General features: G+C 61.2%; 100 protein-coding genes, 1 tRNA gene and 6 pseudogenes (2 of these 107 only partly in view). 50 read left to right on the top strand and 57 right to left on the bottom strand.

Annotation, left to right across the window (positions count from 1 at the left end; genetic code table 11):
* Positions 1 to 535: the 5' portion of a hypothetical protein gene (locus tag J2R80_RS03030; protein WP_253637962.1), read on the bottom strand. Its footprint begins 452 nt before the window's first position; only the first 535 of its 987 coding nucleotides appear in the window; the start codon lies at positions 533 to 535; its stop codon lies off the left edge, out of view.
* A gap of 596 nt (positions 536 to 1131) precedes the next feature.
* Here J2R80_RS03030 and J2R80_RS03025 point away from each other — a divergent pair.
* Positions 1132 to 1530 (top strand): hypothetical protein, encoded by a 399-nt coding sequence (locus J2R80_RS03025; protein WP_253637961.1) that lies wholly within the window; start codon positions 1132 to 1134, stop codon positions 1528 to 1530.
* 168 nt (positions 1531 to 1698) lie between these two features.
* The gene (locus tag J2R80_RS03020) at positions 1699 to 2529 is read left to right on the top strand and encodes a nodulate formation efficiency C protein (protein WP_253637960.1); all 831 of its coding nucleotides are present in this window, start codon (positions 1699 to 1701) and stop codon (positions 2527 to 2529) included.
* A gap of 698 nt (positions 2530 to 3227) precedes the next feature.
* On the opposite strand, the gene J2R80_RS03015 is transcribed toward J2R80_RS03020, so the two are convergent.
* The 8 genes from J2R80_RS03015 to J2R80_RS02980 form a co-directional block, all read right to left on the bottom strand.
* Positions 3228 to 4355 (bottom strand): site-specific integrase, encoded by a 1128-nt coding sequence (locus J2R80_RS03015; protein ID WP_253637959.1) that lies wholly within the window; start codon positions 4353 to 4355, stop codon positions 3228 to 3230.
* A gap of 17 nt (positions 4356 to 4372) precedes the next feature.
* Positions 4373 to 4711: a helix-turn-helix domain-containing protein gene (locus tag J2R80_RS03010; RefSeq protein WP_253637958.1), complete on the bottom strand. Its 339-nt coding sequence runs from the start codon at positions 4709 to 4711 to the stop codon at positions 4373 to 4375.
* A gap of 479 nt (positions 4712 to 5190) precedes the next feature.
* Positions 5191 to 5457, bottom strand: a complete 267-nt coding sequence (locus J2R80_RS03005) for a DUF3892 domain-containing protein (protein WP_253637957.1) — start codon at positions 5455 to 5457, stop codon at positions 5191 to 5193.
* Between the two features lie 938 nt (positions 5458 to 6395).
* Positions 6396 to 6698, bottom strand: a complete 303-nt coding sequence (locus J2R80_RS03000; protein ID WP_253637956.1) for a type II toxin-antitoxin system RelE/ParE family toxin — start codon at positions 6696 to 6698, stop codon at positions 6396 to 6398.
* Positions 6695 to 6901 carry a hypothetical protein gene (locus tag J2R80_RS02995; protein ID WP_253637955.1) on the bottom strand — a complete coding sequence of 69 codons (207 nt, stop codon included), beginning with the start codon at positions 6899 to 6901 and terminating at the stop codon, positions 6695 to 6697. Before J2R80_RS02995 ends, J2R80_RS03000 begins: the two co-directional genes overlap by 4 nt.
* A gap of 636 nt (positions 6902 to 7537) precedes the next feature.
* The gene (locus J2R80_RS02990) at positions 7538 to 8029 is read right to left on the bottom strand and encodes a cupin domain-containing protein (protein WP_253637954.1); all 492 of its coding nucleotides are present in this window, start codon (positions 8027 to 8029) and stop codon (positions 7538 to 7540) included.
* A 345-nt stretch (positions 8030 to 8374) separates the two neighbouring features.
* A complete protein-coding gene (locus J2R80_RS02985) occupies positions 8375 to 9457 on the bottom strand; it encodes an Acg family FMN-binding oxidoreductase (protein WP_253637953.1) in 1083 nt (360 codons plus the stop codon).
* A gap of 428 nt (positions 9458 to 9885) precedes the next feature.
* Positions 9886 to 13266: a DNA methyltransferase gene (locus J2R80_RS02980; RefSeq protein WP_309143799.1), complete on the bottom strand. Its 3381-nt coding sequence runs from the start codon at positions 13264 to 13266 to the stop codon at positions 9886 to 9888.
* A gap of 640 nt (positions 13267 to 13906) precedes the next feature.
* Here J2R80_RS02980 and J2R80_RS02975 point away from each other — a divergent pair.
* The 3 genes and pseudogenes from J2R80_RS02975 to J2R80_RS02965 all read left to right on the top strand — a co-directional run bounded on the left by J2R80_RS02975 (position 13907) and on the right by J2R80_RS02965 (position 15405).
* Positions 13907 to 14368: a transposase gene (locus J2R80_RS02975; protein WP_141343522.1), complete on the top strand. Its 462-nt coding sequence runs from the start codon at positions 13907 to 13909 to the stop codon at positions 14366 to 14368.
* Positions 14369 to 14424: 56 nt separating this feature from the next.
* Positions 14425 to 14785 (top strand): annotated as a pseudogene (locus J2R80_RS02970) (transposase); the annotation flags it as partial.
* A gap of 29 nt (positions 14786 to 14814) precedes the next feature.
* Complete coding sequence (locus J2R80_RS02965; RefSeq protein ID WP_253637952.1) at positions 14815 to 15405, top strand: UPF0149 family protein; 591 nt, start codon at positions 14815 to 14817, stop codon at positions 15403 to 15405.
* Positions 15406 to 16525: 1120 nt separating this feature from the next.
* On the opposite strand, the gene J2R80_RS02960 is transcribed toward J2R80_RS02965, so the two are convergent.
* Positions 16526 to 16843, bottom strand: a complete 318-nt coding sequence (locus J2R80_RS02960) for a DUF3768 domain-containing protein (protein ID WP_253637951.1) — start codon at positions 16841 to 16843, stop codon at positions 16526 to 16528.
* A gap of 52 nt (positions 16844 to 16895) precedes the next feature.
* A complete protein-coding gene (locus J2R80_RS02955) occupies positions 16896 to 17141 on the bottom strand; it encodes a hypothetical protein (protein ID WP_253637950.1) in 246 nt (81 codons plus the stop codon).
* A 328-nt stretch (positions 17142 to 17469) separates the two neighbouring features.
* On the opposite strand from J2R80_RS02955, the gene J2R80_RS02950 reads away from it, so the two are divergent.
* The 3 genes from J2R80_RS02950 to J2R80_RS02940 all read left to right on the top strand — a co-directional run bounded on the left by J2R80_RS02950 (position 17470) and on the right by J2R80_RS02940 (position 20296).
* Positions 17470 to 18642: a type IV secretory system conjugative DNA transfer family protein gene (locus J2R80_RS02950; RefSeq protein WP_253637949.1), complete on the top strand. Its 1173-nt coding sequence runs from the start codon at positions 17470 to 17472 to the stop codon at positions 18640 to 18642.
* A gap of 426 nt (positions 18643 to 19068) precedes the next feature.
* Entirely contained in the window at positions 19069 to 19596 is a 528-nt protein-coding gene (locus tag J2R80_RS02945) for a RidA family protein (protein WP_253637948.1), read from the top strand.
* A 211-nt stretch (positions 19597 to 19807) separates the two neighbouring features.
* Positions 19808 to 20296, top strand: coding sequence for a hypothetical protein (locus J2R80_RS02940; RefSeq protein WP_253637947.1), 489 nt, complete (start codon positions 19808 to 19810; stop codon positions 20294 to 20296).
* A 485-nt stretch (positions 20297 to 20781) separates the two neighbouring features.
* Here J2R80_RS02940 and J2R80_RS02935 read toward each other — a convergent pair whose 3' ends face one another.
* The 5 genes and pseudogenes from J2R80_RS02935 to J2R80_RS43630 all read right to left on the bottom strand — a co-directional run.
* Complete coding sequence (locus J2R80_RS02935) at positions 20782 to 21201, bottom strand: globin domain-containing protein (protein ID WP_253637946.1); 420 nt, start codon at positions 21199 to 21201, stop codon at positions 20782 to 20784.
* A gap of 391 nt (positions 21202 to 21592) precedes the next feature.
* The gene (locus J2R80_RS02930; RefSeq protein ID WP_253637945.1) at positions 21593 to 22306 is read right to left on the bottom strand and encodes a hypothetical protein; all 714 of its coding nucleotides are present in this window, start codon (positions 22304 to 22306) and stop codon (positions 21593 to 21595) included.
* Positions 22307 to 22765: 459 nt separating this feature from the next.
* Positions 22766 to 23110: a hypothetical protein gene (locus J2R80_RS02925; protein WP_253637944.1), complete on the bottom strand. Its 345-nt coding sequence runs from the start codon at positions 23108 to 23110 to the stop codon at positions 22766 to 22768.
* 15 nt (positions 23111 to 23125) lie between these two features.
* Positions 23126 to 23248, bottom strand: a pseudogene (locus J2R80_RS43635) (GIY-YIG nuclease family protein); the annotation flags it as partial.
* Positions 23236 to 23388, bottom strand: a pseudogene (locus J2R80_RS43630) (GIY-YIG nuclease family protein); the annotation flags it as partial. The pseudogenes J2R80_RS43635 and J2R80_RS43630, both read right to left, overlap by 13 nt.
* A gap of 17 nt (positions 23389 to 23405) precedes the next feature.
* Here J2R80_RS43630 and J2R80_RS02920 point away from each other — a divergent pair.
* From J2R80_RS02920 to J2R80_RS02905, 4 genes are all read left to right on the top strand, one after another.
* On the top strand, positions 23406 to 23693 hold the full coding sequence (locus J2R80_RS02920; RefSeq protein WP_253637943.1) for a hypothetical protein: 288 nt from the start codon (positions 23406 to 23408) through the stop codon (positions 23691 to 23693).
* Positions 23694 to 24227: 534 nt separating this feature from the next.
* Complete coding sequence (locus J2R80_RS02915) at positions 24228 to 24470, top strand: hypothetical protein (RefSeq protein WP_253637942.1); 243 nt, start codon at positions 24228 to 24230, stop codon at positions 24468 to 24470.
* Positions 24471 to 25134: 664 nt separating this feature from the next.
* Complete coding sequence (locus J2R80_RS02910; RefSeq protein WP_253637941.1) at positions 25135 to 25344, top strand: hypothetical protein; 210 nt, start codon at positions 25135 to 25137, stop codon at positions 25342 to 25344.
* Between the two features lie 214 nt (positions 25345 to 25558).
* Positions 25559 to 25933, top strand: coding sequence for a hypothetical protein (locus J2R80_RS02905; RefSeq protein ID WP_253637940.1), 375 nt, complete (start codon positions 25559 to 25561; stop codon positions 25931 to 25933).
* A 75-nt stretch (positions 25934 to 26008) separates the two neighbouring features.
* On the opposite strand, the gene J2R80_RS02900 is transcribed toward J2R80_RS02905, so the two are convergent.
* From J2R80_RS02900 to J2R80_RS02870, 7 genes are all read right to left on the bottom strand, one after another.
* A protein-coding gene (locus J2R80_RS02900; RefSeq protein ID WP_253637939.1) for an IS630 family transposase occupies positions 26009 to 26951 on the bottom strand; the annotation gives its coding sequence in 2 pieces (ribosomal slippage) (positions 26009 to 26611 and positions 26613 to 26951; 942 coding nt in all).
* Positions 26908 to 27546, bottom strand: coding sequence for a hypothetical protein (locus J2R80_RS02895; RefSeq protein WP_253637938.1), 639 nt, complete (start codon positions 27544 to 27546; stop codon positions 26908 to 26910). The genes J2R80_RS02900 and J2R80_RS02895 overlap by 44 nt, the downstream gene beginning before the upstream one ends.
* A 470-nt stretch (positions 27547 to 28016) precedes the next feature.
* Complete coding sequence (locus J2R80_RS02890; protein ID WP_253637937.1) at positions 28017 to 29261, bottom strand: ATP-grasp domain-containing protein; 1245 nt, start codon at positions 29259 to 29261, stop codon at positions 28017 to 28019.
* A 30-nt stretch (positions 29262 to 29291) separates the two neighbouring features.
* Complete coding sequence (locus tag J2R80_RS02885; protein ID WP_253637936.1) at positions 29292 to 30629, bottom strand: hypothetical protein; 1338 nt, start codon at positions 30627 to 30629, stop codon at positions 29292 to 29294.
* Positions 30630 to 30897: 268 nt separating this feature from the next.
* Positions 30898 to 31785, bottom strand: a complete 888-nt coding sequence (locus J2R80_RS02880; RefSeq protein WP_253637935.1) for an agmatinase family protein — start codon at positions 31783 to 31785, stop codon at positions 30898 to 30900.
* Between the two features lie 74 nt (positions 31786 to 31859).
* Entirely contained in the window at positions 31860 to 33062 is a 1203-nt protein-coding gene (locus J2R80_RS02875) for a radical SAM protein (RefSeq protein WP_253637934.1), read from the bottom strand.
* Positions 33063 to 33205: 143 nt separating this feature from the next.
* Positions 33206 to 33361, bottom strand: coding sequence for a hypothetical protein (locus J2R80_RS02870; RefSeq protein ID WP_253637933.1), 156 nt, complete (start codon positions 33359 to 33361; stop codon positions 33206 to 33208).
* 418 nt (positions 33362 to 33779) lie between these two features.
* Between J2R80_RS02870 and J2R80_RS02865 the strand changes: the two are divergent.
* Positions 33780 to 34052: pseudogene (locus J2R80_RS02865) on the top strand (transposase); the annotation flags it as partial.
* A gap of 913 nt (positions 34053 to 34965) precedes the next feature.
* Here the strand turns inward: J2R80_RS02865 and J2R80_RS02860 are convergent.
* Genes J2R80_RS02860 through J2R80_RS02850 form a run of 3 tightly spaced genes read right to left on the bottom strand, consistent with a single transcriptional unit; the run spans position 34966 to position 37274 of the window.
* The gene (locus tag J2R80_RS02860) at positions 34966 to 36537 is read right to left on the bottom strand and encodes an IS66 family transposase (RefSeq protein ID WP_253637932.1); all 1572 of its coding nucleotides are present in this window, start codon (positions 36535 to 36537) and stop codon (positions 34966 to 34968) included.
* A 52-nt stretch (positions 36538 to 36589) separates the two neighbouring features.
* On the bottom strand, positions 36590 to 36943 hold the full coding sequence (tnpB, locus tag J2R80_RS02855) for an IS66 family insertion sequence element accessory protein TnpB (RefSeq protein ID WP_253637931.1): 354 nt from the start codon (positions 36941 to 36943) through the stop codon (positions 36590 to 36592).
* On the bottom strand, positions 36924 to 37274 hold the full coding sequence (locus J2R80_RS02850; RefSeq protein WP_309143744.1) for an IS66 family insertion sequence element accessory protein TnpB: 351 nt from the start codon (positions 37272 to 37274) through the stop codon (positions 36924 to 36926). The genes tnpB (J2R80_RS02855) and J2R80_RS02850 overlap by 20 nt, the downstream gene beginning before the upstream one ends.
* A 109-nt stretch (positions 37275 to 37383) precedes the next feature.
* On the opposite strand from J2R80_RS02850, the gene J2R80_RS02845 reads away from it, so the two are divergent.
* The 3 genes from J2R80_RS02845 to J2R80_RS02835 all read left to right on the top strand — a co-directional run bounded on the left by J2R80_RS02845 (position 37384) and on the right by J2R80_RS02835 (position 39742).
* Entirely contained in the window at positions 37384 to 37734 is a 351-nt protein-coding gene (locus J2R80_RS02845; protein ID WP_253606702.1) for a transposase, read from the top strand.
* Positions 37731 to 38075, top strand: coding sequence for an IS66 family insertion sequence element accessory protein TnpB (gene tnpB, locus J2R80_RS02840; protein ID WP_027583889.1), 345 nt, complete (start codon positions 37731 to 37733; stop codon positions 38073 to 38075). Before J2R80_RS02845 ends, tnpB (J2R80_RS02840) begins: the two co-directional genes overlap by 4 nt.
* A 74-nt stretch (positions 38076 to 38149) precedes the next feature.
* Entirely contained in the window at positions 38150 to 39742 is a 1593-nt protein-coding gene (locus tag J2R80_RS02835; RefSeq protein ID WP_253604517.1) for an IS66 family transposase, read from the top strand.
* 19 nt (positions 39743 to 39761) lie between these two features.
* On the opposite strand, the pseudogene J2R80_RS02830 reads toward J2R80_RS02835, so the two are convergent.
* Positions 39762 to 39905: pseudogene (locus J2R80_RS02830) on the bottom strand (transposase); the annotation flags it as partial.
* Between the two features lie 664 nt (positions 39906 to 40569).
* On the opposite strand from J2R80_RS02830, the gene J2R80_RS02825 reads away from it, so the two are divergent.
* A complete protein-coding gene (locus J2R80_RS02825) occupies positions 40570 to 40788 on the top strand; it encodes a hypothetical protein (RefSeq protein WP_253637930.1) in 219 nt (72 codons plus the stop codon).
* Positions 40789 to 40835: 47 nt separating this feature from the next.
* Here J2R80_RS02825 and J2R80_RS02820 read toward each other — a convergent pair whose 3' ends face one another.
* On the bottom strand, positions 40836 to 42023 hold the full coding sequence (locus J2R80_RS02820; protein ID WP_253637929.1) for a triacylglycerol lipase: 1188 nt from the start codon (positions 42021 to 42023) through the stop codon (positions 40836 to 40838).
* Between the two features lie 846 nt (positions 42024 to 42869).
* Positions 42870 to 49592 carry a glycine-rich domain-containing protein gene (locus J2R80_RS43400; protein WP_305884533.1) on the bottom strand — a complete coding sequence of 2241 codons (6723 nt, stop codon included), beginning with the start codon at positions 49590 to 49592 and terminating at the stop codon, positions 42870 to 42872.
* Positions 49593 to 49750: 158 nt separating this feature from the next.
* On the opposite strand from J2R80_RS43400, the gene J2R80_RS02805 reads away from it, so the two are divergent.
* From J2R80_RS02805 to J2R80_RS02795, 3 genes are read left to right on the top strand one after another with little or no spacing between them, the layout of a single operon-like run.
* Entirely contained in the window at positions 49751 to 50152 is a 402-nt protein-coding gene (locus tag J2R80_RS02805; protein WP_139486052.1) for a transposase, read from the top strand.
* The gene (tnpB, locus tag J2R80_RS02800) at positions 50149 to 50496 is read left to right on the top strand and encodes an IS66 family insertion sequence element accessory protein TnpB (protein ID WP_092084175.1); all 348 of its coding nucleotides are present in this window, start codon (positions 50149 to 50151) and stop codon (positions 50494 to 50496) included. Before J2R80_RS02805 ends, tnpB (J2R80_RS02800) begins: the two co-directional genes overlap by 4 nt.
* 47 nt (positions 50497 to 50543) lie before the next feature.
* Positions 50544 to 52208, top strand: a complete 1665-nt coding sequence (locus J2R80_RS02795) for an IS66 family transposase (RefSeq protein WP_253637928.1) — start codon at positions 50544 to 50546, stop codon at positions 52206 to 52208.
* A 47-nt stretch (positions 52209 to 52255) separates the two neighbouring features.
* Here J2R80_RS02795 and J2R80_RS02790 read toward each other — a convergent pair whose 3' ends face one another.
* Positions 52256 to 52834 carry a SpvB/TcaC N-terminal domain-containing protein gene (locus J2R80_RS02790; RefSeq protein ID WP_253637927.1) on the bottom strand — a complete coding sequence of 193 codons (579 nt, stop codon included), beginning with the start codon at positions 52832 to 52834 and terminating at the stop codon, positions 52256 to 52258.
* Positions 52835 to 53144: 310 nt separating this feature from the next.
* On the opposite strand from J2R80_RS02790, the gene J2R80_RS02785 reads away from it, so the two are divergent.
* From J2R80_RS02785 to J2R80_RS02770, 4 genes are all read left to right on the top strand, one after another.
* Positions 53145 to 56180: a RelA/SpoT domain-containing protein gene (locus J2R80_RS02785; protein WP_253637926.1), complete on the top strand. Its 3036-nt coding sequence runs from the start codon at positions 53145 to 53147 to the stop codon at positions 56178 to 56180.
* A 205-nt stretch (positions 56181 to 56385) separates the two neighbouring features.
* Positions 56386 to 56459: transfer RNA gene (locus tag J2R80_RS02780), tRNA-Gly, on the top strand.
* A 70-nt stretch (positions 56460 to 56529) separates the two neighbouring features.
* Complete coding sequence (locus J2R80_RS02775; RefSeq protein WP_076832446.1) at positions 56530 to 56781, top strand: DUF3551 domain-containing protein; 252 nt, start codon at positions 56530 to 56532, stop codon at positions 56779 to 56781.
* A gap of 41 nt (positions 56782 to 56822) precedes the next feature.
* Positions 56823 to 56996 (top strand): hypothetical protein, encoded by a 174-nt coding sequence (locus tag J2R80_RS02770; protein ID WP_194295406.1) that lies wholly within the window; start codon positions 56823 to 56825, stop codon positions 56994 to 56996.
* A 354-nt stretch (positions 56997 to 57350) separates the two neighbouring features.
* On the opposite strand, the gene J2R80_RS02765 is transcribed toward J2R80_RS02770, so the two are convergent.
* Entirely contained in the window at positions 57351 to 58370 is a 1020-nt protein-coding gene (locus J2R80_RS02765; RefSeq protein WP_057016030.1) for an LLM class flavin-dependent oxidoreductase, read from the bottom strand.
* A 246-nt stretch (positions 58371 to 58616) separates the two neighbouring features.
* On the opposite strand from J2R80_RS02765, the gene J2R80_RS02760 reads away from it, so the two are divergent.
* Both J2R80_RS02760 and J2R80_RS02755 read left to right on the top strand, forming a co-directional pair.
* Positions 58617 to 59783, top strand: coding sequence for an NADH:flavin oxidoreductase/NADH oxidase (locus tag J2R80_RS02760; RefSeq protein WP_076832443.1), 1167 nt, complete (start codon positions 58617 to 58619; stop codon positions 59781 to 59783).
* A gap of 36 nt (positions 59784 to 59819) precedes the next feature.
* On the top strand, positions 59820 to 60749 hold the full coding sequence (locus tag J2R80_RS02755) for a dihydrodipicolinate synthase family protein (RefSeq protein WP_076832441.1): 930 nt from the start codon (positions 59820 to 59822) through the stop codon (positions 60747 to 60749).
* Between the two features lie 6 nt (positions 60750 to 60755).
* On the opposite strand, the gene J2R80_RS02750 is transcribed toward J2R80_RS02755, so the two are convergent.
* From J2R80_RS02750 to J2R80_RS02720, 7 genes are all read right to left on the bottom strand, one after another.
* A complete protein-coding gene (locus J2R80_RS02750) occupies positions 60756 to 61925 on the bottom strand; it encodes a cytochrome P450 (protein ID WP_076832438.1) in 1170 nt (389 codons plus the stop codon).
* A 109-nt stretch (positions 61926 to 62034) separates the two neighbouring features.
* Positions 62035 to 62832 carry a helix-turn-helix transcriptional regulator gene (locus J2R80_RS02745; protein WP_253637925.1) on the bottom strand — a complete coding sequence of 266 codons (798 nt, stop codon included), beginning with the start codon at positions 62830 to 62832 and terminating at the stop codon, positions 62035 to 62037.
* A gap of 164 nt (positions 62833 to 62996) precedes the next feature.
* Positions 62997 to 63359, bottom strand: a complete 363-nt coding sequence (locus J2R80_RS02740) for a nuclear transport factor 2 family protein (RefSeq protein ID WP_076832433.1) — start codon at positions 63357 to 63359, stop codon at positions 62997 to 62999.
* 94 nt (positions 63360 to 63453) lie between these two features.
* Positions 63454 to 63774 (bottom strand): cupredoxin domain-containing protein, encoded by a 321-nt coding sequence (locus tag J2R80_RS02735; RefSeq protein ID WP_194295405.1) that lies wholly within the window; start codon positions 63772 to 63774, stop codon positions 63454 to 63456.
* Positions 63775 to 63785: 11 nt separating this feature from the next.
* Positions 63786 to 64307: a DUF4142 domain-containing protein gene (locus tag J2R80_RS02730; protein ID WP_057016034.1), complete on the bottom strand. Its 522-nt coding sequence runs from the start codon at positions 64305 to 64307 to the stop codon at positions 63786 to 63788.
* A 95-nt stretch (positions 64308 to 64402) separates the two neighbouring features.
* A complete protein-coding gene (locus J2R80_RS02725) occupies positions 64403 to 65092 on the bottom strand; it encodes an RNA polymerase sigma factor (RefSeq protein ID WP_076832431.1) in 690 nt (229 codons plus the stop codon).
* Positions 65093 to 65186: 94 nt separating this feature from the next.
* The gene (locus tag J2R80_RS02720) at positions 65187 to 66095 is read right to left on the bottom strand and encodes a LysR family transcriptional regulator (protein ID WP_076832428.1); all 909 of its coding nucleotides are present in this window, start codon (positions 66093 to 66095) and stop codon (positions 65187 to 65189) included.
* A 107-nt stretch (positions 66096 to 66202) separates the two neighbouring features.
* On the opposite strand from J2R80_RS02720, the gene J2R80_RS02715 reads away from it, so the two are divergent.
* Positions 66203 to 67267, top strand: coding sequence for an aromatic ring-hydroxylating dioxygenase subunit alpha (locus J2R80_RS02715; protein ID WP_076832425.1), 1065 nt, complete (start codon positions 66203 to 66205; stop codon positions 67265 to 67267).
* A gap of 279 nt (positions 67268 to 67546) precedes the next feature.
* Complete coding sequence (locus J2R80_RS02710) at positions 67547 to 68704, top strand: alpha/beta fold hydrolase (RefSeq protein WP_083715161.1); 1158 nt, start codon at positions 67547 to 67549, stop codon at positions 68702 to 68704.
* A gap of 76 nt (positions 68705 to 68780) precedes the next feature.
* Here J2R80_RS02710 and J2R80_RS02705 read toward each other — a convergent pair whose 3' ends face one another.
* A complete protein-coding gene (locus J2R80_RS02705) occupies positions 68781 to 69131 on the bottom strand; it encodes a RidA family protein (RefSeq protein ID WP_076832423.1) in 351 nt (116 codons plus the stop codon).
* A 120-nt stretch (positions 69132 to 69251) separates the two neighbouring features.
* The gene (locus tag J2R80_RS02700) at positions 69252 to 70703 is read right to left on the bottom strand and encodes a CDGSH iron-sulfur domain-containing protein (RefSeq protein ID WP_076832420.1); all 1452 of its coding nucleotides are present in this window, start codon (positions 70701 to 70703) and stop codon (positions 69252 to 69254) included.
* A gap of 105 nt (positions 70704 to 70808) precedes the next feature.
* Here J2R80_RS02700 and J2R80_RS02695 point away from each other — a divergent pair, with 105 nt between their 5' ends.
* Positions 70809 to 71156, top strand: a complete 348-nt coding sequence (locus J2R80_RS02695; protein WP_057016039.1) for a helix-turn-helix domain-containing protein — start codon at positions 70809 to 70811, stop codon at positions 71154 to 71156.
* 219 nt (positions 71157 to 71375) lie between these two features.
* Positions 71376 to 71735, top strand: a complete 360-nt coding sequence (locus J2R80_RS02690) for a hypothetical protein (RefSeq protein ID WP_076832857.1) — start codon at positions 71376 to 71378, stop codon at positions 71733 to 71735.
* Between the two features lie 85 nt (positions 71736 to 71820).
* Here the strand turns inward: J2R80_RS02690 and J2R80_RS02685 are convergent, their stop codons facing one another.
* A complete protein-coding gene (locus J2R80_RS02685; protein WP_076832852.1) occupies positions 71821 to 73479 on the bottom strand; it encodes an FAD-binding dehydrogenase in 1659 nt (552 codons plus the stop codon).
* Positions 73480 to 73757: 278 nt separating this feature from the next.
* Between J2R80_RS02685 and J2R80_RS02680 the strand changes: the two genes are divergently transcribed.
* The 5 genes from J2R80_RS02680 to J2R80_RS02660 all read left to right on the top strand — a co-directional run bounded on the left by J2R80_RS02680 (position 73758) and on the right by J2R80_RS02660 (position 78144).
* Positions 73758 to 74225: a hypothetical protein gene (locus tag J2R80_RS02680; RefSeq protein WP_057016040.1), complete on the top strand. Its 468-nt coding sequence runs from the start codon at positions 73758 to 73760 to the stop codon at positions 74223 to 74225.
* Between the two features lie 209 nt (positions 74226 to 74434).
* On the top strand, positions 74435 to 74569 hold the full coding sequence (locus tag J2R80_RS02675; RefSeq protein ID WP_276486903.1) for a hypothetical protein: 135 nt from the start codon (positions 74435 to 74437) through the stop codon (positions 74567 to 74569).
* A gap of 18 nt (positions 74570 to 74587) precedes the next feature.
* Positions 74588 to 75178 (top strand): SCO family protein, encoded by a 591-nt coding sequence (locus J2R80_RS02670; protein ID WP_057016042.1) that lies wholly within the window; start codon positions 74588 to 74590, stop codon positions 75176 to 75178.
* A 154-nt stretch (positions 75179 to 75332) separates the two neighbouring features.
* A complete protein-coding gene (locus J2R80_RS02665; protein ID WP_076832849.1) occupies positions 75333 to 76322 on the top strand; it encodes a transporter substrate-binding domain-containing protein in 990 nt (329 codons plus the stop codon).
* Positions 76323 to 76503: 181 nt separating this feature from the next.
* On the top strand, positions 76504 to 78144 hold the full coding sequence (locus tag J2R80_RS02660) for a lysine--tRNA ligase (RefSeq protein ID WP_076832417.1): 1641 nt from the start codon (positions 76504 to 76506) through the stop codon (positions 78142 to 78144).
* Between the two features lie 12 nt (positions 78145 to 78156).
* On the opposite strand, the gene J2R80_RS02655 is transcribed toward J2R80_RS02660, so the two are convergent.
* Both J2R80_RS02655 and J2R80_RS43625 read right to left on the bottom strand, forming a co-directional pair.
* Entirely contained in the window at positions 78157 to 78600 is a 444-nt protein-coding gene (locus tag J2R80_RS02655) for a ketopantoate reductase C-terminal domain-containing protein (protein ID WP_253637924.1), read from the bottom strand.
* A gap of 103 nt (positions 78601 to 78703) precedes the next feature.
* Positions 78704 to 79090: pseudogene (locus J2R80_RS43625) on the bottom strand (2-dehydropantoate 2-reductase N-terminal domain-containing protein); the annotation flags it as partial.
* 259 nt (positions 79091 to 79349) lie between these two features.
* On the opposite strand from J2R80_RS43625, the gene J2R80_RS02645 reads away from it, so the two are divergent.
* Positions 79350 to 80135: a class II aldolase/adducin family protein gene (locus tag J2R80_RS02645; RefSeq protein WP_244558948.1), complete on the top strand. Its 786-nt coding sequence runs from the start codon at positions 79350 to 79352 to the stop codon at positions 80133 to 80135.
* A 182-nt stretch (positions 80136 to 80317) separates the two neighbouring features.
* Here the strand turns inward: J2R80_RS02645 and J2R80_RS02640 are convergent, their stop codons facing one another.
* Positions 80318 to 80971 (bottom strand): helix-turn-helix transcriptional regulator, encoded by a 654-nt coding sequence (locus tag J2R80_RS02640; RefSeq protein ID WP_076832408.1) that lies wholly within the window; start codon positions 80969 to 80971, stop codon positions 80318 to 80320.
* A gap of 200 nt (positions 80972 to 81171) precedes the next feature.
* Here J2R80_RS02640 and J2R80_RS02635 point away from each other — a divergent pair, with 200 nt between their 5' ends.
* Positions 81172 to 81516, top strand: coding sequence for a DUF952 domain-containing protein (locus J2R80_RS02635; protein WP_028334591.1), 345 nt, complete (start codon positions 81172 to 81174; stop codon positions 81514 to 81516).
* The gene (locus J2R80_RS02630) at positions 81513 to 82610 is read left to right on the top strand and encodes a quinone-dependent dihydroorotate dehydrogenase (RefSeq protein WP_076832406.1); all 1098 of its coding nucleotides are present in this window, start codon (positions 81513 to 81515) and stop codon (positions 82608 to 82610) included. Before J2R80_RS02635 ends, J2R80_RS02630 begins: the two co-directional genes overlap by 4 nt.
* Before the next feature lie 179 nt (positions 82611 to 82789).
* On the opposite strand, the gene J2R80_RS02625 is transcribed toward J2R80_RS02630, so the two are convergent.
* From J2R80_RS02625 to J2R80_RS02600, 6 genes are all read right to left on the bottom strand, one after another.
* Entirely contained in the window at positions 82790 to 83953 is a 1164-nt protein-coding gene (locus J2R80_RS02625) for an IS4 family transposase (RefSeq protein WP_253637922.1), read from the bottom strand.
* 167 nt (positions 83954 to 84120) lie between these two features.
* Entirely contained in the window at positions 84121 to 85446 is a 1326-nt protein-coding gene (locus J2R80_RS02620) for an MATE family efflux transporter (protein ID WP_141340825.1), read from the bottom strand.
* Between the two features lie 114 nt (positions 85447 to 85560).
* A complete protein-coding gene (locus J2R80_RS02615; protein WP_076832403.1) occupies positions 85561 to 86295 on the bottom strand; it encodes an MBL fold metallo-hydrolase in 735 nt (244 codons plus the stop codon).
* 20 nt (positions 86296 to 86315) lie between these two features.
* Entirely contained in the window at positions 86316 to 86621 is a 306-nt protein-coding gene (locus J2R80_RS02610; protein ID WP_028334595.1) for a DUF6460 domain-containing protein, read from the bottom strand.
* Positions 86622 to 86815: 194 nt separating this feature from the next.
* Entirely contained in the window at positions 86816 to 88468 is a 1653-nt protein-coding gene (locus J2R80_RS02605) for a cisplatin damage response ATP-dependent DNA ligase (RefSeq protein WP_253637921.1), read from the bottom strand.
* Positions 88465 to 89523: a ligase-associated DNA damage response exonuclease gene (locus J2R80_RS02600; RefSeq protein WP_253637920.1), complete on the bottom strand. Its 1059-nt coding sequence runs from the start codon at positions 89521 to 89523 to the stop codon at positions 88465 to 88467. The genes J2R80_RS02605 and J2R80_RS02600 overlap by 4 nt, the downstream gene beginning before the upstream one ends.
* 130 nt (positions 89524 to 89653) lie before the next feature.
* On the opposite strand from J2R80_RS02600, the gene J2R80_RS02595 reads away from it, so the two are divergent.
* The 4 genes from J2R80_RS02595 (at position 89654) to pdeM (ending at position 95907) form a co-directional block, all read left to right on the top strand.
* Entirely contained in the window at positions 89654 to 90580 is a 927-nt protein-coding gene (locus tag J2R80_RS02595; RefSeq protein WP_253637919.1) for a class I SAM-dependent methyltransferase, read from the top strand.
* A gap of 282 nt (positions 90581 to 90862) precedes the next feature.
* Entirely contained in the window at positions 90863 to 92089 is a 1227-nt protein-coding gene (locus J2R80_RS02590) for an ABC transporter substrate-binding protein (protein WP_076832391.1), read from the top strand.
* A 323-nt stretch (positions 92090 to 92412) separates the two neighbouring features.
* Entirely contained in the window at positions 92413 to 95172 is a 2760-nt protein-coding gene (locus tag J2R80_RS02585) for a ligase-associated DNA damage response DEXH box helicase (RefSeq protein WP_141340828.1), read from the top strand.
* Positions 95173 to 95235: 63 nt separating this feature from the next.
* Entirely contained in the window at positions 95236 to 95907 is a 672-nt protein-coding gene (gene pdeM, locus J2R80_RS02580; RefSeq protein ID WP_076832388.1) for a ligase-associated DNA damage response endonuclease PdeM, read from the top strand.
* Positions 95908 to 96106: 199 nt separating this feature from the next.
* Here the strand turns inward: pdeM and J2R80_RS02575 are convergent, their stop codons facing one another.
* Entirely contained in the window at positions 96107 to 96970 is an 864-nt protein-coding gene (locus J2R80_RS02575; RefSeq protein WP_076832845.1) for a LysR family transcriptional regulator, read from the bottom strand.
* Between the two features lie 98 nt (positions 96971 to 97068).
* Between J2R80_RS02575 and J2R80_RS02570 the strand changes: the two genes are divergently transcribed.
* The 3 genes from J2R80_RS02570 to J2R80_RS02560 are packed head-to-tail and all read left to right on the top strand — an operon-like array spanning position 97069 to position 100145.
* Positions 97069 to 97995: a DMT family transporter gene (locus J2R80_RS02570; RefSeq protein WP_076832385.1), complete on the top strand. Its 927-nt coding sequence runs from the start codon at positions 97069 to 97071 to the stop codon at positions 97993 to 97995.
* Positions 97992 to 98756 carry an MBL fold metallo-hydrolase gene (locus tag J2R80_RS02565; RefSeq protein ID WP_253637918.1) on the top strand — a complete coding sequence of 255 codons (765 nt, stop codon included), beginning with the start codon at positions 97992 to 97994 and terminating at the stop codon, positions 98754 to 98756. The genes J2R80_RS02570 and J2R80_RS02565 overlap by 4 nt, the downstream gene beginning before the upstream one ends.
* A 57-nt stretch (positions 98757 to 98813) precedes the next feature.
* Positions 98814 to 100145 carry an NRAMP family divalent metal transporter gene (locus J2R80_RS02560; protein WP_253625078.1) on the top strand — a complete coding sequence of 444 codons (1332 nt, stop codon included), beginning with the start codon at positions 98814 to 98816 and terminating at the stop codon, positions 100143 to 100145.
* A gap of 14 nt (positions 100146 to 100159) precedes the next feature.
* On the opposite strand, the gene J2R80_RS02555 is transcribed toward J2R80_RS02560, so the two are convergent.
* Positions 100160 to 100651, bottom strand: coding sequence for an Lrp/AsnC family transcriptional regulator (locus J2R80_RS02555; protein WP_168858469.1), 492 nt, complete (start codon positions 100649 to 100651; stop codon positions 100160 to 100162).
* Between the two features lie 147 nt (positions 100652 to 100798).
* Here J2R80_RS02555 and J2R80_RS02550 point away from each other — a divergent pair, with 147 nt between their 5' ends.
* Entirely contained in the window at positions 100799 to 102109 is a 1311-nt protein-coding gene (locus tag J2R80_RS02550) for an aspartate aminotransferase family protein (protein WP_168858470.1), read from the top strand.
* A gap of 1 nt (position 102110) precedes the next feature.
* On the opposite strand, the gene J2R80_RS02545 is transcribed toward J2R80_RS02550, so the two are convergent.
* From J2R80_RS02545 to J2R80_RS02525, 5 genes are all read right to left on the bottom strand, one after another.
* A complete protein-coding gene (locus tag J2R80_RS02545) occupies positions 102111 to 102893 on the bottom strand; it encodes a TIGR02186 family protein (RefSeq protein ID WP_168858471.1) in 783 nt (260 codons plus the stop codon).
* On the bottom strand, positions 102890 to 103819 hold the full coding sequence (locus J2R80_RS02540; protein WP_076832838.1) for a sulfite exporter TauE/SafE family protein: 930 nt from the start codon (positions 103817 to 103819) through the stop codon (positions 102890 to 102892). The genes J2R80_RS02545 and J2R80_RS02540 overlap by 4 nt, the downstream gene beginning before the upstream one ends.
* Positions 103820 to 104084: 265 nt before the next feature.
* Positions 104085 to 104927, bottom strand: coding sequence for a hypothetical protein (locus J2R80_RS02535; RefSeq protein ID WP_253637917.1), 843 nt, complete (start codon positions 104925 to 104927; stop codon positions 104085 to 104087).
* A gap of 115 nt (positions 104928 to 105042) precedes the next feature.
* Entirely contained in the window at positions 105043 to 108597 is a 3555-nt protein-coding gene (locus tag J2R80_RS02530; RefSeq protein ID WP_253637916.1) for a hypothetical protein, read from the bottom strand.
* 368 nt (positions 108598 to 108965) lie between these two features.
* Positions 108966 to 109553: a PadR family transcriptional regulator gene (locus J2R80_RS02525; RefSeq protein WP_057016062.1), complete on the bottom strand. Its 588-nt coding sequence runs from the start codon at positions 109551 to 109553 to the stop codon at positions 108966 to 108968.
* Positions 109554 to 109711: 158 nt separating this feature from the next.
* Between J2R80_RS02525 and J2R80_RS02520 the strand changes: the two genes are divergently transcribed.
* From J2R80_RS02520 to J2R80_RS02505, 4 genes are all read left to right on the top strand, one after another.
* The gene (locus J2R80_RS02520; RefSeq protein WP_076832836.1) at positions 109712 to 110128 is read left to right on the top strand and encodes a nuclear transport factor 2 family protein; all 417 of its coding nucleotides are present in this window, start codon (positions 109712 to 109714) and stop codon (positions 110126 to 110128) included.
* Positions 110129 to 110235: 107 nt separating this feature from the next.
* Positions 110236 to 112023, top strand: coding sequence for an acyl-CoA dehydrogenase C-terminal domain-containing protein (locus tag J2R80_RS02515; protein WP_057016064.1), 1788 nt, complete (start codon positions 110236 to 110238; stop codon positions 112021 to 112023).
* 138 nt (positions 112024 to 112161) lie between these two features.
* On the top strand, positions 112162 to 113370 hold the full coding sequence (locus J2R80_RS02510) for an acetyl-CoA C-acetyltransferase (protein ID WP_076832834.1): 1209 nt from the start codon (positions 112162 to 112164) through the stop codon (positions 113368 to 113370).
* Positions 113371 to 113389: 19 nt separating this feature from the next.
* Positions 113390 to 114423 carry the start of a 3-hydroxyacyl-CoA dehydrogenase NAD-binding domain-containing protein gene (locus J2R80_RS02505; protein WP_076832368.1) on the top strand. The gene runs 1180 nt beyond the window's last position, so only the first 1034 of its 2214 coding nucleotides appear in the window; it begins with the start codon at positions 113390 to 113392; the stop codon falls past the right edge of the window.

Here is a 114423-nt window from a genome sequence, read left to right as displayed (position 1 = left end):
TGGTGATCTGGCCGCCAAGCGAGGTCCAGGCTGACCACGGACCGGCGTGCGGCTTGTCCTGCCAGATGTGCCAGAGCGCGTTGTCGGTCCCGCGCGCAAAAACCTCGAGCCGACCGTCGGAATTGATCACGCCCGCCGGATCGCTGGTGATCTTGCCGCCAAGCGAGGCCCAACCGGACCACGGACCGGCATGCGGCTCCTCCTGCCAGATGTGCCACAGCGCATTGTCGGTACCACGGGCGAACACTTCGAGACGGCCATCGGAATTGTCGACCACGGCCGGATCGCTGGTGATGGTGCCGCCGAGCGAGGCCCAGCCTGACCACGGTCCGGCATGCGGCTTGTCCTGCCAAATGTGCCAGAGTGCGTTATCGGTTCCGCGCGCAAAGACCTCCAGCCGACCATCGGAGTTATCGACGCTGGAGGGCGAGCTGGTGAGAACGCCACCAAGCGAGGCCCAACTCGACCATGGACCTGAATTCGGCTTTTCCTGCCAGATGTGCCAGAGCGCCCTGTCGATTCCGAGACTGAACACCTCCAATCGTCCATCGGAATTCTCTGTCACTGATACCGAGTGGGTAAGCGCCGCTGCTGCATTTGTCACGACAACCTCCAATTGTATGTTTGCAATGAGGCAGAGATCTACCTCACGCAATTTAAAGTAGCATTCTTGTTCTGTTGCCCACAAGACGGTCTCGCGCGAAAGTGATCTGCGGGCTCAAGTTCCCTGCATTCTCATTCGCGTTTACTGCAGTGAACGAAGCAACACTTTGGTTGCGCTCACCCCACAGGTCCCTCCGCGGCGCGAGACCGCGTAGTGATTCCTCGGCCGGTTTTGATTGCCGGAGATCCGCCGCAAGGTCTGCTGCCAGAGATCGAAGTGATCTGCGAGGAACGCCGCGGAGGCTTGCTGGCGTGCCGTGACGCGTGCGTCGGGGCTTTGGCCAGCCAGTTCTCCTGCGCCGCCGTCCCCTGATCAAAAGTGCGAAAGATTCTGGACAGTACCCGATCGAGCGCTACCAGATAAGGCAGGTATGACATGTTGAAGGTGGTGGTACCCTCTGAAGCTTGCTGATTGAAACTGAGCGGCGAGCCACTCGGCACGTAGAAATCCTTTCCGGGAGATATCGGATGACCGCGACTATACACGAAGACGGGAAACGCGAACGGCGAACACGTGGGCCCGAACTGGCCGAGGCGTCACCCCCTGGAGCAGGCGGCGCGACTGATCATCTTGGAGAAAAGGCCGCAGCTGCATCGCGCGTTTCATTTACGTTTCCGGAATGGCAAAAATCAATCGAAGCGACAAGGAACTTGTTCGCCGCGTCACTGAATGACACGTTAAAATTGGCTCCTTCCTCTCTGCACGACCAGGCTGCTTTTCTGAGAGCTCTTGCCGACTCGAAAACCCCGTCTGAGCTACTGAAGTGCCACCTGGATTTTGCGGAGCAATCTTGGTCGAAATCGTTCAGCGAAGGCTCAAAGATATTGGATCGTTTGAAACACGTCCATCGGCCTGCGGTAAGTTAAGTAATCGGCCACGCGTGAAATAGGGCCGACGGCGCGCTATTCCTCCGGACCCCAATCCCGAACTGAAATCCCGACCCGGTCTCGTGGAAATTGTCGCCATGCTCCATAAGTATCGCCGCCGACCCCCAACAACAACGGTATAGGAACCACCTGCTCGGGGAAGCGAAAATGATCGATCGGCGCGTGCTTTGGTTTTGTCTCGGTCTTGGCCTCTGTGTCGGCCTTGGCGTATGGTTCATTTTGCCGGGTGGGCTAGCCGGTAAGAGCGACGATGTTCGTACGAGCGACAATCCGCTTGTCGATAACGTCAAATCAACCTGGCGAGCGCAGGATGGTGAGACAGCGGAGCAAATCTTCACTAAGGTCTCAAAGGTAGCACACTTCATCCCCAGGGGATGGGAGGTTGGTCAAAAGACCGACTCGGGCGAGCGAGTTATCTTTTCGGGGGCCAAACACCGGACCGATAAAACAAACGAAGAATATACTGTGACCTGGGAAGTGGCGCCCGATGGCACCGTGAAAATTGTGGCGCCGTATGCAAAGCCGATGGAACTAGGCTGGCAGGCGTTCGCACTCTCGCTCCTTGCGCACGAAGTGACAAACGACGAAAGCGGCGTGAACCGTCACTTTCTGCATAATCCCGCCAACTTCAACTTCGTAACCACCGCGCAGGGCAAGTTGGGCGATCTTCTGCGGCGTGGCCGCTGTTCTATCGACGAGCCGGTTGGAGTGCATTATTCGCCGATGATAGATGAGCAGCAAACCGTGAAGGGCGGGCTGTGGCGCGTCGGGCTTTCGGTCGACTGCAATGTTTCCGGACCTAGTTATTTCACCCGCGACGGAGTCATCATTTTCGAGAAGCGCGAAGGGCAAGATTGGGAGCCAAAATCGTTCTTTGCCAAGGTTATCGCAACGTATGCACCCGGCTCTTGGTTTGAGCTTGCCGACCCGAAAGATCAGGAAGCGTTCGAGGCGGACAGGAAGGTGTTGTCAAAATGACGTTCGCTGTTGATCCTAAGTGTCTGCGCTTCGTGCCGCACGTCTCGATCTCGGCAACCAAGCGCAAGTGGAGTTTGTCGGTCGGTCGGGCGAGGCAAGGTTGCAGACCAACACGGTTGCCGCGCTTTGACGTTCCGGACTGTTGTCATGTAGGACGCATCGATTATCCAAGCCCGCTAGGCGATCGTCGCGCCGAGCCGCGATCGCTCCGTCTCCGTACCCCCGACCAGCTCCGACGGAGCAATCGCCACTGGCGTGCCACTTCAGAGAAAGAATGGCAGCTTGAAAACAGCCCGCAGTTAAAGGGCCGATTGACATCCATCGATCCTTTCGACCTTTCGCCGCTGCCATTGGTCAATCAGGGCTCACTTGCTCGGTCACCAGTTCGGTCTCTTCAACGCAAAAGCCGCCATATGGCGGCTTTTACGTTATGCTTCATCACCTTTGCCGTATCGCCTTTGCTAATAATACTGCGTGGTTGCCCACGGGTTGCCCAAAAAGTGATAAAGCCTGACTAATCCCGGCTAACTTGAGTACGATTGAAGTCTCCAATTTTTGGCTCTACTTCTAGTCTTTCCTTCTTTTTGGTCCATTTCCAAGCTCAAATCAAAGCTCGCAGACCAGGGTTCGATTCCCCGTAGGGTCACAAGAAAGATGGTCTACGTTTGTCGCGCGACGCTACGATTTCGTCGCTAGAATCAAGCGTATTCTGCCGCAGAGTTGTTTTGACGCGCAACGCTCCTTTGGATCTCTTGCCACCGGTTGCCCACGGGTTGCCCAGAATCCGTCGCCATCATTGTCTTTGGGTTCAGCATTTCGATGGCTGTCCGGAGCGTGGACGGCGCCACATGGGCGTATCTCATAGTTGTCGTTATGGTGGAGTGTCCCATTAATTCTTTGATTGCCGGGAGTGGCACTCCGCGCATTGCGAGGTGAGAAGCAAACGTATGGCGAAGCGTGTGCCAGCCGATGGTTCTAAACCCAGCCTTCTTGCAGAGTTTGCGGATCGCGTAGTGCATTCGGTAGTTGGTGAACGGGCGACCCTCCGAGCCTCGGAACACGTACCCGGTATCCTTTTTACGCCGGTAAAGCATCGTGTACACATCAATGTCGAGCGGTATATGCCGCGTGCGGTTATTCTTTGGCGCGACGAGCGTCTTCCCACGATCATCGTATGAATGTCTCACCGCAACGGTGCGCGTGAGCCAATCGAGAGATGACCACTGAAGGCCCCTGAGCTCTCCTTGCCGCATACCTGTCCGCAGCGCCGTCAGAACCAGTTCGCGCACTAGGCCATTGGCCTGGGAAAGGAGCAACTCACACTCTTCCGGCGAAAGATAGTCAATTTCGGGCAACGCCCTTTTTGGCCATTTGATCTTCGGTGGCGCTTCCTCAAGCTCCAGCCACTCATATGCGGTGAGCAAGCACTTGTTCAGCACCGTCAGGCGATTCGTGATCGTCTTGTTGGTGTACCCTTGCTGGACCTGCTGAGCTTTATAACGTTCGATGTCGTGTCCTTTAATTTGTCCCACCGGCTTGCGACCAAAGAATGGGAGCAGAGACGAAGATAGAATGTACTTCTTCGACAGTTGCTCAGAATATTTGTTGTTCGGTCTTACATAGTCGTCAAACCATTTCACCGCGAACTCGGCAAAGGTCAGGTCCTTCGACCGTAGCGCTCCGAGTTCTATCGAATCGCCACGTGCTAGCTTTTGTCGCAAGGTAGCTTCGTACGCTTGCGCACCGGCCTTTGTGTTCTCAGGGCTACGTTTTCTATATCGTGTGGAGTTGACCGTGAAATCGACCCACCACGAGGTTTTTATCATTCGTACTGTCATATCCGTTATTTATCGATTGTTTCGGTCCGCTGCCTCGCCAAATACGAAATGATGTCGTGTTTGGCGAAACGAATGCTGCCGCCCACTTTGAGGAAGGGAATGCGTCGCCGCTGTTGCAGGCGTCGCACGCTAGAAGTGGAAATCCTCAGTAGTTCGGCCACTTCAGCGGTGGTCAATAACTCAGCATCGGCTCTGAAACAGTCGGGAGTTTTCAAAGAACCATACGGCGCCGGCGAATTATCATCGCCGGCTGGCATCTCGACTCTACCATTGTTGGGAGGTTTGTGCATGTGCACATGTTGCGCGCCGACTGGAACGACGGCCAGGCGCGGAGCCGTGACCACAGGAGACGTCCGTGAATCTTAGGCGGGCTTCCACTGGAGGCTCTGCAATTGACCCGCTTTCGTTCGTGAACGACTTGTCTAGCCTGGGCCAGAGACCTTCAGTAAGCCAGAGGTGGGAGTCGACGCGGGATTATCGCTGTTGAACTGCGTTGCCGGAATGAATGTTCGCAGCCGTCGTGACGTGGGCAACGGGCGTGATCGTCATGGCGATTGTGACGAGCTTGAAGGGCCGCACGCAGAACCGACAATTGCTTATGCGCCTTCAATCTCGGAAGCCCTTGTTGGCCTCGATCATGCCCGCCGTGAGGTGACATGATCGAAGCGCCGGTAGCCACCAGTCGATTTCCGGTCGGACCAAAGCAGCGTAAGCAGCTCGCCGTGATCCGAGGAGGGCAGCACGGCGGGCCAGCGTCCGATTGCCGTTCGCGACTGCGATACCGATTTCCTGCCCACGGCTTTGCGTCGCCCCTTCGATGCGATCAAGAGCACCGAGGTAGTGCCAGAAGATTGTTTGGTTCAATGCCGTCCGCAACAGTCTTGGGGTACTTTCGACCGTTACTGCGCTCGGCAACCATAACCTTGGTGCGTGCCCCGGCGGCATACGTCCAATAATCGTGTATGCGCTTGTCGATGTTGTAGATTGCATCATCAATAAGGTGTTTCCATTCAGCGCCTCCGATCGCGTCGATACGTTGATCTCGATCGGCTCCGTCAGGAACATGACAGGTAACTTGGTAGCTCGTCATTAGATCGGCCCCCTTATGGCTTATCTTCCGCGCTTCTTGGGTGACGCCGGCGGTTTGACCCGAACCCGCTCGGTCTCGGTGGTCTTCGGATGGTTGTCTGCGTAGCGCTTCGTAACAAACCGACCATCCTCAGAATCCCGTCGCACTGTCTTCTTGGGTTCTTTATCTCTCGAGCTCATCGTTATCTCCCGCTGCAATCATTGAATTATCTGCATGTGGACTCATGACAGCCGTAAACCGCGAAGCTGCCCTGGGGCAGCTAACGTGCATTAGGGCAAGGTGCGGAGGCTCAAGGAGCATGGGCGCCACCTGCCTGTGTTTGCTTGGAAGATACACCAGGTTGGTCCTGAATACAACTCCAGCGTTCAAATGCCTGCTTAAGCAGCTCGCGAGAGTTCATGAATCTCAGGCTGGGAGTCAACAAGGGCATTCGAACCTTGAATAGTGAACGTACCGAGTGGGGGCAAAATCCTGCGTGACCTGCAAACTGAAGATGGTCAGCGCACTTTGAATAATATCAGAGTTCGCCGGCAGCGCTTTGAGCCAGAGATGGAGGCGAAGGAGGGGCTGCTCGTGCTCGCCGGGCAAGGGGCGCGTATTCAATCTAATCTATAGAGCGCGAGGAGACTGTGCGCGATATCAGTCGCCTCTGCTGTAGTGATCTCCTCCCGTTCGAGGACCAGTTGACCTGCAGCCTACCAGTGGCGCTGCACGGATGGCACAATTCGCGTCGTGTAAAGATGCCCGATCCTATAAGGATTGAGGAGAGTCCCGTTTTGAGAATAGGGGCTCGGCTCTTGTGTGTCCATAACCGGATCGAACATTAGATTGACGCCAGTATCCGCCATTGGGGCCGGGCCCATAGTAGCTGTCCGGTGCCGCTCGTTGAGGAATGAGATTTGAGCTCACTGTCAAACCCTGCTGAGAGCGCCGTCTCACTAAAAAACAGTTTCAGTATCTTCGCGTTGGTGGATCACGCGGACGATTTCGATCGCATCATCGGACACCCGATAGAATACGACATGTGGATCTATAACGATTGATCGTAGGCCGGGAATGAGATCGTCGCGCAATCGGCCAAGCTCCGAATGCTGAAGGAGGCGGCTACAGCTCCGCCAAATTGTTTGTCCATGCGCATCGGAAACATCCTGCGACCACTCGCGGGCGCCGTAACGCAACAGCTGGATGAGATCATCTTCTGCATCCGTAGACCAAACGAGCCGCGATTTGTTTGCCGTCATGCAGTTCGGGCGCGCTTGAGAATATCTTTTATCTGCAATTCACGGCCTTCGTCGCTCTCGAGCGATGCAATACCCTTTTCAAGCTTTGCGCGGAGCTGGCGCACCTTGTCGACATGCAGAAGCAGCTCCTCGCCGATCTTGTCCTGAGTCGCTTCGGGAAGCCGTGCCACTTCTGCCATCGCCTCTTTCAAAAGACTTTTCATATAATCAATATATCACAATCGCACACTCGCGCAGAAATCGCGTCACCCGCTTTGGAGCGACTCGAAGGCTTCATGAGAAACTCATCAGCTGGGAGTCGACGACGACGTTACAACGTTAACTGGTGACGTGCCGCATGGGCACAAGAACTACTCCGGGAACTGCAAACCGAAGATGGCCAGCACATCCCACGGACCATAAGCGTCTCCGGCAGCGCTTCGAAGGAGGAGGCTTCTCGTGCTCGCCGGGCAAGGGGCGCGAAATCAATTCATAAAGCGCGAGAAGACGATGCGGCGATATCAGTCACCCCCGGTGTAGTGATCTCCTCCTACCGAAACTTCCTTGTATATGCGTCGAAACTCTTCGAGCCGCTCGGGTGTTACGTGGTGACGGTGATGTGCATGATCGGATCCTACGAAACGAGCTTGCGAACCATAGACCCGGGATTGTGCCTCTGATGCTTCGTTTGTGACGCAGTAAGACTAGGGCGCGCCGCATAAATCGAGATTGATCGGTGCGGCTTGCTCGATGTCCGCTATGCCCTCGATGCAGCAAAGTATCGCAGCGCAGCGAAATGTCGCGATGGGCCAATTCCGGGATCCGCGTCCTTGCTCTTGTGGGCAAATGTTTGAGCCCGCCTACCTGAATTCTTGCCCGTATTTGAGAGCGATCGAGTTGATCTGCTCCTGCGTCAATTCCTTTCGCGGTTCGCCGGGTCGGCTGCAGGTTTCGCGAAAGAAACCATCGAGGCCTGGGGGTACCATGATCCACAGCAGAACCAGTTCCTGATCTGGACTACTGAAGCCATGCCACGTGTTCTTGGGTATGAAAATCGTTCCACCTCTTTCGCAAGAGTGACACACCTCATTGAGTGTAACCGTGCCACTGCCTTCCAGAACGTAGAAAACTTCGTCCCTGTCGAGGTGTCGGTGAACCGGAATGCCTGACCCCTTGGGTAACTGCTGCGTACCAAGGCCGAGATTGTTGGATCCCGTTACGGGGTCGACCATGATGAAGATGTTGCCGCCATCACGAAAATGGATCAGGTGTTCACCCTCGCTGGCACCAAGCACATAACCCTGCGGCACCGGGCTGTTCGACTTCGCCGCGATTTGCTGGCTGTTTGGCATGCGCCTGCTCCATTGGTCGATTTTCAACAATGAGAAAAGCTACAATAGCAGAATGCTGCACCACGAGCGACGTCCGTGGCCAAGACGGCTTGGGGTCAAGGACTCGAGAGTTTACGGTCAAACAGCCGCGACCTAAGCGTAGGAGCGGTGAACGCTGAGCTGGCCTTCGACTATTTGCGACGCTAGAAGCGACTGTCGGCGCGAAGGAACTTCGCATCGCAAAGGAAACGTTGGGAGTGGATGCGGAAGACCGTGCGCGGAACATTGTTTTCAGTACCGGCAAGGAGAATGGTGCAGCATACCCGGCCTTCTGGGAGATAAATGATACTGTGGCGAATATTGCGATCACGGCGTAGCGATCACTTTTTGCGGCGGCCGGCGTAGTGACTTTGGCAGATCGGGTCCCGCGCCAAACCGCATGACGATGTCTGGACGACGCTGCCCGATGCCGAGATATGAGGCAAATTGCGTTCTCAACGCCACCACCTCGACCGGTTGATTGATGAACGCATACTTGAGACCAAGAGCTGTCACCTGTAGCCCGAAGCGTTGGCATGAACGACCCACCGCGACCCAATGAGCTCTGTCAGCGGCATCGGCGGTCAGGATGACAATGCCGGCCGAGCTTTCGATATGCTCGCGATATTTCTGGTTCTCTCCGCTCTCGGTGAAGAATAACCGAAGTAGCGGCCGCGCGATCCAACCCGGCAATGCGAGGTTGCCGGTGGCGCGCGAGAACAAGCCGTCCATCGCCGTAACCGCGTCGGCCTCGCTGAAACGCATCCAACTCACCAGTTCATCCATGAAGGCCTTGTCGCGCATTTGCACCGAATTGCCCTGAAGCACGTAGTCGATGACGTTTGCGATCCTCGTTTTGTCGGTTATGAAGATTGCCGACACGCCGCGTTCTGCGCAAGCCTTCTCTAGTAGCGCCAGGCCGCCTTCCGGTCGGCCGTGATACTTGGCACGCGTGCATTGGCGCACAGGTATGGCTTCAAATTGCGTCGACTTGACAACCGGTCCCGGCTCAAGTCCCACGCTAATGGCGTCACCGTCGAGGCTGGGGCTGGCCCGGAGTCCAATGGCGGACGCCGCCAGCACGAGGTTCTCCGTCGCGCATCCCAGGCTGACGAATAGGTGATGATCGTCCGGATCCACCGCCGGGCACCTGCGTGCATAGTCTGGAGTAATGGTGATCCGTGTATCGCTCGCGTTGAAACGCCAAGGCTGCGTGTTGTGGCTGTTGGCGGCAAGGCTGGCAAACCGCACGAGTTCGTGATCTCTCGGTGCGCTCAGCAACGGGGCTCGAATCTCGCGTGCAACATCCTCATAAGTCATGGATGCTGCCGCCGCAGGCGACGCGTAGTTCGTGGAGCAAGCTTCGAATCCAAGCAGGGCGCGCAGAACGTCTCGACGGTCGAACGGCATGGCTGGCGCCTCTAGAAAACCAAGTGAGTGTAACCAACACCACGGATGCAAGACGGGCCTTTCGGGATCAATCGAAATGTCCACTGCTGGTCGCGGCTCCGTCGTTGCCGGCGACGTCCCCCGTGATTCACCGCGACGCGACGATAGAAATCACCTTCCTGTCTGATATCGAGCATGGCATTTGGCTATCGTTCCACGTCGACCGATCCCATCATGCGGGGCTGTAGCGCGCGCTAGCTGTGGACGCAACTAGGCGGGACCTCACACCGGCGTCTTTTCGGGCATACAATCCGGCACTCTGTGTAGGGAAAGATATGACTGAACGGCGTGTGCTCTTGTGTTGCGACGTCGGGCTTCTGTCTCGCCTACCAGAGACGCTAGCGTGCGAGCTACGCCGCAGGACCCGCAGTGCGCCACAGGCGGAACACTCAAGCCGACTGCACAAAGAAGCTTCGACCGTTATCCACAGACTCGGCGTCGCCCAACCGGTTGAACGACTGGAGAATGTCTTTAACATCAACCAGTATCTGCTCTCCTTCCCTAAACGCAGCAGCAACTTGCTCGGGGGTGAGCGGTGTGACACTCCGTCGAAGCAATCGCAAAATTTGGCCAGCCTGATCCTTCGGAGCCTGAGGAAACTCAAGCTTGCCGCGCAACAGACTGGACACTCCAATCTCTTGAACTTTGTCAGCGCGATGAGCCAATGCGCCAAATTTATCGATCTGGTAATCCGGCCGCAGCCACCGGATCAGACCGCGAGACTCCTCCCCAATTCGCTGTTTATTCAGGTCCACCAGGCCGTGAAGTATATCGTCATCATTGATATCCGCCTTCCAACCATAAGCCTCTGCGACCAACGAGTTGATCTGGTCGTGCAGGTCCATTAAAATAAGTACCTTGCCGCGATGCTTAACGCTCTGGGCCACATCGTCTAGAACAGCACCACCTTTGACCATATCGAGCACGTTGTAGAGCAACGTCAGTGTGATATCGCTGTGCTCGCTCAGCACCAGTTTGCGAGTGTCGTCCAGTTCCTCAGACAATGCTCCTATTCGTTTCTTTAGCTTCGCAGTCGCTTCTGGGAATGGAAAGGGATCAAAACAGCGGCTCTTCGTATAGATCGGTCGGTCTTCAAGGGTTCCGCCCGCGGCCAATGTCCAAGTGACATGAACTCTCGACGAAAGGACACCTAAATAGAACGGGTCTTCGAGACAGAAGGCGATGATTCGATTGTCGGGAAGAATGGACGAGTCGAGGAACTGAAAAACGCGGTGTTTCGCAGTCTCGACAGTGGCAATATAGCGCTTTAACTTGCCGAAAGCGGGTCGAATGTCTCGGCGCGGCTCTCCGAAAAGCCACCAATTCTCGCGATATGAAGCACGGTTGTTCCGATCTCGCTCGGGCTTAACCTTCTCCAGCAAGTGTTGATACACCTCGGGATATCGCACCCGAACTTCCTTTGCGCCAAGCCCGAAAAGATCGATCACTAGTGCATCGCGCGAGCGCGACGTCAAATCCCGACCGTTTCGGTAAGCTCGGATATGGCCCTCCAGGCCTGGACGCCGGCTGAGCCCCAAGGTCTTGGCTTGCCTCTTGTCCACGATGAATCCGTCGCCGTGAAGTTTTACACCGGGCGAACATAGCCCATCATTTGCCTTCAACGCCGCGGTCTTTGTTAGGTCGGTTCCGATCGATAGATCGGCATTTATGATGCCGCGCCTCTCGAGAAATGCGATCTGAGGTTCGTCCGTTTCCAATCGATCTTCCGTCGTCACCTTTCGCACGACCCCCTCGTGAAGGCCTGCTTCGACCACTGTCATAGCAATGCGAACGGCCGCAGCATCCTTCGCGGCTTTGGTCCAGGGGTGATCGGGAATGGCGAGGACAATAGATACAGATGGGTCCGCTTTAAGCCGCTTCTCAATAATGCGACGTTGAAACACCTGAGTAATAGAATTTGTCGTCACAAAGCCAAAACGCTTGAGGCGCGTCCGTTTGCGCGTGAGAATCTCAGCAGCCCGTTCCCACCAGTACATGACGTAGTCCGCTGAAGGATTCACCTCCGAATGCACCTTCCAAAGGGCCTCGGCGTAGTCGTCTCCAAGTCGATCGCGAAGGTCTTTCCCTCCAATGAATGGAGGATTTCCCACTATAAAGTCGGCATCCGGCCATTCAGACCGCCGGACCGCGACGTCGAAGTACGCAGATTTCCGCTTTCCTTTAGCAAGGCGTGAGGGGGGCAGGGGATATCCATCCCACGTTAGGAGCGCGTTGCAATCGATGATGTGATCACTACTTCCAAGCACAGGCTCCGCAGGGCGATCTGGACGTGTACGAAGGTGCCACTGTAAATAGCCTATCCACAACACGAGCTCTGCGATTTCGATCGCCCGACGATTCACCTCCATGCCGAGGAATTGGTCTGGCTTCACCGACAAGCTCGCATACTGTCTTAGCCCGTCATCACCTTCTAGGTCTTGAAGCTGCTTTAGTACTTCGCCTTCCAGCTGTTTCATTAAACGAAGTGCGACATACAAGAAGTTCCCTGTCCCGCAAGCGGGATCAAGGATACGCACACTCGAAAGGGTCTTTAGGAAGTCCGCAACTTCCCTGATTGCATTTGATTTTGATCCAGACCTCAGAGCGCGTTCGGCAGCGGCTTGGGCGGCAAGCCAATCCTGCGTCAGGGGTTCGATAATGGTAGCATTGACGAGCCGCTCTACGTGCATTCGGGGGGTGTAATGTGCGCCAAGCCTCCTCCGCTCCTCCGGGTTCAATGCTTGTTCAAACAGGGAACCAAAGATTGCCGGCTCCAGCTCCTTCCAGTCGGCGTCTGCCGCCTGCCTCAGAAGAACAATCTCAGACTTGAGGAGTGGAAGCGCCTTCGCCTTCTTGAACAGCTTGCCGTTAAAGCGCAACAGCTTCTCTCCAATCGCCGGTGAGTAGTCACCGACGTCCATGTGCCTCCAGAGGTCGTCCATTTCGTGAGGAAACCGATCTGGACTAGACACGCAATTGGAAAGAAGCTCCTTGAAACTATCCTTCCTGATCAGCTGGACATCTTCCACAAACATTGTGAAGAGACAGCGCATCAGAAATACGGCCACATCCGTTTGCGTGAATCCTCTCGCTTCAAGGGCCTTTGAGACCTCCGCTAAGGTTCCAGCAATTTCGCTGGTTATCTTAGCTGTTTGGACGGCAGGATCTAGCGAGAGAGGTTCGATCCAGATACTTTGAAGGCGTTTCCGTACGGCAGAATCCGTGAGTTGCGCCATCTCAATGCGAAAGGTTCTGGCGTCAGGAAATTGAGTGTAGTGTCGGCCGTGGCCTGAGAAATCCGCGTACACCTCTATGGTTCGTCCTACGTCACAGGTAAGCAAGAACGGCGGGTAATGATGGTCTCTAGGCAGCGCTTGTGCATAACCTTCTGCTTGCCGTCTGGCGTTGATCATCAAGTGATCGATCGCACTACCATGCGGTGGTTGTGCCTTCGTGTCCGCGAAGAGATCCGCCTGACCTTCCAACACGGCCTTCTTGGCGCCCTTCTGACGGCTCTGCTTAGCTTCGAGGATAAAGCAGTCACGCTTGTATAGATCTATTCGACCGCGTTCCGTGGCGCCATCCGGACGGCGACGCTCCACGACACGCTCAAATACGTAGTCGTTGAATTGGTGACTAGCGGATGCAGGGTCGGGGACAGGCGCGCCTATCACCTCGCATAGTTCTCGCAGAAACATCGAATAATTAGAGCGCTCTTGGCCCCCCTCCCGGCCCGCCCATCGTTCTATAAATGCTTCCGCCGTTACCACGTGCTGCGGCGCTTCACTCTCTCTCTGCACGACGCGACCCCAGCAGGCTAACGCTCTCTATGGTTGCACCCTAACGAATCGTCTTTGGCTGCGGGAGTCTAGCAAGGCAATTTTGTTCTCTAGTAGCCACGAATCCTAAGAAATGGTTAACGTTGCCGTCATGGCTGCGGTCAGGCTTGTCGGTCGGAACGGGCGCCGGCGATACGATCCGGCATCGAAGGAGCGTCTTGTCACGGGCCTGCCTTGAGCCTGGCGTTTCGGCGCGGTATCCGGCGAACCTAGTGTTGAAGTGCTGTTGGGCGCGCATTGCTGCGCTGCAGGCAGAGAACCGTCAGCTCGCCCGCGTCGTCGGACTCGAGGAAGAACTGGCGCTGGCACGCCTGCATCGTAAGACCGTATGTCCTTTCTGGATGCCGGCAGCGAAAAGAATGATGCCGCCGAGCTTCCGGGCACGGGCTTGCCGGCCTGTAAAGCGCTAGAAAAGGATGCGCCACGTCAGTCGCCTCTTTTGTACTGATCTCTTCGCCGGGCACTTCCTTATATATGCGACCGAGCGTAACCGGCATGAGGGCCTCACCTCGCAGTGACGAAGCTTGTCTGCGATACAGGCTGGCAAGAGCTGATCGGTGGAGGTGGCGCGATGGCAAATGCCATGCTTGATGCCAGGCAGGAAGGTGACTCTTATCGCCGCGTTGAGGTGATCACTGGGGAGCGCCGGCGGCGACGGTGGACGAGCGAGGAGAAGGCCCGGATCGCGGCAGAGAGCTTTGAGGAGGGGGCGAACATCTCCGAGGTGGCGCGGCGCAATGGCGTTTCTCGCGGACTGCTCACGGTGTGGCGACGCCAGGTAGCGGCGGCGCTGGCCGGCAAAGCCCAGAACTTCGTGCCTATCCAAATTGGCGCCGAGAGCGATGGCGGGAGGGTTGGCAAGTCCGAGTGTATTTCGCCGGTACAGACGAAGCCCGTGGAGATTGCCACGCCGCCGGCCAAGGTCTGTGGAGTGGTCGAGATCGAGGTGAACGGGGCGCGCATCCGGGTCGAGCCGGGGGTGGAACTGGCGACGCTTTCGGTGGTGCTATCGGCGCTTCGAGGGATCCGGTGATTGCTCTGATGGAGGCGCTCAGGACGCGCCTGACCGCAATGGTCGGCCAGCTCTTCTCCCAATCGAAGCTGGCGGAGGCCATCAACTACGCACTTAATCACTGGGACGGGTTGACGCTGTTTCTCCGCGACGGCCGTGTCGAAGTTGACAGCAACACAGTCGAGCGTTCCATGCGCCCGATTGCGATGGGAAGACGCAACTCATTGTTCAGCGGCAGCGAAGGCGGCGCCGAGAGCTGGGCGATCCTGGCGTCGCTCGTGAACACGGGCAAAACTCCATGAGCTCGACCCGCAGGCCTACCTGACCGATGTGCTGGAGCGCATCGTGTCCGGGCGAACCAAGAGCCATCAGCTGCACGAGCTGCTCGCCTGGAACTGGAAGGCGGCGCGCCGGCACACACCGCAGGCAGCGGCATGAGCCCACGTCGCCATAAGGCAGGATCGTCGATGGCGTCAGCCGCGATGTCGCTTGCGAAGCTCGAGCGATGGCTCCAGGATCGCGTCGATCGCCATCCTGCCGCCACCAGCATTCCCATGCTCGACGGCTATACCGCCGCGATCGTGGCCGGACCGGTGTCAATGAGCCCGCTCGATTGGATCTGTCCGCTGCTCGCGATCGATGCCGACGCTTTCAACCATGGCGGCACGCCGGAGTTCGCCGCGATCTCCGCCGTCGCGCTGCGCCACAACGACATCAGCAACACCCTCTCGACTGCCCCCGATCGGTTCGAGCCGATGCACCGGCGCGACCCCAGCGGCAACATCGATGCGCATCCCTGGTGCCAGGGTTTCTATGCCGCGATGCGGCTCAGACCGTCGGCGTGGGCGCCGTTGCTCGACGTCAACAACGTCAATCACGGCCTGCTGCTGCCCATCCTGCTGCATTGTCGCGACGATCAGGCCCGTCCGCTGCTCGGACCGCCACGAAACGGTCGCAAAACCGAGGATTTCCTCCGTAACGCCTACCTCGATATCCCAACCGTCGTCGAGGCGCTGCGCCAGCACTGGATGCCCATCCGCTACGCACGCGACCGCTAATCATCGCGGACGTGGGGGCTCATACCGGTTACGACCGAGCTCTTGATCCGTTCGAGCGAGGCTTGATGGCCGGTGGGTGCATACCCGACCGAATGTACTTCGGCCGCTCGTCGGCTCTTAGGCGCGAAAGCTTGCCAAGCAAGAACGCTAAACGTACCACGCAGGCGACTCAGCGAAAGCTTGATCCAATAAAAATCTTTGCGGCCCTAACGGCAAACGTAGACGCGGCCTGGGCTACCGCCATCCGTTGGCGTGCCGAGTCTTACAGTCTTGTAAGTGCACCACGTTCTAGCGCCTTGGCATTCGCCGGTAGGTCTCAGAAGCCAGCAAACGGCAACGGTTCCACGGCTCGTGCCCGTGCAATTTTGAGGCACAGGATCTGACCGGTTCGGCGAACAGCTCCAGTCCCTACCGGTCCAATCTCCCATTGCTCCCGTATCTCTCCACCGTGGTCTCGCGTCAGCTGTTGCCGTTGCGAGGAGAACTCCGAGGCTAGCGAGTAATGTAACCGCAATTCCATGTCTGCCCATCATTTCTATTCTCCCTCCAATTGTAGTGCAGCCTTACATTGCACAACCAAAAATATATCCTCACTTAAATCAAGCGGCACTTACCTAAATCGATGTATGCGACAATCGATCGCGGTCCGCACACTCTCCACTGCACTAAGGCGCGTGCTCATCTGAGAACGCCCCGCCAGATGCAAGCGGTTTTTGAAGAAGATTGGCACGTGGTCGGATGCTGCCATCTGTCCGGCCTCTGATGCAGCGATGGAGCTGCGGGCCCTTATGGGAGTTCGCGGACCGGACCAAATCAACGTGGCCTGTTCGGTGCTCTGCTCTTTTGGGTTGATACTATCATAAAAGCTGCGGAAAAGGGCCAGGTAGCTCCGGCTGCACGTAAATCGTCAATGATCTGATATTCAGATATCGCTCGTGCGCGAGAAAAAAACCCTCGCTATGGCGAGGGTGTGGACGCGAGGTCCAAGGAAAGTCCGCGCTGATCGGACGCCTAGCCCGCCAAGGGTCCGCCAGGTCACCCGATGCTCCAACAACGGTTCTCCTCCTGCTGGAGCATCAATGCGCTGCGTCTAGATGGGAGGCTGCTACTTCTTGTTTTGTCAGTACTCGGTTGCGAGCATGAGCGTCAGCACGCGCGTCGTCCGGTTAGGATCACTCGGATCTTCTGATCCGAACTCACAACGTTCATCGAAGTAGTCGATCTTCCAAAAGAACGTGCGATTGACCAAGTCGAAGCTGCCGAAGTCGTGCTCTCCGTACGGATCGTTGTCCTCCGTGAATTGAGCATAGGCAGCAACCAACTGAAGGGCCTTCGCAGTCACCATATCGGGAAGGGCAGCAACGCCGCACGTGAGCATGATTCGTCCTCCGCGGAATGTGCGGCGGAACTCATCGTTGAGAACAGCGATCTTATTCATCATCGCTCTCCTCCGCATAGTGATGAACGTTTCTGAGCTGCATAGCCACCTCCTAGATGAATCCGGCGAGCACAAGCACTGATACGACCGTGTTGCCGCCGCAGGCTTCGCAAAAACCCTGGTCCTGATCAGGCTCCATTGTTGCAATGTGGTCACATCCTTCCGTCATGCAGATGGCCGGACGCACCGAGTCCTTAAGTGCGACGGCTAACAGAAGATCGTCGAGGCTCTCGTAGCCTTCGACATCGCAAAGCCTCATCAGCTTTAGCGCATTCTGGGAAAGAGCAATGTTGGACATCGTGTCCTCCTCGCTACGAGCACCCGACCCATTCGGGTGCTCGTTCGCGAGGCGGAGCGAGCGTCCACTACTGAGCGAAATTAGAAGAAATCCTCAATCGATCGTATGGACGCTCGTCGCGATGCCTCCGCCTCCCCACCGAAACCCGGACAGGCATGAGGTCCCGGATCGCAGGGCGGAACGTGAAAGATCAAATCTGCAACGATTGTCGCGGCTGACGCCAATTGAGTGGAGAGGCGAAATCGTGCTCCTGGGTCACGAGGCCGACGTGATCTGGGGAAGGCGTTACACCCTCTCTGTCAGTGCGCATAGTGCAGGAAGATGGGGCATGTCACCCGGAGTAACACGCTTCGCTCGCACCGATCACCGCAACGACAATTGCGCCTTTGGAATCAAGGACGAAGACCGCTTCTCACACATCTACATCATCGGCAAAACGGGTACCGGAAAGTCGACTTTAATCGAGACGATGGCGCTCCAGGACATTGAGCACGGATGTGGACTTGCTCTTATCGACCCCCACGGCGATTTGGTGGAGCGCGTCGCGGTTCAAGTTCCGACAAGACGTGCGTCAGACGTGGTCTACTTAAACGCATGCGATCCATCCCAGCCGTATGGCTACAATCCCCTGCGGCATGTCCGTGAGGATCGGATCGCGCTCGCCGCTTCTGGCTTCATCGAGGTATTCAAGAAAATGTGGCCGGATGCATGGGGCGTTCGCATGGAGCACATTTTGCGAAATGTGCTGATGGCGCTGCTGGAGCAACCGCACGCCACGATGCACGACGTGCTGCGTATCCTGTCGGACCGAAAGTTCCGCGCCGAGATTGCGCGACACTTGAAGAATGAGACGGTCAGGACGTTCTTCATAAAAGAGTTTGAGCGATTCTCGTTTGGCTATCGTGCCGACAGCACAGCGCCGATCCAGAACAAAGTTGGCGCCTTCCTTTCAGATCCGATACTCAACAGACTTCTAACTGCTCCCCAGCATGATCTCCACGTGCGGCAAATCATGGATGAGCGCAAAGTACTGCTGGTGAACCTGGCCAAAGGGCAAATCGGTGAGGACAGCTCGTCGCTCCTGGGCGGATTGCTCGTCACGACGCTCGGGCTTGCTGCGTTTAGTCGCGCGGACCTGCGCGAGTATGAACGGCGCCCCTTTTTCGTCTACGTTGACGAATTTCAAAACTTTACGACGCTCGCCATGGCGAATATGTTTTCGGAACTCCGAAAGTATCGCGTCGGCTTCACCGTGGCCCACCAATATCTTCATCAGCTTGAACCAGATGTTCGTCATGCCGTTCTCGGGAACGCCGGTACGGTCATTTCGTTTAGGGTTGGTTCAGAGGATGCGACATACCTGGCGCGGGAATTTCAAGGCCGATTTGATGAAACCGATCTGCTGCAGTTGCCCAACTATTGTATCTACTTAAAGGTCATGATCGATGGAGCCCCCTCGGCGGCTTTCAGCGCGACCACGCTGGCTCCGATGAGGCGGTGAGCCTCAGAGGACGGCGACGAGCTAGCTCGTAGACGGTCGTGTTGGAATTGGCCCGGAGGAAGGAAAGCGATTTCACGGGAGCGTATGTGAATAACGCAGCGGCTGGCAGCGAGGGCGAATGGACAAACAGTTGGATCGGTTGGGCACACCAGTCAGTCTCGGCGTGACACTCAGCGCGCTGTGCTGTTTCAGTTTCTAGTTCTGTACAGCGTCGGAGGCTCTGACGGAAAGCGTCGCGGAAGGCTGTGAACCGGGAGTGCCATTGAGCAGCAGAACAAGATAAAGCGAACGGGAGAGAATTCCGAACTGCTACCCCTACCCCAATTGGGAGGAGACCCGCGCAAATTAATCCCCCACACTACCCTTGGTGAAAATGAGCCAGAAGCTTCGATTCAATGACGGCCACGTAAGTGCGGGAGCCCCTCGATGAGGAAATTCGCCGGATTGATCGCCGTTTGTTTGGTGATCCTAGCTTCTGCATTTGACGGCGCGCAGGCAGAGAATTCGCCGAGTGCGGAGGCGCGCTTGAGAGAGAAGAGCATCACGCTGCCGGTTGAGGCCGCTCCGGTCGGCAGTTACGTCAACGCGGTACAAGTCGGAAATCTCTTGTTCATGGCGGGCAACGTTTCAGGCGGTTTGAAGGGTAAGCTCGGACGGGATCTGACCGTCGAACAAGGCTACGAAGCTGCACGGCAGGCCGGCTTGATCATGTTGGCAAAGGTGCGAGCGGCGCTCGGTAGCCTCGATCGGGTGAAACGCGTAGTCAAGGTGGTCGGCATGGTGAACTCGGCCGATGACTTCGGTGACCAAGCTAAGGTGGTCAATGGATATTCCGACCTGATGGTCGAGGTGTTCGGGGAGTTAATTGGGAAACATGCCCGCTCCTCGCTGGGCGTGGCGGCGCTTCCGCGCCTTGCCGCGGTCGAAGTCGAAATGATACTTGAGGTGGACTAAGTTTGCGGTGCTCGCGATCCCTTTTACTTAGGAAGGCTCTTACGCGAGGGCTGAAGCTAGTCGCCGTGCCGACGTGCTCTATCGGTTCTTATGGCGGCATGAAGCTCGGACACGCGCTCGAGGACTCTGCGCTTTTCGTTGCCCCGAAGCAGTGCGGCAATCAGGGCTAGAACATCAAAGGGGCGTTCAGTTGCCAGATCAGGAGGTTGCCATGAAACGACGCGCTACCATTCTATCTACAGCAGCTCTGCTGTGCCTCGCTGTTGCCGTCCCGATGGACGATGCGTTCGCCCAACAGACGCAGCGCGTATCCTACAAAGCGGGCGCGGAAAATGCCAAATACACACAACAGCAGTTTCTCGACGTCGGCGATGTCGCGGGCCATCAGGTGCGATCATTTGAAATTTATCGCACTTTTTCGACTAACCCTCCCGTCGTCAATGGTTTGAAGATCAAGGAAACGTGGACGCGGGGCGTTTCCGACTACGTCGACAATAATGGTCCCGCCAGCATATACAATGTCTATGGTTCGAGAACGGCGACAAGTTCTTCACCCGCGGTACTGTGCTCGCTCATAGTGCGGGGCCGGGAAAACTTAGCAACACGACTGTCTCGTATATCACGGGCGGCACGGGAACGCTGGCTAATATCCGGGGAATTGCGCGAACCACTGGCCACGCCGATCCCAAAGCAGGGGTAAATGAGTCGCAAGTCGAGATCGAATATTCGATCGGCAAGTAGCTGCGGATCTCAACACTTAACGTCTTATCGCTTAGCACTGGTCGATGCACGCGTTGGAGACTTTGCAATTCAGCGGATCGCGGAATGTCGGCTCAAGAGCACGAGCACCGGTGGCACCCACGGCGCGCCTTTCCGTGGTAGACGAGAGGATGCGCATGATTGGATAGCTCAGAAACACCTTTAGCAGTGTCAGGCTCTCCGAGCGGGGGCGGATTCTGCCCTCGGGGCGTCGGCCGGCCCGGCCGACACCGTTCACTCGCCGTCTCGCCGATCAGCCACCGCGAACCCCATTCACATGCCAAATTCGACGGCGGATCGAGGAAGGGCTTGTCCGAACGGTGTCGAACTGCCCACTCCACAGGTCAGCGTGGTGCTGAGCGTTGTGCGCTGACCTACGTCCTATGGGTGTCCGACGTCACGAACTAGGCCTCTCGCCCGCCATTGTCAAAACGAACGATGCCGGCCAGTCGCGCGCAGCATCTCGTTCTGGGCGGTGGCGTAAAGTGTTTGCCAGGACTCTCTCAGCTCAGGGGTGAAAGAAGCGCCGAATTTGCACTCAAAGCTCCACATCAACGCCTCGCCCATTGCAACAAAGTGCGATGGCTGAACGCCAAGTCTGGCGTGCTTGTGACCGGAAATCGCGATCAGCGATTGGAACATCGGTCTTTCGTCGAGCGAGGCGACCAGCGCCGTGATCATATCCAGCACCTTCATCCGCTGCTTCTCAGTATCGTCGCCGAACATTTGTCTTGCATCAGGAGCTAGTTCGACGAATCTGTTGTAGCACAGGTCAGCGAGGTCGCGGCGGATCGGCCACATCGCGTCAAATGACGTCCTGATAAGGTCGAGCTGCTCCGGCGTCATTGGTCAGACGAGCAGGCTCGTAAAGAATGGTCTTGTAATCTCTTCCGCTGAGAGCTCCCTCTCATCTGAAGTGGCGACGGAGACAAACTGGTGTTTGCAGTTCCAGCAGCGCCAAAGATCTTGAGCTTCATTCGCGGAGACGCGCTCGTGCCACTCGAGGGTGACTAATCCAGAACCACAGCGAACGCATTCTTTGTCATGCACTGTTGAGATTGGAAGCATGTGAAACCTCATTTCTTACACACAAGCGACGCGTACGGCAGAAGAGCAAGCGTTGGTGAGCCGCCTACGTCGCAGTTCGATCCCGTAGGCGACATGATCGCGGACTTAATTGGCGCTCGCTCGCGTTCGTCTCAGTGGTTCGCGAAGAAGGGAGTTTGAACTGCACAGATTACGTCCACCAGTATTCCCAATGCGAGTGGTTATCGATCCTCACTGTGAAGTCGTTGCCCAGGCAGTTCTGCAAAGCCGCTAGGAAAGCAGAAATTGCAGCTGGCACGGCGGCTCCGCAGGTAGCAAAAGCCGCAATGATGGCGGCAATTAGTCCCGCGGCCGCTGCCCGAGCTACGCAATCTTTTATCTTTTGCTCATCCGGTCCCTCCACCACGAACTCAAGCTCGTGGTGGAGTTTTTTCATTTCGAGGTGTGGCCATGGATCAAACTTTGTGCGTCCCGTCGGCTGAAAGCTATCGTCGAAACTTGCGATAATTTGTCGATGGATCGCGGGCACGAGATCGCGGGCAGCCTGTGCGTTTGCTGCGGACGCAAGCAGCGTCGCTGCGACGGGCGCAACGTTAGCTGTGATATTGTTGCTGGCAGAATGAACACGAACACCCATGCACCAAGCTGGATAGGGAACGATAATTTCAGCGGCAACAGGCAGGATGACTTGTCCAACGGCTTCTGTCGGCTCATCACCAATGAAGTCGAAATCCCAGATGCCGTCTGCGGGAGGAGCGATATAATCTCGAGGAGATAATCGAATGTGAGACCATCCAGTGGTCGGGACATCGCCCAGGGCAACGACGACAAGTTGTTCCTTGAGTGGACCGGGCAACTGAATCAGGTTTGCTGATACCGCAGTAACGGTCCGAACTCTAGCCATGTCAATTCTCCAAAATAGTGGCAGCGGTAGCCGGCTTGACCGACAAACGTGCCGCCGGTCGTCTCATTGCATTTAATACCAAGGGGGGTGTGAAGACTAAACTAGCGGCGGTGACCAGGGCTCAGCGCTGGTGTGCTGAGCCTTCACTCCGGTCCATTCATAAGCCGGAATGATCATCGGAGCCGCTTTGGCATAAGGTGGTGGCCAGATCTGTGAAGAAAGAGGCTGTCGGCGCGATAAGGGCAGCTGTGCCAGCAGGGTGTTCATCATGCGGCTCGACCCCCGATGGTTGATGGATGAGGTCCGCATACGGGCCGACAAATTTGTCCCCGACGCTGAAGTCAGAGACTATTTCATTCGCGAGGCCGCGAAGCGGCTCGAAGCCCTCATGAGCTAAGCGTTTCCCCAGGGCTTCCTTGTTGCAGTCGCGCCACGCTGCCGTCGATCCGATGAGCGCCGCTACTCTTCGCTCTGCTTATCTTCTCTCAACTCCGAGAGCGTCTTCCCGTCATATTTCCAATAGTCCGGCCCAGCAATGGCAGTCCAGCCAAAGCCCTTTTCATGCGCAATCTGGAGAGCCGAACTAGACAAGCTTTGCTCTTGTCCTCTGAACTCCACCCACCGCTCGCCTTTGACTGTGCACGTTATGTTTTCATCAAATACCGACTGGAGAATTGTCCCCGGTGCTAGCCCGACCGTTGCGAAGCTAAAATTGGCTCTCCGTTTCTTGGCCTCGCCCAGCGCTTCCTTATCTCCCGGCTCGGTGAAGAGTTCGGTGCCAGGCGTAACAACCTTGAGGCACAACAGCTCAATGATGGCTTTGGGACGATCAGGCGATAGCTTGAAAAATTCGCGGCTTGGCCGGACCCGGTGATCACCAAAGGCGGGGTGTATCGCCTTCTCGGCTTTGCTGCGTCCGCGACTTCCGCTGCATAGAAGCACTCGAAAGGAAGCGGAATGGACGTATTATCTAGCTGCTTAATCCTCTCCGCAATGTCACCATTCGTGATGCCTATCTTGATCAGCCCCGGCATTGCTTCATTTGTGAGAACATAAATGACCTCTGGTCCAATCCTGCACAATCCAGCATTGCGGCATTATGGGCGCGGCGTCTGTCGCGATCAACGGAAACCTTCATGCGCAAGTGCCCTCACAGGAGCGTAGATCGGATAACCTTTTTTGTTTTTTTGCATCGGAGACAAAAGCCAATGCGTCGGTCAAACCCGGCGACCCGCGCCAGTTCATTGGTCTTGTGATTGGCATGTTGGCGGACGGACAGCTTGAGTTCGGCCGCAATGCAGTCATCGCAGATCGCGGCCGGCGCGCGACGCTTGATGAGATCGCTCACATCCTCCAGAACGGTCATAGCAATCCCACCGATGGTTAGATGATCCCGCGCTCGGCTGCCATGCGGCGGGTGCTGACTTCGAGATACAGGTGGCCTGCACGGATGGCTTGTTCATGCAGCCGGGCAGGATCAGCTAGCAGCCGTTGGAGCCGCGCCCTACGCCACGTCTCCACGCGGCGGAGCCGCGACAGCACAGAGGGCCGCTCTTGAACGCTGACCCGCTTTTTCCTCGTCACTTCGGCCGCTCCCTTTGAGGTTGTAAGCCTAGCTCAACGTGCGGCACAGAGGGAAGAGGTTCCCGGAATGCTACGGGATCGAGTGAGATCAATGGTCTCGTGCCCCTGAGCCGCGCGGGGTCGGTACCTACACGAGCCGATAGGTGCCTGAACTGTAACGCCATGTCAGGTTGCGAAACGCGGTGTGCGCACTCTCCGTTCAGTGCCGCGCGGCGGTGCGTCATTTTGATGGGGCTGGCCTCGCTCGCCATCATAGTAGTCGCAATGCTTATGCAATGAGGTGCAGACACCAGCCGACCTCGCGTTCCCGGAGCGCAGCAAGATGGGTGGTTGGATAGTGACCGTCGCCATCAAGAAAGACGGCGAGGAAGAGTACCGGCATATAACTTACGCGGTTGCGGTCGTTGACCAGATCGAAGCCGTGCAACTGGCTATTGAAGACAGCGATGCTAATGCCGCAATGGTCAACTGTCCGATTGAAGAAGAGCTGTTACAACAGCTCGACGTGAGGCCCGGTGAGCTAATCGTTGTGCACGATGACGAGATTGATCCGATCACGTCACAGCCTCGGCGTCATTAGGTGCACGTCTGTTTCTGTACGGCTACGTCAAGTTGACGACATGCATGTCTGGAAGCGCGCGAGGAGTACACTAGCGCATGCGAAAGACGGACGCTTTGCCCTCTCGTCGTTCTCTTTCCATCTGGCGCACGGGTTGCTCAGCCGGGTATGGCTTGGTGCTCATTGATTGGAACCTCCTTAGGCCCAAGCTTCTCGACCGGAAACTTCGTGCGGGCGATCCGTCTGCAGCCCCGCCCGCACGCTTTTCCGTCGCGTCGGCCTCAGAGATTGCGCTCTGTCGATTTCCGCGCTGTTTGTCTTCACTCCTGCATAGTGACCGTCTGGCATGCGGGTTGCTGAGAGGCTTGTTGGCTTGGCTGTCAATCTTCACGCAACCCCAGACAGACCAGGCTTGGCGTAGCAAACTCCGCGCGGGTGGTTCCTCCAGACGCCCGCGTCTTTTTGCAGCCGCAGACCGCAAGGTCTTCGGCGACAGGGCTTTGCGGAGATCTTTCCATGACCCCTGAAGAGGTTTTGGAGAACGCGAGAGCGTCGCTCAAAGAAAGGGTCCGAAGGGAAGGCGGAAACGAGCGTCGCACTTGCCGCGATTGCGAAGCTTATGGCGGCTAGGCCGTCACCAAAGCCGCCTCCAAACCGGAGTTCTCGTCATAAGGAGCATGCTGCGATGGACAGGCTCAAATTCATTCCGGCTTTCGAGGCGGCAATTCGCTCTGCGGATCCCGAGAAGCTCGCCGCACTTCGGGAGACCATCCGCCAGCGCGGAAACCCTGACGAGTTCGCGCTGACGACCGCAGAACTGATACACAAACATCCACTCACGCTTTTTTGGTTGATCAAGATCATCTCCGAGGCTGCGCATGAGGACCGCCCATGAGCATCAACCCGGCTCGAAACCATACCATTCTCATCGCCGACGCGGCGGTATCCGTCGTCAATGTGGCTTGCACAGCATGGCGGCTATATGTGCGGGCAAACAGAACCGAAGACATCGACCAAGAGAGGTGCGCGCAATGGCCTACCCCATCCGTCTTCGATGGCCTGATGCGCTCAGAGCAACTACGCCGTGATGATTAAGGTGGTCCGTCGCCATGTCGCCGCTCATCGTTATAGTCGCTTCGACGCAACTGAGCGTTTTAGCCACGATCAACATCACCGCTCAGCCCTCACAAAGCATAGACGAGTGCCGGAAGATGGGTGAGGCAGCGATCAAAGCCGCGACTGCGACGCCCGGCTCTTCCGCTTCCTATGTCTGCCACGACACTACCCTCCAGCAGGGATTATCCGGCGCGTTAGGCGTGGTTACCTACCAGAAAGAAGATGGTGGAATAACGATCCTAGAGGGATACATGGCGACACTATCGGACTGCAAGGTTGCTGGAATGATAGCAGCCGGCAGCAAAGTTGTTCCCGGCACAACGGCTTGGGCGTGGGCCTGCTACGATCTCGACAGCTTTGGAGGGTGAAGCGATCAACGTTCTAGTCTTCTCGCACTTCATCTACGACAACTTTTTGCTAGAGCATTTTCCACATGATGTGGATCATCTGGTGTATCCAGCATGCCTAAAGTAGTTGGCACACATCTGCGGCGCAAACGACTTGACGAGTTTGCCGATGAGTTTGAGCAGGGCTTGGGCCGTGCGGGTGGCGCCTTTGCGCAGCGCAGCTTTCAACCGGGAGAAGGCCTGTTCGATTGGATTGAGGTCGGGCGAGTAGGCCGGCAGATAACGCACGCGGGCGCCGACAGCCTCGATCGCCTCGCGGACACCGGCGATCTTGTGAGTGCGCAAGTTGTCCATGAAGACGATGTCGCCCTTGCGCAAGGTCGGCGCCAGGACTTGCTCGACATAAGCCAGGAACGAGGGCCCATCCATTGCACCGTCGATGACATAGGGCGCCGTGAGGCCATCGATGCGCAGCGCGGCGACAAGCGTCAGCGTCTTCCAGTGACCATGGGGCACGCCAGAGACGAGGCGCTCACCGCGAGGAGAGCGCCCATAGTGCCGGACCATCTTCGTCGTGACCGCAGTCTCGTCGATAAAGATGAGGCGCGGTGCACGCAGCTTGGGCTGCTCGGCTTTCAGCGCGGCACGCTCGGCAGCGACGTCAGGTCGATCCTGCTCGGCGGCGTGCAGTGTTTTTTTTGAAGGTGATGCTGTGACGGTCGAAGAAACGCCAGATCGAACCGATGCCGGCCTTTTGCTTTCTCTGAGAGCGCAGACGCGCGCGGATCTCCTCGAGCGTCAGGTCCGGCTCCGCGGCGATCAGCTCGATCAGCCACTGCTTGTGCTGCTCCAACGGCGAGCGGCTGTGCCCGGTGCCGGGCTTGGCCTCAACGTTTCCGGTCTTCCTCCAACGATCCATCCATCGGATCGTAGTCGAAGCGCCGAGATTGAGAATGCGCGCAGCCTCACGTGCGCTTTCGCCGGACTCAACAAGCTCAACCGCACGCACCCTGAGGTCCTTGGAGTATCCCTTCGCCATCGCATGCCCCGCATGTTGCCGCGGGCAACACCGAATCTGATTTGCGTGCCCGTGGGAATCCCCTTTGACTGTTCCGATTCACCTCAACTGGAACCCGCTCTAGCACCTCGGATTCAATGCGGAATAGAGCTTTTCCGAACTGATCTTCGCTTGCCGTGAATGTCCGCGAGATTTCCCTTTCGAGGTCTCGCTTCGATCCGGATTGGGCTTGGAGCGCTTTAATCAGATTGCTTTTGCATTCCTCGATGTCCTCGTGCAGGCTGATATACTCTTGCTTAAGCTTTGCGTTTATGAGCAAGGTCGAGGTCTTCTCGTTATTCCCAAAAACCTCGTCATAGGGCCGTACAACCAGGACAGCGTCCGCAGAAAGGGCTGTGCCGTCAATGGTAACGGTCCGCTTTGTGGTCCGGGCGGGGAATATTCGGTCTTTCGATGACTGGCCTTCCGCAATGTCCTGGAAAGTTGTTGCCAGCGACGATTTCATTGCTCCATTGGGCGCGTAAATCGCGAACGCTCTGGCTTTTTTGAAGTCGAAGTCGGCTTTGAGCTGTTTGATTCCGTAGCAGTTCTCGAGGTCTATGCTGATTTTAGGCATGCGCGCTCCGTCGGTTCGCGGTACATGGTAAGGCCAATGCTTGGTTGAGCCGAGGGCGTCGCTCTATTTATCCACGAGGATCGACACAGCCTCTTCGGCCGGGCAGCCGTAAACTAGTTTATGCTGGCTGTAGTTCGCGAGTCGGGGCAGAGTTTCGCGCCCTGAGTAATATGCCTTTCGACGGGATTGATAGCATTGAAATCGATCATGGTATATGTGGCAGCGCGAAGTGATTGCGCCATCTGACCTCGCAGCGTGACCGCCTGAAAACCGGAACGGAACTCTCGGCTATTTGCCCTTTCTCATTGCGACGAGTGATTGCACGAGCAGTTGCGAGAAGATGGAGTTCTATCGAAATTCGAAGGAGCTGTTTTTGGGCGTGGGGAAGTTGGTTTGTATCCAGGCCATGTCATCATACTGGTCGCGATCGTCGTGACCCGCCCCGGGCGTAGCCTTGCATCTCGATGGCACTAGATCGAATCTATATGCAGCCTTGCGCGCTTGAATGCCGCTCTGACGCGTGCTTCAGCCTCAGTCGCTGTCCGGCCGATCGATAAAATTTCTGCAACGTAGTCGCGGTTACTGCTCGGTGGATGTACGTATTCCCCTGGTTTAGCCACCGGAGAAACCCTCGTAATTCCCGGCATGCAGAGAAGTTCATCAGCATTTTCTATGCCGCGAAAGATCCCCGAAACAGCTGCAAACACAAAATGAACAGCGGCGCCGCTGTTTCGGAGAGGAGCCCAATGAGAACTATTACCTAAAGCCGCATCTAGAACCGCGCGTACCGCACTTCGGCCGGTTGCCATCTCGATAAGATGGCTGCCGATCTTGCCACCTGCGAGCCTGGGATTGATTTCTATTATGCGAACCTCGTTGTCGCATACTCGGCATTCAGTGTGCGCGGCGCCGTGGTCGAGTTTTAAAGCGGCTAGCGCCCGCCGGGTCGCTGCGATCGCCGCTGCTGCCTCCGGCCCCTGATAAGGAAAGCTATGCCCCGCCTCGATGAAGTGATTCCGCTCGATACCGACCATCTCTTTAGTGGTAACACCTATTATTTGGCAGCGTCCACTAGGATACTGGATCGTTTCGACGCTGAACTCGGTACCCGAACAAAATGCCTCAAGTAGGGCGCCCCTGGGCATCAGTTGGCCAGCAGCATTGTGCGACCATGAAAGCGCAATCGCCAGATATTCCTCAAGCTGACGTTGATTATTGATAAGTCTCACACCGCAGCCATCATTTTCTTCCTGAGGTTTTATCACAAGCGGGAAGCCAAGCCGGGCTGCGCCCCAAATGGCGTCGTCTCGGCTTTCTGCGAGAAAGAACGGCAAATTGTGCTCGGGTGCATGCTCTGCGAGAGCTATTCGCATGCGGTGCTTGTTCCGAGCGGAGAGCGCGGCCTCATAGCTGAGCCCTGGGAGGTTCAACAGTCGAGCAGCAAGCGCTGCTTGAGGAACGTACATATCCGCTGTTGTGGTGACGGCGGCCACATTGAGAGATTGGCTCTGTTGCCGCACAGTGTTCAAAACCTCAAATGGGTTATTCGTGTCGCAGACCAAGGTGCTGTCGACAAAAGTCGACACCTCCGGCCCATACCTTGCCGGCTCGCGCGTGAGCAGAATCACATGTAAGCCTTCGGCGTGCGCGAGTTGGCTGGCGTATGCTCCCGCTCCCGTCGTGCTCGCCTCCACGAATATAATTGCGCGGCCCATGTTCCCTCCGCAACCACTGGGAATGCGGCTCTACTGATCCAGCTTCGGATCGATGAAGAACGTGTGATACTGCAGCGTAACAACCTGGCGCTCAAGAGCCGCAGCTACCAAAGTCAAGCGGCCCTGGAAGCTCAGCTGTGCAGTTGCGATTGATACGATACCCCCGTTGTGGGGCCAGGGCCGCGCCACGAAATCCCGCATCCGGTGGAAGAAGATCGCTCCTTCGGCAAACTGCGGTAATTCCGACAGGGCGATCGTGAAGGGGTTTTCGCTTATGCTCGAGAGGGAAATGTGGGATGGGCATTCTAGGCCGATGCGTTCCATCGTGGTGCCACATCGATCACACTCTTCCCTTTCGACAGGCAGCAATTGTGACGCCAGCGGGTGATAACAGGTAACGTAACTTACTCCGCCGCAGCGTTTGCAAACGGCTCGAACTGCATCTCCCCTGCGACAATGAGCGGCGTATCGCAACTGAATCCATCCTTCCTTCCTGATGGAACTGGTAAGAATCTCGAATAGCGCGGCGCGCATCTTGCTTGATCGTTCAGTCAGATCCTGAATAGCTGTGCTCAGCTCGGTCGCCGCAAGCGCTCCAATCCGTGTCGCGTAGTCAATGCATCCGGCGCGGCTCGTCAAACGGAGTAAACGCATATAGGAGGCCGCCAGTCGGCTCTGAGGCAGCCAATGCAAAAGGGTGTCTGCGAACCGTTCAAGCCAGGCGATATCGTCAACGAGATCAGCAATAATGGCGCGCTCGGTGTTGGTAACGCCTACACTCGGAGCGGGAACCTGAGGCGAACTCAAGTTGGCGGGATAATTAATAGACGGGTCTCCTAGAAGCTGGAAAGCGCAGCCTGTACGCTCCAATTTGTCGGCCTGCATATTTAAATTGTTCACGATTTGGCCAAGCGGCTGTCCTGCAAGCAAGGCCCGAGCAAAGGTCTCACCGTATTGTGGCAGTATGTGCAGATTTCTAAAGCTACCGATCACTGCGGAGCCAGCTGCGAAAAGCGTTCTGGCTAGTGAATATTGTTGCGGGACGCAGGAATCGCCAAGCCGCATGGAAGAACAACAATTCAGAAACACTGCTGCTGCCAGTTGAAAGCGCGCCAGAATAACAGGGGCGTTTAAGAACGATGTTTCGAACGTGCTAAGCCATTTCGATCCGAGTTGGACACAATGCTCCGCCCCGTGACCGGTAAGAACCATCCCTGCAGGTCTTGGCCGTTTGTCGTCAGTTAGATGTGCCAGAAGATCGTCGATACGAAACTCCGCCGTGCCATCTCTCCGATACTCTCTAGCGACCTCCCCATCGAATGCCTCACAAACTGAACTGTCGCCATCAATCGAGTAACTTCGATCCAAGTCACAATGATCAGATGCCAAGTACAGCCCGCAGCCTCGCATTGAATCTTGACACGCCCATTCAGCTAGAGATCTAGACGTGGCGACGGTAAGCTGCGGCCATGTTCCGCAAAAAGTGAGCGAAGACGCTCGGCATGATGCCAGGAATCTCTCTAAGGCAGTTGCGTCCTGAATAATCGTCAACGGACGTGTAGGAAATCGCCGAGCTGCGAATTCAGCAGCTCGCGAGGAAGCCAGAATGAGATGTGCGGGCATGGTATCAACGATCTCAGTCGATAGCCTTCCGCGGAGCGTTTATCTCTCTTCGAATTACACCGGCCATAAAGCTAAGGGCGATCTGCGCCGCTAGCTTGGATGTCATATCGTCGCGATCCAGCGGCGGGCTTACCTCCGTAATGTCGAGAGCAAGCAAATTCCCTCCGGTAGCAAGTTCAAATACTGCATCGAGTACTTCGTAAGCTAAAAATCCTCCAGGGTTCGGCACGCTTGTTCCCGGTGCATGAGCGTGATCGACAGCATCAATGTCGACCGACAAATACACTCCATCCGTTCCGTCGCTGACGTGCTTGAGAGCGTAGCGAACAGCGGTCTCCCACCCAATTTTTCTGATATCGTAAGGTGTCAGGACAAGCGTTCCGTTTGTTTCCGCCAACCGCATGTACTCTTCCGAATAAATCGGAGCGTTGATCCCAAGCTGTACAACCTTGTGGTAATCGATGACATCCGAAATGGTTCTCATCCAGTGGCCCGAATGTTCTTTTCCCGGGGTGGGAAGCCGCATATCGAAGTGAGCATCTAGAACGACTAGTCCGAGCTTGCCATCACGCAACCGATCCAGGACGCCTCTGATTGCAGGGTCGGTGATGGAATGATCCCCACCTAGAATAATCGGCCGAACGTGTCTTGGCACGTCAGAAACAGATGCTCGGATGTTCCTGTAGGTCTGTTCTAGCGAATGCACGACGTCTACAGGTTTGCACCTCACAAACGTAGCGTCAGAGAGCGAAACTCGCTTATCGACGCAATAAGTGCTAGTGGCGTCGAGCGCATGCAGGATCTTTTCGGGTCCAAAACGACAACCCGGGCGGTGGCTGACGGCATAATCAAAAGGCACACTAATGAACGCAAATGCAGGTTCATTACGGACCTGCTTCATGTCGTCCGTCCAACGATCCCGAATCCAAGGCACTGTCGAATCGACTACGACAGGCAGGTGCTCGCGCGAGACACTCATGACGAACCAATGATCGTACCGTCGGAGCGAGGCGCGCTGCCTTCGGTAGTTGTCGCTCGCTCAAGGCCACGCTTCACCACCTCATCTCCTCCGTGACTCGATTCAAAGTGTCTATAGAATTCCAGCTTACGTTCCAAGCCTGATGAGGCGACGGTATCCCACACCCGCTCCCTCAAGAGGCAGAAACCGTCCTGCTCCGGCTTACGGATATGCCTCGCGAATGTTGCGTTCCAAATTGCTTTCAGGCCGTCACATTTTGTGTGACCGAGAAAGCGTCCTAATCCGTTGCAATCGTAGACCTCTCCGAAGAGGTTCACGAACAACCCAACGTTGACTTGACGGCAGCGGTATCCTCCAGTCATTGGTCGACAGGGATGATACGAGAGGCCGAATTCCTCTTCGTCAATTTTTCGTATCTCGTTGATCATGCGATCGGCCCGCTCTCTCTCGATGAGCACGGAAGATCGATCTGCGCGGCCCTCAGGAATCAATGGGACGATATAGTTGTGAACGTTGTTGAGCCGGCACCAACGATGAAGGGCACAGACTTCCGCAAAATCACCAGTTTCATTAAACTGCGGCGTCACCACAACGTCGATTGCTACTCGCGTGGGAACTGAGCGGTTGAACCCGCGCTCGAGCAACCTTTGCAGAGCAGCATTAGCCTTGGCACCGTATCCTTGTACCCCCACCATTTTGTCCTGTACAGCCGCATCGTGGGAGTTGTGTTTAACGAACACCGTTGCTCCTAGCTGAAATAGGCGCTCCACGGCCTCGCCATCTAAATGGTATCCGCTGGTAAATACGACAGGCGTCATGCCATGCTGATGCGCGCTCGCCACGATTTGCCAAAAGTCGGGATCGACCATCGGCTCCCCTGCGCCTGGAAATTCTACTGTTGTGGCGCCCAACGCGTGCGCCTGGGCGATTAAGTCAAGGCGTTCGGCAGTGCGTAGTTCAAGGCGATCGGGCATATCGCTATATCGATCAGAAGTGCGATCACAATAAAAGCATTTGAGTTCGCATTCGCCAGTCAGGTCTAGGTCAAGATGCAGCATGCGGTTATGCAAACGTGCATCCTGCACGAGATTCCGCGTGTAGTCGGTGCCTGCAGCCCAAAGGTTTTCGATCCGCGTTCGCGCAGCCAGGATATGAGGGAGTTGCCGAGCAAGCTGGATATCCGTAGCAACAAATGACATGCTCCCTCGCAAAAGGTCGAAATGGATGCCTAGCTAGTAGACCGTCAATAAAAACATCATCGATAAATCGCCTGGAAATACGCGCCAGGGCTGAGCCCTTCTGCCCAGCCCTGGCGGCGAATCCGCGTGAATGTACATGCGATCTATACTTGGACCGCGGCGAGTAGCTGCGCGATTCTTTCCAGCTTCTCATTCACAACCGTAGGCTGCGTTGCTTTCTTGGCCTCCGCGACCTCGCGAATTGCCTCCTTGAGGGCTTCGGCTTCCTGGCCCGGTCCATACGTCGACTGTTGCGTCATGCTCGGCTCCTTGTCTTGAGTGTGAAGGATACTTCATTCGCACGCCCTAAGCTTATTACCAGCGGCCAAATGTCTGTTTAGCCGTCAAACCCGACGTGCGTATCGAACCGCACCCTATTAGCGCCATCGGTATGCGCGTTTTAACAGGCCGCAAAGCATTTGCGTCACACAGCAGCATGTTGTCGCCTCCTTGTCCTGGTAGGGGCGCATTCCTTAGTTGAATGTCTCGTTGCCAAGCGCCTCCGCACATCCAGAGCGCGAACGTATGCGCCTCTGGCCCCGAATAGTTCGATCCCAGTTTTCATCACTGAAGTGCCTGTCGAAGGAGACGTGGCCTGAGAGGCTGACCGGAAATTAAAGTTGGGTGATTTCAGTAGGTTGTGATTCTTCGAGGTGTTCGAAGCCATCGGAGAATCAGATGACCTGGACCGAAATCACCCGCGTTCAGCATGACAGAGGCAAGCTGCGCTACGCAAGCTATTGCACGGATGCGGAATGGGCGCTGATCGAACTGTTGATGCCGGAGCCAAGCAAGGTCGGTCGGCCGCGCAAGACCTGCCTGCGGTCGGTGTGGGATGCGATCCAGTACATTGCGACGACGGGATGCCAATGGGCGCTTTTGCCGAAGGACTTTCCTCCGTTCACGACGGGGCAGTACTATTTTTATGGTCGGCGCGACAGCGGCGCGCTGCGGCGATCTGATAAAGATCGAGAAGCGAAGCAAAGGGAGAGGTCGTGCGGGGAATGCTGCGGAGAGAAAACCGAGCAATGCGCTGAGAGGATTGAGTATTCCGCTTCCCCCTCCCTAGACCGGAGGCATAGAGACGGTCTAAAGGGGTGTCTCTAGAGATGTGTCTAGGGTAAGAGCCGCCTATGTCGCCTTTGCGCTTGGCCAATTCGGCTCAAACTCATTCTTATATCTTTGTTTGTCTGCCTGCGTGTGGATCGGAGAAGCTCGTCACTCTATCGGGGAAGGATTCGTTTCCATCTCAGATGGTGTAGATGTAGACGCATCCCTTGAGGCATCCGCTGTCGAAACAGCCGCCGCGCGTGGAGTTTCGGCAGTAGTGGTCGTTGCAAACGTATCTCGCTCTGCTTCTTCAGGAAGCTCCATAACGGACTCTCTAGGCGTGCCGCGCACCCCAAGAGCGGTATATTCGTCGGAAGTGATCTTGAACTCATGCACATTTCCTCGCGCGTCGTGACAGACTGTCCACGACTGTTCGCCGAGAAGCAGCGCAGGCTCCGTACTTGAAGAAGCCGCGCCTTCCAAGTGCCCCGACGGGGTATCGTAAAGTGGACCCGTATAGGATTGCATGCAGTGGAGCTGAACTTCGACGAGTCCGTTGGATTGCGCAGGAGTTTGAAGTGTTGCTTGTGAGGCCGCGTCAGCAGATTGCGCAGGAGCAGCAGGAGTTTCCGGTGCGGCAGTGTCGATAACATTCGTTTCATTAGAGACTGTAGATGTAGAGGCCCCTTCGACTTGAGGATTCAACAGAGTATCTATAGTCGAAGAAACGTAAGCGCGATTTTCCCCGCACGTCGACGCTGGCGGTTTGGCGGTTTTTGATGGATTGCCCCAGTATCGGGCGATACCGGGCCGTTCAGGCAGTTGCGGCTTTGTGGAAGTTGAAGGGCAGCAGGTCGGTAATATCGGCGTCGTCCGCGCGCTGAGGCAATTCGGTGAGGACGTGGCGCAACCACGCTAACGGCTCGACACGTGAGGCGCGGCAGGTCAGCATCAGGCTGTAGACGACGGCACTGGCCTTGGCTCCGTCGACGGTGTCGCTGAACAGCCAGCTTTTTCGGCCAGTTGCAAAAACCCTGATGTCGCGTTCCAGAAGATTGTTGTCGATCGGCATGCTGCCGTCCCCGGTGTAGCGCGTCAGATAATCCCACTGGTTCAGTGTATAGGACACGGCGTCGCCGAGCTTGCTGTCAGGCAGGACCTTCGGGGCCATGTCATCGAGCCATACCTTGAGGGCGTTCAGGACGGGAATGCTGTGTTGCTGGCGGAAGCGGCGAATGCAGTCGGCCTGTGTTTCACCGTTCTCCGGTTTCTTGTCCCGCACCTGCCTTTCAACCCGGTAGAGCTGTTCGAAGAACCGGAGCGCCTGTTCCGGCGGCCCGCCACCCTTCCTTCTCGCTTTGAGTGCATCGACAAAGCGCCGCCGGGAGTGGGCCATGCATCCAATGTGGGTGGCCCCTTCCAGCGTGCGCCATGCGGTATAGCCGTCACTCATCACGATGCCACGGTAATCGCCGAGGAAGGTCTGCGGGTGGATTTGGCCGCGGCCCGGCTGATAATCCAGAAGAACGATCGGCTCGCGACTGCCCTTGCCGCAGCGATAAGCCCACATGTACGATGTGCTGGTGGCCTCTTTGTCCTTCTCCTTGAGGACCTGAACCGTCGTCTCGTCGCCATGGATGAGAGGTTGTGATCTGAGCCGCAGCTTCAGGGCGTCGTAGATGCGATACAGATGCTTTTCGCTCGAGCCGATCACCCAGTGGCCCAAAGCGCCGCGGCTGACAGGAACACCTGCGCGTTCGAAGGCCTGCGCCAGGCGGTAGAGCGGCGTGCCGTCGACATATTTGTGAACCAGCGCGAACGCCAGCGTCGAGGCCGTGGCAACGCTACCCGGCAACGGCTGCGTCGGCATCGGCGCGGTCACGACAGGGGCGTTGATCCCGGTGCGATCGCAATGGCGGCAGGCATATTTGAAGCGCACATTCTGTAAAACCTTCGCCTTCACCTCGATATGAAGTTGCTCGGTGACAGCCTCGCCCATGCGATGCATCTGGCCACGGCAGCAAGGACACGCCTTCTGATCGTCGGGCAGGTCATACTCGACGCGCTCACGCGGCAGGTTCGCCGGCAGCGGCCTGCGGCCGCGCTTCTTTCCCGTCGTGCTTTCGACCGATGGCAGACCCGTGTCCGGAAGTTCGGCGGTATCGTTCGTTTCGCTGCCGGCGTCATCCTCATCGGCGGCCTGCTCGGCTTCATTGAAGAGACGGTCGACGTGCTTTTCGCTGCGTGGCGCAAAACGATGCAGGCGTGCCAGCGCCAGTTCTTCCTCGAGCTTGACGACGCGGTCGGCGAGCTGACGGTTCTCCGCCTGCAGCGCAGCAATGCGCGCCAACAGCACTTCAACACTCGGATCGCCGGTTCGATTCATCGGATTCTTGAATCTGAACCGTACCGACGCGTCAACCGCTCAACTCGAGAGCTCAGCCGGCAACCTGATATTGCCGTACTGGATGGCGGACCATCGCATCGATATCGATACCGTCGAGGATCCAGTGCAATTGCTCGGTCGTCAGCGTGACGACCGCCGCTTGGCGGCGCGGCCATCGGAACCTGTCCTCGGTCAGCCGCTTCAGGACCAGCACAAAGCCGGACCGGTCGAAGAACAACAACTTCATCCGGTCGCAACGGCGATTGCAGAACGCAAAAACCGCCGGCGCAAACGGATCGAGCGCCATCGTCTCCTGAACCAGAACCGCAAGGCTGTTGATGCCAGCTCGGAAGTCGATCGGCTCACGGTGCAGATAGACCTGCAGGTCACCGCCCAGTCTGAACATGGCCCAGGGCTCCAATGATCGCCGTCAATGCATCCACATCCCCGCATTCCAGCGCGAGCTTCACGCCATTCGGCAGCGACGCGCTCACTTTGGCCGGAGAACAAAAAGCTGGAGACCCCTTGGATTCCGACCCACCCACTTCATCGCAAGTCGCCGGCAAATCCACCGCCGCCACACTGCCTTGCCGCGACAAACCCCGCTCGGCGGTCCCCTCAAGGTGAACCGGGATGAACGCCGAGGGTGACGACGACGGCGCCGACCTGGCCGCGGCGTCCTTCTTGATCCACTTCCGAAGCAGGTTCGCGTTGACCCCATGTTCGGTAAGCGGCAAGGAGACCCCGTCTGGCGGAGGGGGTGAACGATCGGCTATCGGCTGCTAAGTTTGTGAGCCGATGTGAGCTTCTATGTCTGCGCCTAGTTCTGGAACTAGAACCTTCCATATGATCGAAGCGGTCGCCGACCGTCTTGAGGGAGCGCCGCGGCAGCTTCGCCGACGCTGGTCGGACGAGTTTAAGGCCCAAGTCGTGATGGAGGCGCTGGAGCCTGGCGCGAGCGTCTCGGCGATCGCCCGCCGGATCGGCATTCACCCGTCGCAGCTGTTCGCCTGGCGCCGTGACGCTCGGGCCGAGCGGCGGCGTTATCGCTCACGGCACTCGAGTTGCGAGGGTGTGGTGGCGCCTGTGGCAGGCGCGGTGATCGAGATTGCCATTGGCGAGGTGATCGTGCGCGCCGGCGTGGACGTCGACGAGGCGCAGTTGCAGCGGGTGATCCGGGCGGTCCGTTCGGCATGATCCCCTCCGGCGTGAAGGTGTTCCTGGCGAGCCATCCAGTCGACTTCCGCAAGGGTATCGATGGCCTTGTTGCGCTGGTGCGCGATGCCGGCTCAGATCCGTTCGACGGTGCGCTTTATGTGTTCCGCGCCAAAAGAGCCGACCGAATAAAGATCGTATGGTGGGATGGCTCCGGCGTGTGCCTCTATTTAAAACGGCTTGAGAAGGCGAGGTTCTGCTGGCCGCGGATCGGGCATCATCGGGTGCAGCTGAATGCTGCGCAGTTGATGGCACTGGTGGATGGGATGGACTGGAAGCGGGTCCGGACCGCGGCGGTCAAGCCGCCGGAGATTGTTGGGTAAAAGCACTGCGGCGAAGTGAATCAGCGGCCTGAAAGGGCAAGAGAACCGGGGCAAAATGTGCTCTGGTCGGGTCAATGACGCCGCCCGATCTCAGCCTCCCGAATGACGTAGAGACGCTGAAAGCCATGGTGCTTGCCATGGCCGAGAAAGCGGCCCGCGCCGATGCTCTGGAGAGCGAAGTCGCCGATCTCAAGGCCCGCAACGCCGATGCCGATGCGCGCATCGAGCGGCTGACGCAAATCCTGAAGGCCTTCGACCGCGCCCGGTTCGGCCGACGATCGGAGAAGCTCGGCTCGGCGAACGGCGACGATGAACAGCAGGCCCTCGTCTTCGAGGAGATCGAGACCGGCATCGCCGCGATCAAGGCCCAGGTCAGCAAGGGCCGTGCGCAGGCGGATGGCAAGCGTGCACCGCGTCGGCGCAAGGGCTTTGCGCCCCATCTGGAACGGATCGAAACCGTCATTGAGCCGGAAGAGCTGGCTGAGCATGCCGGCAAGCAGAAGGTGCTGATCGGCGAGGACGTGTCGGAGCGCCTGGATGTGGTGCCGGCGAAGTTCCGGGTGATCGTCACGCGCCGTCCCAGGTATGCCTTCAAGAACGCGGACGGCGTCATCCAGGCGCCGGCCCCGGCCCATATCATTGAAGGAGGCATTCCGACGGAAGCGCTTCTGGCCCAGATAGCCGTCGCCAAATATGCCGATGGCCTGCCGCTCTACCGGCAGGAGGCTATCTACGCCCGCGATCATGTCGAGCTCGACCGCCAGCTGATGGCGCAATGGATGGGCAAGCTCGGCTTCGAGCTCGAGATCGTGGCCGACTACATCTTCAGCGAGGTCAAGAAGGCCGAACGGGTCTTTGCCGACGAAACCACTTTGCCGACGCTCGCTCCGGGCTCCGGATCGACAAAGACGGCCTACTTATGGGCCTATGCCCGGGATGACCGAACCTTTGGCCGCAGCGGTCCCCCGATGGTGGCTTATCGCTTCGAAGACAGCCGCTCCGGCGAATGCGCGGTCCGCCATCTCAATGGTTATCGCGGCATCCTGCAAGTGGATGGCTATGCCGCCTATAACAAGCTCGCGCGATCCGATCGCGGCAATGATGGCATCACATTGGCTGGCTGCTGGTCACACTGCAGACGCAAGTTCTACGAGCTGCATGTTGCAGGGAGCTCGGAAGTGGCAACGGCGACGGTCGAGCGGATGGCAAGGCTCTGGCAGGTCGAGAAGACCGTGCGCGGTCAAAGCCCCGACGCTCGCGTTGCCGCGCGCCGGCAAGCCTCCGCGGCGATCGTCGCAGATCTCTTCGATCTCTGGCAGCAGACCTTGCGGCGGATCTCCGGCAAATCAAAACTGGCTGAGGCGATCCGCTATGCCGTCTCGCGCCGTGCCATCTTCGAACGCTTCCTGACCGATGGTCGCATCGAGCTCGACTCCAACGTCGTCGAACGCGCCATCAGGCCACTAACAATCACGAGAAAGAATAGCCTCTTCGCTGGCAGCGACGGCGGCGGACGAACCTGGGCGACCATCGCAACGCTGCTGCAGACGGCGAAAATGAACAACGTCGATCCGTTCGCCTGGCTCGCCTTAACACTTCAGCGTATCGCCAACGGCTGGCCGAGCAGCCAAATCGACGCGCTTATGCCATGGAACCACGCAGCCTGACGGCCTCAGCTTGCCGCTTACCATGTTCGAGCGCAAGTCTCGATACCGAAACGCCAGGCTCAAGGCAGGCCGCCACAAGACGCTCTTTCGATGCCGCCTCGTAGCGCCGGCGACCGTTCCGGCCAACAAGCCTGACCCGCAGTTTCTGATCATCCGCTGCCATCACAAGGTGTCCACCTATTTTAGTGGACACCTCATGCATCAGAGCACTCAAAAGCAAAAGGTGCGGAGAAATTCGCGCTTACGAAGAAACGCCGGCGGGAGCGCTGACTTCAGCAGGGGTCGAACTTCCGTCGGTCGAGGTTGCGTCTACCTGCGCCAAGGCAGGTCGCACGACGAGAAATACGACTGCAAGGACGCACGCAATAAGCGTGCTGGAAGCTGCAAATGCGACGACACGCAATTTCATGCATTCAGTGTACTACTAGATTCCGACGCGTTCCTGAACATTGGGGATAGCTTGTCGCTCGCTCCGAGTGCTGCTCGGGAGCATAAGTGGCGTGGTCACGAGCCGCGTTCTTATCTCACCGCCTTCATCGCTCTTATGACGATCGCAAACGACATCCGCCGCATCTTACCCACAAATAGATATTGAGTGCGCCGCAATCACACGTTTAGTATTGCGATGCATTGTTCCGTAACCCAGCTTTGGGATTTGCGGCTTTGAAGAAGCTCTTGGAAACACTGCACCAATCACATACCGCGAATACGTTGATAGAAAACGTAAGCCATCCGGATTGTTTGATCGGGTTACTCGCCTTCGCCTTTAGCAGTCAGATGTTCTACACCTATTTGTTCTTTGCCCGCTCTTGGTGCTCATAGCGATAATGAACGTTTTCGCAGGCGTTGATCTTGACTTCAATGGCAGGCATTTCACGGTCCTGGCTTCTATCGTCTTCGGCGCGACGTGCATTTACGGCATCATCGCCACAATCCAATGCGAGTTCAGTCTCTCCTACTTAGACGCTCTGGAATTTCTCGCCTACAGTTTGGGGACGAGCGCTGGCCTGAAATTGGCCCGTGGTCTGGGCGTGGGCGGAAAATGAGAACGAGAAGGGTGAGATGGACGCAGCAAGATGCCGGCGATATCGGATCAGCTACATTCACTAGGATGCTTCTGAAGAGTTTCAATCGTCCAGTGCTGTATTGCGCGAATTGCGTCCGATTGCTGGTAGCTCCAACTATGTGTCATATCGCCTATATCTTGTGTGTGATCACTCCAATCAATGTGGATCAGTGGGTAACTACCAAACGGCACTGGCTCAACGGCGAACTCAACCATTAATCCTGCAGCAATGTTCTTCCAGCCGAAGCTTCTAGCGGTTAGCACCTGCGCCAACAGAATCATACCGGCAGTGATTCCAAATATGATGAAAGCAATCGGCAACACAACAGTGACAAAGAAAAACGCAGCGCCCGTCGCGATGTCGTAAGGATCGCCGCCCTTGAGATAAATGCTTAGCAATTGAATAGGGCCAAGGCCTGTGGATTTGTAGTAGCGCAAGCCTTCAGGAAAATACTTAAGCAAAAGAGAAAAACACAGTAGTCCACCAACGGCTGCGATGACTGGAAACTTAAGCAATGGGTCGCTGATGATTTCAAGAAGGCGAAATAACTTCATCGTAATCCAAGAGAAGAATTGTGTCGCAGAAAGAGCGGCTGCAGCTTCGTCTCCCGAGTGCCTCAAGAACAGGTAATTGCCATTGGGAATATCGACGGTTTGTGCGCGACGTGTCGTTTCGGCAAGTGCTTTAGGATCAAAATCCCTCAACATATAGAGATACCATAGCAAGGGGGTAACAACGAAAAAAAGAACAGTTGTGAAGATCCACTGAAAGATTGAAGTTCGGAGGTCCTTCATTGCTTCCGCTGCCACCCAAAGCGGAACGATTATGAAATACGAAAGAAGCAACAAAATGCGGCGCCTACTGCTGCGGAGGCGTATGGCCACGAATGGTACAGATAAGAACGCGCAGCCAGATAGACATCTGCCCAGGGCGGCGTGTGACTTTAGGAAATATGCTGCAGCGCTTCCACCATGGCTGTGAGCGATTACGATAATCCTTTCGTTTGGTTGATCTACACGTATCTCCTGTACTGCTCTGGCGAGTTTGCTTGCAGCTTTGGCTCGGTGCTGAGCGCTATTTCTGCCAGACCACGTTACCTCTTTAACCTTTGCGTCCTCGCCAACCGAGTTTGCAGCTTCCGTCAGACCTTGCTGCAATATTGGCCATAACGCACGCTTCGCAAAAGTTCCGTGCACCAAAATGAACGTGGCCATTGGGGTGAGACCCTTCTTCTTTGGACCGCCCGAAGCTAGCCGCTACCACCGTCGCCGAACGACTGAATGCATGGTTGACCGCCTCGCGCTTGCAAAACGTCGCGTCCAGAGTGCGTTTCAACGGCGGGTATCGTGCGCTGAAATTGGGTCGCCATCAAGCATTGGCGTTAGATGAGTATAGGCGCCGCTTACCCCTGATCACACCCCTAGCACCCCTAGAGACAACCTCTGAAACCGTGTCTAGGGGTACGATCCAGGGGAGATCGCGCGGAAAAGCAAACACCGCCAAAGGCTTCAGCGTTTAGCTCCCGGCATCATTCCCGCCCCGACTCTCTACGTCGTAGAGCACTTACGTGCTTCCTCCGATCTACCGATCGTTGGACGACGTATCGGATACCCACCAACTGATCGCGGTTCTCCAGCTCTTCAAGGAGTCTTCGCCGCACGAGGAGACGAGGACAACTATGAACAGTTGAGCAGCGGGATGTCGGCGTTGGCCGAATTCATCAAGGCGAAGCGCAGCCTAATAGGAATAATTTTGAACGATAACCACAACGCTACCGAAGCTCATAAGAATGTCAGTTATACTTTCGATCATAATCCGGAGCGGAGGTTACGTCATCGGGCGAAGTAAAGGATCAGGCCAAACGCAATGGCGGCAAGACCCGCCGCGACTAGCTTGAAAGGGGCTATGTACCTTCCGATAAGGTACCTGTCCTTTTCAGAGAGAGTTCTCTTGTCAAAGTCAGAGTCCTTCGAAACATCCTCTTTTATAACACCTGTCATTTTCAGAGCGCCGTACACAAGCGCGACGAAGCCAGCAACAATTAAGAGTATCGACATACATTATTTGGACTTACTCGCTGATAAACTCGACACATAAGCTGATAAAGCGGCGACCACCCGTGACAAATTCGTGACAAGTTGGTTGTAACTTGCCCCACCCGAAGAGTACGATGCACCTCCTTGGGATCGGGTACCCGCAGTAGAAGCGCGTGTCACGTTCGAGTTGCCGGACGCACCTGGTCCCGATGATTTGGTTGAATTGCCGCTGAAAAGTATCGTCTTCTTTGCGTTGGGGTTCTGGCTATCGTTGTACGTCTTGTAGATCTGATCACTAAAATACGTGTCGAGCGCGTCGCCAGTCGCTGTTAGTACACTCAATGCGTTGCCCGCGGTCTTCAATCCGACGGCCGCGGCCCTCGCCCCCACGGCCGTTAGAGCCAAGTCGTACCCCGCCTTGAAATTTGTCTGATCCTTCCACTGCTGGGGCACGACGCTGCCGTACTTGAAATTCATATTGTATACGTCGTAGGCATCAACGGCGAGCGAAGCGGCCCCATATACGGCTAGTATTCCCAAAAGTGGGATAATCTTTCCATCGGGGTCTTTTTGGATGATGGGATTGTTTCGCCCATAGCTAGATGAGTTCGCAAGTTGCGGGTCGGCAAGGAATGTCTGTTGGTCTCTACCGGTGACTTGTTTCACCTGATTGGGATCGCCTACTGCCAGGAACGACGGGTCCTCCGATAGAAACTGCCCTCGGCTTGGATCATAGTAACGAGCATTCAGATAATCTAACGAGCTCGGGTCCGCGAATTGCCCGATATACTGACGGTTTTCAACCCTTTGTCCGGTGCTGATCCTCGTTGCCCCGTATGGGAAATAATCGAGAGTTTGCACGACCGTACCGCTCGCATCAGTAACGACATTGGTGCTCCCCAAGTGATCTGGATGCACATAGCACGTCTGGGCGCTACCTGTCGCCATTCCGCTCGCAAACTGCTGATCGACGGTCGAGGCGAGCGTATCGTTGTTGAACACGTATGAGGTTGTCGTCGAGAATTTCGCGCCGCTTCCCGTCGATGACGCAACGCTGTACCACTTGAATGGATAGATCGTCGTCGTTGACGTGCCGGTCTGTGAGACACGGGCGCCAGTCCAATCGTAAGCGTAGGTAGTTGTTGCACCTGCGACGCCGAGCGCGATCAGACGATTTGCATAATCGTAAACATATGTTGTGCTTGTGCCGTCAGTGGTCTTTTGGATGAGATTGCCGTTGTTGTCGTAGCTGAAAGTGCTTGTGCTATAGCCACTTGACAGAGTAGTAACGGCGTGGGGATTTGCGTAGCCAGCCGTGCCTGGATAGACATAGGTTGAACTCGCTCCCCCACTGAACAGGCTTAGAATACTGCCGAGGACGTCGTATCCGTACTGCTGTCTGTATGGCGACGAGGAGGCCGCAGTCGTTGAAGCCGATTGAAGGTGGTTCAGGGCATCATATGAGAAGGTCGTCGTCGCCGCTGAGAGTGCAGTAGCCGGATTGGCGATCTGCGTCATGTTGCCAACGGCGTCGTATGTGTACCCGTAGTTTTGAATTTTAGAGCCGCCCTTGCCGCGCGTTTGCAGCTGCGAAAGCCTATAGATCGCGTTGGCGTCATACGTGCGAGAAGTTGACGCGCCGCTTCCGAAGACTATCGTCTTGACGTGATCGGCTGGCGAATAGTCGATGCTGCTAACGATATCGCTGAATGATCCGCCTAACGGCTTGCGTTGGACACGCGTCGGATAGCCTGGACGACCGTATGTCACGTTGACCTGGGTGGCATTAGGATACGTCAGGCCTGTTATATTCCCTTGCCGATCGTACGTGTATTGCATGTTGTATGCACTGCCGAGGATCGTAGTTGTCGCCGATGTAATGTGCCCAAGGATGTCGTATGCATTGGTCGTTGTCGCGGATGGGGAAGATGCAGAGCAGAGGTACCCGATGCCGTTGGTGCAGTTGTCGTACGCGAGCGTAACCTCAGTCCCCGCTTGACCGGTATAGTCCTCCGTCACCATACGGTTGAGGGCGTCGTGCGTGCGATTGACGACCTGGTTCTTCGGATCGGTCTGCGATGTCAGATTACCTTGGTCGTCATACGTGTACGACCAAGTGCCGAATGTCGCGTCGCTGGGCGCATGGAGGTCCTGAGCGCTCGTGCGGCGGCTGAGACCATCGTGTGTAAAGTGACGAACATTGCCGAGGCCGTCGGTCGTTGTCGCAAGATTGTTGAGCGGATCGTATTCGTACGTCGTGGTCGCGAGGGTCGAGCCATGCTCGACGACATTGACGAGATTGCCGAACGCGTCGGACCAATAGTCTTTCACGTTACCGTTCGGATCGGTCGTGGTCGTGGTCCACTTGCCGTATGCATTCGTCGTTGTTCCCACTGCGTTCACGACAGTTAGGGGGCGCTGGAGAGCGTCATAGGTAGTGGAGGTGAAGAGTGCGGAGGTCGTGGTCGCCGCTGTCGATGAGGCGTTCGATGAGAAATACGGCAGGCTCGCGGATGCTAAAAGGCCTGCGGGATTGTATGTGCGGTCAGATGCGATGTATGTGCCCGCTGTTTGAGAGGCTTTTCGATCCTGTACGATGCGGTTGAGGCCGTCGAAATATTGATAGGAATCGCTGGAGCTTGCCGCCTGCACATAGTCGAGGCGCTTGATGTACGAGAGCGTCGAGGTGCTGTCGACGTAGGCGTACTCGGTCGTGGTCGCGTATGAAGTCGGCGTACTTGTCGACGACACGGCGACTGCGGTCAATCTGCCGAGGCCGTCAAAGGTATTCTTAGTCAGCGAACTGTTAGGGTCGCTCGACCATTTTACCTGTCCATTGGAGGAGTTGTAGAGGAACTGGGTTTTTTGCAGGAGCGCGTTGGTCGTCGTTGCGGGGAAAAGATTGTAACCGTCATAGACGTACGACGTCGCATTGCCGTTGCGATCGGTCGAGGTCGCGACAAGGCCGTATGAATTGTATGTCTTTGTCGAGCTGGCGTATTGAGTGCCGGTGATCCAATCTTCCTGCCGCGTATTGTTGCCGAGCGAAACTTGGCCGAATGGAAGCGAGTCGTAGTAGAGTTTGGTGTCGCTTGTTGTTGCTGTAACTGTACTTGTTGAGTACGAGTAGGTCGCCCCGAAACCGTTCACAGTCCAAGTGCCACTCGAATTGAAGGTCCAAATATCGCTGCTTCCCGACGTTGTGTGACTGCCACCGCTCGCCGAAGAGATGGCACCCAACGGTGCAGCGATAATCACAACGCCTGATCCGCCCGGTTGACCTGCTGAAGCGGTTCCTGTGCCCGATCCGCCTCCGCCTCCACCAGTATTTGCTGCTCCCGAACTTATTCCTGAGTTGTTAGCGTTAGCACCCCCACTTCCACCTCCTCCAGAACCACCAGATCCTCCAGAGCCGTTATTGGCGCCACCTCCGCCGCCGCCAGCATAAGTTACGGAGCTTCCCGAAGCCGAACTAACGCTACCAGAGCCACCGTTTGCTCCATTAGTGTTTGAATTTGCGTCCTGGCCTACTGCGCCTGCTCCGCCCCCTCCTGCTCCCACATATCCGCCGACATGTGTTCCGCCATCATGACCCTCGCCTGACGTGCCACTACCTTTTGATCCCGAAGGAGCACCTGCACCCCCGCCTGATGCTCCCGATGCTCCACTAGCCGCTGATGTCCCACCGGCTCCCCCTCCGCCCCCGCCGTCGGACGTTATCGTATCGAACGAGCTTGCACCCCCACCGCCTCCTTGGCCACTCGTAGCCCCGCCAGAGCCGCCACTTCCCACCGTTACCGTGTACGCCTGGGCAAGTACGGTATGCGCATTGTCTTCGCGAAATCCTCCAGCTCCGCCACCTCCGCCACCGCCGGTACCATTCTGTCCACCACCGCCTCCGCCACCGCCCACAACTAGGACGTCCATCGCCGTCGATGTTGCTGATGAAGCGGTGACGGAAGACGTGGCGAACGCAGAACCCGACGCCTTCTCGACGACGACACTGAGATTAAGTGATGGAGCGTAGCCGTAGGTAAGTGCGGTAAAACGACCATCGGTGCCGATGTCGACGAACGTACCGTCTGCGCTCCCCAGCACTTCGCCGTAATCATACCGTTTGAGAAGATCATTGGTGGATGAGGAATAGGAAAATGTCGATGCCTTGTCGCGATGCGAGCCGTCGGATGCAAAATCTTCGGTAAGTTTTTGACCCAGGACAACGGCCGTACTGCTGCCGTGCACGATCGCACCCCAACGATAGTACGTGCGCTGCTTGAGATTTTTGGAGAGATCGAAAACGTCAGTCCGGAATGGATGATTGATTTGCGCGTACCCGTCACTTTGCTCACCATCAGCAGTCGATATGCTGTCGCCTTGGTCGAAGTGCGATGCGGTCACTGAATCGGGAGCTGTGGTCGTCGCAATGGCAAATCCGGCAAACTTGCGATCCCTTACATCCGACGGGAGGTACATCTTTCCACCAGCGTATGAGTACGTGGTAGTAGAAGTGTTTCCAAAACCGTCATTCGCGACCGTTTGAGTGACGACCAGAAGAGAGATTGGTAATTCGGGATTGGTACCGAGCTGAGCAGACGGCGTGTAGGTGACGCTCGTCGATCCGCCTTTCGCATTTGTTATTCTCGTAAGGACGTCCTGGCCCATCTGGCCATTGCCGGTCCAGTTCCCGAGCTCGTTGAACGTGAAGGCCTGCTCTCCGGCCCAGCCGGTCACAACGTTTGCAGTCGCGATATAGCCGGGTGCGTAGGCAGTGCTTGTTGCCCAGCCATTCCCCGTGTTTAGATACACCGCCTGCACGTCGGCGAGTTCAGGATACGGATCATACACAAACGAGGGAGTGCCGGTGACATAGCCGTGATATCCGCGAACCATATCGGGCAGACCGTCTCCGTTAATGTCAACGAACCGAATGCCCCTGTCGTAGTAGTGGTCGTAGTTGTGCGTGTAGCCGCTGCCGCTTGCAAAGAAGAGCGTGCTGGTTGGTATGGTCCATGCCGGGTCGGCTGAGGCCCAGCCCGTGCCCGTGTTCAGTTGAACGTACGTATTGCTCGTATCAGAAGAGACCCAATCATCGAGGCCATCGCCGTTTATATCAACGAGCTGCGAAGCGGCGGGCGTCGGTTGTGTCGTAGGGAATGCTTGAGCGGGAGCAAAGATTGTCGACGTGGAGACCCATGCTGAACCGTCGCCTAGATATGCAGCAGCACTCTGCCAGCCGGGAAGAGACGTTTCATAGTCCGGGAGTCCATCGCCGTTTACGTCACCGAAGACGCCGCCGGAAAGGATGAAGCTGCTGTTTTGAGTGGCAAAAATCGGAATAGTTGAATTTGTAGTGGTGCCAGCCCAAGAACCTCCCCAACCGCACCCTCCCGCAACGGAAGAGCTATTTATACTTACACTTTGGATCGTTTGCTCGAGCCCGGTACGAACATCCTGCCATCCTCGCACAACGTCCGGTTTGCCGTCGCCATTAACGTCAATGTAGCGCACACCTCGTTCAAGGGGAGAATAAGTGCTCGGCGGGTTTGAAGCCCAATAGTCGGGAGCACTGACATTTCCGCAGGAGGAGCTCTGTGCGTGAAGGGTCCCATCGGTATCAAACTTGTACAACGTGATCGCTTCATTCACTCCCTTTCCAACAGTATCCGCTGGCACATCTGCCTGGTTTAACAACGTGCCATTTTGATTGAAGAAGCTCGCAGATGAGCTGGCGTAACTAAAGGTCATCGCCGGAAGCGATGTAAGTACGCCGTTTTCGTCGTAGCCTTGCTGCTGGAAAGTGGTGAGCAACGAACGCTTCCCATTGACACCCGTACCGTACCCCAGAAGGTATTTGCGCACGGTGGTGCCGTTGAATAGCGCATCAATTTCTGAGATGCGATAGTTTGTCGTGACTTTAAAAGTGGGAGCGTAGCTGACGCGTGTGTCCGGCCGCGATGATGTCGCGAACGTTATCTGCGCGGGGCCATCAGTGCTTCCGTTGCCCGTATAAATAATTTGGTTTGGATAGAGCTGATTACTATCCCTGTTGTACGTGTATTTGACGTAGTTCCCGTTGGTGTCTCGTATCTCCTGCAACATCCATTTGAAGGTGTTGGTCGAAGCGCCAACACTGCTATCGTACAAGCGGCCGGTGTCGTCAGAACCGAAGGTGTATTTGTTCCCCTTCTTGTCGTACATGGTCCACGTATCGTTCGCGAACGAATACGAGTTGAACCGGCCTCCATCATCTACTTTCGCCGTATAAGAGCCGTTAGCGGCATTCGAGGTTTGAGTTGAGGCAGCGCTTTTGATCTCGATCGCGATCTCCTGCCAATCGCTGCTCGTGCCGCCGTGCGTCCATCCGAGCGTGTTTGATCCATGTGTGGTTGTCGTTAGCGTACCGAAGCCGTGTGACTCGTTGGGACCGGAGCCGCATTGTTCGGTTATTTGCGATACTTCCGGAGAATTTGGTGCCAGGGATTGTCCGAAGTCGTAATAGAGGTTGTCGTCTATAATCGAACTATCGGCAGTCGTCGTGATTGATAGCGACGGATTTCCACTTCCGCCGCTCGCGAAGCTTGTGGCACCAAACGGATTGGACGTGTCGCTACCCGTATAGGAAACCGCCGATCCCAAGCTGCCATGAGATGATGCAAAATTGATTACGACGTTATTGGTCCCACTCGTCGGATTAATGAGATACCAGGTTGCATTCGCGCCTCCCGGAGAACTCGTCGCAAGCGTCATCCCGACGCCAGCATAGGTGACGGTCGTTACGTCAGATGAGGCGAGTATATGAACGAGCAGGAGTGTTGAGGGTACGCATCCGACGGGGGCCGTCTTGCGTGATGGGTGGCAATTCGCGAAGCGTGTGGCCTTAAGTCTAGCTTTAAGGTCATCAGGCGATGCGGGTCGAGGTTTTGGGCGGGTTGGAGCGGCGGCGGCGCTGGTCGCAGGACGACAAGGCACGGATTGTCGAGGAGACATTGGCACCGGGCGCGAAGGTGACTGAGGTTGCGCGTCGCAATGGAGTAGCGGCCAGCCTGGTGTTTACCTGGCGTCGACAAGCACGGACATCGGAACAAGTTGTGCCATCTTTTACGCCGGTGCAGATCGCCGCCGTAGCGGCCTCGGCTGAGGAAGCTCCGAAGCTTTTGCCTACGGTTGATGGCCGAGTTCGCTCCGTGACAGCCGCGCGTACTGGATTGATAGAGATCGATCTCGGCAACCGACGGTGCATCCGGGTGGATGCGCACGTCGATCCGGAGGCGTTAGCGCGGGTCCTCGATGTGCTTGGACGCCGATGATTGCGATACCGGGGAATGTGCGAGTGTGGCTCGCGACAGGCTACACGGATATGCGCAGAGGCTTTCCGTCGCTGGCACTCCAAGTGCAGGAGGTGCTGCACAAAGACCCGCTCAGCGGTCATCTGTTCGTCTTCCGCGGTCGCCGCAGCGATCTTGTGAAGGCGATCTGGCACGATGGCCAGGGAGCCTGCTTGTTCACAAAAAGACTCGAGAGAGGAAAGTTCATCTGGCCATCGGTTACCGGAGAATCGGTAACGATCTCGCCGGCGCAGTTGAGCTATCTGCTGTCTGGAATCGATTGGCGTAACCCTCAAGAAACCCATCGGCCGACGCGGGTCGGATAGCCGCTTTTACGGTTTGAATCTGCTGCTTGATCTGATTCAATGGCTTCATGATATCGAAGCCGGACGATCTTCCATCGGACCTCGTCAGTGCCCTGGCGGCGCTGCAGGCCGAGCGTGAGGCACGGCTGCGAGCTGAGGCGGTGGCTGCCAATTGGCAGGCGCAAGCCGCGAATGCGCAGGCGCAACTGTCGGATACCGAGGCGCTGATCGCGCATCTCGAGTTGCGCATCGAGAAGCTGAAACGCGAACTGTACGGGCAACGCTCCGAACGCACGGCACGGCTGCTCGAGCAGTTGGAGCTAGAGCTGGAAGAGCTCGTCACCACAGCGAGCGAGGATGAGCTTGCCGCGCAGGCCGCAGCGGCGAAGACGCAGAACGTCCGCCCCTTCATGCGCAAGCGGCCGGTGCGCAAGCCGTGGCCGGACGACATCGAACGCGAGCGCGTCGTCATTGAGGCTCCAACGACCTGCGCCTGCTGTGGTGGATCGCGGTTGGCGAAGATCGGTGAGGATGTGACCGGGACGCTGGAGGAGATCCCGCGGCGCTTCAAGCTGATCGAGACGGTACGGGAGAAATTTACCTGCCGCGATTGCGAGAAGATCAGCCAGCCGCCGGCGCCGTTCCATGCCACGCCGCGTGGCTTCATCGGCCCACAATTGCTGGCGACGATGCTGTTCGACAAGTTCGGCATGCACATCCCGCTCAACCGCCAGAGTGCGCGCTTCAAGGCCGAGGGGATCGACCTGCCGTTGTCGACGCTGGCGGACCAGGTCGGCCACGGGACCTTCGCCGTCATGCCGCTCTTCCACTTGATCGAACGCCATGTGCTCGCGGCCGAGCGTCTTCATGGCGATGACACCACCATCCGTATCCTGGCGAAGGGCAAGTGCACGACCGGGCGGATCTGGACTTATGTGCGGGATGACCGGCCCTTCGCCGGGCCTGCGCCGCCGGCGGCGGTCTATTACGCCTCGAGCGATCGACGAGGCGAGCATCCCCAGAAGCATCTGGCGGCCTTCGCCGGTATCCTGCAAGCCGATTGCTACAACGGCTTCGAGCCGCTGTTCGACCCGCAGAAGAAGGCGCTGCCGATTACGCCGGCGTTTTGCTTTGCCCATGCGCGGCGGGGCTTCTTCGAGCTGGCTGACATCGAGAAAAATGCTCGGGAAGGCAAGAAGGGCAAGCCGGTCTCTCCGATCGCGCTGGAGGCGGTCAAGCGCCTCGATGCGTTGTTCGAGATCGAGCGCGCCATCAACGGCCGTGGCGCCGACGAGCGGCGCGCCGTGCGCCAGGAAAACAGCAAGCCGCTTCTCGAGGACATGCACGCTTGGCTGCTGCGTGAGCGCGAAACCCTCTCGCGCTCCTCCGAGGTCCTGAAGCCGATCAACTACATGCTCAGGCGCTGGGACGACTTCGCCCGCTTCCTCGACGATGGCAGGATCTGCTTGACCAACAATTGTGCCGAGCGCGCATTGAGAGGCATCGCATTGGGAAGGCGCAACTGGACCTTCGCCGGCAGCCAGCGTGGCGCCGACCGCGCCGCCATCATGCTGACGATGATCACGACCTGTCACCTCAACGACGTCGATCCCAAGGCCTGGCTTGCCGACGTCCTCGCCCGTATCGCCGATCTTCCCGCTTCGCGTCTGCACGAACTGCTGCCCTGGGAATGGAAACTCCTGCGCCAAGCCGCCGGTCAGCAGGCCGCCTGACCTTCACGCAACGCCATCATAGAGCCCGCCGCGCCCGCGCGCATGCGTCAATCAGGCGGTCTTCGTCGTATGCGTACTGTTGAGGTCGCGCTGACGGTTTTTGAAAATGTGACTGAGCTAGCGCTTGTGCATTGGGCATAGCCGGTCGAGCCATAGGTACCAGTTTCAATGGAGGGCGTCGTCGTACTTAAAGTCGAAGTGACCGGTGTCGTACTCGCAACGAGTTCGCCGTCAATGGATGAAGTAAAGAAGGCGTTGGTGCCGTAAAGATATTGCGACCCTGTTTTATTGAGACGCTGGACATATGGAATGGAGAGTGACCAGCCGTATCCGGCAATGCCGTCGGATGTGCTTTGACTGTTGTATTGAAGAGATAGGTCCGGCTGGAGGCCATTGCGTCCAGGTGGAATATCCAACGAAAGTTGTTGCGTGAATGCTCCGCTCGCACCATCAATCTGTGGCGCATCGGACAATCCCCCAAATACGTTCAGGTTCGGAATGGTTGGCGAGCCATCACCAAACGAGGCGAACGCCAGTTGAGTAGGCGCGACAGTTATCGCGGCAAGAATAAAAAGCGAAATTGCTTTCGATTGGACTGACCCGGGTTTCCAATGAAGCGTTTCCACAAAGAAAAATTACCAACACCTGCACAATAGCATGCACACGCCGGCAGGGATGCGTTCAGATCGACCTTCTGTGGATAGCCAGCGCCCGTGGCGCGATCTGAACCGATCTACCCCCAGGTTCGCGCCGTGGAAGTGAGCGATCGCCGGGCATCAGATATATCATCCGCGTGCGACCGTACTCATCCAGCCTCAAGTGTAGTGCCTTTGTGGTCCTTCCCCCGAGAATCGTTTATCTCCTCCGTAACGCGCGGCTGTGTTTATAATTCCAAGGCCGCCTATTCAACGCGCATAGTGACGGCAGCGCACTTCTATGGATTTTGAAACATATTCCGGAACGAAGCAGTTCGTGTACGCCGAGCTTGCTGAAACCGTCGCCTCCATACTGAGCACGGCGCTCAAAGCGTACCCGGTGACCTTGCGGCTGCAACAAGTCCAGCATCGCGCCAAGAACGTCGATTCGCTGAGGAAGAAACTTGAGGATCGCAGTATTGTAACGACGACAACCCTTGAAAGCGACATCAAGGATTTGGCGGGCTGCCGATTGATCTTCTACACCAACTCCGATGTCGCACGCTTCCTACAAAGCGGTATCATCCAAGATAACTTCCACGTCGATTGGGAACGGACGAAAATCCACTATCCCGTTCCGGGCAAGAGCGACCCTGACGATCTCTTCATCTCGCACAACTTTGTCGTGGGCCTGAAGGAAGACCGCACAAAACTAGCGGAGTATGCTCGGTTCGCGGGGCTCGCTTGCGAAGTGCAATTTCAGACGACGCTCAATCACGCGTGGTCTGAGATGGAGCACGACATTCTCTATAAGGCGCCCAAGCTCGAGGGGTTCGGGGTCCAGCTCTTCGAAGCGATCAAGGCGCGCCTCCATGGCATTATGAAGACTCATCTCCTCCCAGCTGGGTATGAGTTCCAGAAGGCCCTCGACGACTTCGAGCGCCTCATGAGCGGCAAGGAAATCCTCGACCGGGGCGCACTGAAAGTGCTGGCGGAATGCTCTGATAACAATGCACGTGTCGAACTCTTGGAGCGTTTTCGCGATTATGTCGTGCCGCACTACGATGATCCGGCAAGCGTCTACCCGGAAATCAAGGACCAACTAGTCGCCGCGATCAAAGCGGCGCGCGCAACTAAAGTGCGGCCCATTGAAACACCCTTCGGAAACCTCCCGGGCAGGACCGCGGAGCGCGTTGCGGAGATCGCGACTGAAATCTTCATCCGCCTTCGATACGTTTCGGTGGAAATCACCTTCGATGCCGTCTGCCAGCTCTTCCCCGGAGCCCAAACGGATGAAGAACGGAAGCACGTGCTTCAAGTCATTGAAAAGACGGCCGAACACAATCTGGATGTTTGGAAGAAAGCAGGTCCGGCCGCGCAAATGATCCTTGTTCAGCAGATTCGAGGTCTCGCGCACGATCAAAGAGAGCCGCTGCGGCCGGTTCTCCGCGAGGCTCTTGGTGAAGTACTCGGTACTGAGGTAGAGGGGACCTCAAGCAGCTACAACACGGTAACCTTGCACTGGGGCGCCGTCGTGCCAAGCGAAGTGCTGCGGAAGCTGCGATCGGACGCCCTCGATATTCTGTTCGACTTGTACCGCACTGCGACCTCTGACCAGGAGCGGAGCGGCACCGAGCAAACGATATTTTCGGCGACGGGCATGCCTAGTCAGGCGAATTTTTCAGATGACTTGCTGATCGACGTGCTCAATGACAGCGCTCGGGTCGTGGATTTCTATCACGAAAGTGCGCCTCGTGACGCGTACGAGAGCCTGCAAAGGATTGAAAACCGTATTCTCTGGTTGCATCGGCGGTCAATCGGCATTCGCAACGATCCCAAATCGAACGCGGCGACCCTCACGGCTATAGGCATGCTGAGCGAGAGCATCCAGCGATTCCGTGAAGGAATCGACGCGAACGCGAAGTTCACGATCTACAAGACGCTCGTTGGCTTCGATTCCGTATTCCCGATCATGTGGGAGGACGAGAATTCAGACCCTGCGCAAGAGGATGAATATCGCAAGGCACGGATAGACGAGTTTGTAGCCGAAATCGATGAGACGAATGCCGACGAGTGGTTTTCGATCATTCAACGATGCGCGCAAACAGAATCGAACGACTTAGCGACGTTTCCCAGTTTCGGGGAGTTCCTGAAGAAGTTGAGCAAGGCGCAGCCCGTGGTCGTGCTCGGCTTTATGGAAAAGCTCGACGACAAACTGACGGGATTCTTGGGGGTCATGCTCTCCGGCTTGGAGGAGAGCAGCCTTGCATTGAAAGTGCCCGCCAAAATTTCCGAGTGGCTGTCTCAGGACAGATACCTAGTCCAGATCGCACACTACTATCGGTTTGCGGCGAAGCTCGACAATGTCGTCCTTTCCAAAATTTTGCAGGCCGGGATCAGGTTAGATAGCCATGCCGTCGTGTCACAGATTTTGGGGACGGTGTTCTACCGTTACGCAGATGGCACGCCAGACCTAATTGCTACGATACTGATCCCCGGCGTCCAGTACTTCGCTGAGAAAAAGGATACCGGATGGGTCGACCTTGCGTGGTACCTTCCTAAAGACCGATCCCCTCTTGCTGATCTCACGGAAGATCAGGCTGCAGTCATTTTGGACAGCCTTATTCCTGCTGAGCAGATCGAAACTCACGCGGACATGTTGCTAACGATCGTTGCGGAGCGATTTCCCGAACGCGTCTTCAACTTCTTCGGCGAGCGGCTGACAAACGCCGCAGCGAAAACGGCGACCAGTTCGTATCGCGCAATTCCCCACCGCTTCTACACGCTTCAAAATCGGTTCACAAACATCGTAGATTATGCCCTGGAAATTGTACGCAAAACGTTCGTCAGCGGCGATCTGATGTTCGAATTTACCGGCGGGCGCCTGATCGCGGCGAGTTTCCCCGGATGCCCGGACGCGCTGCGAAGCAAGTTATCTTCACGCTTGCGAGCCGGCACCCGCGAAGAAGCGGAGTTCGTCCTTCGTATCCTTTCGGCTTATCGCGGCGAGGCTATTCCCTACGATCTGTGCAAAGAGATCGTGAGAGTACTTCCTTTAGATGACGAGTTACTCGAATTGCTTTCCACATTGTTGCAGACTACCGGGATCGTATCGGGGGAGTTCGGGTTGGTTGAGGCCTATAAGCAAAAGCGGGAGGCGCTGGTGCCTTGGCTGTCTGACGATAATGGGAAGGTACAGGCGTTCGCCGCACGGGACATCAAGAGCCTCGATCTCCAAATCGCTGCGGAACAAAGGAGAAGTGAGGAGGACATGGAAATGCGTAAGCGCATGTATGATGATCCTACAGGCGCGGACGGCCAAAGCCCGAGGAAGTAGACCTGGCGCGCGGCCAATCGGCAAAAAGGGGCGTGTTCGCGCTCGTAAGCGCGTCAGACGCCCGCTTCAAATTGCCTTTAGCTGCATCGCTTGACACCACGCGGAGGTTCGTATGAATTTGGGTATCCGCTGGGATCAAGGCCGTGCCAAAAGCGTGCCAAGCAAGCTTGGCCTGATGAAAAAAGACAAGCAATATCAAGACATTGCGGGCGTAGTTCAATGGTAGAACGGCAGCTTCCCAAGCTGCATACGAGGGTTCGATTCCCTTCGCCCGCTCCAGCCTTCAGGCAAATGTCGCGGGACAGTTTGTCGGCATGGCAATGTATTTGGCGACAGCAGGAGACGTGACGTGAGGTTGCTTGGAGCGCTGCTGCTTGCGCTGGGCGCGCTTTGGATGACGAGGCCGGCATCCGCGCAAATGTATGATCCGCGCTATCCCGTCTGCATGCATGTTTACGGTGAGTTGGTCGGCGAGCGCATGGACTGCATCTTCACGTCGATAGATCAGTGCCAGGCCAGCGCTGTGGGCATGCCGGCGACCTGTCTGGTGAACCCTTATTATGCGCCAAGGTCGGCGCGTCCTCATCGGCCTGAACGATGACTTTTCCGGCGGTATCGCGAGCGTTCATTTGAGATCAGTGCATGGCATGGTGGTACTACGCGTTCTTCGCGATCGTTCTGCTCGGATGTTGTGCATTGGTGGTTCGCGCCCGTCGCGGCAGCAATACGCGAGAAGACGAGGAGCTGAACCGGCGGATCGATGAGCGCGTCGATCGGCTCGACCTCACCCGGCGCAATCGCGACAGGGATTCCTGACCCAGTGGATCCGCAGACGGCCTTTCGTTATTATCCCGGGATATTACGGCGATCTGTTCACGCAACGTGCGCGCCTAACGCACCGTACTCGACCTGTTCTTCTCACAACGCGCAGTTATGTTTCCGTAGTTCTCCGCGTTTGAGAACGAAGTTCCGCCGGAACGATGTCGCGGGTTCCGGCATTGGTCGAGTAGAGCCGACCGACCTCCGGCGAGAACGGTCGGTTCAAGCCCGCGCCTGGCCGTTCCCTCTCAACAGCCCCCTAGAAGACGGCCGGCGCGGGTCCTTATCCCGGTCCTGCTCGATGTGACGAGGCTGCGCGCCGGGCGAGTATCGCTGACGTTCGCGATGGATTCAGCGCCAGCCCAAAGCGGGCGCGATCTGGGTCAAGATCGTCTCGATCACATGCGCGTTGTAATCGACGCCGAGCTGATTGGGGACGGTCAGAAGCAAGGTATCGGCCTCTGCGATCGCCTCATCCGTCTTGAGCTGCTCGATCAGCCTGTCCGGCTCGGCGGCGTAGCCGCGGCCGAAGATTGCGCGCGTCCTCTCGTCGATGAAGCCGATCTGGTCTTCCTCCTGGCCGTTGCCGAAATAGGCGCGGTCGCGATCGTCGACCAGCGCGAAGATGCTGCGGCTCACCGAGACCCGCGGCTCGCGCGTGTGCCCGGCTTCCTTCCAGGCGGCACGATAGGCCCGGATCTGGGCGGCCTGCTGGACGTGGAAAGCCTCTCCGGTCTCGTCGTTCTTCAGCGTCGAGCTTTGCAGGTTCATCCCGAGCTTCGCCGCCCACACCGCGGTGGCGTTCGAGCCGGCGCCCCACCAGATGCGCTCGCGCAGGCCTTCCGAGAGTGGTTCGAGCCGCAGCAGGCCGGGAGGATTGGGAAACATCGGCCGTGGATTGGGCTGCGCAAATCCCTGGCCGCGCAGCATGTCGAGGAAGATCTCGGCATGACGCCGGCCCATGTCGGCATCGGTTTCGCCCTCGCCCGGCTGATAGCCGAAATAGCGCCAGCCATCGATCACCTGCTCGGGTGAGCCGCGGCTGATGCCGAGTTGCAGGCGTCCCCTCGCGATCAGGTCGGCCGCGCCGGCGTCCTCGATCATGTAGAGCGGATTTTCGTAGCGCATGTCGATCACGGCGGTGCCGATTTCGATCCGGCTGGTCCTGGCGCCGACGGCCGCCAGCAGCGGGAACGGCGAGGCCAGTTGGCGGGCGAAGTGATGGACGCGAAAATACGCACCGTCCGCGCCGAGCTCTTCGGCCGCGACCGCAAGGTCGATGGATTGCAGCAGCACATCCGCGGCCGAGCGGGCCTGCGACTGCGGCGAGGGCGTCCAGTGCCCGAACGAAAGGAATCCGATTTTCTTCATGCCGACAATGTAGGGATGTCCGCGACGAATTGCGATCCGTGACGTGACCCGGGGATGACCGAAAGTGTCTACCCGCCGGGAAATTTTCTGCGGCAGATGTTGCCGGTTTTGCAGATCGCGCCGCTCCGCAAGTGCTGCATGCGTGCAGGTCTTGCCGCCTGCGCCGCGGCATGACTTGCGATCCCGGGGCGCGCCGCCTAGCTTTCCGCCACGATTTCTCCCGCCAACACCGTCCCGCAGGTCCCGATGTCGCAGCCGCTTCTGTTTCAGCCGATCACGCTTCGCGGCGTGACCTCCCGAAACCGCATCCTGATCTCGCCGATGTGCCAGTATTCGGCAACCGACGGCTTGGCCAATGACTGGCACCTTGTCCATCTTGGTAAATTTGCCCAGGGCGGCGCCGGGCTCGTGACGGTCGAGGCTGCGGCGGTGACCGCGGAGGGCCGCATCACCCATGGCGACGTCGGCATCTGGAACGACGAGCAGATCGCGCCGCTCGAACGGATCGCCGCCTTCCTCAAGGACAATGGCGCAGTGCCCTCGATCCAGCTCGCGCATGCCGGCCGCAAGGCCAGCATGCAGCGTCCCTGGTACGGCAATGCCGCCCTCGATGAGGCCGACCGCGGCCGCGGCGATCTGCCGTGGCGGACGGTGGCGCCGAGCGCGATCCCGATGGAAGACGGCTGGCTGATGCCGCACGCGCTCGACGCGGCCGAACTCGCCGCGCTGCGTGAGCAATGGCGGCGCGCCACCTTGCGCGCGGTGGAGGCCGGCTTCGAATTCGTCGAGGTGCATTGCGCGCATGGCTATCTGCTGCATGAATTCCTCTCGCCATTGTCGAACCGCCGCACCGATGCCTATGGCGGCGATCGCGCCGGGCGGATGCGCTATCCGCTCGAGATCATCGAGACCGTGCGCGCGGCCTGGCCGGCGGAGCGGCCGCTGTCGGTGCGGATTTCCTCGGTCGACGGTATCGACGGCGGCCTGACGCTCGAGGACCAGGTCGCGTTCGCCCGCGAAGCCAGGGCGCGCGGTGTCGATTTGATCGATTGCTCGTCGGGCGGCCTGCTCGGCTCGGCGACCGCGGCGCGGATTCCGCGCGGCTACGGCTTTCAGGTGCCCTATGCCGATGAGATCCGCCGCGCCGCCGACATTGCGACCATCGCGGTCGGCCTCATCCTGCATCCGCAGCAGGCAGAAGATGTCCTGGCCAACGGCCAGGCCGACCTGGTCGCGATCGGCCGCGAGGCGCTGTTCGATCCGAACTGGCCGCTGCACGCCGAGCTCGCGCTCGGCGGTGCAGGCGGCGAGGTGTTTGCGTCCTGGCCGAAGCAGTATGGTTGGTGGCTGGAGCGCCGCGAGCCGGGCCTGCGCCGGCTCGATGGCCCGCCGCTGCCGTTCCGCCAGAGCTGACAAGAAAATCCGACAACAACCTGGGAGGTCGTTATCATGACATCAGTCGCAAAGCGCCCCTATCGCGGCGTCTTCCCCGTGGCGCCGACCATCTTCGACGCCAACGGCAATCTCGACCTCGATGGCCAGCGGCGCTGCGTCGACTTCATGATCGACGCCGGCTCCCACGGCATCTGCATCCTCGCCAATTTCTCCGAGCAGTTCGTGCTGACCGACGCCGAGCGCGAGACCGTGATGCATACGGTGCTCGAGCATGTCGCCGGCCGCATTCCCGTCATCGTCACCACCACGCATTTCTCCTCGGCGGTCTGCGCCGCGCGCAGCCGCGAGGCGGAAGCCGCCGGGGCTGCGATGGTGATGATCATGCCGCCCTATCACGGCGCGACCTTCCGCGTCGGCGAGCCAGCCATCTATGAGTTTTATCGGATCGTGTCGGATGCCATCAACATCCCGATCATGATCCAGGACGCGCCGGTCGCGGGCACGCCGCTCTCGGTCGATTTCCTGGCGCGGATGGCGAAGGAGCTCGCCAATATCAGGTACTTCAAGATCGAGGTGCCGATGGCGGCGAACAAGCTGCGCGGCCTGATCGAGAAGGGCGGCGCCGAGATCGAGGGGCCGTGGGACGGCGAGGAGGCGATCACGCTGATGGCCGATCTCGATGCCGGCGCCGCCGGCGCGATGACCGGCGGCGGCTATCCCGACGGCATCCGCCAGATCATGGATCCGTTCTTCGCCGGCCGGCGCGACGAGGCGGTGCAGGCCTATGCGCGCTGGCTGCCGCTGATCAATTACGAGAACCGGCAATGCGGGCTGCAGGCCTGCAAGGTGCTGATGCGCGAGGGCGGCGTCATCAAGTCCGATGCAGTGCGCCACCCGCTGCAACCGCTGCATCCGGCGACGCGCGCGGGGCTGATCGAGATCGCGCGGACACTCGATCCGGTCGTGCTGCGCTGGGGACGGTAACGGGGGCTATGCGTCCCACGTCACCGGCAAATCCAGCAGGCCGCGGAACGCCCAGCCGCCGATCCGCGCCGGCTGGTGCTCGATCAGGCGCAGATTCTTCAGCCGCTTGAAGATCGCGGGCAGCGCGACGTCGGCGACCATGGCGCGCGAGGCCCAGGCGCCGGCGCAGAAATGTGGACCGGCACCGAACGCGATGCTCTTGCTGGCGTCGCGGCGCACGTCGAACGCGTCGGGCTTGTCGAAGTGTTTCTCGTCGCGGTTCGCCGAGCCGAACATCAGGAACACGCGCTCATTGGTCTCGAAGGCGACGTCCCTGATCGTCCAGGGCTTTGCGATCCGCCGCGGCGACATCCCGATCGGCGAGATCCAGCGCGCATATTCCTCGAACACCTGCAGCCACGGGATCGTGCCGCTGGTCGCCAGCGCAAGCTGGTCGGGATGGGTCAGCAGCGCCCATACCGTGCCGGCGATCGCATCGCGCGGCTCGTTCTGGCCGCCCGAGATCGCAAGCTTGATATTGGCGCGCACGCTCTCCATCGGCATGTCGGTCTGCAGCATCACGCCGAGCAGGCTGAGGTCGGGCGTCTTGCGCAGCCTGGGGACCATGTCGTCGATCGCGGCATCGATCCCGGAGGTCGCCGCATGGCAGCGCGCCTCGATCGCGGGATCGCCGACATAATTGGCGATGCCGTCGATCATACCCTGCGACCACGCGTTCATGTCCTGGAAGCGCATGTTGGTGAGGCCGGTGATCGACTTCAGGCATTCGGCCGAGAACGGCAGCGCGAACGCCTGCACGAAATCGACCACGCCATCCGGCTTCAGTTCGTCGAGGATGCGCGTCGCGTGGGCTTCGAACTGCGCCGTCCAGTGCGATCTGACCGTTTTGGGCGAGATCGCCGGAAAGATCGCCTTGCGCTCGTTCATGTGCGCATCGCCGTCCTTGCGCATCATGTTGTGGCCCATCAGCTTGTTCATCAGCCCCTCGGGCTGGTGCGACGAGAACACGTCGATCTGCTTCTCGGAGATGAAGATGTCGTCGCGGCTGCACAGCAGCGTGCTGCCGAGTTGCGGCACGAAGGCGATCGGCGCCTCCTTGCGCATACGCGCCAGCGCCGGGTAGGGATCCTGCCAGAAGGCGGGGACGTCGATATTGAAATGGGGCGCGGTGCTCACGACGTGATCTCGGTTTGGCCTCGGGTTTTCGGACCGAGCATAGGCCGGGCGGCGCGGCCCGTCTGTCCCCACCGCTGGGGACAGCGGGAGACCATCGCCTGGAGCACGCTCAGTTCAACTGGCGCGCCGAGGCCATCAGGCGCAGCGCGATCGCGAACAGCTCGTTCTGCGAGGAGATGCCGAGCTTGTCATAGGCGCGCTTGCGATAGGTGAGGGCGGAGTGCAGCCCGATGCCGAGCTCGGCGGCGATCGCTTCCGAGCTGAGGCCGGAGAGGATGCGCAGGCAGACCTCCTGCTCACGCCCGGTCAGGCTGGCGAGCGGTTCGGCGGTCGCAAACAGGGTCTTCAACCGCTCGATCGGATCAACATCCGCTGCCGGGTCGCGCTGGAAATGCCGCGCCACGGCCGCCGTCAACGCCGGCGCGACCGCGGCCAGGCGCGCGATCTGCTCGCGGCTGAAGCGGCCTTGCGCGGTGATCTGGTAGAAGTTGACATAGAAGCAGGTGTCGCCGGTCCAGATCGCGGACGCGAACTTGTCGACGATGTCGGAGTCGTCGAAGAAGATCTTGCGGTAGCCGTCGCTGTACATGCGGCGGGCGAAGGTCGGCAGCACGATCGGTGCGGGCTGCGCCCGTCCCTCGAACACCGCATCGCGGTTCGGGTCGGCCTGATGGAAATGCTCGGAATAGGCGATCCCGAGGTCGCGCCCGGTCGGGATGTTGCCGACATCGAGCAGGCACGCGGCGGTCCGCGGACCGGTGAACGAGAACACCATGCAATGGCCGACCCCGGCGACGCGGCGCAGCGCGCCGATCAGGGCCTGCGGAAAGATGTCGCGGCCGATCGCCAGCAGCGCCGGCGTGATGTCGCTGACGACAGAAGTCTCGAAGGCGTAATCTGCCTTCATGGCGTCCTCCCTGTGTTTCGGGAAGACTAGAGCCTTTTCCGTTCCGATGGAATCGGAACGGGGCTCTCTATTCTTTGTTTTGACGCGTTTTTCTTGACGCGAACCGGGATCCACTTCGCTCGAAAACGCTCTGGCAGCGACGTCGCCGGCGTGGAAGCGGCGCCTCAGGCGCCCGGCACCTGGTCGAGGAAGCCGGTGATGCTCCTGATCCGGCCGTCCTTCAACATGGCGAAGTCGGTGCCCTTGATCGGGCTGTCGACGCCGTCAGGGCCAAGGCCCCAGGAGAACCGGACATGGTCGCCGAAGCCGTTCGGCTCCCCGATCAGCTTGAAGCGGAAGTCCGGAAACTTCTGCTGCACGCCGGCGATCAGCGCGTCGACGCCCTCATGGCCGTCGCCGTTCATCAGCGGATCGATATAGCGCGCATCGGCGGTCCAGTTCTCGCTCAGCATCTCGCGACGCCGGCTCGGCGTCCGCTCGTTCCAGAGATCGATATAGCGGCGGGCGATGGTGGCATGGTCGGTCATGGTGCTCTCCTTCGATAGTGCCGGACTGTGCGGCGGTCCGGACTATCGAAGGTTCGCGTGCGCCGATCGATTACCTCTGAGGTCATCGCGCGGGCTATGGTGCGATGGTCAGCACCGCCTTCATGTTGGGATGGTAGCGGCAGTAATAGTCGACCGTGCCGGCCTTGGTCAGGACCGACTTGACCGTCTTCTTCGGCGCGATCGTCACGTCGAAGTCGCCGTTCTTTGCGGTGGCGGTGTGCGCCAGCACGTCCTTGTTGACCCATTCGATGGTGTCGCCGACCCTGGCCGACACCTCGGCCGGGGAGATCACCAGATTCTCCATCACGATCTGGATGGTGGCCGCATGCGCCGGGACGGCCATCGCGCCGAGCGCGAGCAAAGCCAGCGTTGCGAGACAGCGTCCTGGCAACATCGCGCGCCTCCTTACTTCAGGCCGGCCGCGACGTGTTCGGCATGCTGCTGGTGGCCCTGGAAGATCTTCAGGCCGGTCTGCAGCAGGCCCTTCAGCTCGGGATTGCTGGCCGAGGGGATCAGCTGCGTCTCCAGCGCGGTGTTGACGGCCTTGTGGTAGGCGACCTCGTTGTCGATATAGGCCTTGTCATAGGCGGCGCCCTTCAGCTTGCCGAGTTCGGCGAGCTTGTCGGCCGCCTGTTTCGACAGCGCCTTGCTGGTGTCGTTGTCCTCCGGCGTCACCTTCAATTTCTTGACGAGGTCGAGCGCCTGCTTGTTCACCGCCTCGTGGTCGCGCGCCATGTCCTTGGCGAACGCCTTGACCTCCTTGTTGGAGGCCTTCTCTTCCGCCTGCTTGGCGGCATTGATGTCGATCACGCCGGCCGTATAGGCGATGTGCGCGATCTGCGGATCGGTCGGCTTTGCGCCCTGCGCCAGCGCAGCGCAGTTGAGGAGGCTGAGCGCGGCGACCGCGATACCCAATCGAACGAACATGGTTTGACACTCCTGTTGAGCCGGGCGTAGCGCGCGGCGCGTCGTTGCTTGCACAGGAGTTGGATGGTGCGGACGAGCAGAGGTTCCCGAAAAATTCAGGCCGTGGCGCGCAGCCGTTTCAGAACCGCCTCGGTCAATCGCTCGCAGCGCTTGCCCGCGAAGGGAAAGGCCTCCATGACGACGGGGCCGATCTTCCGCTCGACATTGTCGCGCAGCATGGTGCGGGCGCGGTGCAGGCGGGTCTTCACGGTTTCCGGCTTGAGGCCGAGGATCTCAGCGGTCTCCTCGACATTCATGCCCTCGATCACGCGGGTGATGAAGACGAGGCGGAACGCCTCGGGCAGCTCGTCGATCGCGTGCTCGACGACGCGCTGGATCTCACGCTGGGCCATGGATTTTTCCGGATCGTCCGTTGACGACAGGGGGAACTGGATGATCTGGGCTTCAGGAGCACCTTTCGGCAGATCGGACCATTCGACGCTGCTGTGCCTGCGGCGCAGGCGGCCGAGCGCCTCGTTCATCGCGATCCGCGACAGCCAGGTCGAGAGGCTGGAGTCGCCGCGGAACTGGTCGAGATGGGTAAAGGCGCGCACATAGGCGTCCTGAACCACGTCCTCGGCCTCGTGGTCGTTGCGCAGGATGCCGCGCGCCAGCCGGAACAGCCGGCGATTATTCGCCTGCATGATGGCGCGGATTGCGGCCTCGTCGCGGGCGAGCGCGCGTTGCACCAGCTCGGCATCGCCCGAGCTGGTCGGCGGCAGGGACGTTACATGGGCCTGGCGCATGGCGGGTCGCCCTCACTGTTGGCGGAATAATATCATTGGATGCCGACCGGCCGTGCAGGTTCCCGGGAAAATGGTAATCGGCCAAAAAAGACCGCTACGGCCTGATATAGGCCTCCGGATCCCCGCGCGCATGCGCCTCCATCGCATCGAGGAAGCAGCGCACCTTCGCCGGGACAAATTGCCGCGCCGGCAACAGCGCATGTACGTTGAGCGGCTCGCAAACATGATCGGGCAGCAGCCGCCGCAACTGGCCGGCCGCGACGGCGGCGCGGGTGTAGCTGGCGGTGACCCGCAGCACGCCATGGCCCGCGAGCGCCGCCTGCAGCCGGACATGGGCATTCGAGCTGGTCAGGCGTGCGCGATCGACCGCGAGATGCTCGACCGCGCCGCCGGGAGCGGTGATCGCCCATGGCGGATCGCTGGGGCCGGTCAGCAGCGGCAGCTTTCGTAGATCATCCAGCGTGCGCGGCTCGCCGAATTTCTCCAGCAGCGCGGGTGCCGCGAACAGGCCGCGCTCGAGCGTGAAGACGCGGCGGATCACGATGCCGGCCGACGGCAGCGGTGCCTCCAGCATCGCAAATACGATGTCGTAGTTCTCGGCGATCGGACTAACGATGTCATGCTCGACATCGATCCTGATCGCGAGTTCCGGATAGCGGCCCATCACCGCGCAGGCGACCGGTCCCGCATGATGCGCGCCGAATTCATAAGGCGCCTTGATGCGCAGCGTGCCCGCAACCGCGCTCGACATCGCCAACGCCTCGCTGTGGGTGTCGTGCAGCGCGGTGAACAGCGGGCGCACCTTGCGATAGATGGTCTCGCCGGAATCGGTCAGCCGCAGGTGCCGGGTGGTGCGCTCGATCAGCCGCAGCCCGAGATTGGCTTCGAGACGCTGCACCGCAGCACTGAGACTCGATTTGGGATGGCCGAGCACGCGCGCGGCCGCGGTGAAGCCGCCATGCTCAACAACCTCGCAAAACAGCTCCCAGTCGCGCCACTCCATGGCCGATTGTCCATCCACCGGTACAGTGTGTCCAGCCAAATCGGATTATCCCGGTGACCGCAATCACCTAGCCTCGTCGCAACCAAATCTTGCATCGGGAGGGTGAGATGGCTGACGACGGAATTTTCCTGCGCAACACCTGGTACGTGGCGGCGTGGAATCACGAACTGATCGACGGCAAGATGGTCGCGCGCACCATCCTGGAACGGCCGATCGTGCTCTATCGCGGGTCGAGCGGCAAAGTCGTCGCGCTGGACGACCGCTGCTGTCATCGCGCCGCGCCGCTTTCGATGGGACGCATCGAGGGCGACGACATCAGGTGCATGTACCACGGCATGAAGTTCGCTGCCGACGGCAAATGCATCCAGATTCCCGGCCAGGACACGATCCCCGCCAAGCTCGGCGTGCGCAGCTATCCCGTGGTCGAGCGCTACAATCTGATCTTCATCTGGACCGGCGATCCCGAGAAGGCCGATCCGAAACTGATCCTCGACTATCCGCCGCTCGAGGATCCCAGATGGCGCGGCCTGCCGGGTTACATGCACTACAAGGCCAATTGGCTCCTGATTGTCGACAACCTCAGCGACTTCGCGCATCTCGCCTTCGTGCACACCAACACGCTCGGCGGCTCCGAGGAATACGCCTACAAGACCAAGCCGGTCGCGATCGAGAAGCTGGACGACGGTTTCCGTGTCGAGCGCTGGCACATGGGCGCCGAGCCGCCGCCCTACCACAAGAAGGTGATCCCGAACAAAACCGACAAGATCGACCGCCGCAATATCGGCCGCATGATCGTGCCCGGCATCTTCACGCTCGACACGACGTTTGCGCCGGCGGGGCAGGGCGTCGAGAAGGGCGTCCAGGTTCCGGGCACGCGGTCGTACCGCAACGCGCAGTTCATGACGCCGGAGACGCGCTCGACCACGCACTTCTTCTGGAACTATCTGCACGATTTCGACATCGACAATCCGAACATCGCGCTGTCGCTGCGGCACAGCCTCGAGGAAGGGTTCAACGAGGACAAGGATATCATCGAGGCGCAGCAGCGCGTGTTCGACGCCGATCCGGACTATCAGCTGCTCGCGATCGGCGCTGATGCGCCGCTGACCTATTTCCGCTGGCTGTTCGCGCGCAAGCTCGAGGCGGAGAAGGGCACGGCGCGCGCCGCCTAGAGCATGATCCGGAAAAGTGTGGAGCGGTTTTCCGAAAAGATCATGCTCAAACAAGGAGCTAAAGCGCGATGATGATTCAACCCAATCTCATCGCGCTTTGGTCCGCTGAAACGACGGACTTTTGCTGCTTGGCAGCAAGCGGCGCCGGGGTCGCGAGATCGTGACATCCCGGCGTGGCTGCCGCGCCAGCCGGTTTGGCGTAAACTGATCCGACCTGAATTTGTCGGCGTGAAGGTGACCCGCGTTGGCCAGACCATCCCGGTAGCGATCAATCGGTGAATGAGCTTGCCCGAAAAGACGGATCGATCGGATCGAAGTGCGAGCACCAGCTGGGCGCAGGACGCCTGGCTATGGCCGTTTGAAGCCGCGCGATTGGCGCTGGACATATACTCGCAGTGGTACCCTAACCGTCCGCCCGAGCCCACGGATTCGCCGGGCGAAGCGGCGGCGCTGCCCTGGACGACAGCCCATTCGGTCGCGCTTCAGCTGCCGTCGATGTGCCTGCTGGATTTCTCGAGAGCGGCCGAAGGCCGGCCGCTGCTGGTCTGCGCGCCCTATGCGCTGCATCGCGCGCAGATTGCGGATCTTGCCCCCGGCCACAGCCTGATGGAGGCGTTGCAGAAGGCCGGCGTTGCGCGTCTCTATCTCACGGATTGGCGCTCGGCGGCACCGGAGATGCGATATTTCTCGATCGACACCTTTCTGTCCGATCTCAACGTGGCCGTCGACACGATCGGGCCGCCGGTCGACCTTGCAGGTCTCTGTCAGGGCGGCTGGCTGTCGTTGCTCTATGCGGCGCGCTTTCCCGGCAAGGTACGGCGGCTTGTGCTTGCCGGCAGCCCGGTCGACGTCTCGGTACCGTCGGAGCTTTCCCGGATGGTCGCCTCGCTTCCATCGCAAGGCTTCGAGGCGCTGGTCCGTCAGGGGGATGGGATCATCAGCGGCAAGCACATGCTGCAGGCCTGGAGCATCCCGTTCACCATGCGTGACGCGGAAGCGGCGCTGCAGAGGCGGCTCGACCGCAATTCGGAGGATGCGCGGGCGTTGCTCGATCGCTTCACGCGCTGGAATGACGAGACGCTCGATCTGCCGGGCACCTACTACCTCGAAGTGACCGACTGGATCTTTCGCCAGAACCGGATCGCGGCTGGAGACTTCGTTGCGCTTGGCTGCAAGGTCGATCTCGCTGCCGTGAAGCAGCCCGTCTTCCTGCTCGCCGCAGAGAACGACATCGTTGTTCCGCCCGACCAGGCATTTGCGACAGCGCGGCTCTTGGCCACGCCGCCCGCGTGGCTGCAATGCCATACCGAGCCGTGTGGTCACCTCGGACTGTTCATGGGCTGCAAGGCTCTCGCCGGTTCATGGCGCCGGATTGCCCGCTGGCTTCAGTCCGATCTCGGTGAGGCTGCGGGCGAGCGAGCGCGGATCAGCGCGTGAGTGCTAGATGAAAATGCCCCGAATTGCGCTTTGCAATCCGGGGCATCCGGTATCCTTTGGATGACGTGCGTCGCGTCTATTTCGCCGCGACAACCATGATCTCGACATTGTACTGCGGCGCCGCCAGCTTGGCCTCGACGGTGGCGCGGGCCGGGGTGTTGCCCTGCGAGACCCAGCCGTCCCACACCGCGTTCATTTCCGGGAACGTCTTCATGTCGGTGATGTAGATCGTCGCGCTGAGCAGCTTCGACTTGTCGGTGCCGGCCTTGGCGAGGTGGCCGTCGATGATCGCCAGGATGTCCTTGGTCTGGTCGGTGACGCTGCCGCCCGCGGCCTTGCCGGCGACGACGCCGGCGAGATAGACGGTGTTGCCGTGCACGACGGCCTGGCTCATGCGCGGGCCGGTTTCGAAACGCTGAATGCTCATTTGGGTCTCCACTGAATGGCGGGCACTGTCTAACCTGCCGGAGCGAGCGCCGCCACTGCACAATTTGCAGCGCCGTTCACAGAAATCGCTCGAAATTGCTCCGAGATCGGCTCGGCGCAATCAGGTCGGCGGATTCTGCCCATTCGCCCAGCGCGCGAACAGTGCCACTCGCTCGGCCGGCCAGGCGCCATCGCAGGGCATGGTCCCGGCCTTGAGCCGTGCCAGGATTTGTTGGCAGTGCCTGGCGACATCCGCCTCGTTCCAGAGATCGAAGGCGAACAGCATCGAACTGCGGTCCATCGGCCGGAACAACGGCCGGATGTGCTGCTCGAACTGCACGGCCTCGTCGGGACCGGGGAGTGCCACGCTGATCTCGTTCGCGGCCTGCGCATCGCTCGCCGTTGCGGACGGCCGCGCAGCGGGCGTTGCGTTGCAGACCCACCACCATCGCGGCACCGGCATGTTCGGCGGCGGTGTCGCGCCGGCGCCGGAATTCTCCACCGCGATGCGCGAGCCCCATTCGATATAGGCGACGAAGGCGGCGCGGAATTCCGGATCGCTCGGCAGGCCGGCATCGTCGGCACTCTGCACCATGTAGGTCGCCCACAATGCGCGCTGCTCCGGCCGGATCTCCTTGCCGATGTGCTGCGACACCATCCGCCGATAGCCGCCATAGCGCTCGGTGTAGAAGAGCGGACCGCCGAACACCTCGCTGAGCCACGCCGCCACCCGCTCCGGATGGTCCGGCGACATCTCGGCGAACAGCGGCCCGAGCAGCGGATCTTCCGGCACGTAACGACTGTAGAAGATGCGCGTCATGTCGAGCAGCGCCGGATAGCCGCCGGCCCATTCGAACAGCGTCGGCTCGCGCATCGGATCGGGAACGGGATCGCGAAATGCGACGCTCCAGTGCATGCCGCTGCAAAACGGCTTGTTCAGCGACGCGCCGCAGCGGCACAGGCTGGCATGCTCTTGCGACGCGCCCGCGTTCTGTGTGATCGGCGCGCCATCCTCATCGACCAGTTCGACATCGCCGGTGACGCGATAAGGGCCGTCCTTCGACACTTCGATCTGCGGCGGCCGGCTGACGTCGGACAGGCTGGCGTCACGCTTGGGGCCGATACCGATGCCAAGCGCGCCCGAGGGGCATCTGCGCACCGCGTTGAGGAGGTCGTCGAGGCGCGCCCCGCTGGGTGCGATGAAAGGCTGCTCGCCGAGACGAAACACGGAGGTGAGACGGTCGGTGCAGAAGCCGGAATGCGCACAGGTGCCGCGATTGTCGAACACGAACGCCTGCTGCCCGGCATAGACCTCGAGCCTGTCCGGCGCGCGCCGCGGATCCCTCGCGTCGGTGAAGCCGCGCGCGACGTGGCTGTCGTCGCAGAACGGCCTGGTCTGCGATTGTCCGCAGCGGCACAGCCGCATTGGCGCCTCGGCTGCGATGGGCACGCCGAGATGATCGACGATCGGAATGCCGGGCTCCGGTTCGTAGGGCCCGTTGCGTCTGACGACGATGCGTTTGCGCGGCTGTTGCTTGTCGCTTGGACCTTGGGCGGAATTGTCGTCCGTCATGCCTTGCAATGATCCCTGAACTCGCCCAACCCGTGCAATGCGTGCTTAGATGGATCGATGGCGGCTCTCAACGAACCAGATGGAAAGTGCCGCGGGAGAGTTGCAATGATCCGCAAGACCAAGCGCAAATATGGTTGCCCGGTCGAGTTCTCGATCGATCAGCTCAGCGGCAAATGGAAGACCGTGATCCTGAGCCGGCTCAAGGTCCGGCCGATGCGCTACGGCGAATTGCGCCACGACATCCCGCAGCTCAGCGACAAGGTGTTGACCGAGCGCCTGCGCGATCTCTGCAATTCAGGCTTCGTCAGGCAGGAGCGCGGCGGCGGCTCCTCGCGCTATTGCCTGACCAAGCGCGGCGAGATGCTGAAGCCGATGCTGCAGGCACTCTACGATTGGGGCGAAGCCAACGCCGATACGTTCGGCGTCCGCTTCCTCAGCGCGGAGGCGGACTAGAGCAGGAATGCGCAATTTCGGAATATTAGAATAATACCCCTGAGTTGCCCGACGTGTCAAGTTGTCTGGTCGAACGCCGGCCACCGCCGGCTACTTTGCATGGGGTTGTTTTCGATATTTTGGCAGCGCCCCTGCGACGAACGGATTTCCGGCCGGAACCTTAAGCGAGGAGAGTGCGTTCTCGCGGGATGTTGGGGGCAATCAACACAAGGAATGCTCATGCACATCCGTATCTCTACGGCATCCGTCATCGTTGCGGCGCTCTCGCTTGGAACACCTGCCTGGGCGCAGGTGCAGGGAACGCAACCGAAGGCGATGCCGCAGGCTCAATCTGACCAGCCCAATGCCATCCGGAGCATACAGGTCGTGGACATCAAGGAACTCAAGCCCGACGCCCGGTCGAAGGTCGAGGCTGTCGTGGCAAAGGCAAGCGAAGACGACCTGCGGAACCTTCGCGGTTCCATCGACGCGTCTGAAGAAGCGGTATCCGCGCTGAAGGCGAAGGGCCTCAGCTCGGCACAAGTTGTCGCGGTCAATCTCACCAACGGCATCCTGACGCTTTTCACCAAGACGGCCTGATCGCAACACGGCTCGGGGAACTTCCGCTGAAAAGCCCGCCGGTTCACGCCGGCGGGCCAACGACTGGATCTCGGAGTAGCACGCCTCAGTTCACCGCCTTCGCCGCCGCATGTCCCGCGTTGCGGCCCGAGAACAGGCAACCGCCGAGGAACGTGCCTTCCAGCGAGCGATAGCCGTGCACGCCGCCGCCGCCGAAGCCGGCGGCTTCGCCGGCCGCGTAGAGCCCGCGGATGATCTGGTGATCGTTGCCGAATACGCGCGAATCGAGATCGGTCTCGAACCCGCCGAGCGTCTTGCGGGTGAGGATGTTGAGCTTCACCGCGATCAGCGGGCCGTGCTCGGGATCGAGGATCCGGTGCGGCTTCGCGGTGCGGATCAATTTGTCGCCGATATAGCGCCGCGCATTGTGCAGGTTCATGACCTGCGCATCCTTGACGTAGGGGTTGGTGATCTCGCGATCGCGCGCCTCGATCTGGGTTTTGATGGCGTCGAGCTGCAACAGGTCGTTGCCGGCGAGCTTGTTCATGGCGCCGACGAGCTCGGCGAGATTGTCGCGCACGATGAAGTCGGCGCCGTGCTGCTTGAACGCCTCCACCGGCCCCGGCGCGCCCTTGTTGGTGGCGCGCTTGATCGTCATGCGCCAGCTCTTGCCGGTAAGGTCCGGGTTCTGCTCCGAGCCCGACAGCGCGAACTCCTTCTTGATGATGCTCTGGGTCAGGATGAACCACGAATAATCGTAGCCGGTGCCCATGATGTAGTGCAGTTGCCCGAGCGTGTCGGAGCCCGGGAACAGCGGTGCCGGCAGCCGCTTGCCCGTCGCGTCGAACCACAGCGACGACGGACCCGGCAGGATCCGGATGCCGTGACGCGGCCAGATCGGGTTCCAGTTCCGGATGCCCTCGACATAGTGCCACATGCGGTCGCGGTTGATCAGCCGGCCGCCCGCCGCCTCGGTGATGCCGATCATGCGGCCGTCGACATGTTCGGGCACGCCGGAGATCATGAATTTGGGCGGCTCGCCGAGCCGCTTCGGCCAGTTCTGCCGCACCAGATCATGATTGCCGCCGATGCCGCCGGACGCGACGATTACCGCAGGCGCGCGGAAGGAAAAATCGCCGACGGCGTTGCGCGAGGAACTCTTGCCGCGCTGGACTGAGGTCGGTTCCAGGATCGCGCCGCTGACGCCGTTGACCACACCGTTGGTGACGCTGAGCGCATCGACGCGGTGGCGGAACTTGAACACCAGCCGTCCGCTTTTCGCGGCCTCGCGCGCGCGGCGCTCGAACGGCTCGACGATGCCGGGGCCGGTGCCCCAGGTGACGTGGAAGCGCGGCACCGAATTGCCATGGCCCATCGCGTCGTAACCGCCGCGCTCGGCCCAGCCGACCACAGGGAAGATGCGATGGCCCATCGCGCGCAGCCAGTCGCGTTTCTCGCCGGCCGCGAATGCGACATAGGCCTCGGCCCATTTGCGCGGCCAGTAATCCTCTTCGCGATCGAAACCGGCGGTGCCCATCCAGTCCTGTAATGCGAGCTCGACCGAATCCTTGATGCCGAGCCGGCGCTGCTCCGGCGAATCGACCAGGAACAGGCCGCCAAACGACCAGAAGGCCTGGCCGCCGATGCTCTGTTCCCCTTCCTGGTCGAGCACAATGACGCGCTTGCCTGCGTCGGCGATCTCGGTTGCGGCCACGAGACCGGCAAGCCCCGCGCCAATCACGATCACATCTGCATCGTCAGCCATGTTCAGGTCCCCCGTCCCGCAGAGATTCAAGACCGCCTCATTGCGTGCGGTCAACGCCGAATGGACCTTGCCTGTGGCGGCGGAGCACCAACCGCGTGCGCCGCGTTGTTCCAGTTTGGGACCTTTCCCCAGTCCCACTGCAGCGTGCGCGCAACACCCAATTTGAATTTGTTTTGACCGGCTTCGCTCGTCTGGACAAAAATCCGCGCGCGCAACACGCTCACGATTGTCTTGCATCACAGACCAAACAGATTCGGTTTCGACTGGGGCTGGCCAAAATGAAGTTGATGACGGGGTTGCTCGCTGCGGTTCTCCTGCTGGCGGGAATGGGGGTGTCTCAAGCTGTAGTCAGGATCGCCGACGATCGCGGCGGCAAGATCGGCGTCTATGTCGACAGGTATCAGGACCTGCGGACTTCGGGCGAGACGGTCATCATCGACGGGCTGTGTGCCTCGGCCTGCACCATCGTGCTCGGCAAGGTTCCTCACGACCGGATCTGTGTGACCTCGCACGCCAGCCTCGGCTTCCACGCAGCCTGGGATTACGGCGATAACGGCCGTCCGGTCCCCAATCCCGAAGCCACCCATATGCTGTACCTGATGTATCCGCCGGCGGTACGCAGATGGATTTCGGGGCGTGGTGGCCTGACCCGGCGCATGATCTTCCTGCGCGGCAAGCAACTGCAGGCGCTGTACAAGCCGTGCTATCTCAACGCCCAGGCCTCGGCGCCGAAGCCCGCGCACTAAGCTCCGGCTGCTTCTCTGTTTGACCCTCGTCGGCCATTGGCCTCGGCAGACGCCGGGGCATGAACGCGCCGGCACCGGATTAGCTCGCCATCATTTGACGGCCTGCGACCGCCATTGCGCTTGCTGCCTGCCGGAACCCGGCTTATCTCAGCCTCATGGTTCAGCCGATCTCCACCCGATCCGAGCTCGTAACGGCTCCACAGACCCGGGTGGCGTCTGCGATCCTGTGGGGTGCGGCCGGCATCGGCGGATTGGCCCTGCTTGCCGCTGCCGCGCTCTGGTTCCACTACGGGACCGCGGTGTTTTTCGAAATGATCACGGCCGGCATCTCCGCCTGCTTCTGACAAGGACGCCCTCGCATCATGCCCCGGACCACGCGCCCATTGGTGATCTTCGCTGCCTTCGCGGGCAGTCTGGCGGTCGGCCTGTTCCTCATGCTGTGGGCGATCGGCGGCTTGCGCACCGTTGCCGCGCCGGCCGCGATCGGCGGGGCGTTCCAGCTCACCGACCAGTCCGGCCAGACCGTTACCGACAAGAACCTCCAGGGCAAGCCGACCCTGATTTTCTTCGGATTCACCCATTGCCCGGATATCTGCCCGACCTCGCTGTTCGAGATCTCGGAGGTCCTGAAGGCGATGGGCAAGGACGCCGATCGCGTGAATGCCTATTTCGTCTCGGTCGATCCGGAACGCGACACCGCCACCGCAATGAAGGATTACCTGTCGAGCTTCGATCCGCACCTCAAGGGCCTGACCGGCGATCCCGCCGCGATCGCCAAGGTCCTGTCGAGCTATCGTGTCTACGCCAAGAAAGTGCCGCTGAAGGATGGCGACTACACGATGGACCACACCGCGCTGATCTATCTGATGGACCGCGACGGTCATTTCGTCGCGCCGTTCAATCTGAAACGGACGCCGGAAGAAGCGGCGGCCGATCTCAAACGGTACCTCTGATCGCCATTTCCGGTTCAGAATTAACCCAATCGGCGCTCGCTTCAGGCGCCGATTCGGCTATAAGCCGTTCAATTTCCTGAAATTGCCGGTTATGCCAAATCCGCCTGTCCAGCCCTTTGCCGTCCGTTCGCACCAGCTTCGCCTGGCCGCGGGCATGATCGCGGCTGCCTTGCTGGCCTTGGCGTACCCTGCAATTGCACAGACACCCCCCGCACAGGCGCCGGCAGCCAAGACGGCTCCTGCTCCGGCTCCGCCCACCAAGGCGGCCCCCGCACAAGCGACACCTTCGGCGCCGGCTGCACCGCAGGCAGCGCCTGCGGCCCCCGCGGCAACCCAGGCGGCCCCGACCCTGCCGCCCAAGGCCGCCGCCGAGGCCGCGCCGCAGGCGGTGCCGGGTTTCTGGGACCCGCGGCGCCGGCCGGACCGCCCGGACCTGTCGCGCCTCACCGTGATCCGCTTTCTGACCGAGACCGACTATCCGCCGTTCAATTTCACCGGTCCCGACGGCAATCCGGCCGGTTTCAACGTCGACCTGGCGCGCGCGCTCTGCGACGAGATCAAGGTCACCTGCACCATCCAGATGCGCCGCTTCGAGACCCTGATCGATGCCCTGGCGACCAACCGGGGCGACGCCATCATCGCGTCGATGGCCGTGACGCCGCAGCTGCGCGCCAAGGTCGATTTCACCGATCCCTATTACCGCGCGCCGGCCCGCTTCGTGTCGCGCCGTGACAACGCGATGCCGGAAATCCGCCCGGAATATCTCGAGAGCAAGAAGGTCGGCGTCATCGCCGGGACCTCGCACGAGGCCTACCTCAAGGCGATGTTCACCGACGCCGAGATCCATTCCTATCCGGATAACGACGCGCTGCGCGCGGCGCTGCGCCGCGGCGAGGTCGACTTCATCTTCGGCGATGCGATCTCGCTCGCGTTCTGGATCAACGGCACCGATTCCGCCGAATGCTGCGCCTTTGCCGGCGGCCCCTTTGTCGAGAGCCGCTATTTCGGCGAGGGCGTCGGCATCGCCGTCCGCAAGGGCAACGACCTGCTCCGGCAGTCGCTGAACTGGGCACTGTTCCGGATCTGGGAAAAAGGCCGCTTCACCGATCTGTGGCTGCGCTATTTCTCGGTCAGCCCGTTCTGAGTTCGTCATTCCGGGATGGTCCGTAGGACCAGACCTCAGGGGTGCAATTGCACCCCGGGGAATCTCGAGATTCCGGGTCCGATGCTGCGCATCGCCCCGGAATGACGACAAACGTCCCGTCGTTTTGCATTTTGCCGCGAAAGCGTTAGTTTTCGCGGCCTTTTTGGAGAGAACCTGAGGAATGTCCGTGATTGATCCTTCTGCCAGCCCGAGCGACCTGCGGGCGCTCGCCGAACAATCCAACGCCTGGCCGTTCGAGCAGGCGAAAGCGATTGTGGCGCGGCTGAAGAAAAATCCCAAGGACGAGGTGCTGTTCGAGACCGGCTACGGCCCGTCGGGCCTGCCGCATATCGGCACGTTCGGCGAGGTCGCGCGCACCACGATGGTGCGCCACGCCTTCCGCGTGCTCACCGAGGACAAGATCAAGACGCGCCTGCTCGCCTTCTCCGACGACATGGACGGCCTGCGCAAGGTGCCGGACAACGTGCCGAACAAGGAGCTGCTGGAGCAGCATCTAGGCAAGCCGCTGACCAAGGTGCCCGATCCGTTCGGCACCCATCCGAGCTTTGGCCAGCACAACAATGCGCGGCTGCGCGCCTTTCTCGACCAGTTCGGCTTCGACTACGAGTTCGCGAGTTCGACCGAGTACTACACCTCCGGCCGCTTCGACGCCGCGCTGCTACGCATGCTGGAGCGGATCGAGAAGGTGATGGCGATCATGCTGCCGTCGCTGCGCGAGGAGCGCGCGGCGAGCTACTCGCCGTTCCTGCCGATCTGCCCGCGCACCGGCCTCGTGCTCTACGTGCCGGTGACGGCGCACGACGCCAAAGCCGGCACGATCTCCTACGAGGATCCCGATACCAAGGAGAGCGTCACGGTTCCTGTCACCGGCGGCCGCTGCAAGCTGCAATGGAAGCCGGACTGGGCGATGCGCTGGTACGCGCTCGGTGTCGACTATGAAATGGCCGGCAAGGACCTGATCGACTCGGTGAAGCTGTCGGGCAAGATCTGCTCGGCGCTCGGCGGCACGCCGCCGGAAGGTTTCAACTACGAACTGTTCCTCGACGAGAAGGGCCAGAAGATCTCGAAGTCGAAGGGCAACGGCCTGACGATCGACGAGTGGCTGCGCTATGCCTCGCCGGAATCGCTGTCGCTGTTCATGTATCGCGAGCCCAAGGCGGCGAAGCGGCTCTATTTCGACGTCATCCCGCGCAATGTCGACGATTACCAGCAATTCCTCGACGGCTTCACGCGGCAGGAAGCGCGGCAGCAGCTGCAGAATCCGGTCTGGCACATCCATTCCGGCAAGCCGCCGCAGGCCGACATGCCGGTCACCTTCCAGCTGCTGCTGACGCTGGTGTCGTCGTCGAACGCGGAGAATGCCGAGACGCTGTGGGGTTTCATCGGCCGTTATCGTCCGGGCGTGACGCCGCAGACCCATCCGAAGTTAGATGCGATGGTCGGCTACGCCATCAACTACTATCGCGACTTCGTGGCGCCGACCAAGCAGTTCCGCGAGCCGACCGACGGAGAGCGCGCCGCGCTGCAGGATCTGCGCGATGCGCTCGCCAACATGCCGGCGAACGCGAGCGCGGAAGACATCCAGAACGTGGTCTATGAGATCGGCCGCCGCGAGCCGTTCCTCGACATGGTCAAGAAGGGCAAGGACGGCCGTCCCGGCGTCTCGCTCGACTGGTTCAACATGCTCTACCAGGTGCTGCTCGGCCAGGAGAAGGGCCCGCGCTTCGGCTCCTTCGTCGCGGTCTACGGCGTGCAGAACGCGGTCAACATGATCGACGGCGCGCTGGCGCGGTCGTCGTAGGGATCGCGCCGCTCATCGCCGCTCGGCCTGCGCCGCGTCGCGCAGGCCGTCGCTGGTGGCGCGCAACAGCGTCAGCAGCAGGCCGTTGAGCGGCGTCGGCACGCCGTGCCGTTCGCCGGCCGCGACGATCGCGCCGGTGAGAGCGTCGGCTTCGAACGGGCGTCCCGCGACACGATCGAAATACATCGAGGTGCCGGCGTCCGGCGGATAGGTCAACAACGTCGCCAGCATCAGCTCGGCCTCGTCGGGCGCGAGCTGGGCGCCGTCGGCGCGGCCGACATTCGCGGCCTCCTCGAGGATGGCGCGGCACAGCGCCTTGACGTCCGCGCGGCGGAACACCGCCTGCCGCTGCAAGGTGAGCGCGGTGATCGGATTGGCGACCGCATTGAGCAGAAGCTTGCGCCACGCCAGCGTGGTGAAATCGGCGGAGCCGCCGCACGCGCATCGCCGTGCCATCCAGCAGCGCTTCGAACGCGCGTCCGTCTGTGTCATCGGCAACCGCGAATTCATGCTCGCCGGCGCGGCGGAAACGGACGCGATCCGGCGCCAGCCGCTCGCCGTTGTAATAGACGATGGTCGGAACGACCGTGGCGGCGCCGACCAATGACGCCAGCCGCTCCGCGTGGCCGATGCCATTCTGCAGCACCGCGACGCGCGTCCGCGGCCCGCACAGCCTTTGCAGCCAGGGCGCGCTCGATTCCGTGTCCTGCGCCTTGGTCGACAACAACACCCAGTCGACCGGCGTAGCCGCTGCCGGATCGGTGAGGGCGCGCAGCGGCACTTCCACCGTGCCTTCCGCCCGCTCGACCGTGAGCCGATCGAGCGGCCGCCGGACACAGGCGATCACGTCATGCTTGTCGACCGCGCGCAGCAGGCCGGCGATGATGCCGCCGATGCTGCCGAGACCGACGATGGCGATGGTCTTGCGGTCGGATGGTCCTGTCATTGCGTAACTCCGGGCTTTGCGGAGTGGGTTGCGTTGGGTTGGAAAGTCAGGCCGCTCATGTGGCTTTCCGCCGCAGCCAACGAAGCCGCCGATCCGCCGTCTTCGCAGCGCATCATCACATAATGACGCCAAGCCCGCAAAATTCGGATAGCAGGCCATCGGCAATTTCACCGGAGCCTGGCGCCGGATTGCGCTACACTCGCATCCATAAAATCAGCAGGGCCTCCGCCGAGAGGCCGGCACAGACGGGAGCATGCGCATGCAGTTCAGGGTTTCGCCGACATCGCTGCAGGACAGTTCGAGCGCCGAGGAATGGCAAGCGCGGGTCGATCTCGCGGCGGCGCATCGGCTCGCCTACATCCACGGCTTTTCGGAAGGTATTTTCAACCATCTCACCTTGGTGGTGCCCGGCCGCACCGACCGCTACTACCAGATCCCGTTCGGCATGCACTGGTCGGAAGTGACAGCATCCTCCTTCATGGAGGTCGGCATCGACGATGCCGAGGTGAAGCGCGGCGAGGGTGAGGTCGAGCGCTCCTGCTTTTGCATCCATGCGCCGATCCACAAGGCGCTGCCGCAGGCCAAGGCCGTGTTCCACACCCACATGCCCTATGCGAGCGCGCTGACGCGGCTCGAGGATCCGCGGATCAAGGAGATCGGCCAGACCGAGGTCGGGCTGTCGGAGGCGATTGCCTATGACGACCTCTACACCGGCCCCGCGCTCGATCCCGAGGAAGGCGCGCGGCTCGCCAAGGTGATCGGCAACAAGACCATCCTGTTCATGGCCAATCACGGCATCTCGACCGTCGGCGAGACGGTCGCCGATGCCTATGACCGGCTCTATTACATCGAGCGCGCCGCACAGGTGCAGATCTACGCGATGTGGACCCAGCAGCCGCTCAAGCAATTGCCGCAGCATGTGGTGGAGAAGACCAAACGCGATTTCCGCGACGACCATCTCTACAACGGCCCGTCCCCGGCGCAGCGGCATTTCGATGCGCTGAAGCGGATGCTGGATCGCAAGGAGCCGGACTACGCGGCGTAAGGCTGGCAGGGAGCGCGCCGCAACCTCCGCCGTCGTCCCGGCGAAAGCCGGGACCCATAACCACAGGGTCATGTTGTCGAAGCCAGCTGTGGCCCCAGATCGCTCAAGCACAATGAGTGGTGGTTATGGGTCCCGGCTCGCGCTTCGCTTGCCCGGGACGACGCCGGCGTTTACCTGCCCAATCACTGGCTCGCCCACACCACGCGTGCGATCCACGCGACTTCCTCGACGTCGAGCATGCGGTCGGGGTGCTCCGGATTGAGCGATGCGAGTTCCAGCATCTTGGCGGTGCGGCGTCTCAATTCCTTCACCATCACCTCGCCGCCGGTCGTGCGCACCACCACGCGGTCGCCGCGGCGGATCGCGGTCGCGGGTGACACCACGATGATGTCACCTTCGCGATAGGCCGGTTTCATCGAGTCGCCCTCGATCTCCAGCGCATAGGCGTGTTCGTCTGATGTCGCCGGTAGCGCCACTTCGTCCCAGCCCTTGCCGGCGGGAAAGCCGCTGTCGTCGAAATAGCCGCCGGCGCCGGCCTGCGCGAAGCCGATCAGCGGCACCGACTGTCCGCCGCGCGCGCCATCGCCGAGCAACTGCACGAAGGTCTCCATGCTGGCATTGCTCGCGGCCAGCGCCTTGGAGAGCGATTCGGTCGAGGGCCAGCGCTCGCGCCCGTCGCCGGTCACGCGCTTGGATTTGTTGAAGGTGGTGGGGTCGAGTCCGGACTGCTTGGCAAGGCCGGACGGCGACAGCCCGGCGCGTTCGGCGAGCCGGTCGAGCGCGGCCCAGACCTGCGCGTGGGTCAGCGGTCGGGTGGCTTTGGGCTGTTTGGCCATCGAGGGTATCCCGGATGGTAGGAATTATTGCCTGAAACTTGGCGTTTTCGCAAATCTGTCGGCCGATGTGTCCCGGCACCGCTTGAGTTGCGCCGCCGCCGCCGATACGGTCCCTCGCTCGCCAGATGGCGTCTGGGGCATTTCCCCTCAAATCCGGATAAAACCCCAAGGGACTCAAGGACAAAAGGGAAGGCCGGCCCGTGCCGATGATCTACAAAATCACCCCCGCTTCGGCCTGGCGCGAGGCCGAACGGCAGGGCGTGTACCGGGGCAGTGCCGACGACAAACGCGACGGCTTCATCCATTTTTCCACCGCCTCCCAGGTGGCCGAGACCGCGCGCAAGCACTACCACGGGCAAACCGGCCTGTTCCTGGTCGCCGTCGATGCCGATGCGCTGGGCGATGCCCTGCGCTGGGAGCGGTCGCGCAATGACGAGCTGTTCCCGCATCTCTATGGCGAGCTCGACCTAGGCGCCGTCACCGAGATCCTCGACCTGCGCGCGCGCTCCGACGGTGGCCACGACGTTCCGGAGCTCAAGCCGTGATCCGTGCCTTCGACGCCTTCTCGCTGCCGCTGCTGCGTTGGTTCGATCCCGAGGATGCCCATCGCATGGCGATCCAGGGCCTGAAGCTGCTGCCGCCGATCCGGCAGCGGCCGGATGACCCCAAGCTCGCGGTGCGCGCCTTCGGACTCAACTTTCCAAACCCGATCGGCATGGCGGCGGGTTTCGACAAGAGTGCGGAGGCGCCCGACGCGCTGCTGCGGCTCGGCTTCGGCTTTGTCGAGATCGGCTCGGTGACGCCGAAGCCGCAAGGCGGCAACCCGCGGCCGCGGCTGTTTCGCCTGGAGCGCGACGAGGCCGTCATCAACCGCATGGGCTTCAACAATGACGGTGCGGAGGCCGTGCTGCGGCGGCTCGCCGCGCGCGCCAGCGCCGGCGGCATTGTCGGGGTCAATGTCGGGGCCAACAAGGATTCGCCCGACCGCGCAGCCGATTATGTGAAGCTGATCGAGACGTTTGCGCCGGTCGCGAGCTATTTCACCGTCAATGTCTCCTCGCCGAACACGCCCGGCCTGCGCAATCTGCAGCAATCGGCGGCGCTCGACGATCTGCTGGCGCGGGTCATCGATACCCGCGAGCGCGTGCGCAAGAACGCCGGCGATTCGCCGGTCCTGCTCAAGATCGCGCCCGACCTCAGCCTCGCCGAGCTCGACGACGTCGTGCACATCGCCCGCTCGCGCCGCGTCGACGGCATGATCGTCGCCAACACCACGCTGGCGCGGCCCTCGACCTTGCGCGAGGAGAATCGCGCCAAGGAGCAGGGCGGCCTGTCGGGCCGTCCGCTGTTCCGGCTGTCGACGCGGATGGTGGCCGAGACCTATGTCCGTGTCGAAGGCGCGTTTCCGCTGATCGGCGTCGGCGGCATCGATAGCGGCGGCGCCGCACTGACCAAGATCCGTGCCGGGGCCAGCCTGATCCAGCTCTATTCCTCGCTGGTCTACAAGGGCCTTGGCCTCGTCGACGACATCAAGCGCGATCTGTCCTCGACCCTGCTGCGCACCGGCCGCGACTCGCTGTCGGAAATCGTCGGCGCCGATGCGGCGACGATTACAGCCGAGGAGTGGCCGGTGAGGTAGGTGCGGGTAGCCCGGATGAAGCGAAATCCGGCCGCGCCCTAACCTCCCCTTGAAAAGGGGAGGTCGCTTTGCTCGCCAGAGCAAAGCGGGTGGGGATCAGCTCTCTCCATGAGCTGCGTCGCCTGTGGCTGACCCCCATCCCGACCTTCCCCCTTTCAGGCAGGGGTGTCCGGGGAAATTCAGGCATAGCGGAGCTCCATCTGGTCAGGTGAGATGGTTGATTTCCGACGGCTGGGGTTGATGGGCGGAGGTTTGTCGATGGCAGCGAGGGATCGACGCGTGAGCAGGAGCTGGCCGACGAGTTCGGCGAACCTGAGCGGGAGCATTTTGATGCAGTTGGTGTGAGCGGCGATGCGCAGCAGCAGGTAGGCAATCATCGCAGCGAGCACCTGAAGGCGGATCGCGTTGTCGTTGACGCCGAGGAACTTGCGAATATCGAGATGCTGCTTGATCCAGCGGAACAGCAGCTCGATTTGCCATCGGCTCTTGTAGAGGGCGGCGATCTCGACGGCGCTACGGGCAAGGTCGTTGGTCAGGAGTGTGATCTTGCCGCCTTTCTCGCGTCTGATCTTGATGCGGCGGAGCGGGATTGGAAGGCGCGAATCGCCCTTGCTGGTGAGCTTCACCTCGTCATCGGCAAGGATTTCGAAGCCATCCCCGTTACGCTTGCGGATGGCGCGATGCCTGAGCGAGCGAAGACGGATGCTCGTCTTCGCCCGGGTAACGAAGAAAGCCTTGCTATCATTGATCTTCTGCCACCAGTCGAAACGGCAATAGCCCTTGTCAAACACATAGGTGGTGGCGGGCTGGATTGGGGTCTGTCGGCCGATCTCGATGTCATTGACGTTCGCGGCCGTCATCTCGACGCAGGTCGGGACATCGCTCCTTGGGTCGTAGACGACATGCAGCTTCATGCCGCGGATGCGGCCGTTCCACGTCGCCCAACTGCAGACCTTGCCGAGCGGGATCGGACTGGCGTCGATCAGACGCACCATCTCCATGCCTTCACTCCGCAGCTGGCGACGCGCCATCGCCGACAGCGCCGCAAAGGTTTGCGCGAAAATGCCGATCGGACGGCGGGCATTGGCATCGGACAACGTCGAGCGCGACAGCTTGCCGGTTCCCAAGTGATAGTGATGCTGCGAATTGGCGTTGAAGCCAGTCACCACCCCGCGCAGACTGCTGTTGCCGCTAAGCTGGGCATAGATCAGCGCCACCAGATGATCCCAGCTCCTGAACGACTTGTCGTAGGCATCCCCGTCCAGACGATCCACAACCGTCTGAAACTGCCGTCGATTGATCGGTTCAAGCAGCCTTCCAAAAATGCTACCGCGATATCGCATGCTCGGCCCTCTGTGTCTCGACAACCAGAAAAGACCGATTTGCCTCGGTCCTGCCGAGCATGCACCGCGACACAGTGAATCATTCCCCGGACACCCCTGCCTTTCAGGGGGAAGGGGAAGAGAACTTCGTAGCCCGGATTGCGCTTCGCTCCATCCGGGCTACGGACTTACGCCGTCTTGAACGTCTTCCGCAGCAGCGCCGGATAGCGCAGGCCCTGCAGGCCGCCGCGCGCGACGTAGAAGCCGAGCAGCGCGATCCACAGGCCGGTGTTGCCGAACGAGCTGAGCGCCCACCAGGTGGCGAGGAAGATCGCGAGCGAGGCCAGCATCAGATTACGCATCTCGCGCGCCCAGGTCGCGCCGACATAGATGCCGTCGAAGCCGAACGCGAACACGCCAGGCAGGGGTGCCAGGATCACGAACGGCAGGAACGCGCGCGCATAGCGGCGCACGTCGTCGCTGGTCGTCATCAAATTGATCAGCGCCGGTCCGAACAGCGCGAACAGCACCGATACGACCAGCGCAAAGCCGATGCCCCACAGCAGCACCAGCCGGGTCGAATCGGAAAAGCCGCGTACATCGCGTGCGCCGAAGGCGCGGCCGCACAGCTGCTGGGCGGCATTGGCGAGGCCGTCGAGGAAGAAGGCGCTGACCAGCAGGAAATTGTTCAGCACCGAATTCGCCGCCAGCGTCACGTCGCCTTCGCGCGCGCCCTTGGCGGTGAAGAACAGGAACACGACGATCAGCGCCGCGGTGCGGACCATGATGTCGCGATTGACCGTCAGCATGCGCATCAGCTTGGCGCGGTCGAACAGCGTCGCCGCGGGAACGGCGAAGCCGCCTTGCGAGATCTGCCACGCCACCACGATGCCGGCGGCGAAACCGGCGGTCTCGGCGAGCACGGCGGCGATCGCGGCACCGGCAATGCCGGCGCCGTAGACCTGCACCAGCAGCACGGTCGCGGCCATGTTGATCAAATTGATCACGATCTGCAGCGCCAGCGCCAGATTGGCGCGGGCCTGGCCGACCAGCCAGCCGAGGATGACGTAATTGGCGAGCGCCAGCGGCGCCGACCAGATCCGGATCATGAAATAGGCTTTGGCCGCGCGCGTGACGCCTTCGCTGCCGCCCATCAGCTGGAACGTGACCGCGGCGAGCGGCACCTGCAGCGCGATCAGCGCCGCGCCGATCAGGCCGGCGACGATGAAGCCGCGCACCAGGATGGCGGCATATTCCTTGATCTCGCCGGCGCCCTGCGCCTGTGCGGTGAAGGCCAGCGTGCTCATGCGCAGGAAGGCGAACAGCCAGAACAGGCAGTCGAAGATCACCGAGGCCATCGCCACGCCGCCGAGCAGCGCGGCGTCGTCGAGGCGGCCGATCGCGGTGGTCGAGACGATGCCGATCAGCGGCGTGGTCAGGTTGGCGACCATCGCGGGGCCGGCGATGGCGAACACCTGACGCGTCGTGATCTTCGGGTGGATGGGTGCGTGCATGGCTACAATTGCAAGGAATATCCGTTTCTATCGCGACATCCGTCGCGCGACCATGCCGGAATTGTTCTCAGAGCAATGCGATGGCGGAAGATCGGCGGGCAAGGCATTGCTTGGTCAGAGCGCCACGACCATGCCGTCGCTCGCCGCCGTGTAGGGCAGGTGGTCGATGCGGCCGAGCATGTCGTCGCTCATATGGGTCAGCACCACGCGCCTGGCGTTGATGGCGGGCAAATGCGCTTCCAGCGTCTTCAGGCTGAGATGGTTCTTGACCATTTTGTCGTACATGTAGGCTTCGGCGATGAAGAGGTCGGCGTCCTGCGCCGCCGGGATCAGTGCGTCGGTCCATTCGGTGTCGGCGCTGTAGCTGATGATGCGGCCTTCCGCCTCGACGCGGTACGCGAGGAACGGCCCGCCGGACTCGCCATGCACGACAGGGTAGGGCGTCACGGTCACCTCGCCGAAGCTGCGCGTTTCGCGCGGCGCCAGCGTAACGACGGACAGATCGAAGCGTTGTTTGGTTTTGGAGGAATGCTCGAACATCACCTCCATCACCGCAGGCAGTTTCGTTTCGATGCCTTCGGGCCCTGCGATCACCAGCGGCCGGGTGCGGCGGGAGAACTGCGCGTCGAGCAGGAAGAACGGGAGGCCGGCAAAATGGTCGCCATGGAAATGCGTGATCAGGATCAGGTCGATCGCGTCGCGGTCGATCTCGAGCCGCTTCATCGCCGGCAGCGATGAGGCACCGCAATCGATCAGGAAATTGCTGCGCGCACCGCTGACGTGGAAACAGGTGTTGAAGCGGCCGCCGGAGCCGAATGCATCGCCGCAGCCGACAAATCGCAATTGCATCGGCTGCGAACTCCCTGAGATCAGCGGCCGCGCGGCGCGCCGAACAGCCGCGACAACAGCCAGATCGGAATCACGATGACGGCGCCGAGCAGGAAGTAGCGCCAGGCCCAGTTGATCGCATCGAAGCCGAAATCCCAGATGCTCTGGAACAGCCTGCGGATGCTGTTGAGGATGTTCCATGGATCGAGGCCGATCGCGGCGAGCACGACACCGACCAGAATCGACAGCAAAATCAACCGGAACGCCACAGAGAGCGGCGATCCGCCGAGAAAGCGGTACAGGCCGTCACTCCGGCCGGCCGGCAAGTCCCGGATGTCGTTTGGCATTGCTGTCTCCAATAGCGTTTTCGCGCGAAGTGGGCACCGGTTCGCGTGAAGAAAACGCGTCAAAACAAAACCTAGACCTCGATTCTGATCCCATCAGAACCGAGGTCTAACGGAATCGCCCGCATTATAGGTCACGGCGGTGCACATGGGAAACCCGCGCACCGCGATCAATGGCTGTCATGCGCGCTTGGGATTTAACTTCCTGTCATGGAGATTAACATCCGTTCAAGCGTCTCCAGCCGGTCGGCTTCGCGCGGCGGCTTGTCCCAGCGGAGGCGGCTGATCCGGGGGAAGCGCATTGCGACGCCGGACTTGTGACGCGGCGAGCGCTGCAAGCCCTCGAAGGCGACCTCCAGCACCAGCCCCTGATCCGGCTCGTGCACGACATGCCGCACCGGGCCGAACTTCTCGGTGGTGTTGCGGCGGACGAAGCGGTCGATCTGCAACAGCTCCTCGTCGGTGAAGCCGAAATAGGCCTTGCCGACCGGCACCAGCTCGTCGCCGGCCTCGCCATGGGTCCAGACCCCGAACGTATAGTCGGAGTAATAGGAGGAGCGCTTGCCGTGGCCGCGCTGGGCATACATCAGCACGGCGTCGATGATGTGCGGATCGCGCTTCCACTTCCACCACGGACCTTTCGGCCGTCCGGGCAGATAGGGCGCGTCGCGCCGCTTCAGCATCACGCCTTCGACCGCGCCGGCATCGTCGCCGGCGCCCGCACTCTTGGGATCGGCGCGCGCCGCGGCCAGCTCTTCCCAGCTCGCGAACGGGACGGTTGGCGACAGATCGATGCGCGGATCGTTCAGCTTGGCCACGAAGGCTTCGAGATGCGCGCGGCGTTCGGTGAAGGGCAGCTCGCGCAGATCGTTCTCGTCGTCGCCGAGCAGGTCGTAGGCGCGCAGGTGGATCGGAAATTCCTTGATCAGCTTCGGCGAAACGACCTTCCGGTTCAGCCGCTGCTGCAGGACGTTGAAGGTCTGCACGCGGCGGTCGCGCAGCACAAGCAACTCGCCGTCGATCGCGCCGGGCAGATGCAGCGACGGCACCAGATCCGGAAAGCTGCCGGTGATATCCTCGCCGGTGCGCGAATAGAGCCGCGCCTGGACGTGGCCGCGCGCATCGCGGCCGGACACCGCCTGCACCCGGATGCCGTCCCATTTCCATTCCGCGCTGAAATCGGCGGCGTCGAGATTGGCGAAATCGCTATTCTCGATCGCGTGCGCCAGCATCACCGGGCGGAACGGCGCAGGGTCGCGGTTGACCGGTTTGTCTCCGCGGCCCTCGAGCCAGGCGAACAGGTCGAGATAGGGCGGCGACAGGCCCGGCCACAGCAGCTCGATCTCGTGCGGGTCTTTGTCGCCGAGCGCCGCCGCCGCGGTCTTCGCCAGCCGCGCCGAGATCCCGATCCGCATCGCGCCGGTGACGAGTTTCAAGAGCGCCCAGCGCCCGGTCTCGTCGAGCTCGTCCAGCCAGCGCGCCAGCTGCGCCGGCAGCTCGGCCTTGCTGAGCGTGCGCAGCGTGATGACGACATCAGTCAGCGTCGGGGGAGGCGGGTTGTTGTGGCCCGGCAGCTCCGCCCTCGGCCACATCAGCGCGACTGTTTCCGAAAGATCGCCGACGTAATCATAGGAGTAGCCGAACAGCACCGGGTCGGCGCGTTCGGTGATCAGGTCGCGGATCAGGCCGGGCTTGGCGTGCTTGAACGACAGCGCGCCGGTCAGTGCCGCCAGCGCGTAGCCGCGGTCGGGGTCCTCGGTCTCGCGGAAATAGGCGACCAGCAGCTTGATCTTGTTGTTGCGGCCGGGCTCGTAGGCGAGGCGGTCGAGCAGCTCGGCAAAGCGGTTCATGTTTCCGCCTCGCCGGCGGGCTGGGTCTCGCCGGTCAGTGCGGCCGTCTCGCCTTCATCCTCGTCGCCATAGCCGACCAGATCGAGCGGCCGCGCGGCAAGGCCCCTGGTCTTGCACCAATGCACCAGCGCATCTTCCTGGCCGTGGGTGACCCAGATCTCGCCGGCACCAGTGGCGGCGATCGTCGCCGTCAGCCCGTCCCAATCGGCATGATCCGAGATCACCAGCGGCAGCTCGACGCCGCCTTGCCTGGCCCGGGCGCGCACGCGCATCCAGCCCGAGGCGAATGCGGTGACTGGATCGGGAAAGCGGCGCGTCCAGACATCGGATGTCGCGCTTGGCGGTGCCAGCGTGATGGTGCCGGCAAGCTCGGCCTTCTTCATGCCGCGCGCGGGCCGGAGCTCGCCGAGCGCAATGCCGCGCTCCTGATAGTAATAGGTGATCTTCTCCATCGCGCCATGCAGGTAGATCGGCGCGTCGTAGCCGGCCTCGCGCAGCAGCGCGATCACGCGCTGCGCCTTGCCGAGCGAATAGGCGCCGACCAGATGCGCGCGCTCCGGGAACAGTTTGACCGAGGCCAGCAGCTTGTTTACTTCGCCGGCGGCATCGCCATGGCGGAACACCGGCAATCCAAACGTCGCCTCTGATATGAAGACGTCGCAGGGCACCAGCTCGAACGGCGCGCAGGTCGGGTCGCGCGCATCCTTGTAGTCGCCGGAGGCGACGATGCGGGTGTCCTTGCAGGTGACCGATATCTGGGCGGAGCCCAGCACATGACCGGCGGGATGAAACGTCACCGTGACGTCGCCGAGCCTGATCTCCTCGCCATAGGCGATCGCCTGCACAGAGCCGGCGAAGTTCTCGCCGTAGCGCAGCCGCATCATGTCGAGCGTTTCCTGGGTCGCGAGCACAGCGCCGTGGCCCGCCCGCGCATGGTCGGAATGGCCATGGGTGATCAGTGCCCGCTCGACCGGCCTGACAGGATCGATGTGGAAGCCGCCGGGCTTGCAGCAAAGCCCGGCCGGGACGGGCATCAGGATGTCTTGCGGGCGCATCGCCCCTATATAGGCGCTCGATCCGCGATGTTTAGCCGGATCCGCGGGCTTGACCCGTGCATCCATCTCCGGAAAAAGTCCGTGCTTTGATGGATGGCCGGACCCGGCCGAGATTGGTTCCTTAAAGCGAATGGCCCCCCGCCTGTTTCTGTCCTCCGGCGATCTCGTCGCCGACCGCCGCTACGAGTTCGCGCGCGACCTGCAATTGAAGGGCGATCTGCCGGCTGCCGCCGAGCTGCTCGAACAGGCAATCGAGCTTGTGCCGAAATTCCCGTCGGCCTGGTACACGCTGGGCAAGATCCGCCTGGAGCTCGGTCAGCGCGAGGCCGCGATCGCAGCGTTCCGCGGCGCGCGCGACGCCGATCCCGAAGACCGGCATGGCGCCGGCCTTCGTCTGATGCAGCTCGGCGTCGAGGCCGTCAGTTCGATGCCGCCGGGCTATGTCCAGACGCTGTTCGATCAATATGCGCCGCGCTTCGAGGCCGCGCTGGTCGGCGATCTCGGCTATCGCGGCCCGGCACTGCTGTTCAAGGCGGTGCTGTCGGTGCGTGCGGGCGCAAAGAAACCGGCCTTCTTCAAGCGTGCGATCGATCTCGGCTGCGGCACCGGGCTGGCGGCCGGCGCATTCGCCCGGCATGTCGATCGCTTCATCGGCATCGACCTGTCGCCGCGCATGATCGACAAGGCGCGCGCCACCGGCCTCTATGCCGAGCTCGAGGTCGACGACATGTTGAAGGCCGTTTCGGCCAGGCGCGAGGCCAGCGCCGAATTGATCCTGGCCGCGGATGCAATGGTCTATGTCGCCGATCTCGCGCCGGTGCTCGCCGAGGCCAGCCGTGTGCTGGTGGCAGGCGGCGTGCTCGCCTTCACGGCCGAGACCCATGACGGCGAAGGCGTCATCATCGGCGAGGGACTGCGCTACGCCCACAGTGCAGCTTACGTGCGCGACTCCGTCGCTGCCGCGGGGCTGACGCTGGCCCAGCTCGACGATCTCTCGGCGCGCAATGAAGACAATATCCCGGCACCCGGACTCGTCGCCGTGGCCGTGAAGCCGTGACGCTTTTCACCCTCTCCCCCTGTGGGAGAGGGTCGCTTCGCGCAGCGAAGCGGGGTGAGGGGTCTCTCTCCGGGGATAGAGATCCCTCATCCGGCTCGCATCTTCGATGCGAGCCACCTTCTCCCACAAGGGGAGAAGGGAAGAGAGCACCGCCTCACACTCAAACTTGAGTCTACACGCTACGCATTTGCCGTGACGCGGCATTGCGCTGCAAAGTCATGACTTCGCGCTTGCCCGGCGCAGGGCGGAATGCGAGAGCTTTTCGCCTCAGGGAGAGAAATAATGAAAAAGCATACACGGCGCGAGTTCGGCGCCACCGCATTGTCTGTGATCGCCGCGTCCGTGCTGCCCGCGCCTTTCGTCCGGGCCGCCGACAAGAAGTACGATCCGGGTGCGAGCGACACCGAGATCAAGCTCGGCCAGACCGTGCCGCATTCCGGCCCCGGCTCGCTCTATGGTGTGCTCGGCCGCGTCGGCGAAGCCTATTTCCAGATGCTGAACGACAAGGGCGGCATCAACGGCCGCAAGGTGAAATTCCTCACCATGGACGACGCCTACAGCGCGCCGAAATGCGTCGAGGCGACGCGCCGCCTGGTCGAGCAGGAGGAGGTGCTGGCGCTGTATGGCTCGCTCGGCACCGCGCCGCAGACCTCCGTGCATAAATACCTCAATTCCAAGGGCGTTCCCCAACTGCTGTTGAACACCGGCGCCTCGAAGTGGAACGACCCGAAGAATTTCAAATGGACCATGGCGGGCCTGCCGCTCTATCCGACCGAGGCACGCGTTCTCGCCAAGCACGTCGTCAGCGTGAAGCCGAACGCCAAGGTCGGCATCCTCTACCAGAACGATGATTTCGGCCGCGACTTCCTCGGGCCGTTCAAGAAGGTGCTGGCCGATGCCGGCGGCAAGGCACAGGTGATCATGGAGCAGACCTATGATCTCACCGATCCGACGGTCGATTCGCAGCTCATCAATCTCTCGAAGTCGGGCGCCGACGTCTTCTACAACATCACCACCGGCAAGGCGACGTCGCAGTCGATCCGCAAGGTGACCGAACTCGGCTGGAAGCCGCTGCAATTGCTGTCGGCGGGCTCGACCGGTCGCTCGATCCTGAGCGCTGCGGGCCTCGAGAACGCCAAGGACATCGTCGCGATTCGCTACAACAAGGAAGTCGGCGTACCTCGCTACGAGAAGGATCCGGACGTGATCGCGTTCGAGGAGCTGCGCAAGAAGTACCTGCCGAACATCGACCCCGACAACACCATCGCCTTCGCCGGCTACGGCCAGGCGGCAACGATGGGCGAAATCCTGCGCCGCTGCGGCGACGATCTGACCCGCGCCAACGTGCTGAAGCACGCCACCACCCTCGCCGGTTTCCACTCGCCCTATTTCCTCGACGGCATCAATTACAGCTACACGCCCGACGACTACACGCCGATGAAGACGCTCTATGTCTCGATCTTCAACGGCAAGGATTGGGACCTCTCCGGCCAGCCGATGACGGAGTAGTTGGGTAAGCCTCGCTCTCTCGTCCCCCTCGCCCCGCTCTTGCGGGGAGAGGGCGGGGTGAGGGGCTTCCCTCCGCGAGGCGGTGCGAGTTGTAAGACCTGTACCCCCTCACCCGGATCGCATCTGGCGATGCGACATAGCCGAAGCTTCGCTTCGGCGTTTCTTTGAACGGCCGCCAAGGGCGGCCTATGCCTCTCCCCGCATGCGGGGCGAGGTGACATCCAAGCGCTTCGCAGCGCACGGAGCGCGCTGGTAGTCCTGCCACCTGCCGCCATTTCCGCTCCGCCCTCGACGAAGCCGCCTGAACAACCTACCTCTTGGGCGTGTCGACGCTCGATCTCTTCTCCGTTCCGCCGTCGGAAACGGCCGATCTCCTGCCGCGCCGGTTTCGCGACTGGTTTGCCTCACGCGGCTGGTCGCCGCGCGAGCATCAGCTCGCGCTGCTGGCGAAAGCGCGCGAGCAGCGCTCGGCGCTGCTGATCGCGCCCACGGGAGCGGGCAAGACGCTGGCGGGGTTCTTGCCGACACTGGTGGAGTTGAGTGGAGAGGGGCAGGGCAAGAACTCTTACCTCCCCCTGAAAGGGGGAGGTCGGCACGCTCGGGGGCGCACTAGCGCAACCGAGCGGGACGGGTGGGGGTCAGCCGCGGGCACGGAGCAAGCGGCTGACCCCCATCCCAACCCTCCCCTTTTCAGGGGGAGGGAGTCCGACGAGCGCGCAAGCGACGATGACGCTGGATCGGAGAACGTTCGCCCAGCCTTCGTCTCCACCGGCCGCAGCGTTCGCCGCAGCGGCGGGCTGCACACGCTTTACATCTCGCCGCTGAAAGCGCTCGCGGTCGATATCGCGCGCAATCTGGAGACGCCGGTCGCCGAGATGGGGCTGCCGATCAGGATCGAGACCCGCACCGGCGACACGCCGGTGTCGCGGCGGCAGCGGCAGCGGCGCTATCCGCCGGACATCCTGCTCACCACGCCGGAGCAGCTGGCGCTGCTGCTGGCGTCCGACGACGCGCCGTTCCTGTTCTCTTCGCTGAAGCGCATCGTGCTCGACGAACTGCATGCGCTCGTCACCTCCAAGCGCGGCGATCTGCTGTCGCTCGGACTTGCGCGGCTCTGGACCATCGCGCCGCAGACACGCGCTATTGGCCTCTCGGCGACGGTCGCCGAGCCGGAGCAGCTCGCGCGCTTCCTGGTGCCGCAGCCCGGTGGCCAGAATGCATCCGCCGACGTCGTCACCGCCAGCGGCGCCGCACCGCCGGTGGTCGAGATGCTCGACACCAGAGAACGGTTGCCGTGGTCCGGCCACAGCGCGCGCCACGCGCTGCCCGAGGTCTACGAGCTGATCAAGCGCAACAAGACCACGCTGGTGTTCGTCAACACCCGCAGCCAGGCCGAGATGCTGTTCCAGGATCTCTGGCGCATGAATGACGATGGGCTGGCGATCGCGCTGCATCACGGCTCGCTCGACGTCGCGCAGCGCCGCAAGGTCGAGGACGCGATGGCCGCCGGAAAGCTGCGCGGCGTGGTCTGCACCTCCTCGCTCGATCTCGGCGTCGATTGGGGCGATGTCGACCTCGTGATCAATATCGGCGCGCCGAAAGGTTCGTCGCGGTTGATGCAGCGGATCGGCCGCGCCAACCATCGCTTCGACGAGGCCTCGCGTGCCGTGCTGGTGCCGGCCAACCGCTTCGAGGTGCTGGAATGCCGTGTCGCGATCGACGCGATCGCCGAGAATGCGCAGGACACGCCGCCGCTGCGCTCGGGCGCACTCGACGTGCTGGCCCAGCACGTGCTCGGCTGCGCCTGCGGCAAGCCGTTTCTGTCCGATGAACTCTATGATGAGGTCCGGACCGCAGCGCCCTATGCATCGCTCGCACGCACCGATTTCGACGATGTCGTCGATTTCGTCGCCACCGGCGGCTACGCACTGAAGACCTATGAGCGTTTCGCGCGCATCAAGCAGGACAAGCAGGGCCGCTGGCGCGTCACCAATCCCAAGGTGCGGCAGAGCTATCGCCTCAACGTCGGCACCATCGTCGAGGAGACCATGCTGAAGGTGCGGCTGGTGCGCTCGCGCGCCGGCGGTAGCGGATCGACCGGCGCGATCGCGCGCGGCGGCCGGATGCTCGGCGAGATCGAGGAGGTCTTCATCGAGGGCCTGGTGCCCGGCGACACTTTTGTCTTTGGCGGCGAGGTGGTGCGCTACGAGGCCTTGGTTGAAGACCAGGTCTATGTCTCCCGCACCAATGATAAAGATGCAAAAGTGCCGTCCTATATGGGCGGCAAGTTTCCGCTGTCGACCTATCTTGCCGAACGCGTCCGCAAGCTGTTGGACAACAGCCGCGCCTGGAACGCGTTGCCGGACCAGGTGCACGACTGGCTGTCGCTGCAGCGGAAATTCTCGCGTGTGCCGGCGGTGCGCGAGCTATTGGTCGAGACCTTTCCGCGCGGCGGCAGCCATTATCTGGTCTGCTATCCCTTCGAGGGCCGGCTCGCGCATCAGACGCTCGGCATGCTGCTGACCCGCCGGCTGGAGCGCGCCCGCGCCCGTCCGCTCGGCTTCGTCGCCAATGAATACGCGCTCGCGGTCTGGGGCGTCGGCGATCTCTCCTTCATGATCCGGCACGGCAAGCTCGATCTCAACGCGCTGTTCGATCCCGACATGCTCGGCGATGACCTCGAGGCGTGGCTTGCGGAATCGGCGCTGATGAAGCGCACCTTTCGCAACTGCGCCATCATCTCCGGCCTGATTGCGCGACGCTTCACCGACGAGGAGAAGTCGCGCCGCCAGGTGCTGTTCTCGACCGACCTGATCTACGACGTGCTGCGCAAGCACCAGGCCGATCATGTGCTGCTGCGCGCCGCGCGCGGCGATGCCGCCACGGGATTGCTCGATCTTCGCCGTCTCAGCGACATGCTTTCGCGCATCCACGGCCGAATCACCCACAAGGACCTCGACCACGTTTCTCCGCTTGCCGTCCCCGCGCTGCTGGAAATCGGCCGCGAGTCAGTTTATGGCGAAGCATCCGACGAGCTCCTGGCCGAGGCGGCCGAGGAACTCGTGCGGGAGGCGACGACGTAACGCTGCTACTCTGGGGAACAGGACGTGACGGCAAGCGCGCTAGCTTTGCGAGACGGTGACGACATGCGCGTTTCGAGGGTCACGGTGGCGGATGTCGGCTTCGTGGCGGATTTCTCCGGCGCGCTGTTCTGGGAAGCGCAGCGCCTGCTCGTGGTCTCCGACCTGCATCTGGAAAAAGGCTCGAGCTTCGCCAGCCGCGGCGTGCTGCTGCCGCCCTACGACACGGTCGCGACACTGAGCCGGCTCGCTGCTGTCATCGCGCGGCACGATCCGCGGCAGGTGATCGCGCTCGGCGACAGCTTTCACGATCGCGATGCGCATGAACGCCTGTCGAATCCGGACCGCGAGGCGCTCGCGGCGTTGCAGCTGCGGCGCAACTGGATCTGGATCTCGGGCAATCACGATCCGGCGCTGCCGTCCGATCTCGGCGGCGTGGTCGCGACCGAAGTCGCGATCGGTCCGATCGTGTTCCGCCATGAGCCGACCGGCGCCGCCGGCGAGATCGCCGGACACCTGCACCCCAAGGCGCGGGTGCCGACCCGCGGCCGCTCGATCGAGCGCCGCTGCTTCGCCTGTGACGGCGAGCGCGCGGTGATGCCGGCGTTCGGCGCCTACACCGGCGGCTTGAGCATCCGCGACGCCGCGTTCACACGGATTTTCGGATCGCCCGGCTTCATGGCCCATGTGCTCGGCGACAACCGCGTCCACGCGTTCGTGGCGTCGCGGTGTTATTAGCGATCGCCGACCAGCTTATTCCAAGCTGCCATCATTCTCGGTGTCGTCCCGGGCAAGCGAAGCGCGACCCGGGACCCATAACCACCGATCGTCGTTGTTGTGCGACGATTGGGCCACAGCTTGCTTCAGCAACACAGCCCTGTGGTTATGGGTCCCTGATTTCGCAGGGACGACAGCAGAGATTGTTGCGCGACCTCGCCTAAGCCGCCTTCGCCTGCACGCTCTCGCAATACTCCGCGAGCCGATCCGCCAGCCGCAATGTCGCCGGGCTGGCCTCGGGGGCGGCGACGAGGGCGACCTCGGTGCGGTCGATCGGCGCAAAGCCGTCCTTTGCGGTCAGCACGCGATGCTCGGGCTGGATCGACATCTCAGACAAAATGCTGAGCCCGAGGCCCGCGGCGACCGCGGCCTGGATGCCGGCGAGGCTGGAGGAGGTGTAGGCCATGTGCCAGTTGCGGCCGGCGCTCTCCAGCGCATGGATGGCGCGGGCGCGGTAGAGACAGCCCGAGGCGAAACCGATCAGCGGAACCGAGCCGGCCGTCGTATCGCGCGGGTGGCCCTTGCTGGTGACCCAGTGCACCCGTTCAGGCCAGACCGCGATGCCGCCCTTCTCATTGGCGGCGCGCTTGATCAGCGCCAGATCGAGATCGCCGCGTTCGAGATCGCGGTACAGGAACAGGCTCTGCCCGGAGCGCACATCGAGCCGCAGATTCGGATGGCTGCGCGCGAAGGTGGCGAGCAGCTTTGTCAGCCGGTAGGCGGCAAAATCCTCGGTGATGCCGATCCGGATCGCGCCTTCGCTGCCGGGGCGCGAGAGCACGTCACGGGCCTCTTCGGCGAGCGACAATAGCCGCCGCGCATAGGTCAACAGCCGCTCGCCGGCTTCCGTCGGGGTGACGTCCTTGCCGCTGCGGATCAACAGCGGCTGGCCGACATCCTCCTCCAGGCGCTTGATCTGCTGGCTCACCGTCGACTGCGTGCGGTGGACGCGCTCTCCGGCGCGGGTGAAGCCGCCGGCATCGACCACCGAGACGAAACTGCGCAACAGCTCCAGGTCGAGCATCGCAGCCTCCATTTATAAATCCACTGCATGCCAGTTTATCATTTAATTTCCAAATATCAAGGCGCGGGCCTAGATCATGGCCGAAGGAGAATTCGCCCATGTCCGCCGCAACCTCGATGGCCGCCCCGCGCGCCCGCTTCAACACCCTGCCGCTGCTGATCGCCCTGTTCTGCCTGCTCTGGAGCTACGCGTTCGTGGCCGGCAAGATCGGCGTCACCGACTGCCCGCCGCTGATCCTGCTCGCCGCGCGGTTTTCGCTCGCCGGGGTCTTGATCCTCGCCATCTCCTGGCTGCGCCGCGACCAATGGGATCTCGCCTGGCGCGATGCGGCGGTGTTCGCCGTGCTCGGCGTCGCCAACAACGCGCTCTATCTCGGCCTCGGCTATACCGGCCTGAAGACGGTCTCCGCCGGACTTGGCGCGCTGATCGTCTCGGCCAATCCGGTGTTCACCGCCATGCTGGCAGCGCTGTTCCTCGGCGAGAGCATGACCTTGCGCAAGGTGATTGGTCTCGTGCTCGGCATCGTCGGCGTCGCCTTCATCGTCTGGCATCGCATGTCGGTCGGATCGGACAGCCCGCATGGCATCCTGTTCACGCTGGCCTCGCTCGCCTCGATCGTCGCCGGCACCGTGCTGTTCAAGCTGCTGGCGCCGAAGGGCAGCCTGTGGATCGGCAACGGCATCCAGAACATCGCCGGCGGCCTTGCGGTGATGCCGTTTGCCTTCACGCTCTCCAGCGTCAGCGACATCGTGCCCAGCATGCGGCTTGCCGGCGCCTTCGCCTTCCTCGTACTCGGCGGCTCGATCCTTGCCTATCTGCTCTGGTTTCATCTCCTGAAAGTGTGTGGTGCGACCGCCGCAAGCGCCTATCACTTCCTGATGCCGCCGCTCGGCATGCTGTTCGCCTATTTCGTGCTCGGCGAGCATGTCGAATTTCGCGACCTGCTCGGGATCGTTCCGGTGGCGCTCGGCATTTACCTGGTGACCCGCCCCGCAGCCGCCGCGGCCAACAGGAGTATGACGTGAGCATCACCATCACGCTGATCGGAGGTCCCACCGCCCTGATCGAGATCGACGGGTTCCGCCTGCTCACCGATCCGACCTTTGATGCGCCCGGCGAGTATCAATTGCCGCATGTGAAACTGGAGAAGCTGACGGGTCCCGCGCTCGGCGCGCGCGATGTCGGCGCGATCGATGCGGTGCTGCTGAGCCACGACCAGCATTCCGACAATCTCGATCATTCCGGCCGGGATTTTCTTAAAGGCGCGAAGCGTGTGCTGACGACGGAGGCCGGCGCCGGGCGGCTCGGCGGCAACGCCGAGGGCTTTGCGCCCTGGGCAAGGACCACACTGACGAAAGGCGGTAGGACGCTCACCATCACTGCGACGCCGGCGCGGCACGGGCCGGCGGGGATCGAGCCATTGTCCGGCGACGTCATCGGTTTCGTGGTCGAGCCGGCGAAGCCCGGCCGTCCGGTCTATGTCAGCGGCGACACCACCTGGTTCGACGGCGTCGCCGAGGTCGCGCGGCGCTTCGACTGCGGCGTGGTGCTGCCGTTCGCAGGCGCGGCGCAAACCCGCGGCCCCTTCCATCTCACCATGGACACCAATGACGCGATCGAAACCGCGCACGCCTTTGCGGACGCGGTGATCGTGCCGGTTCATACCGACGGCTGGGCGCATTTCCGGCAGAGCGCGAGCGACCTGCGCGCGAGCTTCGATACGCTCGGCTTCGGCCGCCGTCTGCGCATCCTCGAGCCCGGCGTCGCCACGGTCATCGAGCCGTAGGTTCGCCTCAGGAACCTTGCCGGTATCCGGCTCGTTGTCAGACGGCTGGAACCGGACATGACGCGGCAAGGGACGATCCCACCACACGACAAACATGACGATGCGCCGGCGGCGAAGCCCCGGCGCCAGCCGTTCAGTTTCAGCCGTGTCCTGAAGACGCTCGGACCCGGGCTGATCACCGGCGCTTCCGACGACGACCCTTCGGGGATCGGCACCTACAGCCAGGCCGGCGCGCAACTCGGCTACGGCATTGGCTGGACCATGCTGCTGACGTTTCCGCTGATGAGCGCGATCCAGGAGATCTCGGCGCGGGTCGGCCGTGTCACCGGGCATGGCATCGCGGGCAATGTATGCCGGCATTATCCGGGCTGGCTGCTCGCCGTCGTGGTGGCGCTGCTGTCGATTGCCAACACCATCAACATCGCGGCCGACCTCTCGGCCATGGCCGATGCCACAAAGCTTCTGATCGGCGGTCCGGCCATTCTCTATGTGGTGCTGTTCGGCGTGACCTCGGTGGCCGCGCAGATCTTCATGAACTACCGGCGCTACGTCACGATCCTGAAATGGCTGACGCTCAGCCTGTTCGCCTATGTCGCGGCGCTCGCCTTTGCCAAGGTGTCGTGGATGGAGGCCCTGGCCGGCGTGCTGCTGCCGCGCATCAGCTGGAGCGCCGACTATTTCACGACCATCGTTGCGATCCTCGGCACCACGATCTCGCCCTATCTGTTTTTCTGGCAGGCCTCGCAGGAGGCGGAGGAGCAGCGGGTCGACGCCACCAAGCATCCGCTGATCGAACGGCATTACGGCGCCCAGCACGAATTCTCGCGCATCCGCGCCGATACCATCACCGGCATGGCGTTTTCGAACCTGATCGCATTGTCGATCATCGTCACCGCCGCCGCATCGCTGCACGCCACCGGCAAGACCGACATCCAGACCTCGGCGCAGGCCGCCGAGGCGCTGCGCCCGATCGCCGGGCCGTTTGCCGAGGTGATCTTCGCGCTCGGCATCGTCGGCACCGGCCTTCTGGCGATTCCGGTGCTCGCGGGTGCGACGGCTTATGCGGTCGGCGAGGGCCGGCGATGGCGGGTCGGGCTGACGCGCAGGCCGAAGGAGGCGATCGCGTTCTATTCGGTGCTGGCGCTGTCGGGCGGCATCGGCATCGCGCTCAACTTCACGCCGATCGATCCGATCGCGGCGTTGTACTGGAGTGCGGTCGTCAACGGCGTGCTCGCGGTGCCCGTGATGGTGCTGCTGATGTTCATGGCCCGCCGCCGGGACGTCATGGACCGCTTTGTGGTCCGCGGATGGCTGTACCGGCTCGGCTGGCTCTCGACCGGCGCGATGGCGCTCAGCGTGATCGCGATGGGGATCGGCTTCCTGCTGTAGCTTGTTCGAACTCCTCAACCCTCGCCGAACAGCGAGCTATCGATCTTGGTCGTCGATTTGACCTTTCGCAGGATGATCGTCGTGCGGTAGCTCGCGACGTCGCTATCCGGATGCATAAGGCGGTCGAGGATGAACGATTGGTAGCGCGCAAGGTCCGAGGACACGATTCGTAGCGAGTAATCCCAATCGCCGGCAATCATGCAACATTCGACGACCTCCGGAAGGTCGATCACCTTCCGCTCGAAGCGCGTGAAGGATTCCCTGTTCTGTTGCTTGAGACGGACCTCGACGATCACGTCGAATCCGAGTCCAACCCGCGTCGGGTCCACCAGCGCCACATAGGAATTGATGACGCCGGCCTCTTCGAGCGTGCGAACGCGTCGCATGCAGGGGGCGGACGAGAGGCCGATCCGCTCGGCCAGCTCGAGATTCGTGATCCGCCCCTCGACCTGCAGCACGTCGAGGATTTTTCGGTCGATCTCGTCAATCACGATCGCGGTTCCCATTTCTTTCGCATTCTCCATCTTTTGCGCAATTGTTTGCAGAAGAAGGGCTGAAATGCATCTCAAATCGCAATGTCATTGCCCTCGCGCGCGCATAAGATGTGGTGCGAGGGTTCTTTGATCGCTGCAACCGAGCAGCAAGGAGCGGGCATGGCCGGAAATGACGACAAATCCTTTTGGGATCGCGCGCGGCGGCACCTCATTCGCTATGGCGGGACGTTCGCTCCCGTGATCATCGAGCGTGCCTCCGGGTCCTTCGTCTATGACGCCGACGGCCGGGCCATCCTGGATTTCACGTCCGGGCAGATGAGCGCCGTGCTCGGTCACGGTCACCCGGAGATCGTCCAGACCATCAGCGAGCATGCCGAACGGCTCGACCATCTCTTCAGCGGCATGCTGACGCGCCCGGTCGTCGCGCTGGCCGAACAGCTCGCGGGCCTGCTGCCGCCGGGGCTTGATCGCGTCATGCTGCTGAGCACCGGCGGCGAGTCGAATGAAGCTGCGATCAAGATGGCCAAGCTCGCCACCGGCGGCTTCGAGACCGTCGCGTTCGCACAGTCCTGGCACGGAATGACGTCTGGCGCGGCCGGAACGACCTATTCGGCCGGCCGCAAGGGCTACGGTCCGGCGCCGGTCGGCTCGCTCGCGATCCCGACGCCGAACCCCTATCGCCCGCGCTTCGGCAACGCGGCCGATTGGCGGGCCGAGCTGGCCTACGCCTTCGATCTGATCGATCGCCAATCGACCGGCTCGCTTGCCTGCATGATCGCCGAGCCGATCCTCAGCTCCGGCGGGCTGATCGATCTGCCTGAAGGCTACCTTGCTGAGTTGAAGGAGCTGTGCCGGGCACGCGGCATGCTGCTGATCATCGACGAGGCGCAGACCGGCCTCGGCAGAACCGGCGCCATGTTCGCTTTCGAGCGCGACGGCGTCGTGCCTGATATCCTGACCTTGTCGAAGACGCTCGGTGCCGGGCTGCCTCTGGCTGCGGTCATCACCACCGCCGAGATCGAAGAGCGGTGTCACGAACGCGGTTTCCTGTTCTACACGACGCATGTGTCGGACCCGATGCCGGCCGCGGTCGGGCTGAAGGTCATCGAGATCATCCTTCGCGACAGATTGGTCGAGCGCGCCAGGATAGCGGGCGCGCGGCTGAGGGACGGGCTCCTCGCACTTCAGAACCGGTTCGAATGCATCGGTGACGTGCGCGGCAGGGGGCTGATGCAGGGCATCGAGATCGTGCGCGACCGTTACAGCAAGGAGCCTGACGAAGCGCTCGGAACGCGTGTCTCTCAGCGCTGCATGCAGCTTGGACTGAGCACCAACATCGTTCAGTTGCCCGGCATGGGCAGCGTATTCCGCATTGCACCGCCGCTGACGATCAGCGACGACGAGATCGATCTTGGCCTCTCGATCCTCAGCGACGCGTTCGAAAGCGCATTGCAAAGCAGGGCTGGCTAGATCAATCCTTGCGGAACACGATCGAGGCCATCCAGCCGGTCATCAGCGCCATGAACGCGGTGATCAGGCCGTAGACAAGGCCGTTATGCCGCGCGGTGGTGGCGACGAATTGCTCGAAGCCGACCTTGACGATCTCGAACGCGGTCTCGGCCTTGGTCACCAGCGCGCCGTCGGAAAACAGCTTGATCTCGACATTATAGGTGCCGATCGGCACCTCCGCCGGCAGCGGAATGCCGGTGCGGAACAGGGTCGGGGTCAGGAAGGTCACCGCCGAGGTCGCCTCACGGTACAGCCCGTGCTCGGAGCGCAGCCGCACGAAGGCGCTGCGGAACGGGTCGTTTGGCACCACGTCGGCATAGTCGGGCCCGACCCGCTGCATCAGCAGCACGTTGTTGAGCCCGAGCTGCTGCCGCCGCTGCACCTCGGGCGAGGCGATCTGGTCGAACGGGCGATTCGAGAACAGCGCGAGATAGCCCGGCACCTGCAGGAATTGGCGCGAGTCGGTGTTGATCCAGATGCCGAATTTGCGCTCCTTGCGCCGCGTCACCATGTCGGCGCGCGGGCCGGACACCGTGACGACGAGATCGTAATTGTTGCGATTGGCCGGCGTCTTGTCGTCCTTCTCGACCGAGCCGAACAGCACGAGCTCGCCGCCGGAATAGTTCGGCGTCACTGTGACGCGGTGGTTGGAGACCGACACGATCAGCCGCTCGGCATGAGCGGGCGCGGCCGCCAGGCTGGCGGCGGCGAGACCGATGATCGCGAGCGCCGCGCGCAGCCTCATGGCGGGGCTCCGCCGGTTTCGCGGATGCTGTAGAGGTCCTGCGGCCGGATCACCAGCTCCACCGCAAAGCGGATGCCGACCGCGAGCACCAGCAGGCCGAGCAGCAGGCGCAGATGCTCGCCGCGGATCTTCTGGCCGGCGCGGGCGCCGAACTGCGCGCCGGTGACGCCGCCGACCATCAGGATCAGCGCCAGCACGGCGTCGACCAGATGGTTGGTCACCGCGTGCAGCATGGTTGCGAACACCATGGTGACGAGGGTGAGCACCATCGAGGTGCCGATCACGGTCGAGGTCGGCACCCGCAGCACATAGATCATCAGCGGCACCAGGATGAAGCCGCCGCCGATTCCCATCACCGCGCCGATGAAGCCGATCGCGAGTCCGACCACGACGACCGGGATGACGGAGAGATAGATCTTGGAGCGCTTGAAGCGCAGCTTCAGGGGCAGGCCGTGGATCCAGCCATGGCTGCCGGGCTTGCGCAGCGCGATCGGACCGCCGCGGCGGACGCGCAGCATCGCGCGCAAACCTTCCCAGAACATCAGCCCGCCGACCGTCGTCAGCAGGATGACGTAGGACAGCGCAATCATCAGGTCGAGCTGGCCGAGCGAGCGCAGGAAGGTGAAGGTCCACACCCCGAACGTGGTGCCGAGAGTGCCTCCGACCAGCAGCACCGCCGCCAGCAGCGGATCGATCGCGCGTCTGCGCCAATAGGAAATGGCGCCGGAGAACGAGGAGGCCGCGATATGGCTGGCGACGGAGGCAACCGCGACCGCGGGCGCGATGCCGACGAAGATCAGCAGCGGCGTCATCAGGAAGCCGCCGCCGATGCCGAACATGCCGGAGACGAATCCAACCGCCGCGCCCATCGCCAGGATGAGGAAGACATTGACCGGAATGTCGGCGATCGGGAGGTAGAGCTGCACGCGCGTCGCTTCTTGTCGGTTCGCCGCGAGTTCGGCACAAGGCCGCATCACGGCGTGATGTCGTTCTGGTCGGGCATTCTCCGGCTGAACGAATCCGGTCGGCGCGCAAGACGCAGGCGAACGCGGGTCGATTGCCGCGTTCTTGCATAACTGAAATCGGCGGGGGGAGGGACTAAAGAATCCGCTTCCGGGGGCATTTTTCGCCGCACTCGGCCGCCGTCTGCGGACGTGGTTGATAATTCAGATTAATGGCGCCGGTGGCGCCTCACGGCCGATCGACAGGCTTGGTGATCAGGTTCAGCGCGAGCGCTTCTTTCGGGTTCAGCCAGCGGATATCGGAGGTTTGCGACATCGCCTCGACGATCCCGGAGGAGACACCCATCTTGGTCATGTAGCCCAGCACCATGCCCTGGATGCGTTGTGCCTCGGCGAGGGGATCGCTGACCGGCGTGCTCGTCGTGAAGCGATGCACGCCGAGCCGCGAGCCCGCGATGCCATAGCGGGTCTGGCCGCCGGCATAGACCAGGACGCAAGCGCTGGCGCAGGACGCGGGGCGTAGCTTGCCCGAGGCATCTGATGTGGCGACCGCGGTGACCAGCCCGCGCGTGCGGACGACCTCGCCCATGATGGCGGCCTGGTTCAGCGCGCCGCCCGGCGACGACAACAGCACGACGTCGCCTGGTGCGAGGCGCGCCTCGCTGAGCCGGTCGCGGAACCAGCTCGCGCTGGCCGAGCCGATCTTGCCGCTGATCGCAAGCGCCCGCCGGCCGCGGCCTGATCCGTCGATGTCGACGTCGGGAATCACCGCGGACGTCATGCTGGCCGCGATGTAGGTCTCGCGCCAGAAGTCCCAGGCGCCCGGCGTCGACAGGTCCCAGTAAGCCTGGATGGCGACGCTCGACAGCAGCAGCACGAAGATGATGATGGACCAGAGCGAGAACCGGAACGCGCGGGGCGGCGATGCCACGTTCCCTTGCGGCGTCGGCGGAGGCGAGGCCGAAGGGCGCGGGGCGAATGGAGACGGCGCCTGCCGCGGCGGCGCAACGCGGGGACCGGTCGGCGACGAACGGTGGCCCGTTCCATCATCCTGGCGATCGTCGACAGACAAGCCTGACCCTCCGGAACGCGCGCCCCGACGGCGCGGAACTGCGCGCCTGTCTACACGGCCGAAGGCCTGAGGTATAGGACAGCGGCGCCGTCAGGGCGCCGCAGCCGTCTCGAACCTAGTGAGCTGGAGCGGCGAGCGCCGCGGTCCGCTTCGAGGGCTGCTTGACCGGCTTCACCGCGGCGGGCTGCGCGGCCGCGCCGTCCCAGCCGCCGGCAGGCGCCGGCACGTTGACCGCATCGCTCGGCTGCGGCTCGGCGGTGAAGGTCTGGATCGCCAGCTTCGCTGCGGCCAGCGACTGCGGGTCGAGCCGCTTGGCAATATCGTCGCGCTTGTGGCCGGCATCGGCGTCGCCCTGCGCGGCCGCGAGGCTGAACCACTTGAAGGACTCGGCGAGGTTCTGTTCGACACCGATGCCGCGGGCATAGAGGATGCCGAGATTGACCTGGCTGTCGGCAACGCCGCGATCGGCCGCCTTGCGGAACCATTGCGCGGCGCTCTTGTAGTCGGCGCCCTTGCCGCCGCCATCGGCGTCGAGCACGGCGAGATTGTGCATCGCCTTGGCGTTGCCGCGCTCGGCGGCCTGCACGTAGTAGCGTCGTGCCACATCGAAGTCGCGCTTCACGCTGAGGCCCTTCTCGTAGAAGGTGCCGAGCCGGAACATCGCGGGCACCACGCCGGCCTGCGCTGCGCGGGCATACCATTTGGCGGCTTCGTCGACATTGGTGGTCACGCCCTTGCCCTCGGCAAAGCGGACGCCGACTTCATAGGCCGCGGCCGCATCGCCCTTGATCGCGGCGCTGCGCAGCGCCGGACCACCGATCGCATCGGGCAGCTTCTCGCCCGCCGGGATCTGGACCATGGCGAGCTTGCCGCCGAGCGGCGGCGCGGTCGGAATCGTGCCGGTGACGTCGTTGGCGGCGGCTGTTGGCGCCGCGGTCGGCTCAGACGCGACGGCGGGTGCGGGCGCGATTGCCGGTGGGATCGTCACCTGCGCGCTGTCGAGCGTGTTCGGCGCCGGAGTATTGTTGGACTGGCGGCCGAGCGGGGTCGGCGAGGTCATCGACGGCCCGGGCACTGACGGTCCGGGTCCGCCGGACGGCGCAGCCGGGGCGGGCGCGAAGGAATTCTCGGCAGGCGGCTGCATGGGCGGCGTGGCCGGCTCGCTGTGCTCGATCGTCGGCACCTGCGGCGCGGAGCTGGTGTCGAGCAGGTTCATCGCCATCTTGGCGGTCGAGAGCAGGATCACGACCACGCTCGCGCCGACCAGCAGCGAACGGATCTTGGAGGTGATGGTCGAAGGCTGCGCCTCCGGCGCGCCAGTCGCCGTCGCGCCGGCCGCGGCCGTGCCGGCCTTGGCGGCAGCCGCCTTCGCGGCCTTGTCGGCCTTCTCCTTGGCCTTGGCTGCAGCCTTGCTCGCGGCGCGCGCCGCCTTCTCGTTGACGGGTTGCGCGGCAGCGGCCTGCGCGGCGCGGCGTGCGGCGGCGATGAAGCTCGATGTCGAGACCGGCTCCTTCTTGCCGGCGGGAAGATCAGAGATCGCGCGCTCGGAATCCGCGATCCGCTCCGACGGCGAAGCGACGCGGCCGGAGGGGCGTGTGCCCGGTTCGAGCGGATGATCCGGTGGCAGGTCCGGCGCGATCGCGGCGCGTGCGGACGCCGCATGCGGCTCGAGGATCTCGCTGATCGCGCGCGGCGGCAGCGGCGACGGCGCGCTCTCGACCGGCTGCGCGGCATGGAATTCGCGCGGCGCGGACATGAAGTGCTCCTGCGCCAGCGCAGGATTGGGCAATTCGGGCCTGTACGATTCAGGCTTGTACGCTTCAGCTTTGGGCTGCGCGACCGGCTGCGACATCGCCGCGCGCGGCATCTCCATCCGCGGAGCTTCCATCCGCGGTTCAGCCGGCGCGGGAGCAGGCGGAGCGGTGCGCACCGTACGCAGATCGTTCTCGATCATCGCGAGACGATCGACGACATGGCCGAGCGTGTTGTGAACGGTCTCCAGCGAATCCTGGGTGCGGCGGTCGGTCTCCGACTGGCTGAAGCGGATGTCGGACAGCTCGCGCTTCACCATGTCGACGATGCCGCTGTCCATCATCGGCTGCGGCGAGGAGGTGTTGACGTTGCGGGCGGCGTCGGCGAGCGAGGCGATGTGGGCGTGCTGCGCCTCGAGGTGCCGCATGATGTCATGCAGCGCTTCCTCGACCCGGCCGAGATTGCCGGAGCGCTGGTCGGCGGACTCCAGGCGCTCGAGCAGATACGAGACGCGCTGCTCGAGATGGGTGAATGCCGACGAACTGTCGTTGCCGACCTGCAGACGGTCGATCCGCTCCGACAGCGAGCGCAGGGCGCCTTCGATGGCATCGGTGTTGTCGTAGCCGGCCGGCCGCTCGCGGGTCTCCAGCGTCGAGGCCAATGCGGCAATGCGCTGCTCGATCCCGGCGAAGGCATCGCCATGGGTCTCGGCGCGCGACATCTGCGACAGCTGGTCGACCTTCGCGGCCAGCGCATGCACGTCCCCGGAGAGCTGCAGCAGCGCGTCGTTGGAGGCGACGTTGGAGACGATGGCGCGCAGCGCGGCGATCGCGCTCTCGAGCTGATGCACCGTCGACGGATCGTCGTTGGCGCGCAGGATCATGTCGAGCTTGGCGCCGAGATTGCGGATTGCCTCGTCGTAGCCGGTGAGCTGCTCGGCGGGCGTGAGCGTGCGCAGCGACTCGCGGATCTCCGACAGCGCGCGTTCGATGCCGGCGATCGCCTGGCCCTGGCCGTTGCGGCCCTCCTGGCGGAGCTCGTCGATCCGGTGATGCAGCGAGCGGATCTCGTTCTCGATCGACTCGATCGCCCGGCGCGGCATCGCCTCGGTGATCGCCTGGCGGATTTCCGCAAGCTCGCCGCGGAAGGCCGCGATCGACTGTTCAATATGGTCGGGCCGCTGCAGCGCCTCGATCTGGCTCGTGATCTTGAGCAGCTGACGCTCGAGCGAGGAGAAGTCGGGCCCGGCAGGCGGCGGTGGCGCATAGGCGGCCATCGGCGGCGCCGATTGCGGCATCGGCGGCGCGCCGCGCGGCGGCATCTGGCGTTGCGCTGATACGTCGAGCTCGTTCTGGCGCGCGGCGATCTCCGCGATCGCGAAATCGAACGAGGCCGGGCTCAGTGGCGGCGAGGGGCGATAGACCTGGGCTGCGGCGCGCTCGACCGCCTCCGCCTGGCGCAGCCTCTCCTCCAGTTGCCGGTCATGCATCTGCGGCTCGCGCTGCATCTGCGACTCACGCATCGGCTGTGGCTGCGGCTCGCGCGCCGGCTGCGGCCGCGAAATTTGCGACAGCCGGGCATCGAGGCGCGAAATCGCGTCGTTCAGCTGTCGCGCGACGGCGGGCTGGCCGCGCGGCACTTCGGCGCGCACCGCTTCGGCGCGCGTCAGAGGCTTTGCAATCTGTTCGATCTGCCGGGTGATGGCGTCGAGCCGCTGGTGGATATCGGCGACCTCGCGGCTTTCCCGGCTCGGCATCGGCTGCCGTTGCTCCATGCGCCAATCCGGCGGGCTCGGTTCACCGACGGTGGAGTTGAGCCAGTCGTTCAGCGACATGCCGGCGCGGCGCGCAGCCGCCTCGGCCCTGTCGCGGACGGAGGGATCGATGCCGTCAACACTCCACGATACGCGCGAATTCATGATTCCGTCCGGTCCCGACTCCGGCGCTACACCCTGCGCCCGCAGCCTCCCCGCGCATTCCCGTTAAGAGACAATCGAATTCTGCGCCGGGCGTCTGCCTCAGCTGCTGACTTTTTCCCGTCACGGTAAATAACGGGTTAAGGAATGCGCCCGACGGGCGCTAAAGTTAGGGAATCCGGGAACCTGTTGCGCCGGATCAGGACAGCGACTTGCGTCGCCGCCAAGCTTCTCCTTCCCCCTAAAAGGGGGAAGGTCGGGATGGGGGTTTGCCGCAGGCGACGCTGTATGTGGAGAGCGATGATCCCCACCCGCTTTGCTCTGCGAGAAAAGCGACCTCCCCTTTTCAAGGGGAGGTTGGAGATTTGTTTCTAGCCGTTGCTTTCGCGCTTGCCGTCGTCGAGCGGCAGCACGTTGCTGCGGCCGGACATCGCCGAGAGCGCGTCGAGCGCCTCCTCGCACCATTCCACCACCATGCGCTCATGGCGCATGCCGAGGCGCAGGCTGAGCATCTTGCCGACATCGGCCGGCGGCGCGGTGCCGTCGGGAAAGCGCTTGTTGAGCAGGCGCTCGTAGCGCTCATAGCGATCGCGATGATGCTCCAGCCGCGCCATCAGGTCGTTGCGCAGCGGCTCGATGTCGACGCAGTCGAGCGCATAGAGCCGGACCAGAAGGTCGTCCTTGATCGAGGGCGGCACGCTCGGGCGCGCTGCCCAGTGCTTCAGTGCCGCGCGGCCTTCGGCGGTCAGGGTATAGACCAGCTTGTTGGGCTTGCCGGACTGCACCACCTCGCGGCCCTGGACGTGCCCCTTGTCGCGCAGCCGCGAGAGCTCCCGGTAGATCTGCTGATGGTCGGCCTTCCAGAAGAAGCCGATCGACGCATCGAACGTCTTGGCGAGCTCATAGCCCGTCATCGGACGTTCCGTGAGGCAGGCAAGGATTGCGTCACCGAGTGCCAACGCCCACCTCCATCTCAGTTCCCCAAAAGGTCATGCTGAAGTTCGCTTGACTTTATGCGTTAGTGTGCATATGCGTCAATATGCATATGGTGATCGGCGTGCCGCTGTCGCGTGCGCCGATGTCCAGGCTTCTTAACCCCGCCGCAGGAGACGTCCGAATGAGCAAGCCGGGCCTCGACAAGTGGTACGCCTACATGAAGTCCCACGACACCGCCGCCCTGTGGGACCTGCTGCATCCCGACGCGGTGTTCGAAAGCCCGGTCGTGCACACGCCGCAGCGCGGCCGCGACATCACCTTCAAATATCTCACCAGCGCCGCCAAGGTGCTCGGCGGCCCGACCTTCAAGTATCTCGGCGAGTGGCGCAATGACGCCGGCGCGGTGCTCGAATTCGAGAACGAGATCGACGGCATCAAGCTCAACGGCGTCGACATCATCACATTCGATGGTGACGGCCGGATCACGCATTTCAAGGTGATGGTGCGTCCGCTCAAGGCGATCAACCTGCTGCATCGGATGATGGGCGAGGAGTTGATGAAGCAAAGCGGCGCAACTTCGCAATCACAGTCGCGATAGCATCTGCCGCGGACCTCCGGAACCGGATAAGGTCCGCTCCAACAACCCAAGGACACGCTGCGCAGCGTCCGTCGCATATGCGGCCACGTGCCAGCCGGGAGACCAGCATGCCAACCTACAAAGCCCCCGTCGAAGACGTCAGCTTCCTGCTCAACGACGTTTTCCAGATCGACCGCTACGGCAATCTTCCCGGCTTCACCGATGCCTCGGCCGATGTACGCGAGGCGATCCTCGGCGAGGCCGCCAAGCTCAGCGAAGAGGTGCTGCAGCCGCTCAATCGCACAGGCGATCTCGAAGGCTGCAAGCGCAATGACGACGGCAGCGTCGCCACGCCGAAGGGCTTCAAGGACGCCTTCAAGCAGGTCGCCGAAGGCGGCTGGCTCGGCCTCTCGGCGCCGACGGAATTCGGCGGCCAGGGCCTGCCGGTGACGCTCTCGCAGGCGGTCAACGAATTCCAGATCTCCGCCAACATGGCGTTCTCGATGTATGGCGGGCTGACCATGGGCGCGACCGCGGCGCTCCTGGTGCACGGCACCCCCGAGCAGAAGCAGACCTATGTGCCGAAGATGGTCGCCGGCCAGTGGACCGGCACCATGAACCTGACCGAGCCGCAGTGCGGCACCGATCTCGGCCTGCTCCGCACCAAGGCGGTGCGCCAGGCCGACGGCAGCTTCAAGATCACGGGCACCAAGATATTCATCTCCGCCGGCGAGCACGACCTCACTGAGAACATCATCCATCTGGTGCTGGCGCGCATCGAAGGCGCGCCGGCCGGCATCAAGGGCGTCTCGCTGTTCGTGGTGCCGAAGGTGCTGGTCAATGCCGACGGCTCGCTCGGGGCTCGCAACGGCGTCAGCTGCGGTTCGATCGAGCACAAGATGGGCATCCACGGCAATTCCACCTGTGTGATGAACTACGACAACGCCACCGGCTGGCTGATCGGCGAAGAGAACAAGGGCATGCAGGGCATGTTCGTGATGATGAACGAGGCTCGCCTCGGCGTCGCCGTGCAGGGCCTCGCGCAGTCCGAGGTCGCCTATCAGAACGCGGTCGCCTATGCCCGCGAGCGCCTGCAGGGCCGCTCGCTGACCGGCGTGAAGGAACCCGAGAAGCCGGCCGATCCGATCATCGTGCATCCCGACGTGCGCCGCACGCTGCTCACCATCCGCGCCTTCAACGAGGCAGCGCGCGCCATGGTGGTGTGGACCGCGCTGAAGAGCGACGTCGCGCACCGCTCCAACGACGCTGGGGATCGCCAGGCTGCCGACGATCACATGGGCCTGATGACGCCGGTGCTGAAGGGCGTCCTGACCGACACCGGGTTCGCCAACACGGTCTCGGCGCAGCAGATGTTCGGCGGCCACGGCTACATCGCCGAGCACGGCATGGAGCAGTTCGTGCGCGATGCGCGCATCGCGATGATCTATGAAGGCGCCAACGGCATCCAGGCGCTCGACCTGGTCGGCCGCAAGCTGCCGCGCGACGGCGGCCGTGCCGCGATGGCGTTCTTCGGCGAGGTCGGCGCTTTCGCCAAGGAGCATGGTGCCGACGAGGCTATGAAGCCGTTCATCACCCCGCTCTCCACCGCGCTCGGCCATCTGCAGCAGGCCACCGGCTGGCTGATGCAGAACGCGCTGGCCAAGCCCGACAATGCCGGCGCCGCGGCGACCGACTACATGAAATTGTTCGGCCTCGTCGCGCTCGGCTACATGTGGGCGAAGATGGCCAAGGTGGCGCAGGACAAGGCCGCCGCCGGCACCACGCCGTACCTCAACACCAAGCTCGTGACCGGCCGCTTCTTCATGGAGAAGTTGCTGCCGGAGACCGCCGTGCATCTGGCCCGGATCCAGAGCGGCAGCGCCACCACGATGGAATTGGCCGCGGAAGCGTTCTGAAGCGTTTTCCAGCGAAGTGGAGACCGGTTCGCGTGAAGAAAACGCGTCAAACAAGAAAGCCTTGAAAAATTGCCGCCGCACGGCTGCGGCGGCGTGTCCTTCCGTATATATTATGATCCTCATATCAAGGAGGGCGTCATGCCTGAGGCATACATCTACGATCACGTTCGTACCCCGCGCGGCCGCGGCAAGGCCGACGGCGCACTGCACGAGGTCACCGCGCTGGCGCTCGCCACGGTGCCGCTGAAGTCGCTCAAGGAGCGCAACAGTCTTCCCGAGGACTCCGTCGACGACGTCGTGCTCGGCGTGGTCGACCCGGTCGGCGAGGCCGGCTCGGACATCGCCCGTTTCGCGGCGCTGAACGCCGGCCTCGGCGAGAAGGTGCCGGGCGTGCAGATCAGCCGCTTCTGCGCCTCCGGCCTCGATGCCGTGAACTTCGCCGCAGCCCAGATCATGAGCGGCCAGCATGAGCTCGTGATCGGTGGCGGCGCGGAATCGATGAGCCGCGTCGGCATCGGCGCCTCCGGCGGCGCCTGGCCGATGGATCCCTCGATGGCGGTGCCGGCCTATTTCATGCCGCAGGGCATCTCGGCCGATCTGATCGCGACCAAATACGGTTTCTCGCGTGACGACGTCGACGCTTACGCGGTGCAGAGCCAGCAGCGCGCGGCCAAGGCCTGGGACGAGGGCCGCTTCGGCAAGTCGGTGGTGCCGGTCAAGGACGTCAACGGCCTGACCATCCTCGCCAAGGACGAGCACATGCGCCCGACCACGACGATGCAGTCGCTGGCGCAGCTGCAGCCGTCCTTCGCGGCGATGGCGGCGATGGCCGGCTTCGACGCGGTGGCGATGCAGTCGCATCCCGAGGTCGAGAAGGTCAATTACGTGCATCACGCCGGTAATTCCTCCGGCATCGTCGACGGCGCCGGCGCCGTGCTGCTCGGCAGCAAGGAGGCGGGCGCCAAGCACGGGTTGAAGCCGCGGGCGAAGATCCGCGCATTCGCCAATATCGGCTCGGAGCCCGCGATGATGCTGACCGGCCCGGTCGACGTCACCGAAAAGCTGTTCGAGCGCTCCGGCATGAAGAAGTCGGACATCGACCTGTTCGAACTCAACGAGGCCTTCGCCTCGGTGGTGCTGCGATACATCCAGGCGTTCGACATCGACAACGCCAAGATCAACGTCAATGGCGGCGCGATCGCGCTCGGCCATCCGTTAGGGGCGACCGGCGCGATGATCCTCGGCACCGTGCTCGACGAGCTCGAGCGCACCAACAAGGAAACCGCGCTGGTGACGCTGTGCATCGGCGGCGGCATGGGCACCGCCACCATTATCGAGCGCGTCTGAGGCGAGGGGAGCGAGCAACATGGCTTACAAGAATTTCAAGTTCGATGTCGACGCCGACGGCATTGCGCTCGTCACCTGGGACATCCCTGATCGTTCGATGAACGTGTTCGACGAGATCTCGACCCAGGAGATCGGCGAGATCATCAAGCAGACGACCAGCGATCCTGCGATCAAGGGTGTCGTAATCACCTCGGCGAAGGAGGCGTTCTGCGCCGGCGCCGACCTCTCGATGCTCGAGGGCATGAACCGCTCTTACGCGCAGCTCTTCAAGGAGAAGGGCGAGGAAGCCGCGAACCAGATGCTGTTCGAGCAGAGCCGCCAGATGTCGCAGTCGTTCCGCGCGATCGAGACCTCGGGCAAGCCGTGGGTCGCCGCGATCAACGGCCTTGCGCTCGGCGGCGGCTTCGAGATCACGCTGGCCTGCCACTACCGCGTCGCGGCCGAGAACCGGAAGACCCGGCTCGGCCTGCCCGAGATCAAGGTTGGCCTGTTCCCCGGCGCCGGCGGCACCCAGCGCGTGCCGCGTCTTGTGCAGCCGGCGGACGCGATGCAATTGCTGCTCAAGGGTGAGGCGGTCAATCTCACCCGCGCCAAGGCACTCAACCTGATTCACGCGGTGGTGCCGGCAGCCGACCTGATCAAGGCCGCGAAGGACTGGATCAAGGGCGGCGGCAAGGCGGTCGCGCCGTGGGACGAGAAGGGCTTCAAGCTGCCCGGCGGCCCCGTCTTCTCCAAGATGGGCATGCAGATGTTCCCGGCCGGCAACGCGATCTATCGCCGCGAGACCTACGACAATTATCCGGCCGCGCGCGCCATCATGAGCTGCGTCTATGAGGGCCTGCAGCTTCCGATCGACGCCGCGCTGCGGGTCGAGTCGCGCTACTTCACCAAGGTGCTGCGCTCGAAGGAAGCGGCGGCGATGATCCGGTCGCTGTTCCTGTCGATGCAGGAACTGAACAAGGGCGCCCGCCGCCCGGCGGGCGTGCCGCCGACCAAGGTCAAGAAGCTCGCCGTGATCGGCGCCGGCTTCATGGGCGCCAGTGTCGGCTATGT

The sequence above is a fragment of the Bradyrhizobium sp. USDA 4541 genome (genome assembly GCF_024171085.1).
Lineage (GTDB): Bacteria > Pseudomonadota > Alphaproteobacteria > Rhizobiales > Xanthobacteraceae > Bradyrhizobium > Bradyrhizobium australafricanum.
Note: the sequence above shows the minus strand (reverse complement) of the source record. Positions and strands in the feature narration are given on the sequence as shown.

Excerpts from the sequence above, each read along its gene's own strand:
- J2R80_RS02715 (WP_076832425.1), top strand. The coding sequence starts at position 66,203 with ATGGCTGACGACGGAATTTTCCTGCGCAACACCTGGTACGTGGCGGCG.
- J2R80_RS02560 (WP_253625078.1), top strand. The coding sequence starts at position 98,814 with ATGACGCGGCAAGGGACGATCCCACCACACGACAAACATGACGATGCG.
- J2R80_RS02710 (WP_083715161.1), top strand. The coding sequence starts at position 67,547 with ATGAGCTTGCCCGAAAAGACGGATCGATCGGATCGAAGTGCGAGCACC.
- J2R80_RS03000 (WP_253637956.1), bottom strand. The coding sequence starts at position 6,698 with ATGACGGCAAACAAATCGCGGCTCGTTTGGTCTACGGATGCAGAAGAT.
- J2R80_RS02665 (WP_076832849.1), top strand. The coding sequence starts at position 75,333 with ATGATCGCGGCTGCCTTGCTGGCCTTGGCGTACCCTGCAATTGCACAG.
- J2R80_RS02725 (WP_076832431.1), bottom strand. The coding sequence starts at position 65,092 with ATGCGCCAGGCCCATGTAACGTCCCTGCCGCCGACCAGCTCGGGCGAT.
- tnpB (WP_253637931.1), bottom strand. The coding sequence starts at position 36,943 with ATGTTCAGACTGGGCGGTGACCTGCAGGTCTATCTGCACCGTGAGCCG.
- J2R80_RS02820 (WP_253637929.1), bottom strand. The coding sequence starts at position 42,023 with ATGGCCACGTTCATTTTGGTGCACGGAACTTTTGCGAAGCGTGCGTTA.
- J2R80_RS02660 (WP_076832417.1), top strand. The coding sequence starts at position 76,504 with ATGTCCGTGATTGATCCTTCTGCCAGCCCGAGCGACCTGCGGGCGCTC.
- tnpB (WP_027583889.1), top strand. The coding sequence starts at position 37,731 with ATGATCCCCTCCGGCGTGAAGGTGTTCCTGGCGAGCCATCCAGTCGAC.
- J2R80_RS02605 (WP_253637921.1), bottom strand. The coding sequence starts at position 88,468 with ATGAACCGCTTTGCCGAGCTGCTCGACCGCCTCGCCTACGAGCCCGGC.
- J2R80_RS02640 (WP_076832408.1), bottom strand. The coding sequence starts at position 80,971 with ATGGCCAAACAGCCCAAAGCCACCCGACCGCTGACCCACGCGCAGGTC.
- J2R80_RS02805 (WP_139486052.1), top strand. The coding sequence starts at position 49,751 with ATGCGGGTCGAGGTTTTGGGCGGGTTGGAGCGGCGGCGGCGCTGGTCG.
- J2R80_RS03015 (WP_253637959.1), bottom strand. The coding sequence starts at position 4,355 with ATGATAAAAACCTCGTGGTGGGTCGATTTCACGGTCAACTCCACACGA.
- J2R80_RS02995 (WP_253637955.1), bottom strand. The coding sequence starts at position 6,901 with ATGAAAAGTCTTTTGAAAGAGGCGATGGCAGAAGTGGCACGGCTTCCC.
- J2R80_RS02845 (WP_253606702.1), top strand. The coding sequence starts at position 37,384 with ATGATCGAAGCGGTCGCCGACCGTCTTGAGGGAGCGCCGCGGCAGCTT.
- J2R80_RS02895 (WP_253637938.1), bottom strand. The coding sequence starts at position 27,546 with ATGCCTAAAATCAGCATAGACCTCGAGAACTGCTACGGAATCAAACAG.
- J2R80_RS02645 (WP_244558948.1), top strand. The coding sequence starts at position 79,350 with ATGCAGTTCAGGGTTTCGCCGACATCGCTGCAGGACAGTTCGAGCGCC.
- J2R80_RS02550 (WP_168858470.1), top strand. The coding sequence starts at position 100,799 with ATGGCCGGAAATGACGACAAATCCTTTTGGGATCGCGCGCGGCGGCAC.
- J2R80_RS02620 (WP_141340825.1), bottom strand. The coding sequence starts at position 85,446 with ATGCACGCACCCATCCACCCGAAGATCACGACGCGTCAGGTGTTCGCC.
- J2R80_RS02575 (WP_076832845.1), bottom strand. The coding sequence starts at position 96,970 with ATGCTCGACCTGGAGCTGTTGCGCAGTTTCGTCTCGGTGGTCGATGCC.
- J2R80_RS02530 (WP_253637916.1), bottom strand. The coding sequence starts at position 108,597 with ATGAATTCGCGCGTATCGTGGAGTGTTGACGGCATCGATCCCTCCGTC.
- J2R80_RS02860 (WP_253637932.1), bottom strand. The coding sequence starts at position 36,537 with ATGAATCGAACCGGCGATCCGAGTGTTGAAGTGCTGTTGGCGCGCATT.
- J2R80_RS02890 (WP_253637937.1), bottom strand. The coding sequence starts at position 29,261 with ATGGGCCGCGCAATTATATTCGTGGAGGCGAGCACGACGGGAGCGGGA.
- J2R80_RS02735 (WP_194295405.1), bottom strand. The coding sequence starts at position 63,774 with ATGTTGCCAGGACGCTGTCTCGCAACGCTGGCTTTGCTCGCGCTCGGC.
- J2R80_RS02515 (WP_057016064.1), top strand. The coding sequence starts at position 110,236 with ATGCCAACCTACAAAGCCCCCGTCGAAGACGTCAGCTTCCTGCTCAAC.
- J2R80_RS02510 (WP_076832834.1), top strand. The coding sequence starts at position 112,162 with ATGCCTGAGGCATACATCTACGATCACGTTCGTACCCCGCGCGGCCGC.
- J2R80_RS02760 (WP_076832443.1), top strand. The coding sequence starts at position 58,617 with ATGTCGCAGCCGCTTCTGTTTCAGCCGATCACGCTTCGCGGCGTGACC.
- J2R80_RS02595 (WP_253637919.1), top strand. The coding sequence starts at position 89,654 with ATGGCCCCCCGCCTGTTTCTGTCCTCCGGCGATCTCGTCGCCGACCGC.
- J2R80_RS02935 (WP_253637946.1), bottom strand. The coding sequence starts at position 21,201 with ATGACGCCGGAGCAGCTCGACCTTATCAGGACGTCATTTGACGCGATG.
- J2R80_RS02600 (WP_253637920.1), bottom strand. The coding sequence starts at position 89,523 with ATGCGCCCGCAAGACATCCTGATGCCCGTCCCGGCCGGGCTTTGCTGC.
- J2R80_RS02720 (WP_076832428.1), bottom strand. The coding sequence starts at position 66,095 with ATGGAGTGGCGCGACTGGGAGCTGTTTTGCGAGGTTGTTGAGCATGGC.
- J2R80_RS02590 (WP_076832391.1), top strand. The coding sequence starts at position 90,863 with ATGAAAAAGCATACACGGCGCGAGTTCGGCGCCACCGCATTGTCTGTG.
- J2R80_RS02730 (WP_057016034.1), bottom strand. The coding sequence starts at position 64,307 with ATGTTCGTTCGATTGGGTATCGCGGTCGCCGCGCTCAGCCTCCTCAAC.
- pdeM (WP_076832388.1), top strand. The coding sequence starts at position 95,236 with ATGCGCGTTTCGAGGGTCACGGTGGCGGATGTCGGCTTCGTGGCGGAT.
- J2R80_RS02880 (WP_253637935.1), bottom strand. The coding sequence starts at position 31,785 with ATGAAGCAGGTCCGTAATGAACCTGCATTTGCGTTCATTAGTGTGCCT.
- J2R80_RS02705 (WP_076832423.1), bottom strand. The coding sequence starts at position 69,131 with ATGAGCATTCAGCGTTTCGAAACCGGCCCGCGCATGAGCCAGGCCGTC.
- J2R80_RS02825 (WP_253637930.1), top strand. The coding sequence starts at position 40,570 with ATGAACGTTTTCGCAGGCGTTGATCTTGACTTCAATGGCAGGCATTTC.
- J2R80_RS02945 (WP_253637948.1), top strand. The coding sequence starts at position 19,069 with ATGAGGAAATTCGCCGGATTGATCGCCGTTTGTTTGGTGATCCTAGCT.
- J2R80_RS02615 (WP_076832403.1), bottom strand. The coding sequence starts at position 86,295 with ATGCAATTGCGATTTGTCGGCTGCGGCGATGCATTCGGCTCCGGCGGC.
- J2R80_RS02930 (WP_253637945.1), bottom strand. The coding sequence starts at position 22,306 with ATGGCTAGAGTTCGGACCGTTACTGCGGTATCAGCAAACCTGATTCAG.
- J2R80_RS02965 (WP_253637952.1), top strand. The coding sequence starts at position 14,815 with ATGGCGTCAGCCGCGATGTCGCTTGCGAAGCTCGAGCGATGGCTCCAG.
- J2R80_RS02625 (WP_253637922.1), bottom strand. The coding sequence starts at position 83,953 with ATGCGATATCGCGGTAGCATTTTTGGAAGGCTGCTTGAACCGATCAAT.
- J2R80_RS02695 (WP_057016039.1), top strand. The coding sequence starts at position 70,809 with ATGATCCGCAAGACCAAGCGCAAATATGGTTGCCCGGTCGAGTTCTCG.
- J2R80_RS02990 (WP_253637954.1), bottom strand. The coding sequence starts at position 8,029 with ATGCCAAACAGCCAGCAAATCGCGGCGAAGTCGAACAGCCCGGTGCCG.
- J2R80_RS02520 (WP_076832836.1), top strand. The coding sequence starts at position 109,712 with ATGAGCAAGCCGGGCCTCGACAAGTGGTACGCCTACATGAAGTCCCAC.
- J2R80_RS02680 (WP_057016040.1), top strand. The coding sequence starts at position 73,758 with ATGAAGTTGATGACGGGGTTGCTCGCTGCGGTTCTCCTGCTGGCGGGA.
- J2R80_RS02795 (WP_253637928.1), top strand. The coding sequence starts at position 50,544 with ATGATATCGAAGCCGGACGATCTTCCATCGGACCTCGTCAGTGCCCTG.
- J2R80_RS02785 (WP_253637926.1), top strand. The coding sequence starts at position 53,145 with ATGGATTTTGAAACATATTCCGGAACGAAGCAGTTCGTGTACGCCGAG.
- J2R80_RS02905 (WP_253637940.1), top strand. The coding sequence starts at position 25,559 with ATGTCGCCGCTCATCGTTATAGTCGCTTCGACGCAACTGAGCGTTTTA.
- J2R80_RS02740 (WP_076832433.1), bottom strand. The coding sequence starts at position 63,359 with ATGACCGACCATGCCACCATCGCCCGCCGCTATATCGATCTCTGGAAC.
- J2R80_RS02910 (WP_253637941.1), top strand. The coding sequence starts at position 25,135 with ATGGACAGGCTCAAATTCATTCCGGCTTTCGAGGCGGCAATTCGCTCT.
- J2R80_RS03020 (WP_253637960.1), top strand. The coding sequence starts at position 1,699 with ATGATCGATCGGCGCGTGCTTTGGTTTTGTCTCGGTCTTGGCCTCTGT.
- J2R80_RS02955 (WP_253637950.1), bottom strand. The coding sequence starts at position 17,141 with ATGTCCAACATTGCTCTTTCCCAGAATGCGCTAAAGCTGATGAGGCTT.
- J2R80_RS02770 (WP_194295406.1), top strand. The coding sequence starts at position 56,823 with ATGGCATGGTGGTACTACGCGTTCTTCGCGATCGTTCTGCTCGGATGT.
- J2R80_RS02940 (WP_253637947.1), top strand. The coding sequence starts at position 19,808 with ATGAAACGACGCGCTACCATTCTATCTACAGCAGCTCTGCTGTGCCTC.
- tnpB (WP_092084175.1), top strand. The coding sequence starts at position 50,149 with ATGATTGCGATACCGGGGAATGTGCGAGTGTGGCTCGCGACAGGCTAC.
- J2R80_RS03005 (WP_253637957.1), bottom strand. The coding sequence starts at position 5,457 with ATGACGAGCTACCAAGTTACCTGTCATGTTCCTGACGGAGCCGATCGA.
- J2R80_RS02545 (WP_168858471.1), bottom strand. The coding sequence starts at position 102,893 with ATGAGGCTGCGCGCGGCGCTCGCGATCATCGGTCTCGCCGCCGCCAGC.
- J2R80_RS02765 (WP_057016030.1), bottom strand. The coding sequence starts at position 58,370 with ATGAAGAAAATCGGATTCCTTTCGTTCGGGCACTGGACGCCCTCGCCG.
- J2R80_RS02685 (WP_076832852.1), bottom strand. The coding sequence starts at position 73,479 with ATGGCTGACGATGCAGATGTGATCGTGATTGGCGCGGGGCTTGCCGGT.
- J2R80_RS02870 (WP_253637933.1), bottom strand. The coding sequence starts at position 33,361 with ATGACGCAACAGTCGACGTATGGACCGGGCCAGGAAGCCGAAGCCCTC.
- J2R80_RS02670 (WP_057016042.1), top strand. The coding sequence starts at position 74,588 with ATGCCCCGGACCACGCGCCCATTGGTGATCTTCGCTGCCTTCGCGGGC.
- J2R80_RS03025 (WP_253637961.1), top strand. The coding sequence starts at position 1,132 with ATGACCGCGACTATACACGAAGACGGGAAACGCGAACGGCGAACACGT.
- J2R80_RS43400 (WP_305884533.1), bottom strand. The coding sequence starts at position 49,592 with ATGACGCTTGCGACGAGTTCTCCGGGAGGCGCGAATGCAACCTGGTAT.
- J2R80_RS02655 (WP_253637924.1), bottom strand. The coding sequence starts at position 78,600 with ATGGCACGGCGATGCGCGTGCGGCGGCTCCGCCGATTTCACCACGCTG.
- J2R80_RS02690 (WP_076832857.1), top strand. The coding sequence starts at position 71,376 with ATGCACATCCGTATCTCTACGGCATCCGTCATCGTTGCGGCGCTCTCG.
- J2R80_RS02610 (WP_028334595.1), bottom strand. The coding sequence starts at position 86,621 with ATGCCAAACGACATCCGGGACTTGCCGGCCGGCCGGAGTGACGGCCTG.
- J2R80_RS02835 (WP_253604517.1), top strand. The coding sequence starts at position 38,150 with ATGACGCCGCCCGATCTCAGCCTCCCGAATGACGTAGAGACGCTGAAA.
- J2R80_RS02555 (WP_168858469.1), bottom strand. The coding sequence starts at position 100,651 with ATGGGAACCGCGATCGTGATTGACGAGATCGACCGAAAAATCCTCGAC.
- J2R80_RS02745 (WP_253637925.1), bottom strand. The coding sequence starts at position 62,832 with ATGAAGGCAGATTACGCCTTCGAGACTTCTGTCGTCAGCGACATCACG.
- J2R80_RS02755 (WP_076832441.1), top strand. The coding sequence starts at position 59,820 with ATGACATCAGTCGCAAAGCGCCCCTATCGCGGCGTCTTCCCCGTGGCG.
- J2R80_RS02985 (WP_253637953.1), bottom strand. The coding sequence starts at position 9,457 with ATGCCGTTCGACCGTCGAGACGTTCTGCGCGCCCTGCTTGGATTCGAA.
- J2R80_RS02700 (WP_076832420.1), bottom strand. The coding sequence starts at position 70,703 with ATGACGGACGACAATTCCGCCCAAGGTCCAAGCGACAAGCAACAGCCG.
- J2R80_RS02975 (WP_141343522.1), top strand. The coding sequence starts at position 13,907 with ATGGCAAATGCCATGCTTGATGCCAGGCAGGAAGGTGACTCTTATCGC.
- J2R80_RS02920 (WP_253637943.1), top strand. The coding sequence starts at position 23,406 with ATGGGCGCGGCGTCTGTCGCGATCAACGGAAACCTTCATGCGCAAGTG.
- J2R80_RS02570 (WP_076832385.1), top strand. The coding sequence starts at position 97,069 with ATGTCCGCCGCAACCTCGATGGCCGCCCCGCGCGCCCGCTTCAACACC.
- J2R80_RS02875 (WP_253637934.1), bottom strand. The coding sequence starts at position 33,062 with ATGTCATTTGTTGCTACGGATATCCAGCTTGCTCGGCAACTCCCTCAT.
- J2R80_RS02950 (WP_253637949.1), top strand. The coding sequence starts at position 17,470 with ATGTCACCCGGAGTAACACGCTTCGCTCGCACCGATCACCGCAACGAC.
- J2R80_RS02960 (WP_253637951.1), bottom strand. The coding sequence starts at position 16,843 with ATGAATAAGATCGCTGTTCTCAACGATGAGTTCCGCCGCACATTCCGC.